We start from the raw sequence: 84,658 nt of genomic DNA, 5'->3' as shown, positions 1-84,658 counted from the left end.
CGCGCGGTCTGCTCCGCAGACACGACGCGCCGCCGCTACGCGGCGGTCCAAGGGTCCTTGCTCCGCAAGGACCTTGACGGTCCGTCACTCCGTGACGGACCCCGAATTGCTCCGCAATTCGACCCCAAAACCCAACCAGATTGCTCCGCAATCCGAACCTAACCCCCAACCAGATTGCTCCGCAATCAAAAACCCACCCGAATTGCTCCGCAATCCAGAACGTGACTCGCTCCGCGAATCACAAAACTCAAATTGCTCCGCAATTTGAGACCCGGACCGCTCCGCGCCCCGGACTGTAGTCCGCACCGCGAACTACAGAAAAACGCAGCGAGGGGAACCGGTGCCTCGGGCCGGATGTTTGTCCACTGCCAGAACATGAAGTCCCCTCCCCCTCCAGATACTCAATTCCCCTCAAGCCGCAAACCCGATAGCCGAAACATAATCATACTGACCCCACGACGACCCCAAATCCACAGCCACATCATCCACCCACGCCTCATCCAAAGCCCCCATATCCCCCCGCACCCACGCCTCCACAATCCGATCCCAACGACGCACATTCACCGTCCGGAACTCCAACACCCGCTGAAACGGCCGAGCCACCTGAGACTGATTCAAAGGATGAAACTCCACCCGCGTCCCACGCCCCTCACGATTCAGACGCCCCACCAAATACCGCGCCACGTTCCGCCGGCGCACCGCACGATACGCAACCTCGATCCGCTCAAGATTCACCTTCGACGGACTCCGCTTCCCCTCCAACCACGCCTTCACCGTCCGATCCGTCACCATCAACCCCGCAGCACGCGCCGCCTCCCACGCACGACCCGAACGCCTCAAATAATGCAACCGAGCCAACAACCCACGCCGCGACGAAACCGGCGAAGAAACAAACCCCACAAGACCATCAAGCCGAACCGCCACCGCCTCAAAAGCCCTCACACCACGAGCACCAAACTTACCGAAATCAATCGTCCTCTCCGGCACCCCACAACCCCCACATCACACGAAACCAAAACACGAAACCCACGAAACACAATACACCAAACACCCCCGAAAATCCCGACAACCCACAACCCCAAACACCGATCCACCCGGACACAGCATTCCGAGCCAGTGAACGCCGTACATACTTCGGCAATTACCGAACACGCTCCCTCTCTGGATTTCAAGGCCAGGCCCTTACGCGGCTCCGCCCGACGGTCGTACCCTGCGGCGACGTGTGTCAGGTGCGCCGCGCGACGATGCGGTAGGCGTTGCGTCCTGCCGACGCAGCGCGGTCCGAAGGTTGTCGAGCGGGGTGAGAAGCTGTTGTCTTTCGATCTTGAGAGATGCGCATCGACCCGGCGCTGACGCTCGCAGCGGTACGGCAGGAAGTGTTCCGGAGTTGGATCTTTCGCACCGAGGGGGCCGTGCTGTCCCCGGGAATACATGAGTGGCGGCGGGGTACGTTCGGCTCGCTGCTCAGCCCGTGCCGGACCGGGCGCCGCGGCCCGACGGTTTATCTGCGTGTTCCGGCCCGGTGAGGCAATGACCAGTATCCAAGAACCGACCGAGTCGGCGTTGCGGGAGGCCGACCCGGAATTCCCTTCCGACGCGGAACGTGTGACGCGGATACGGCGGCGTCTGGAGCGGCTGATAGGCATAGCGGCGACCGAGGGCAACCGGCTTGTTCCGCTGCGGAACGGGGACGAGATCTTCTCCGCGATGCTCGCCGCGATCCGCCGGGCCGAGCACACCGTGGACATGATGACGTTCGTGTACTGGAAGGGTGACATCGCCCGCGAGTTCGCCGAGTGTCTGGCGGAGCGTGCCGGTGCCGGGGTGCGGGTGCGGTTGCTGTTGGACGGCTTCGGGAGCCGGCTGATCGAGACCGAGCAGCTCCATGCGATGGAGGCGGCCGGGGTGGAGGTGGCCTGGTTCCGCAAGCCGTTGTACCTCTCCCCGCTCAAGCAGAATCACCGTTGTCACCGCAAGGTTCTCGTGGTCGACGAGGAGACCGCCTTCACGGGCGGGGTGGGCATTGCCGAGGAGTGGTGCGGCGATGCCCGTGACGAGACCGAGTGGCGTGACACCCATGTCGAGGTCCGCGGGCCGGCGGTGGACGGCATTGCCGCGGCGTTCACCCAGAACTGGGCCGAGTGCCATGGCGAACTCCTCACCGGGCGCGACCGGTTCGTCGAGCATCGCCCGCAAGGGGACGCCATCGTGCAGGTGGTGCGCGGCTCCGCCAGTTTCGGTTGGCAGGACATGCAGACCCTCATCCGGGTGATGTTGGAGTCCGCCGAGGAACGGTTCCGTCTCTGTACCGCCTACTTCTCACCGGACGAGTACTTCGTGCGCCTGCTCTGCGAGACCGCGCGGCGCGGAGTCGATGTGGAGATCCTGCTGCCCGGCCCGCACACGGACAAGCGGGTCTGCCAACTCGCCGGCCAGCACCACTACGAGGACCTGACCGCCTGCGGGGTGCGGATCTACCAGTACCAGCCGACGATGATGCACGCCAAGGTCATCACCGTCGACGGCATCGCCTCTCTGATCGGCTCGACCAACTTCAACCGCCGCTCCCTCGATCACGACGAGGAGGTCATGCTCGCCGTCCTCGATCCGGAGTTCACCGCCACTCTGGACGCGCACTTCGAGTCCGACACGGCGCTCAGCGAACCGATCGGCCGAGGCCGGTGGAAGAGACGCTCGGTTCTCCAGCGCGCTCGGGAGGCTGCCGTTCTGCCTCTGCGTCGCTTTCTGTGATCGGGGCGGGGCCGCAGGACCAGGACCAGGTGGTATGCCTCAGTTCTAGCTCAAATCCCTCTGCATCGGCCCGGATTCAGGGCATCTTTGCTTCATCACCGGACGATCATGTGTGGTACGGCAAAGGGGATGGTCATGGCCAAAGCGGTGCGGGCGTCGTTGGGCGAGATGTGGATCAGCTGTCAGGTCTGTCGCAGTGATGTCTTCCGTGAGCGTGACGTCAAGCTGAACAGTTTCGGCATGGAATTCATGAAGCTGGCCTGGGCGGACGAAACCGCGACAGGGCTGATCTGCTGGCGGTGCGGCTTCGTGCATCTCTTCGTGAACCGGGAGATCCAGCTGCACCGCGCGGACCAGCCCGCCTGACGCACAGCCCGACCTCACCGCAGCACGTTCGCGACCTGTCCCAGCACGCTCCCCGCCAGCGGCAGTGCCACCAGCAGTACGTCGGCTCCGATCACGAAGGTGAGGGTGTGGCGGCGCATCCGGGTCTCGTGGAGGGCGTGGAGGGTGGCTGGGGTCAGGCGTAGTTTGCTGATCAGGAAGATGCCGCAGCCGGTCGTGCCGAGCAGAGCGGCGCCCGGGCCCAGGGACCACGCCAGGCCCCAGGCGATGAGGGTCAGGGCAGTCGCCGTTGCCCCGACGGCCAGGACCAGGGCGCGGGAGGTGCCGTAGCGGACTGCGGGTGGGGTGAGGCCGGCGGCCTGGTCGGCGGGGGCGTCGGGCAGGGACCACCACAGGGTGCGGCCGATGAGCAGCAGCCACAGGCCGAGGAAGAGCGGCCAGAGGTAGCCCGGGAAGTCGGGGCGGACCGCGTTGAACGTGGACAGGCAGGGCAGGACGGAGAAGTGCGCGCCCAGGCTGATGGGGTTGGCCAGGCCGCGTTTCTTCAGTCGGACGGGTTCGAGGTTGTACAGGTATTCCACCAGGATTCCGGCTGCCACCCCGGCCGCGATCAGTGGGCGGCCGAGGTGCACGGCAACCCCGCAGGCCAGCAGGAGGGCGAGGGTCATCTCGGCGGTGGCGATCCCGAACAGCCTTCTGCGGCCGAGGCGTTGGGCGGCTCGGGCGACGCCGGACTTGCCGGGGGTGCGGGCGTCGATGGGGATGTCCATGGCCGCGTTGAGGACGTTCTGCGCGATGAGCGGGATCAGGTTGGCGGCCACGGCCAGCAGTACCGGGGTGCGCAGCAGTTGGTGCGGTGTCGTTGCCGCGTAGCAGGCGCCCCATAGCGCGTGGCAGAGGTAGGCGAGGGGGAAGGGGGATTCCAGGCGGTGGACGCGGTGGAGGTCGGGTGTCTGCCGGGTTGGGCGGGTGGTGGTCAGGGGCATGGGCGGACTGTCAGGGTGAGTGTGGGGGCGGGTCCCATGGCGGGGCCGCGGCGGTGTGGGGTGCCGGCTCGGGGGCCGGGGCGGCCGAGTTCGACGCGGCGGAGTACGGCGGCGATGGTCATGCGCATTTCCAGCATGGCCAGGTCCGCGCCGAGGCAGCGTCGGGTGCCGCCGCCGAAGGGCAGGTAGTGCTGTGTGGACCATTTGCGGTCGAGGAAGCGGTGGGGGTCGAAGCGTTCGGGGTGTGGATAGGTGTCCGGCTGTCGGTGGGCGAGGTGGATGCAGGGGGTGAGTGTGGTGCCTTTGGTGAGGGGGCGGCCCAGGAGTTCCTGGTCGGTGGTGAGGACGCGGTGCCCGGCGATGGTGGCGGGTGGGGTGATGCGCAGGGATTCGCGGCAGACGGCGTCGAGCAGGGGGAGTTCGGCTGCTGTGGAGCCGTCGGCGGTGCTGGCGGTGAGTTCTGCTCTGAGGTCGGTGCGGAGGTGGTCGTCGCAGGCGAGCCAGTACAGGGTCCAGGCGATCGCGGAGGCGGTGGTCTCGTGGCCGGCGAAGATCAGGGACATGAGCTGGTCGGCGAGTTCGTTCTCGTCGAGTGGGCCGAGTGGTGGGTTTCCGGAGGTGAGTTCGGTGGCGAGGGCGGGGCAGCGGGAGGTGGTGGGTCTGGGTCGTGGGGTTGTGAGGTCTTCGCGGAGGGTGTCGCGGTCGCGCAGGAAGGTGCGCCACAGGGAAGGGAGTGTGGTGGGTGGGCGCAGGTAGCGGTAGCGGAGGGTGCGGGAGGGGGTGCCGAGGACCTGTTCCACGAGGTCGCTGACGCGGGTCAAAAGGTCGCTGTCCTCGTCGTCGAGGAGGATGGTGCCGATGATGCGGAGGGTGAGGCGGCGGGCCCATTCGGGGACGACGAAGGTGTCTGTGCGGGTCAGTTCGTCGGCTGCGTGGTTGACGGTTTCGGCGATCGCCGGGTGGTGGGCTGCGAGTCGGTTGCCGCGTAGTGCGGGTCCGACGACCTGGCGGTAGGCGGCGTGCCGGGTTCCGTTGGCGAAGAGCAGGGAGGTGTCGCCGACGAGTGGGCGGAGGGTGTCGCTCTGGTCGAGGTGCATGTCTCGTTCGGAGCGGAAGACCTCGGCGATGTCTTCGGGTCCCCACAGCAGCAGGTGGGGGGCCGGGGTGCTCTTCAGTCGGACGGTGCGTTCGGGGCGGGTGGAGACCGTGTCGAGGAAGGCCAGGCCCTGGAGGCCGAAGCGGAGTTTGTTGAGGCTCATGGGGTGGGTGTCGTCCGTCCGCTGGTCGTCAGGGCAGGAAGGCGGGTGCGGCCGGTCGTGCGGCCTGTTCCAGGCGGGACGCGGCGGTGTAGAGGGCGGCGACGCGGGCGGCTTTGACGACGGTGACCGGGGTGTAGAGGTCTTTGTCGTGCCACAGCGGTGCGAAGTCGGCGTCGTCCTGGTGGTCGAGGAGGTGGGTGCAGCCGTCGGTCACCGCGCGGGCCACGGGTGGGGGCAGGTCGTCGGGGTGGGCGCGCAGGAGGATCTGGAGGGCGTAGGAGGTTTCCTCGACGGTGCCTTCCCAGCGTCCCCAGGAGCCGTCGGGGCGTTGGGTGTCCAGTGCCCATTGTCCGGCGCGGGTGAGGGCCTCGTGGGTGCGGGGGTGGTGGCCGCGGGCGAGGGCGACGGTGCAGCACATGGTGGCGTAGTAGGGGGAGGCGTGCCATTTGTCGTCCCAGGAGCCGTTGTGGTGCTGCTGGTTGAGGAGCCAGGTCTCGGTTTTGTCGGCTGCGGTGCGGCGGCGGGTCTGTTCCTCGGCGGGTTCGTCGGGGGGTGCGGTAGTCAGCAGGGCTTCCAGGATGTGGGCGTTGGTGCTGGTGGAGGGGGTGCGTTCGCCGGGGAAGCAGCGGAAGTAGGTGTCGGCTTCGTAGGGCCACAGGCAGTGGACGGGGGTGGGGCGGCCGGTGAGGGCGAGGGTGTGCAGGACGGCGGCGGTGTCGTCGGAGTCCGGGGGGAGTCCGGGGCCTGCGGGTGCGCCTGCGGTGTCGAGGCTGGTCTCCAGGTAGGCGGGGAGTTCCGGGGGGATGGTGAGTGGGATGCCCGCGTCGAGGAGAAAGCCGAGTACCCAGGCGCGTTCGAAGACCGCTATGGAGAGCACTCCGGGGACCGGGCCGCCCCAGCGGGCCTGGGTTCGGGCGAGGAGTGCCGCGGGTGCCTCTTGTGGTGGTCGGCCGGCGAGCCAGGCGGCGGTCGCGGCGGAGGAGGAGCCCACGGCGGAGGCGGTGAGGCGGACTCCGGGTGCGTCGGCGGCTTGTTCACCGAGGGCTTCCAGGGTGTGCCAGAGTTTTTCGGGCAGGGGTGTGCGGGCGGCTGCGGCGGTTCGTAGTCGGGTCAGTGGGTGGCGGTCGATGCCGTGGGGCAGGTGCAGTGCGGCGGCGCCCAGGCGTCCGTCGGAGCTTGCCAGTTGGCTGTTCAGTTCGTCGATGAGCCAGGGGATGATGAGTTCGGCGGCGATGGTGTCGGGGACCGCGTTCTGGTGGTCGGTGTCGAGGTCGAGTCGGTCGGCCAGGGCCCACAGTCCGGTGAGGGCGGCGCGGGCGAGGGGGGCGGCCGGTGGGCGTGCGGGGTCGGTGGCGGGTCGGTCGAGTTCGTGGAGCAGGGCTTCGGTGGCGCTGAGGGTGGGGACGAGGTCGTATCCGTCGGGGTGGCCCCACCATCCGTCGGGTCGTTGGGTGCGCAGCAGGTAGGCGCAGCGGTCGCCGTGGCCGTCGAGCCAGGGTGCGGTGCGGACCAGGCGGGCGGTCTCGTACACCGAGGGGGACATGGTTCCCCGGGGGTTGGTCATGATCTCGGTGACCAGGTCGGCGGCGGTCCGGGCGAGGGTGGTGCGCCATTGCGTCAGGGCGTGGGGCAGGGGCGGGTGTTCGTTGCTGGTGAGGTGCATCGTTCCGCTCTTCTTCCGTGCGGTGGGGGGTCAGTCGTCGCCGGGTTCGGTGAGGGTGATCGCGGCGACGGGGCAGCGTCGGGCGGCGTCGCGGACGTTCTGCCACAGGTGGTGTCCGGGGTGGGGGTCGTGTACGACGACGACTCCGTCCTCGTCGCGTTCGGTGAAGACTTCGGGGACGGTCTCGGCGCACTGTCCCGAGGTGGCGCAGATGTTCTGGTCGGCGCGGACGTGCATGGCGGGGCCTCCGTACGGGGGGCGGTCAGAGCGTGACGGGGAAGTTCTCGAAGGTCCGCAGGCTCATCGCGGTGCGTAGGAGGGGGCGTGCGGGCAGGGTGAGGCCGGGGAGGGTGCGGCGGATGCGGGAGAGGGCGACGGCGCATTCCATGCGGGCCAGGTTGGCGCCGAGGCAGTGGTGGATGCCGTGGCCGAAGGTCACCATGCGGGAGGTGTTGCGGGCGGGGTCGAAGCGGTCGGGGTCGGGGAATGCCCGGGGGTCGCGGTTGGCGGCGCCGTGCAGGGTGCGTACGTCGGCGCCTTCGGGGATGGTGATGCCGCCGAGGTGGATGTCCTTGCGGGCGATGCGGGGGACGGCGTCGACCAGGACCGGTGGGCTGTGGCGGAGGGTTTCCGCGACGAACGCCTTGGTCTCGGCGGGGCCGGCGTCGAGCCAGGTGGCCTGGTCGGGGTGGTCGAGGAGGGCGAGTACGCCGAAGTCCATGGAGGCGACGGTGGTCTCGAAGCTGCCGGCCCACAGTCCCCACAGCATGACCATGAACTCGGTGTGGTTGAGGCCTTGTTCGGGTTTTTCGTCGCCGTCGGTGACGTCGGTGAGGAGTGCGGAGATCAGGTCCTCGGTGGGCCGGTCGCGGCGTTCGGCGGCGAGTTGGGTGAAGTAGTCCTCGACCTGTTCGCTGGCTGTGTTGCCCGCTTCCAGGGTGTCGTCGTCGGATGTGGGGTGGATCGATGCGAGGACCTGGAGGATCAGGGCGGTGAGTGGCTCGCGGTCGGGTTCCGGGATGCCGATGATGTCGCCGGCCATGTTCATGCCGAGGGGTTGGGTGAGGTCGTGGTGCAGGTCGGCCGTCTCGCCGTCCTTGAGGCGGGTGGCGAGGGGGGTCAGCAGGCGGTCGCAGTGGCGTTTGGCGGCGGTTTGCAGGCGTTGGGCCTGGCGGAGGGTGAAGTGCCGGGAGACCGCGCGCCGCAGGCGGGTGTGTTCGGGGGCGTTGGTGCTGGTGATGACCTGGGTGAGGAGGCGCAGGGCGCGTGAGCGGTGCCAGCGTGGGTGTTTCGCGGGCAGTTCCTCGGTCTCGATGCTGCGCAGGTCGGGCGACTGGTAGGCGGTCCTGGCGGCTTCGTTGCTGCTGACGAGGTACACGCCGCCGGTGGGGTTGCGGTGGACGGGGGCGTGTTCGCGCAGCCACGTGTAGAACGGGTAGGGGTCCTGGAGTGTGTCGGGGTTCATCAGCCGGGCGAGGACGTCGAGTTCGGGGGTGGGGGGTGTCGCAGTCACGGGGTGCTCTCTTTCGTACGCTGCCAGGTGACCGGCAGCCGTTCGACCCGGCGCATCTGGAGGCCGGTCACGAAGGTGATCTCCTGCGGTGTGACCGCGAGCCGCAGGTGTGGCAGGGCTCGGGTCAGGACGCGGAAGGCGGCCTGGAGTTCCAGTCGGGCGAGGCCCGCGCCGAGGCAGAAGTGGGGTCCGATGCCGAAGGCGAGGTGGGGGTTGTCGGCGCGCCGGATGTCGAACTCGGCGGGGCAGATGAAGCGTTCCTCGTCGCGGTTGGCGGAGGCGAGGGCGGTGATGACGCCGGTGCCCCGGGGGATGGTCCCGGAGGGTAGTTCCACGTCCTCGCGGGCGGTGCGGATGAGGCTGTTGCTGCCGACGAACTCGTAGCGCAGCATCTCCTCGACCGCTCCGTCGAGCAGGTCCGGTTCGCGGCACAGTGCGGTGTAGCGCTCGGGGCGGCGCAGGAGGGCGAAGGCGCCACGGCCGATGGTGGTCGCCACCGATTCGTGGCCGGCGATGATCAGTGTCTTGACGAGGGTGACGAGTTCGCCCTCGGAGAGCCGGCCGTCGGTGTCGCGTGCGTCGATGAGGGCGCCGAGCAGTCCCTCGCGGTCCGGTGAGCGGCGTCGGTCGGCGATGAGTTCGGTGAGGTAGTCGCCGAACTCCCCCATGCGTACGTCGCGTTGTTCGGCGCTCATCGAGGTGGTGGAGATGAACGCGTCCGACCAGGTGCGGAAGCGGTCGGTGTCCTGGGCGGGCACGCCGAGCAGGTCGCAGATGACGTGCAGGGGCAGCGGGAAGGCGTAGGCCTCCGACAGGTCGGCGGGGTGGGGTCCGGCCAGCATCGCGGTCAGCAGCCGGTCCGCGATGGCCTCGACCTCGGGCCGCCACTGCTGGAGCCGGCGGGGGCTGAGTACGCCGGAGACCAGTCGGCGCAGCCGGTTCAGTTCGGGCGGGTCCTTGTGGAAGATGGCGTCCGCGGAGTCCGAGGTGCTGGTGCGGAACCGGGGTGTGCCGGGGATGCGTGGGTCGGTGCTGAAGCGGGGGTCGCTGAGGACCATGCGGACGTCGTCGTAGCGGACGGCGAGCCGGACCAGGTCGCCGCTGGGGACCTCGACCTCGCCGAGCGGGTCGGTCGCCCTGCGGCCGGCGAACTTCTCCTGCGGCAGTGCGCCCGCGTCCAGGGGGTATTTCTCCGTCATCGTCGGTTCCTGTTCTGCTCGGCGCCGCCCGGCGCGTGCCGTTGCCAGGTGACGGGGAGTTCGCGTACGCCGTGCAGCAGGCTGTCCTCGTCGAAGGCGATGTGGTCGAAGGGGACGGCCAGACGCAGTCCGGGCAGGCGTCGTAGCAGTGCCGGGAGTGCGATCTCCAACTCGGCGCGGGCCAGGGCCTGTCCGGGGCAGCGGTGGGCGCCGTAGCCGAAGGCCACATGGGCGCGGGTGCCGCGGGTCACGCCGGTGGTGCGGGTGAGGTCGAGGCGGTCCGGGTCGGGGAAGATCTCCGGGTCGCGGTTGGCGGACTGGAGTGCCAGCACCACTCCGTCGCCGGCCCGGATCACCGTGCGGCCGACGGTGAGGTCGGCGGTGGCGACCCGGCGCAGGCCGAAGTGGACCACGGTGAGGTGGCGCAGCAGTTCGTCCACGGCGCGGGGTACCGATTCCGGCTCGGCCGCGAGCAGGGCCGCGCGTTGGTCGGGGTGGCGCAGCAGGGCGGTGACGGCGAGGGTGATCTGGTGGGCGGTGGTGGCGTGTCCGCCGGTGAGCAGTGGCAGTCCGAGGCCGACCACCTGTTCCCGGGTGATGTGGCCGGTGCGTACGTGCTGGGCGACGAGTTGGCTGAGCAGGTCGTCGCCCGGCTCCTCGTCCTTGGCCTGGACGAGTCGGCCGAGGTAGCCGGTGAGGGAGGCGTAGGCGTCGGCGACCTGGGCTCCGGATGCGGAACGGCTGGCGATCACGGCGGCGCACTCTTCGAAGACCGCGCGGTCGTGGAGCGGGACGCCGAACAGTTCGCAGATCACCCGGACCGGCAACGCCAAGGAGAAACGTTCCACCAGATCGACCGGCTGCGGTAACAGCGCGAGTTCGTCGAGGAGTTCGTCGGTGTGCCGCTCGATCGCGGGCCGCATCCGCTCGACGTCGGTCACCAGGGCGCTGCGCATCACGATCCGCCGCAGTGCGGTGTGCTCGGGTGCGTCCATCGACGGCAGGTATCCGCGGGCCGGGGGCGGCTGGTCCGGCCGGAACGCCGGATATCCCGGCCGGGACGGGTCGCAGCTGAGCCGGGGGTCACCCAGCAGTGCGCGGACATCGGCGTATCGGGTCACCAGCCACGCCGGTACACCGCCCGCCCTCACCCGGCGTACCGGTTGCTCCCGTTGCCAACGTGCCAGCTCGGGGGGCGGGTTCAGCGGGCCCTCGGTGCGCTGGAACGGTAAGTCGGGAATCTGCGGCGCCGGTAAGGCCTCGGCGTCGGTGTGCTCCGTGCTGCCGCCTGCCGGGCAGCCCGTGGGGGACTGTTCCCGTGGCCGGCCGGGCGGCCGGGTGTCGGACGTGCGTGTCATCTGATCCGCTTTCGGTCTGTCGTGGTGGCCGAGGCCTCGCGGTGCGGCCGGCTGCCGGGCGAGGGAGGCCGGGTGCGCGCGGTGGGCCCGCCAGGTCCTGGGACGCCCGTGGTCCCTGCCCGTGTCGACCGGGTCGAACCGTGCGGGCGCGGCAGGAGCCTCGGCCGTTCTCGGCCGGGGTTTCAGAGGCTCGCCGGGCGCCCGAAACCGTCGTTTCCGCGCGTGGGTAGGGCAGGTGATGTCCTCCGTCGCTCCCACCTCGACGCGCGGACGTCGGTGCCGTGTCCCGTGGGGTGGTGCGGGGCTTGGCCCGTCGGCGCGTCGGGGGGCATGGGGAGCTGTGGGGGAACCCTTGGTGTTGGCATGACGCGGGGTTACCCAACGCTGACGATCACTCATACGTGGCGAGAGTGGATTTGACCGGAGAAAAGGAAACTATTTACTCAAGTAATCCAGCAACCGTGTATCCGGACTTAGGGTCGCAATCGGTCATCACGTCCACGGTGACCAGGAGAAACACCCGTCACACGGCTCACACCTCAGACGGGTTTCCGGTGGGCGGCCAGCGGGTCGAGGATCAGCGTGCGCAGGAGGTCCGCCACGAGCGCGGCGGCGTGCGAGAGCGGCTGCACGCCCGGGGTGCACAACGACATCGTGGTCCGCAGCTGGGCGTCGGCGAAGCGGTAGACGCGTACCTCGTCGGGGGCGAAGTTGGCGCGGGCGGCCGTGAGCGGCAGCACCGTGACGCCGAGCCCGTTCACCACGGCGTCGCGCAGCACCGTGTCCGGTTCGACCTCGGCGACGACCGAGCAGTGCAGTCCCGCGGAGCGGAAGGCGGCCTCGGTGATGCGCCGGACGGTGTGCAGCTCGCTCGGCATGATGAAGCCGAGGCGGCTGGCCTCCTTGAGGGTGATGGTGTCGGCGCTGCTGGTCACGGGTGGTGTCCTGGCGCCGGCGACGAGGTGGAAGTCCTCCTCCAGGACGTGCTGGAAGACGACGCCCTTGACGTAGCCGGGGTCGTAGATCAGCGCCATGTCCACCTGGCCGAGCAGGACGGCCTGGCTCATCACCACCGTCAGGTTCTGGATCAGTTGCAGTTGGATGTTCGGATACCGCTCCCGCACGGCCCGCAGCAGCGGTACCGCGAGGTTCGGCGCCATGCTGTAGGAGGCCAGGCCCACGCTGACCAGTCCGGCCGGGGTGTCGTTGCCCGCGCGCAGGTCGATCCGGGCGGCCTTCTCCAGGCGGAGGATGCCCTGCGCGTAGCGGTAGAGGGAGCGGCCCGACTCCGTGACCTCCACACCGCGTCCGGTGCGTTCGAGCAGGCGGGTCTTGAAGTCGTTCTCCAGCGCGGAGATGTGCTGGCTGAGCGCGGACTGGGTGATGTGCAGCGAGTCCGCCGCCCGCGTGATGTTGCCGATGTCGACGACCCTGACGAAGTAGCCGAGCCTGCGGGTGTCCATCGCGCTTCTCCTCGGAGTCGTCGGCTGGGTGGTGCGCCGTTGCTGAGCGTGCGGTGGGCCGGCCGTCCCGCGACCCGGGTGACGGTTCCGGCGGCGTGCGGGCCCCGGACCGGCCCGGGAGGGCGACCGCGTGCGGGGGAACGGTGCGGTGAACGTACCCCCTGAGCGCCCGCCGGGGAATCCGGGGTCATGCCGAAAGGCGCTCGGCACCCGGCCGAACGCCTCCCCTCACGCTGTGCGCGCACCTCGTGCGGACGCCCTCACTCCTCGACGACCAGGCCCTTGGCCTTCAGCTTCTCCACCAGTGCGTGCACCTCGATCAGGGGCCTGTCGCCTCGGCGGTGCTGCTCCCGGATCTCCGCCTCGTGGTCCTCGCGCCGCCGGCAGAGCCCGACGAGCTCCTCGGCCTCCTGCGGGTCGATCACCACGATGCCGTCGGCGTCGCCGCGCAGGATGTCACCGGGCCGGACGATCTGTCCGCCGATGGAGATCGGGCGGTTCACCGGGCCCAGGGTCTCCTTGACCGTGCCCTCGATGCAGACCGAGCCGGAGAAGACGGGGAAGCCCAGCTCGCGCAGGTCGGCGCTGTCGCGCACCCCGGAGTCGGTGACGAACGCGGCCAGTCCCTTGCTCTGGCAGGCGGTGGCGAGCACGTCGCCGAAGGAACCCGCCTGCTCGAACTCCGAGCCCGCGACGATCACGACGTCGCCGGGCTCGGCGTAGGAGATCGCGACCTGGACCATGAGGTTGTCGCCGGCCTGCGCCTCGACCGTGAAGGCCGGTCCGCAGAACGACATGGCGGGGTCCACCGGCTTCAGCCGGTGCGCCAGCGCGCCCTTGCGGCCCTGCGCCTCGTGGATGGTCGCGGCGGAGAACTCGCCGAGCGCGGCCACCACCTCTGCGGACGGGCGGTCGATCTTGGTGCGTACGTGGATCACGGCGGGGCTTCCCTTGTCGTCGCGGCTCTGGAATCGGTGGGGCTCAGGAATGGGTGGGGCTCAGGAGTTGTCGGGCCACGTGCCGTGCAGGAGGGGCGCGTTGACCGTTTCCTGGGGCTGTTCGCCTCGGCTGACCGTGATGAGGGACGCCATCACGCTCGTGGAGACCGCTTCGGTGTAGCGGTCCGTCCAGCACAGGGAGTGCGGGGCGAGGACGACGTTGTCCAGCGCGATCAGCGGGCTGTGCGTCGGCAGCGGTTCCTCCGTGAACACGTCCAGGCCCGCGCCGGCCAGGCGGCCGTCCGACAGGCGCGCGATCAGCGCCTGTTCGTCGATCACCACGCCGCGGGAGACGTTGATCAGGCGGGCGGTCGGTCGCATGAGGGCGAGTTCGCGCTCGCCGATGAGGTGCCGGGTGCCGGGGTTCGCCGCGACGGTGACGATCACGTAGTCGCTCTGGGCGAGAACGTCGTCCAGCGGGCGCAGTTCGATGCCGAGGTCCGCTGCCTCCCGGCTGCGGTCGCTGCGGTTGTAGCCGAGGACGCGCAGTCCCTGGGCACGCACCCGGCGTGCGGTCTCCTGTCCGATGCCGCCGAGCCCGACGATGCCCACGGTCGCGCCGGTCAGTCCGGAGCCGCGCCAGGCAGCGCGTTCGGCCCACCGTCCCTCCCGTACCAGCCGGTCCTTGACGACGAGGTGGTGGGAGAGGGCGTAGAGCAGGGCGATCACCGAGTCGGCCACCGGGCGCCGGACCGCGTCGGGGGCGTTGGTGACCAGCACCCCGCGCCGGGCGCAGGCGTCGGTGTCGACGGCGTCGAAGCCGGCGCCGAACCGTGCGACGTGCCGCAGCCGTCCCGATGCCGGTATCGACCGCGCCGTGATCCGCTCGTGCCCCAGGACGAGGACGGCGTCCGCCTCCTCCAGCTGGTCGGCGCGCACCTCCTCGACCTCTTCGTCCAGCACGCGCCAGGCCAGTCCGGCGTCGGTCAGCCGGTCGAGCCCGATGTCGCCGAAAACGGTGCTCCCGTCCGGTTCGGCATAGCCTCGCGTGACCACGACCTGATACACCACTACGGCCTCTCTGAGAGTGCGGGGAACTGGGGGAACTACAGGGCGGACAGACCGTCGATCGCCGCGACGTCCTGCGGGGAGAGTGTGATGTCGACGGCGGAGAGGTTCCGTTCCATGCGGTCGCGGTGCGCGGATTTCACGGTCACCGCGACCTGGTGGTGGAGGTTCCACGCGAGGACGATGTCGCGGGCCGAACAGCCGTGCCGGCCGGCGATGTCGACGAGGACCGGGTGGCCGAGGTCGGTGCTGCGCAGCGGGCTGTGCGCGCTGAGGACCACCCCGCGTTCACGCATCGCCTCGGCGAAACCGGGGTCGTGGTCCGCCGGACCCCACTGGACCTGGTTGACGGCCGGGTACACGCCGGTCTCCTCGTGGAGGGCGTCGATGAGCGCGACCGAGTAGTTGCTCACGCCGATCGCGCGGACCAGGCCCTCGTCGCGGGCCCGGACGAACGCGCGCCAGCTGGTGACGCCGGGGTAGCCGCCCGGGGGCCAGTGGATCAGCCACAGGTCGAGGTAGTCGCAGCGCAGCGCGGTGAGGCTCTGTTCCAGGGTCAGGCGCTCCCTGCCGACCTGGTCGGGCGGCATCTTGGTGGTGACGAACAGATCGGAGCGGGGCAGGTCGGTGTCGGCGAGGGCGTTGCCGACGGCGGCCTCGTTGCGGTAGCGGGTGGCGGTGTCGACGAGGCGGTAGCCGACCTCGAAGGCGGTGAGTACGGCCTCGGTGGCCTGCTCGGCGCGCATCGGGTGGGTGCCGAACCCGATCAGGGGCATGGTGTGGCCGGCCGCGTCGGCGGTGGGCACCCGGCCCGCTCCGGGCGGGAGGGTCGTTTCCATGACGGTTCTCCTCATACGGTGCGCACGTCCGCGCCGTCCTACAGGTGCGGTGTCGTGCGGCTGCGGCGTCGTGAGGTCGTACGTACGGGGCGTACGGCCGTGAAGGGGTGGGTGGTTCAGTACAGTTCGACGAGCCGCAGCGGGGTGCGGGCCTGCGGTTCGGTGCCCGAGGGGGTCACCACGAGCGTCTCGGCGAGTTCGACCGTGCCCCGGCCGGGTGCCGCGACCTCGGTGCGCACGCCGAGCACCATGCCGGGCTCGGCGATCACCGTGCTGTCGGGCAGCAGCGGCAGGGAGGCTCCTCCCCCGCGCAGCGCGACGATCCGGCAGGCCGCCGGGTGCGGTGCGGACGCGCGGGCGAAGGCGGTGTAGCCGTCGCGGAGCGGGGCGCCCGGCACCAGTGCCGTGAGGAGGGCCTCGGTCGCGGCGGCGCAGGTGTCGCCCGCGGTGCGCAGCGGGCCGTCGGCCTTGCTGAGCAGGGCCGTCGCGGCGGCGTAGCCCGCGACCCCGGCCAGCAGCGGGTGCAGGGCGTAGCGCACCGGGGTCGTGGCGGTCAGCTGGGCGGTGGCGGGGTCGTGGCCGCGGACGGTCACGAGGTCCGAGCCCGCCGCCCCGGGCTCGTCGCTGGGGTCGTTCCAGCCGAGCAGACCGCCGGCCCGGCGGATGGAGCGGTCGACGTTGCCGGAGATTTCCCGTACGTCCATGCCGACGCGCAGGTGGTCCATGACGGCGGTGTAGCCGACGGCTGCGAGGTCGGCGGCGGCGGCGAACGCGGCCACCTCGCCGGGTGCGCAGCGGGCGAGGTCGGCGAAGACCAGGTCGGCGGCGGGGCGTAGCCGGGCGCCGGTGCCGCTCAGCCGTCCGAACACCTCCCAGGGCAGGTCGGCGTCCGCGCCGACCACGCCGTCCTCGACGCCGGTCGCGTCGAGGACGGCGGTGAGGGCGGTGGCGAGGTCGCCGGGCGCGCTGGCGAGCGTGCCGTCGGTGGTGAGCAGGACGGCGGTCCCGTCGGCGAGGCCGGGCGCCGACCGCAGCGCGTACCGGCGGGCGCCGGGCGAGGTCAGCACCAGGGCCCTGAAGCCCTCCTTGTCCAGTTGTCCGCGGAGTCCGTCGAGTGCGGCTCCGGCCTGGCATGTGGCCGCTGTCGCCACGGGTCCACCGTCCTTTCGCTTACGTGTGTCCGGCTGTGCGCGGTTCAGCGCTTGAGTGGTTCGAAGGCGGTCTCGCGGATGCGCAGCGCGGTGTATCCGGCGACGGCGGAGGTGAGGACGAGGTAGATCGCCGGTATCCAGATGCTGCCGGTCGAGGCGATGAGCGCCGAGATGAGCAGGGGGGCGGCGCCGCCGAAGATCGCGGTGCCGAGGTTGTAGCCCACGCCGTACGCCACGGTGCGCACCCGGGTGGGGAAGAGTTCGGCGAGGGTGACCTGCATGACGCCGTTGGTGCCGGCGAAGCAGACGGCCATGAGGACCGCGCCGACCGCGGCGGTGGCGAAGGAGCCCCGGGTGAGCAGCCAGTAGCAGGGGAAGCCGATGACGACCATGCCGAAGGCGGAGGTGCTGAGCATCTTCTTGCGGCCCACCCGGTCGGAGAGCCGTCCGGCCCACAGCACGGCGAAGGTGCCGACGGCCAGCATGAGGGCCGTGACCAGCAGGCCTTGCAGGGCCGTGAAGTGCATCTCGGTCTTCATGTAGGTCGGCATGTAGATGAACAGGACGAAGTAGCCGGAGCTGTTGAGCAGCGGCAGCACGATGGTCAGGCCCATGGCGCGGCGGATCTCGGGGGTGGTGAACGCCTCCTTGAGGGGGCTGACGGCGACCTTGCCGCCTTCCTCGACCTCGGCGAACTCCGGTGACTCGTCGGACAGCCGCCGCACCAGCAGGCCGACGACGCCGAGCGGGAGGGCGAGCAGGAACGGCAGCCGCCAGCCCCACGCCTCCATGGAGGGGGTGCTGAGCACCGCGGTGAGCAGGGCGGCGAACAGGGTGCCGAGCAGCATCGCGACGAACGTGGCGGCGTTGCCGTAGCTGACCACGCGGCCCCGGCGGCCGTCTCCGGCGTGTTCGGCGAGGAAGGAGTTGCCGTTGCCGGGTTCGCCGCCCATCGCGAAGCCCTGGACGAAGCGGAGCAGGACCAGGCCGATGGGTGCCCAGACGCCTGCCGAGGCGTAGCTCGGGAGGATGCCGACCAGGCCGGTGGACAGGCTCATCAGGGAGACGAGGACCACCAGGACGCGTTTGCGGCCGATCCGGTCGCCCCAGGACCCGGCGACCGCGGCGCCCACCGGGCGGAAGAAGAACGGGATCGCGAAGGCCAGGAAGGTCAGCATGACGCTGGTGGAGGGGGCGCCGCTGGGGAAGAACACCACGGCGAGGGTGCCTGCCACGAAGCCGTAGACGGCGTTGTCGTACAGCTCGATGAAGACACCGACGAGGCCGCCGGCGATGGACATCCTCGTCGCCTTCGGGGTGGCCTGGGGTGTCTGCACAGGCGGCAAAGCCGCAGAGACCTTGCTGTTCACGGGCACTGCCTTTCGCGAGAGTGACGTCGTCGTCACCGGAAGGGGTGGACGCCGTCCCACAGGTCATCGGGACCGACCCGCCCCTGCGACTCCGTCAGGGGAGTCGTCGCCTCGGTCGCGTCGTCGCGTCGCGGCGGGTCACCGGCACGACGAACTCTGGCCCGTGATTATTTCCTCGGTATTGCCAGCGGGTTTACCCGGCCGCAAATTCAATCCGGTTTCCGATGCCGCCATTAAGGAAACTTATTCCTGTCGGCCCGAAAAAGCAGGGGCGTAGCGGAAATGCTTTTTCATCGGCGGAGCAGGGACACCGAATGCGCGAGTCCCGCGACGGCTTCGCCAATGATGTCGGACGACAATGCGAAGCTGGCCCGGAAATGGCCTGGGCTGCCGTAGGAGTCGCCGGTGATGACGAGGACGCCGGACGTTTCCAGGAAGTGTTCGGCGAGATCGGCGTCGGATTCCAGCACCGTGCCGGCGGGGGTCACGGCGCCGATGAGCGCGGAGGCGTCGGTCCACACGTAGAAGCCGCCTTCGGGGACCGTGGGGCGCAGGCCGTCGATCGCGGCGAGTCCGGACACGAGCAGGTCCCGGCGTTCGGCGTAGACGGCGACCGTGCGGTCGATGAACTCCCGGCCGCCGTCCAGTGCGGCGACCGCGGCGGCCTGGCTTACCGAGGAGGGGCAGGACGAACTCTGCGACTGGAGCGTGCCGATGGCGCCGCACAGCCGGGCGGCGCCGGCCGCGTAGCCGATCCGCCAGCCGGTCATGGCGTACGCCTTGGAGACGCCGTTGACGAGGAAGACGCGTTCGCGCAGGTCGGGGGCGACGGTCACGAAGCTGGGGACCGGCTGTGCGCCGAAGTTGATCTCGTCGTAGATCTCGTCGCAGAGGACCGAGACATGCGGATGCGCGCGCACCACGTCGGCGAGAGCGAGGAGTTCGTCCTCGGTGTAGACCGCGCCGGTCGGGTTGTTGGGGGTGTTCAGCACCACCCAGGTGGTGCGGTCGGTGACGGCGTCGCGCAGCCGGTCGGGGGTGAGTTTGTAGCCGTGTGCGGCGTCGGTGGTGACGATCACGGGGTGGCCGCCGTTCACGGCGACCATGTCGGGATAGGACACCCAGTACGGGGCCGGGACGATCACCTCGTCGCCCTCGTCGAGGGTCGCCATGAACGCCAGGAAGATCAGCTGCTTGGCGCCGCCGCCGAGGCAGATCTCGTCGGTCGTGTACGACTGGCCGGTCTTGCGCAGCAGGCGGGAGGTGATCGCCTTGCGCAGTGCGGGGGTTCCGGTGGCCGAGGTGTATTTCGTCTCGCCCGCGCGGATCGCCGCGATCGCCGCTTCCTTCACATGGTCCGGAGTGTCGAAATCGGGTTCGCCGATCGTGAGGGGGAGGACGGTGCGGCCCGCCTCCTGAAATGCGCGCACCCGGTCCGCGACCCGGGCACTCGGGGACTCCTTGACGCGCGACATGCGTTCGGCCGGCGTGGGGGCGAGAAGTGTTTCGGAAAGGGGCATCCCATTTCTCCTTCGGTGGGTACGAAAGTGGTGGGCGGTCAGAGGCCGGGGACGGGGGCGGGTCAGACGAGTGCCGCGAACGCGGTACGGGCGCGCACGGCGATCCGGTCCAGGAGGCGTCGCCGTTCCAGGTAGGCGGCCGTGGCGGCGGCCGCGGTGGTCCGGCAGAAGCGGATCTCCTGGCCCGGGCGGAGCTGTGCCGCGTGGTCCAGGGCGCGGGAGGTGAGGACCGCGAGGACCGGGTAGCCCGCGGTGATCCCCCGGCCGCGCATCAGGACGAGCAGTTCGTCGCCGGCCGGGGCCTCGATCGCGCCGACGGGGACGCCGCGCGACAGCACCTCCCCGGCGATCTGACGCTGTGGTACGTGTCCGGCGACGCGCAGTCCGACGTGGTTGATGCGCGGGGTGACCTGGTACGGGGAGTCGTAGAGCCGTCCGAGTCCGGTGCCGAACTCGGCGGCGTCGGGCCCGTCGACCACCTCCAGGACCCCGGGCACCCGGCCGACGTCGCGGGGGATGCCGAAGTCGAACACGGTGGCCCCGAAATGCCGGTTGACCAGCGGCGGGTGGGAGCGGAACAGGGACAGGGAGGTGCCGGGCGTGACGTGCGTGCCGAATCCGATCATCGAGTCCGGTGCGCAACTCCCCATCAGACGGGGCACGTCGAACGATCCGTGCACGGCGACGTAGGCGCGCAGTCCCGCGTCCGAGACGCCGACCCGCAGTGTCTCGCCCGCGCGCACCGACAGCGGTGCCCAGGCGGGGTGGGGCCGGCCGTCGATGGTGGGTTCGGCGGGGGCGCCGGTGACGGAGAGCAGGACGTCATGGCTGGGGCGCAGGGTGAGGCCGAAGCCGGTGGCCTCGATGAGGGGGTCGGTGGGCGCGTTGCCGACCAGGGCGTTCGCGGCGCGGGCGGCGAACTGGTCGAGCGCGCCATTGACCGCGAGGCCGCGCGGGGGGCCCAGGACCCGGCCGAGGTCGGTGACCGTGCACGCCGTCGCGGACTCGACGTGCAGCACCGGGCGCTCAGTCATCGGCGCGGTAGGTCATCGGCGTGCCGAGCAGGGCGGTGTAGCGGGCCTCGTCGATCGGCTGGAACCGTACCCGGTCGCCGGGCCGGTAGGGGACGACGGTGTCGTGGCCCTGGCCGGTGCTCAGGATGTCCAGCGGGGTGCGGCCGATCTGGCGCCAGCCGCTCGGCGCGGCGACGGGGCCGATGACCGCCTGGCGTCCCGCGAGGGAGACCGCGCCGGGCGGCACCCGCAGCCGGGGGGTCGCCAGCCGGGGGACGGGGACGTCGAGGTCGGGGCCGTCCATCATGGCGGAGGCGGCCGGTCCGCCCAGGCAGCGGATGAGGTGGTCCTTCGCGCAGACGAGGTCGACGACCGTCGCCGCCGGTACGCCGACCACGTCCGCGACCCAGTCCAGGTCGGGCCCGGCCGCGCCGCCGAACAGCACCGGAACGTCGATGACCCGGCCGTCGGCCGCCCGGGCCGCGTCGGCGGTGGTGTCCCAGGAGTGGATGTGGGAGGCGATCACGTCACCGGTGATGTGGTAGGGGTCGAACTCCACGAGCACCGCGTCGTAGGTGGCGACGGCCGTCACCGTGGGGTGCAGGTCGCCCTGGTTGAGCCAGCCCGCGAGGCGGTGGACGGCGTTCCAGACCCGGTCGGTGTCGGCGCCCTCGACGGTGACGCGGAGGGCGGAGTCGCCGCACGGCGAGAGGGCTACGTGGGTCGCCGCCCGGGTGCCCGTCATGCGGCCCCTGCGCCCAACACCTCGGCCAGCGGCGCCAGTTCGACTCCGGCGGCCTGGAGTTCGGTGCGGATGCGGGCCGCGAGCTGGAGGGCCGCGGGGCCGTCGCCGTGCAGTTGCACGCAGTCGGTGCGCACCGGCAGGTCGGTGCCGTTGCGGCTGGTGATGACGCCGTCGATGACCATCCGGACGGTGCGGTGGGTGACCTCGTCCGGGTCGTGCAGCACCGCTCCCGGTTCGGAGCGCGGCACGAGGGTGCCGTCGTCCTCGTAGGCGCGGTCGGCTATGCCCACCATGGCCATGCGCAGGCCGCGTTCACGGGCGACGGACGCCATCTCGCCCTCCTGCATCAGGATCACCAGGGTCGGGTCGAACGCCTCGACGGCGTCGGCGACGGCCTCGGCGTAGTCGCGCCGGGTGACCACGAGGTTGCCGAGGCGGCCGTGCGGTGCCAGGTGCCCGATGCGGGTGCCGTGCGCCCGGGTGAACGCGGACAGCGCGCCGACCTGGTACAGCACGTCGGTGCGTACCTCGTCCGGCGTCAGGTCCATCGCCCGGCGGCCGAAGCCGACCAGGTCGGGGAAGCTCGGGTGGGCGCCGATGCCGACGCCGCGTTCCACGCAGGCCCGTACGGTCGCGTCCATCACCCGGGGGTCACCGGCGTGGAATCCGCAGGCGACGTTGGCGGAGGTCAGCAGGTTCAGCAGTTCGGCGTCGTTGCCCATGGTGTAGGCCCCGAAACTCTCTCCGAGATCGGCGACCAGATCGACGACAGGCACAGTGAGGCTCCTTTTCCTGCCCAGGCGGACGGCGCCGGAACCTGTCCGGCGCTCGGGTCAGCGGGTCCGGTGCAGCACCCGGTCCGGGTCTGACGCTAGGTGCGGCGGGGGCCAGGAAGAAGCCCACATCACGAAGGCCTATGGGCGCATAGCCGTTCACGATGGGACCGGGCGGGTGGCGTCGGGGACGGCCGTGGGGGTCCGGAGACGGCGGGAGGCCTTCCGCGACGGGTGCGGAAGGCCTCCGGGGAGGGGCGGTGACGGTGTCAGCGCAGGCGGTCCTTGGCCTTGTAGTAGGCGCCGCCGAACGGCAGGAACCAGGCGGTGCCGTTGTAGAAGGGGACGGGGACCTTGGGGAAGCCGAGGCCGCGCAGGGGGTTGGCCTCCGGCTTGCCGTCCATCATCTCGGCGACCGCGCGGCCCATGGAGGTGGCCATCTGGACGCCGTGGCCGCAGTACCCCATGGAGTAGTAGAGGCCCTTCGCGCCGTCGGCCTCGCCCGCGTGCGGGAGGCGGTCCCAGGAGAAGCCGACGGTGCCGCCCCAGACGTAGTCGATCCGTACGTCGGACAGTTGCGGGAAGATCTCCGCCATCTCCTGCTTGAGGATGTCTCCGCTCTTGAGGTCGGAGGCCGGGTTGGACGGCGCGAAGCGGGCCCGGCCGCCGAAGGCGAGACGGTGGTCGGGGGTGAGGCGGAGGTAGTGGCCGATGTTCTTGGAGTCGACCACCAGGCGGGCCCGGGGGATCAGTTCGCGGGCGCGCTCCTCCCCCAGCGGCTCGGTGACGATGATGAAGCTGCCGACGTTGATCAGCCGCTTGCGGAACCACGGCAGCGCCTTGTCGGTGTAGGCGTCGGTGGCGGCCATGACCTGCCGGGCCCGGATCGTGCCGTGCAGGGTCTCGACGAGGAACCCGCCGCCGGGCAGCCGGGTGAGGCCGGTGGCCGCGTTGCGTTCGTGGATCTCGGCGCCGGCGCGTTCGGCGGCGTCCGCGAGACCGCCGACGTACTTGCCGACGTGCAGGGCGGCGCTGAGCGGGTCGAGGAGGGCGCCGTGGTAGTAGTCCGAGCCGAGTTCGGAGCGCAGTTCGGTGCGGGAGAGCAGCGTGGTGTGGTGGTCGAAGTTGTCGGCCAGGTCGCGCTGGGTGGCCTTCATCGCCTCGAAGTGCTGCGGTTTGAACGCCACTCCGAGCCGGCCCGCGCGGTGGAAGTCGCAGTCGATCTTCTCGGTGCGGGTGAGGTCCTCGACGACGTCGACGGCCTCGCGGAAGGCGTCGTACAGCGCGCGGGCCCGTTCCTGGCCGAAGCGTCGGCGGGCCTCGCCGACGCCGATGGTGATGCCCTGGGTGCACATGCTGCCGTTGCGGCCGGAGGCGCCCGAGCCGACCTTGTCCTTCTCGACGAGCACGACCCGGGCGCCCTTGCGGGCGGCGTGGTAGGCGGTGGACAGGCCGGTGAGGCCGCCGCCGATGACGACCACGTCCGCCTCGTCGGGGAGGTCCTTGCCGGAGCGGTCGGGCAGGGCCGGGGCGGTGTCGAGCCAGTAGGGGATCTGCTTCATGGCGTGTGTCCTTCGTGTGGTCTGTCCGGTGGCACCGGGTCGCGGCGCGTGCCCTGCCGGGTCAGCAGCCCAGCAGGGCCGGCAGGCCCGACAGGTCGGGCAGCTCGTCGTAGGGCTGGTAGTCGGCGCTGCCCGCGCGGCCGTAGCGGTTGATCCACACGCGGCGCTTGAGGCCGAGGTCTCGGGTGGGTATGAGGTCGTACTCCCAGCCCTGCGCGGTGTGGATGACCTGGGACGGCTCGACGCCCATCGCCTTGTGGGCGTGCTCGAAGGTCTGCCGGTCCGGCTTGTACGCCGCCGCCTGCTCGGCGGTGATGACGTGGTCGAACTCGACGCCGATGTTCGCGACGTTCTGGGCGATGAGGTGGTCCTCGGTGTTGGAGATGATGGCGATCTCGTACCGGGACTTCAGGGCGCGCAGGGCGTCCGGCACCTCCGGGAAGGGGCCGAAGGTGGGGACGGCGTCGACCAGGGCGTCGCCGTCGGAGGCGCGGTAGCCGAGGCCGTGCAGGCGCATGGCCATCTCCAGGCTGGAGTGCAGGACCTCGTGGTAGGGGCGGTAGGCCTCCAGGACGGCCTGGAAGCGCATCACGCGGAAGTCGTCGAGGAACTCGTCGACGTCCAGGTTGTCCAGGTCGAGGCGGTCGGCGAGGACCTTCAGGGTGGTGGGGCCGAGTTGGAAGTCGATCAGGGTGCCGTAGGCGTCGAAGGTGACGATCTCTCGCATGGTGCGGCCTCGATTCGCTTGCTGTCAGGGGGAGTTGGGGGCGTCAGACGACGCGGTCGCCGGGGCCGACGAGGGCGTCGAGGGCGGTCAGGTCGGCCGCGTCCGGAATCCAGTCGGCGGCGGCCGCGTTGGCGGTGACCTGCCCGGGGGTCATGGCGCCGCAGATGACGGAGCCGACGGCGGGGAGCGCGGCGAGGGCGCCGACGGCGACCTGGAGGAGACTCAGGCTCCGGTCGGCGGCGTACCCGGTGAGCGCTTCGACGCGGTCCAGGGCGGCGTCGGTGAGCCAGCCCTGGCGCCAGGTCAGGCGGCTGCCCGCGGGCGGTTGTTCGCCGCGCCGGTACTTGCCGCTGAGCAGGCCGTTGGCCAGCGGGTAGTACGGCAGCAGGCCCACGCCGGTGCGCAGGCAGGCCGGGATCAGGTCGTGCTCGGCGCTGCGGTCGAGCAGGTGGTAGCGGGCCTGGGTGGAGACGAACGCGTCGGAGACCTGCTCGGCCGGGAGGTTGGAGCAGCCGACGTACCTGACCTTGCCCTCGTCGACGAGGGCGGCGAGGGCGGCGACGGTCTCGTCGAGCGGGGTGGTGCCGTCGGGTTCGTGGTACTGGTACAGGTCGATCCGGTCGGTGCCCAGGCGGTGCAACGACGCCTCGACGGCGTGCCGGATGTAGCGGCGGGCGCCGCGCGGGCCGTGGCGGTCGGCGTCGGGGCCCATCTCCATGCCGAACTTGGTGGCCAGGACGACCCCGTCGCGACGGCCCTTGAGGGCGGCCCCCAGGAGCCGTTCGCCGTCGCCGCGCGTGCCGGTGCCGGTGCCGAAGCCGCCGTAGGTGTCGGCGGTGTCGAAGAGGGTGATCCCGGCGTCGAGGGCCGCGTGCACGACGGCCTTCGTGCCCTCCTCGTCGAGGCGGGAGCCGAAGTTGTTGCCGCCGACGCCGACCACGGAGACGACGGGGCCGCGCGCGCCCAGCGTGCGGTACCTCATGGCCGCTCCCCGAACCCGATGCAGACGTTCTTGGTCTGCGTGTAACTGGCCAGCGCCTCCAGGCCCTTCTCCCGGCCCCAGCCGCTGTGCTTGTAGCCGCCGAAGGGGAGTTCCACGCCGGTGCCGACGCCGGTGGCGTTGACGTAGACCTGGCCGGCCCTGATGTTCTCGGCCAGGCGCATCGCCCGGTCGAGGTCGCGGGTCCACACGTAGGAGGAGAGGCCGTAGGGGCTGTCGTTGGCGATGTCGAGGGCCTCGTCGACGTCGTCGAAGGCGAGGACCGTGACGACGGGGCCGAAGATCTCCTCGCGGGCGACGCGGGACCGGTTCGTCAGGCCGGTCAGGACGGTCGGCTCGATGTAGTAGCCGTCGGCCAGGGCGGGGTCCTTCGGGGCGCCGCCGCCGATCAGGAACGTGGCGCCCTCCTCGCGGGCGAGGTCCAGATAGCCGAGGACCCTCTCGCGCTGCCGGGCGGCGATCAGCGGGCCGATGTCCGGGTCGCTGAGGCCGGGGCCGATCCGCAGGGCGGCGATCCTCTCCACCAGCAGGTCGAGGAAGCGTTCGGCGCCGCGCTGGAGCAGCAGCCGGGTGCCCGCCGAGCACATCTGTCCGGCGTTGCTGAACGACGCCCCCATGATCGCGGTCAGGGCCTGTTCGACGTCGGCGTCCGCGAAGACGACGAACGGTGACTTGCCGCCCAGTTCCGTCACCGACGGCACCACGTTCGCGGCGGCGGCCTGGGCGACCTTGATGCCGGTCGGCACCGAGCCGGTGAAGGTGACCTGGTCGATGCCGGGGTGTCCGGCGAGGGCCGCGCCGGTGTCGCCGTCGCCGGGGACGACGTTCAACACCCCGGGCGGGAGGCCGCATTCGAGGGCGATCCGGCCGATCTCCAGGGGCGTCAACGGCGCCTCGGGCGACGGCTTGAGGACCACCGTGCAGCCCGCCGCGAGCGCCGGGGCGCTGCCGCGCGCGGTGTTCTGGAGCGGGTAGTTGAACGGGATGATCTGCCCGGAGACGCCGATCGGCTCGCGGACGGTGTAGTCGAGCAGGCCGGGGCGGAGGGGGACGGTGGTGCCGCCGAGTTTGTCGGCGAAGCCCGCGTAGAACTCGAAGTAGCGGGCGGCGGCCTCGACATCGGCCACCGCCTGCCCGAGCGGCTTGCCGGTGTCCTGGCTCTCCAGCCGGGCCAGCCGCTCGCCGTCCTCGCGGATCGCGGCGGCGATCCGGTGCAGCAGCCGCCCCCGGTCCGCGGCCCGCATCCGGGCCCACTCCGGTGCGGTGAACGCCGCCCTGGCCGCCGCCACCGCCCGGTCCACGTCGGCCGTCCCGGCCAGCGCCACGTGGGCGAACGCGGTGCCGTCGGAGGGGTCGAGGACGGTGAACGTGCGGCCGTCGGCGGCCGGGACCCGCTCGCCGTCGATCAGCAGCTCGGTCGGCTGGGGTGCGGCGGTCACGGCTGGATCTCCCCCAGCACCTCGCCGAAGATGACGACCTCGTCGCCGGGGCGGACGGTGCGAATCCGGCGGACCCACAGCACGACGCCGTCCTGCGGGGCGCGGACCTCCTCCAGCGTGTTGCCGTAGTGGTCGACGATGTGGGCGATCAGGTCGCCCTCCTTGCAGCTCTCCCCCGGCTCGGCGTGTCCGACGAAGAAGCCGCCGGCGTCGGAGCGGGCGAAGGTCCCGGAGACCGTCGTGTAGCTGTCGCGGAGCTGGACCTCGCCGCCGATCATGCCGAACTGCCGCATGATGTTGCGGATCGAGCCGATGTGGAGGTCGACGACGGCCTCGCGGTAGGTGCCGCCGCCCGCCTCGATGGTGATCGCGGGCTTGCCCGCCGCGAGGGTGGGGTGGCGGACCGTGCCGCCCCACTTGCCGCCCTTCCAGACCAGCTCGTGCCCGGCCGCGAGGGCGAGATCCGTGGCCAGTTCCTCGTGGCCGCCCTGGAGGATGACGAGCGGGGCGATCTCGCCGAAGGTGCCGCCGGTGTGCAGGTCGACCAGGGCGTCGATGGCCGGGACGACCTGCTCGACGAAGGTGGCCGCCAGCCGCAGCGAGTACGAGCCGTCCGCGTCGCCGGGGAAGATGCGGTTGAGGTTGAGATGGTCGAGGCCGCTGGTGCGGGCGGCGGCCTCGAAGGCGGGGGTGTTCATGCAGGGGATGCCGACGAGGGTGCCGTGCAGGGTGGCCGGGTCGGTCTCGGCGAGGACCCGGCGGATGGCCTCCTGCCCGTCGTACTCGTCGCCGTGCACCCCGGCGTCGACGCAGAGCACCGGGCCGTCGTGGGCGCCGTTCACCACGACGAGCGGTATCCCGAGGTCCACGCCGTAGGTGCTGGCGCCGACCGGGATGAGGCCCTGGGCACGCTCGCCGGGGGCGACGGTCAGCGGACCGATGGAGAACATGAGGGGGTTCCTTTCGATGACGGGGAACTTCGGGGCCGCGCGGGGCTCAGAGGCGGGCGGACGCCTCGGTGAGGGTGTCCGTGAGGATGTCGGCGATGCGGTCGAGGAGCGCGCGGTCGCTGATCAGCGGGGGCGCGATCTGCACCAGGGGCGCCGCGCGGTTGTAGACGCGGGCCAGGAGGCCGGCCTCGCGCAGCCGGCGCGGCACCAGGTCGGCGACGAGGTCGGCGCGGGCCCGGTCGCTGAAACCGCCGCCCTCCAGGTCGCCGACGAGTTCGCAGGCGTAGAAGAAGCCGGCGCCCCGGACGTCGCCGACCAGGGGCAGGTCGGTGAGGGCGGCCATCCGGGTGGCCAAGTGGCCTTGCTGGTCACGGACGTTGTCGAGGATGCGGTCGCGCTCCATGATCTCCAGGCTGCGCAGGGCGATCGCGGCGCTGAGGGGGTGGCCGGCGAAGGTGTAGCCGTGGTTGAGGACCGCGCCGGGCCGGTTGATGACCTCGGTGACCTTGCTGCTGACGAGGGTGGCGCCCATCGGGGCGTAGCCGGCGGTGATGCCCTTGGCGACGGTGACCAGGTCGGGGCGGGCCGCGTAGCAGTCGCCGCCGAACCACTCCCCCAGCCGTCCGAAGGCGGTGATGACCTCGTCGGCGACGAGCAGGAACCCGTACCGGTCGGCCAGGGTCCGCAGGCCCGGCCAGTATCCCTGGGGCGGGGTGATGCAGCCGCCGCGGTTCTGCACCGGCTCGGCGATCAGCAGGGCGATCGTCTCCGGGCCCTCGGCGAGGATCGCGGCCTCCAGCTCGGCGAGCAGCCGGGCGGTGTACACGTCGTCGTCGGCGCACTCGGGGGCGAGGCCGAAGCGGTTGGTGTTGGACACGAACCGGGTCTCGATGGCGCCCGGTCCGTACGGTTCGCGCAGTCCGGGGTCGTCGGTCAGGGAGAGGGCGCCGAGGGTCAGGCCGTGGTAGGCGCCGCGCCGGGAGATGGCCTTGGTGCGGGTGCTGTCGCCGCGCAGGGCGTGGTAGCGGCGGGCGATCTTCCAGGCGGTCTCGACGGCTTCGGCGCCGCCGCCGGAGAAGAAGGTGTGCTCGATGTCGACGGGGGCGATGCGGGCCAGCCGTTCGGACAGTTCGATGGCCGTGGGGTGGGCGGAGGCGGACCACAGGGGGCTGAAGCAGAGTTCGCGCAGCTGCCGGGCGGCGGCGTCGGCGAACTCGGGGGCGTAGGAGTAGCCGAGCTGGCAGCAGTAGAGGCCGGAGAGGCCGTCGATGTAGCGCCTGCCGTCGGCGTCGTCGACGTAGGGTCCCTCGCCGCTGCGGACCACGAAGAGGTCCTGGCCGCCCTGGCCGAACGAGCCGTTGGGGGTCATGTTGAGCAGGAGGTGGCGGCCCGCGGTGGCGGACAGTTCCTCGGTGGGGGTGCGGGTGCTGCTGGTCATGATGCGGTCTCACTTCCGGCGGGGAGGCTCACCGCGGTCTCGGTCGGCAGCAGGCCGTCCTGCTTGCCCTGGCCGCCGAGCCGGCGGGCCGCGCCGACCAGGGCGAGGGCCACGACGGCGACGGCGATGAGGATCGCGCTGACGGCGGTCACCGACGGGTCGACGTTGTACTGGAGGACGTTGAACACCTGGACGGGCAGCGTCACGGTGCCCACGGAGGACAGGAACTGCGCGATGAAGAACTCGTCGAAGCTGGTGATGAAGGCGAAGATGCCGGCGGCGACGAGTCCCGGCGCGGCCAGCGGGAGGGTGATGCGGCGGGCGATCGTGAGGCGGCCGGCGCCCATGCTGGCGGCCGCGTCCTCCAGCCGTTCGTCGATGCCCTTGAGGGTGGCCATGAGGATCATCACGGCGATGGGTGAGGCCAGCACGGTGTGGCCCAGCGCGATGGCGATGGGGCTGCCGAGCATCGAGGCCGGTTCGAAGAGCAGGAACAGGCCGAGGGCGACGACGACCTGCGGGATCACCAGCGGGGCGAGGACCAGGCCGTAGACGGCGGAGCGCAGCGGGAGTTCGCTGCGGACCAGGGCGGTGGCGGCGGTCAGGCCCAGGATCAGGGAGAAGACGGTGGTCATGGCCGCCACCAGGGCGCTGAGCGAGAGCGCGGCGGGCCACTTGCTGCCGTCGGCGAAGAGTTGCCGGTACCAGCTGAGCGTCCAGGACTCGGGCGGGAAGGAGCCGAAGGCGTCCTTGCCGAAGGAGGTGACGACGATGACGACGATCGGCAGCGCCAGGACCAGCAGGATCAGGGTGGCGAGGACGGTGAGGGTGAGGCGTCCGGCCAGGGTGGAGCGCAGCTCGATCATGACGCCGTACCTCGCTTCCGGAGGGCCTCGCCCGCCGACTTGGCCAGCCTGAGCAGCAGGAGTCCGGCGAAGGTGAGGAGCAGGAGGATGATGCCGAGCGCGGAGGCGCCGTTCCACTGGTTCTGCTTCATGACCTGTTCGTCGATGAGCGAGGCGACCATGGTCTGTTTCTCGCCGCCCATGAGGGCCGGGGTGAGGTAATAGCCGAGGCACAGGATGAAGGAGAGGACACCGGCGTTGACCAGGCCGGGGGCGACCAGCGGGAGGTAGACGCGGCGGAAGATGGTGATCCGTCCGGCGCCCATGCTGGCGGCGGCGGCCAGCAGACGGCGGTCGATGCCCTTCATGACCGCGTACAGCAGCAGCACGGTGTACGGGAGCATCACGGCGGTGGTGCCGATGACGACGCCGGTCTCGTTGTAGAGCAACTGGAAGGGTGCGCCGGGGACATGGAGGTCCGTCAGGACGTTGTTCACCACGCCGTTGTCGCCGAGCAGGATGATCCAGCCGTAGGTGCGTACCAGGGCGCTGATGAAGTGCGGGACGACGACGACCAGCATCGCCAGGCCCGCCCACAGCGGCTTCAGGCGGGAGATCGCGGCGGCCAGCACGAAGCCGGTGACCAGGGCGATCAGGGAGGTTTCGGTGGAGATCCGCAGGGTGGTCAGCAGGATCTTGAGGTCGGCGCCGCGGAAGGCGTCGCCGTACCAGTGGAGGGTGAAGCCGCCGTCGGCGCCCTTGAGGCTCAGCATCAGGGTGCTGAAGATCGGGTAGACGAAGAGGATCAGCAGGTAGACGACGACGGGGGCCGCGTTGAGCAGGCCTGCGCGGGTGCGGCGGTCGGACCACATGCGGGCGAGGCGTTGGGTGCGGGGCGTGGCGGCGGGCGGGTCCGATACGGGGGTGAGGACGGCCATGGTCGTCAGCCTCCGTGGGCCGGGTCGGCGAAGACGCTGACGTTCTCCGGGTCGGCGGTGAGGCCGACGTGGGCGCCGGGGGCGGGGGCGCGTCCGGAGGGCAGTTCGAGGCGTACGGGCTCGGCGGCGCCGTCGGGGCGGACGGTGACGCGGACGAGGGTGCCCACGTAGGTGACCGTCTCGACGGTCCCGGTGGCGAAGCCGTCGCCGGTGGGACACAGGGCGAGCCGGCCGGGCTGGACGGCGGCGAGGACGTGCGGCGTCGGAGGGGCCGGCTGCGGGCGGGCCTTGAGGAGGCCGCCGGTGGTGAGCTTGACCAGGGTGTGGTCCGGCGTGCGCTCCGCCACCTGGCCCGGCAGGAAGTTCGCGGCGCCGAGGAAGTCGGCGACGAACGGGGTGCGGGGGCGTTCGAAGAGTTCCTGCGGGGTGTCGAACTGGTCGATCCGGCCGTCCCGCATGACCGCGACGCGGTCGGAGAGGACCAGCGCCTCTTCCTGATCGTGCGTCACATAGATGACGGTCAGGCCGAGTTCGCGTTGGATGCGCTTGATCTCGGTCTGGAGCTGGTCGCGGAGTTTCTTGTCGAGGGCGCCGAGGGGTTCGTCCATGAGGATGACCGGCGGCCGGTAGACCAGGGCCCGGCACAGCGCGACCCGCTGCTGCTGGCCGCCGGACAGTTCGCGGGGGCGTCGCCGGCCCATGGCGGAGAGGCCGGCCATCTCCAGGGTCTCGCCGACGCGGCGGCGCAGTTCCGCCTTGGGCAGGCCGCGCAGTTGGAGCGGGAAGGCGACGTTCTCCCAGACCGTCATGTGCGGGAAGAGCAGGTACTGCTGGAAGACGAAGCCGAGGCCGCGTTTCTGCGGGGCGAGGCGGGTCACGTCGTGGCCGCCGACGACGACGTGACCCGAGTCGGGTTCGCAGAATCCGGCGATCATCATCAGGGTGGTGGTCTTGCCGGAGCCGGAGGAGCCGAGGAAGGTGACGAACTCGCCGGCCGCGATCTCCATGGAGACCTCGTCGACGGCGGTGACGGTGCCGTAGGTCTTGCGAAGTCGCTGGACGGACAGGGGTTTTCCGGTGCCGGTGAGGGGCTTGTCCACGGTGGGCAGGGGTTTCACGTCGGTCTCAGGCATGCGTCCACTCCTGCCACCGCTTGGCCACGGCGTCCTGGTTCTTGATCCACCACTCGACGTCGAGGTCGAAGCCGGACTCCAGGTGCTCGGGTGAGCTGGCGAGGTTCGCGGCGGTGGTGGTGGAGAGCTTCTTGTAGGCGGCCGGTACCGCCGGGGCCATCGGGTAGATCTCGGCGTAGGCGGCCTGCACCTCGGGGCGCAGCGCGAAGTCGATGAGCTGGTAGGCGGCGTCGAGGTGGGCGGCGCCCTTGGGGATGGCGAGGCCGTTGCTCTGGCGGCGGGCGCCGTTCCACTGGTAGGCCAGCGGGGAGCCGCCCTTGATGAGGGCGTCGAGGCGGCCGTGCCAGACGCTGGAGGCGACGACCTCCTTGCGGGCGAGCAGCACGCCGGGCAGGGCGCCGGTGTCCCAGAACTTGCGGACGGAGCCCTTGATCTCGGTGAGGACCTTGAAGGCGCGGTCCACGTCGAGCGGGTACAGCTGGTCCAGGGCGACGCCGTCGGCGAGGAGGGCGAACTCCAGCTCGGGCAGGTCGGCGTCGAGGGCCTGGAGGGCGCGGCTGCCGGGGAAGGCCCGGGTGTCCCAGAAGTCGGCCCACGAGGCCGGCTTGTGTCCGTCGAAGGCGTCGGTGCGGTAGGCCATCACGCTGGCCCAGTAGTTCTTGCCGATGGCGTGGTCGGTCACCAGGGTCTTGGCGATGCCGGCCTTCTTGAAGTTCTTCAGCCGGTCGTAGTCGAGGGCCTCGGTGGCGCCCTCCTGCTTGAAGAGGACGAAGTCGGCCATCGAGTCGTCGATGACGTCGAACTGGGGGCGGCCCTGTTTGATCTGGGCGAGCATCTGGGCGTACTCGATGTTCACCACCTGGACCTGGATGCCGGTCTCCTTGGTGAACGGCCCGTAGACCGCCTGCTGGTTGGCGTCGCCGTAGCTGCCGCCGCTGTTGCGGACGACGAGCGTCTTGGAGCCGCTGGCGCCGCTCGCGGACCGGCTGGTGCCGGTGCCGCAGCCGGTGAGCGTGGTGGCGGCCAGGCCTGCGGCGACTCCACCGACCCCGCGCAGGAACGCTCTGCGGTCTGTCCGGACGTCTTTCACCGGGTACCTCCTGGTGGTGCGCTGCGTGGTGAGGGGTGCGTGGGGTGGGGCTCGTGCGGGCGGGTGCGGGCGGTGCGAAGCGGTGGGGTCAGTGGTGGGTCAGTGGTGGGTCAGTGGGGGTGCTCGCCGGGGGCCGGGACGGCGATGGCGGCGAGTTCGGCGCCGGGGGCGACGGTCAGGCCGCGCATGCCGTAGAAGACGCGTCCGGTGGCCGGGGTGTGCACCTTGTGCTCCTGGCTGTCGGCGGGGTCGATGACGTGGCCGATGACCTGGCCCTCCGTCACGTCGTCGCCTGCGGTGAACTGCGGGTACCACAGGCCGGTGGCCTCGGCGCTGATGCCGGCCGCCCAGACCCAGTCCCGCACGGGCGCCGGCTGCTCGGCGGCGGTGTCGAGGACGCCGAGTCGGCCGAGGACCGCGTACAGGCCGGTGACGAGGCGCTCGGCGCTGTCCGCGTCGCGTTCGCCGAGCTGGCCGGTCTCGACGAGGATCGCCGGTATCCCCCGGCGGGCGGCGGCCGCGTGGCTGTTGCCGCCCTCGGCGTTCAGGCCGACGATGACGTCCTCGATGCCGAGGGCGGCGGCCATGTCGGCTGTCCTGGCGTCGAGTTCGGGATCTCCGGTGCGGCGGTAGCCGACGAAGTCCTTGAGCACCTCGTCGATGCCGCCCGAGTGGAGGTCGACATAGGCGTCGGCGCCGTCCAGCAGGTGGGTGAAGAGCCAGGCGGCGAGCCGTTCGGTGGGGCTGCCGTCGGGGTCGCCGGGGAAGACCCGGTTGATGTTGACGCCGTCGAGCGGGGAGACGCCGAGACGGCCCTGGTAGACGGCCGGGGGGTTGGCGACCGGGCAGATCACGACCTGGCCGTGCACCTCGCCGGGTTCCAGCAGGGCCGCGAGCCGGGTGGCGGCGTCGACGCCGGTGAACTCGCCGCCGTGGACGCCCGCGGTGATCAGGACACGGGGGCCGGGGCGGGCGCCGTTGACCAGGGTCAGGGGGATGTCGACGGTGAGGGTGCCGAGGTCGGCGGGGACGGTGCCGCGGGTCTTGGTGTGGGGCGCGGCGTGCAGGGCGCCGATCGAGAGGGTGCCGGTCATGGTGCTCACGCCTCCGCCCGGTCGAGGGTGGAGAGGAAGCCGGTGGGGTGCGAGGAGGCGCCGTCCAGGGCGAGGTCGGCGGCGATGTCGCCGTAGGCGGGCGAGAGTTTGAAGCCGTGTCCGGAGAACCCGGCGAGCAGGACGACGTCGTCGGCGCCGGGCAGCGGGCCCACCAGCGGGCGGCTGCTCTCGGTGTAGCCCTCCATGTAGACGGAGAGGCGGACCGGGTCGGGGTTCAGGTCGGGCAGGTGGCGGGCGATCAGCTCGGTGAAGATGTCCAGTTCCTCGGGGGCCACGTTCCGGTCCAGCTGGTTCGGGTCGCCGACGGGGCGGTGCAGGGCCCGGGACAGGCCGAGCTTGACGGAGACGCCGTCCGGGGAGGGCAGGCCGTAGCAGTGCGTGGGTGCCGTGCGGATGAAGGCGGGGCGTTCCGCGCCGGACCAGGCGTCGGTGGTGGGCACGTACCAGGCGCTGAGCAGGCGGCGGACGTCCACCTCCCAGGGCAGGTCGGGCAGCAGGTCGTTGACCCAGGGGCCGACGGTGACCACGGCGGTGTCGAAGTGCTCGCTCCCGGCGTCCGTGCGGATCTCGACGCCGCTCGCGACCGGCACGATCTCGCGGACCGGGGTGTAGCGGTGGATGACCGCGCCCAGCTCCTCGGCGCGGCGGGCGGCGGTCTGGATCGTCAGCTCGGGGCGGATGAAACCGGCCCGGCGGTCGAGCACCGCCGCGTCGCCGTCCTCGGTCCTGAACTGCGGGAAACGGCGGGCGAGGGCGTCGGCGTCGAGCACCTCGTGGTCGAGGTCGTGCTCCGCGATCGACTCCAGGACGGTCGCCATCTGCTGATGCTTCGTCGGCCCCATGAGCAGGCAGCCGCTCAGGCGGCGCAGTTCACGTCCGGTCTCCTCCTGGAGCTGCTCCCAGAGGGCGTCGGCGTGCTTGAGGAGCGGGACGTAACGGGAGTCCTCGAAGTGGGCGCTGCGGAAGATCCGGCTCTCGCCGCCGGCGGCGCTGCGGTCGTGGCCGGGGGCGAAGCGGTCGTAGCCGACGACCTCGGCTCCGCGGGCGGCCAGCCGCCAGGCGGCCTGACTGCCCATCGTTCCGACGCCGACCACGGCGACTCGCTTGCTCGCAGACACGAGGCTTCCTTTCGTCTCCCGGTGCGGTGATGCTGGGCACCAGGTAGCGGATTGCTTGATTCCGGATGCGAGCGGCCAGAGGCGCCGGCTCAGTCGTCCCGGAGAGCGGGGGGCTTCGCGCCGACCCCCTCTCCGTGCCACATTGTGGAACGGCGTGCTAGAATCTGGCACGAGAATGGCAGTGTCGCCAGGAGGCAGTCAAGGGGTGTACACGTGGAGCGCGCAGAGTTAACGGGGGAAACCAGATGGAAATGAAGAGCGTGACGAGGTCACTGCGCATCCTTGAGGCGGTCGCGCAGCACCAGCCGGTCACCGTGGGGGAACTGACCAAACTGTTCGGCCTGCCCAAGTCGACGGTGCAGCGCACGCTGGTGACCCTGAGCGAGGCGGGGTGGCTGCGGGCGAACCGGAAGGACACGACGCGCTGGGAGATCGGGGCGCGGGTGCTGGCCGTCCGCCCTGCGGCGCTTCAGGGGTCGAGTCTGTTCGCGGCCGCGCGGGAGCCGATGATCCGGCTGCGGGACGCGGTGAACGAGACCATTCACCTGTCGGTGCCGGACGCGTTGCAGTGCATGGTGGTCGTCGACCGGGTGGACTGCACGCACGCGGTGCGGACGTTCCATGCCATCGGGGACACCTCGCCGTTGCACGCCACCGCGACGGGGCGGGCCGTTCTCGCGTACACGCCCCGGGCCGATGTCGACGAGTTGGTCGCGCGCGGGCTTGAGCGGTTCGGGGAGGCGACGCCGACCGACGCGGGGCAGTTGCATGCCGAGTTGGAACGGGTGCGGGCCGATGGCTGGTCCGTCAACCGGAATCAGCATCGGCCCGATGTGTGTGCGGTGGCCGCGGCGATCCTGGGGGAGGACGGGGTGCCGCTCGCGACCGTCGCGATCTCCATGCCGGATTCGCGTTACGACGCGTCGCGGCTGCCGGAGTTGGGGGGGCTTGTCGCGGACACCGCGGCGGAGATCGGGGTGCGGCGGCACGGGGGGTAGGGGGGTGGGCGTGGGGTCGGGTGCGGCGACGTTGTGACGGGGGGGTCACGCCCTCGCGGCGGGGCCGCGTGCCCACCCGGGGGGGGTGGATCGGGTTGTCGGGCGGGTGCGGCTCCGTCGTGGCTGGTCGCGGCCGCGCGGCGGAGCCGCATATCGATACAGCCCCGCGCCCCTTTCCGGCGTTGCCCGGCCGTGGGCTGGAAGCTCGGTCTGCTGGTGTTGGTAACAGGCCTGCCGGGCAGGGCTGTTGGGGTTAGCGGACCGGGACTGCTATGTACTGGTATTCCAGGAACTCTTCTATTCCTACGCGGCCGCCCTCTCGGCCCAGGCCTGATTGTTTGATGCCGCCGAAGGGGGCTGCCGGGTTGGAGACGAGGCCGGTGTTGAGGCCGACCATGCCGACTTCGAGGCGTTCGCTGACGCGAAGGGCCCGGTCGAGGGACTCGGTGAAGAGGTAGCCGACGAGGCCCCAGGGGGTGTCGTTGGCGCGGCGGACGACCTCGGCCTCGTCCTCGAAGGTGAGGAGGGCGGCGACCGGGCCGAAGATCTCCGTCTCCATCAGGCGGCTGCCGGCGTCGACGTCGGCGAGCACGGTCGGCGGGTAGAAGCAGCCGGGCCCCTCGGGGGTACGGCCCCCGACGAGCACCTGGGCGCCGCGATCCACCGCGTCGGCGACCAGTTCCTCGACCTTGGCCCGTCCGGTCGCGTCGATCAGCGGGCCCACGTCGACGCCGTCGCGGGTGCCGGGCCCGACGACGAGGGCGCCCATGCGCTCGGCCAGCCTGCGCCCGAACTCCTCGGCCACCGACCGGTGGACGAAGAAGCGGTTGGCGGCCGTGCAGGCCTCGCCCATGTTGCGCATCTTGGCGACCATCGCGCCGTCGACGGCGGTGTCCAGGTCGGCATCGTCGAAGACGATGAACGGCGCGTTGCCGCCCAGCTCCATCGAGGTCCGCACGACGGCGTCGGCGCACTGGGCGAGGAGCAGCCGCCCGACCTGGGTGGAACCGGTGAAGGACAGTTTGCGGATGCGACCGCCGCGCAGGAGCGGTTCGCACACCTCGCCCGCGCGGGAGGTGGTGACGACGTTGAGGACGCCGTCCGGCAGCCCGGCCTCCTGGAGGATCGCGGCGAGGGCGAGGCTGGAGAGCGGGGTCTGCGGGGCCGGCTTGAGGATCATCGTGCAGCCGGCGGCGATCGCCGGGCCGATCTTGCGGGTGCCCATGGCGAGCGGGAAGTTCCAGGGCGTGATCAGCAGGCAGGGGCCGACCGGGCGGCGGGTCAGCAGCATGCGGTTGCGCCCGTCCGGCAGGACCCCGCCGCCCCCGTCGATGCGGACGGCCTCCTCGGAGAACCAGCGGAAGAACTCCGCCGCGTAGGCGACCTCTCCCCTGGCCTCGGCCAGCGGCTTGCCCATCTCGGAGGTCATCAGGTGGGCGAGTTCCTCGGTGCGGTCGAGGAGGATCTCGTAGGCGCGGCGCAGGATCTCGCTGCGGGCCCGGGGTGCCGTCCGCGCCCACTCCTCCTGGGCCCGCACGGCCGCGTCCTCGGCGAGGCGGGCGTCCTGGGCGCCCGCGTCGGCGACCCGGCACAGGATCTCGCCGGTCGCGGGGTCGTCGACCGGCAGGGTGGCGCCGTCCAGGGCGTCCACCCAGGTGCCGCCGATGAACAGCTGTGTGGGGGTGTCGGTCATGAGGTCTCTCCTGGTCGAACGGCGGCGGGGTCGAGGAGTTCCGCGAGGTGCAGGGCGCGCACGCCCCGGTCACCGGCGAGGTGGTCGATCTGGGTGGCGCAGCTGAAGCCGTCGGCCACCACGACGGTGCCGGTGGCGTCGTCGACACGGTCGAGCCGGGGCTTCAGTGCCAGGTCGGCGACGGCGAGCGAGGTGGCGTGGTGCTGTGCCTCGAAGCCGAAGTTCCCGGCGAGCCCGCAGCAGCCCTCGGCCTCGTCGACGGCGCGGACCCCGAAACGGCGCAGCAGGTCGGCGGGGCGGCAGGTCTGGAAGGTGGCGTACTCGTGGCAGTGGGTCTGTAGGACGACGTCCCCGGGCAGCGGCGGCGGGCTCCAGTCGGGTGCGGCGAGGTCGGTGAGGGCGCCGGTGAAGGTCTGGACGCGGTCGGCGACGCGCCGGGCGGCCGGGGTGCCGAGGAGTTCGGGGACGTCGCGCTTGAGGGCGGCGGCGCAGCTGGGCTCGGCGACGATGATCGGCCGGTCGTCCCCGTCGTCGTCCAGGTGGGCGACGGTGCGGGCCATGACCGTGCGGGCCACGGTCAGTTGGCCGGTGCTGACCCAGGTCAGGCCGCAGCACAGGCCGTCCCGGGCGGTGGTGGGGATGCCGGCGTCGGCGAGGACGCGGCGGGCGGCGCCCGCGACGTGCGGGCGGAAGGCGCGGGTGAAGCTGTCGACGAAGAACAGCGCCTTCGCCGGTGTGCCGCTCTCCGCCTCGCGCAGGACCCGGCGCAGGGCGCGCCGGGGAGCGAAGGCGGGGATCGTGCGCCGGGTGGTCACGCCCCCGAGCCGGGCGAGCAGTCGGCCGAGCGGCCCGCGCAGCAGCGCGTTGAGCGGCCGGGCGACGTATCCGGCGAGGCGGGACGTCAGGGGCAGCCAGCCCAGGGAGTAGTGGGAGCGCGGCCGTATCCGTCCCCGGTAGTGCTGGTGGAGGAACTCGGCCTTGTAGGTGGCCATGTCGACGCCGACCGGGCAGTCGCTGGAGCAGGCCTTGCAGGACAGGCAGAGGTCGAGGGCGTCCCTGACCTCGGTGGAGCGCCAGCCGTCCTGGACGGTCTCGCCGCGCGCCATCTCCTGGAGGAGGCGGGCGCGGCCCCGGGTGGAGTCGTTCTCCTCGCCGGTGGCCCGGTAGCTGGGGCACATCACGCCGCCCGTGTCGCTGCGGCACCGGCCGATGCCGACGCAGCGGCGTACGGCGCCCTCGAAGCCCTCGTCGTGCGGGAAGGTGAACAGGGTGCTGACGGGCCGCACCTGCGGTGTGTGCAGGGCGAGTTCCGCGTCGAGGGGGGCCGGGGCGACGATGATGCCGGGGTTCAGCAGCCCGTCGGGGTCGAAGGCCTCCTTGAAGGCGGCGAACGCGCGGATCAGCCGTCGGCTGTACATGACCTCCAGCAGTTCGCCGCGGGCCCGCCCGTCGCCGTGTTCGCCGGAGAGGGTGCCGCCGTGGGTGACGACGAGGGCGGCGGCCTCGCCGAGGAAGCGGCGGGCGGCGGCGCGGCCGGTGTCGGTGGCGAGGTCGAAGTCGATGCGGACGTGGACGCAGCCCGCGCCGAAGTGGCCGTAGAGCACGCCGGTCAGTGCGTGGGCGGCCAGCAGGGCGCGGAAGTCCCGCAGGTAGGCGGCGAGTCGGTCGGGGGCGACGGCCGCGTCCTCCCAGCCGGGCCAGGACTCGCCGCCGTCCACCAGTCGGGCGGCGAGTCCGGCGCCGTCCTCGCGGACCCGCCACAGGCAGGCGCGCTCGGCCGCGCTGTCCACGACCCGGCCGCCGGTCGTCCGGCCCCGGGCCTTGAGGACGTCGAGGAGTGCGGCGGCGCGGGTGGCGACCTCGGCCTCGTCGTCGCCGTCGAGTTCGACGTAGAGCCAGGCGTGTCCCTCGGGCAGTCCGGTGACGGAGTCCGGGCCCCGGCGGGCGCGCATGGTGGCGACGATCGCCTCGTCCATGCCTTCCACGGCGGTGGGGTTCCAGCCCAGGATCTCCGGCACGTCCTCGGCGGCGTCGACGACATCGTCGTAGCCGAGGGTCAGCAGTGCCGAGGCCGCGGGCAGGGTCACCAGGCGGACCGTCGCCGCGGTGACGACGGCGCAGGAGCCCTCGGTGCCGACCAGGGCGCGGGCCATGTCGAAGCCGTTCTCGGGCAGCAGCTGGTGCAGCTGGTAGCCGGAGACCTGCCGGGGGATGCGGCCCAACTCGGTGCGGATGGGGGCGAGTTCGGCGTCGATCAGGCGGCGCACGTCCGCTTCGAGGCGGGCGACGCGCTGCGTGTCGGCGGGGTCGAGGGCGTGCAGTCCGGTGTGGTCGGCGACGGCGCGGACACCGTCGGCGGTCACGATCTCCAGGGCCTCGACGTGGGAGCCGGTCCGGCCATGGCGCACGGAGCGGTTCCCGCAGGCGTCGTTGCCGATCATCCCGCCGATCGTGCAGCGGCTGTGGGAGGAGGGGTCGGGGCCGAAGGTGAGGCCGTGCGGGGCGGCAGCGGTGCGCAGGGTGTCGAGGACCGTGCCGGCCTCGACGCGGGCGGTGCGGGCGGCCGGGTCGATCTCCAGAACCCGGTGCATGGACCGGGAGAGGTCGAGGACGACGCCGGGGCCGACGGCGTTGCCCGCCATGCTGGTGCCGCCGCCCCGCGCGGTGAGGGGCACGCCGGTCTCCCGGCACGCCCGCAGCACCGCGCCCACCTCGTCGGCGTCCCGGGGGAAGGCCACCGCGCGGGGCGGGACCCGGTAGTTGGAGGCGTCGTAGGCCCAGGCGCCGGTGCCGGGGCCGGTCTCCAGACGCAGCCCGGGAGCCGTCTCGGCGAGCCGGGCGACCAGCCGCGCCAAGGGGTCACCCTCGGGGGCGCCCCCGGGACCGCTCAGGGCGTCGTTCATCGCGGGGACGTTCCCGACGAGGTGCCGGCCGCCACCGCCCTCCCCCACGCCGCGAGGCCCTCGTCCACCGCCGTCTCGTCGATCACCAGTGCCGGGATCATCCGGACGACTTGGTTCCAGGCGCCGCACAGCAGCAGGAGCAGGCCCTCGTCGACGGCGGCACGCTGCACGCGGGCGGCGGTGTCGGGGTCGGGGCCGCCGTCCTCGGTGACGAACTCGCTGGCCAGCATCAGTCCGAGGCCGCGCACGTCCCCGATGCCCGGTGTCCGCGCGGCGACCGTCTCCAGGCCCCGGCGCAGCCGTTCGCCCATGGCCTCGGCGTTCTCGACGAGTTTCTCGTCCCGGACGACGTCGAGGGTGGCGCAGGCGGCGGCGCAGGCGACGGCGTTGGCGCCGTAGGTGCCGCCCTGCGAGCCGGGCCAGGCCTTGGCCATCAGCGCCTCGGACGCGGCGATCGCGGAGAGCGGGTAGCCGCTGGCCAGGCCCTTGGCGGTGATGAGGATGTCCGGGGTGACACCGAAGTGCTCGTGGCCCCAGAACCGGCCGGTGCGGCCGACGCCGGTCTGTACCTCGTCGAGGATGAGCAGGAAGCCGTGCCGGTCCGCGCGTTCCCGCAGCCCTTCCAGGAACGCGCGGGTCGCGGGCACGTACCCGCCCTCGCCGAGGACCGGTTCGACGATGACGGCGGCGGTGTCGGCGGGCGAGGAGATCGTCTGGAGCGTGTAGTCGAGTTCCTGGAGGGCGAAGCGGGTGGCGGTGTCCTCGTCCCAGCCGTAGCGGTAGGCCGTCGGGAACGGCGTGACGACGACGCCGCTCATCAGCGGGGAGAACCCGGACCTGAAGCGGGTGCCGGAGGTGGTCATGGAGGCGGCGGCGACGGTGCGGCCGTGGAAGCCGCCGTGGCAGACCAGGATGTTGGGGCGGCCGGTGGCCTGCCGGGCCAGCCGCAGCGCGGATTCGACGGCCTCGCTGCCGGAGTTGGTGAAGAACAGGCTGTCCAGACCGGTCGGCAGCACCTCACCCAGTTTGTCGACAAGTCGCTGGAGGGGCCGGTGCATGACGGTCGTGTACTGGCCGTGGACGAGGGTGCCGGCCTGCTCCCTGGCCGCCTCGACGACCCGGGGGTGGCAGTGCCCGGTGCTGGTGACGCCGATGCCGGCGGTGAAGTCGAGGTAGCGGCGGCCGTCCTCGCCGTCCAGGTGGACGCCCTCGCCCCGGACCGCCACGACGGGCGTGGCCTGGCGAAGGTGCGGTGACAGTGCGGTCATGTTCGTCTCCCGGCTGTCTCTCGTGAACTGGATGTCCTGCTCCCCTGTTCCGAGCATCCAGGCCGTCGGGGAGGGCGACAACGCGTGAACTGTCCGGCGCGGGCGCCGTGTTCGGACGTTGTGTCAACCAGGGGCCGGGGCGTCCCCCGCAGGGCCGAGGGGGGCCGCCCGAGACCTCCTCTTGCGCAGGTCAGTGGCGGCTTGCCAGAGTGACCAGGCACTCCCTCTCCCCCTCCGTCCCTCTCGCCCCGGGGGCGCCCCCTGGAGTCACCGTGAACGAGCACCACCCCGCCCCGCGTCCCGGGGTGCCGGACGAGCAGGACACCGGCGCGGCCGGGCGCGCGCTCACCGTCGCCGATGTCCTGGCGCTGCCGGTGCTGGCCGCCGGACAGCCCCGGGTCGTCACCGGTGGGGGGTGTCTGGACCGGCCGGTGCGCTGGGTCCACATCACGGAGCTGACGGACCCGGCCTCCTTCCTCAAGGGCCACGAACTGGTCCTGACCACGGGCATGCCGCTGCCCGACAGCGCGGCGGACGTGCGCCGTTATGTCGACGAACTCGCCGACGTCGGTGCGGCGGCCCTGGTCATCGAACTCGTCCGGCGCTACCACCGGCCGCCCGACGCCCTGGTCCATGCCTGCGAGGCGCGCGGACTGCCGCTGATCACGCTCGCCGAGGACGTCAACTTCCTGGAGGTCACCCAGGTCGTCCACACCCTCATCCTCGGCAACCAGACCGACGCGATGCGCCGCGGCCAGCGGATACACGAGGCGTTCACGGCGCTGACGCTGCGCGGCGCGGGGGCGCAGGACGTGGTGCGGGCGGCGTCGGAGATGAGCGGGCGCACCGTCGTCCTGGAGAACCTGGCCCACCAGGCGCTGATCTGCGAGCCGTCCGGCGCCACCGTGGAGGAGGCGCTCACCGACTGGGAACGCCGCTCCAGGGCCACGCCGCCCGGCGGCCACCCGGGTCCGCCCGGCGCGGAACGCTGGCTCGTCACGCCGGTGGAGTACCAGGGCGAGCGGTGGGGCCGGGTCGTCATGCTCCCGGCCCGCGCCGACGGACCGCCCTTCGGCCCGGAAGACACCGTTCTCCTGGAGCGGACGGCGATGGCGCTGACGGTCGCCCGCCTCATCCACGCCACGCCCTGGGAGCGCACCGCCCAGCAGAGCGCCCTGCGTGACCTGGCCGGACAGCGCCATCACTCCCCCGAGGACGCCCGCGCCCGGTGCGCCGCGCTGGGCCTGCCCACCGACGACAGCCGGTTCCTGGCGATCGTCGTCGACCTCCGCGACGGCGACCTCCGCGACGGCGACTTCGCCAACGACGGTTTCGGTGACGACGACGTCCGTGACGGGAGTCTCCGTGACGGCGGTGCGGGCGGCGCCGAAGCGGAGGCCCGCCTCTCCCAGGAACTGCGCACCGCGGGCATCCCCACGCTCATCGGCGCGCTGTCCCCCGGCCGCCTCGGCATCCTGCTGGCCCTGCGCCCCTCCCAGCCGTGGCGTCCCGTCGCCGAACGCCTCGCCCGCACCGCCCTCGACCTGCTCCCGCGCGCCGTCGTGAGCGTCGGCCCGGAGGTCACCGACCTCGCCGACACCGCCCGTTCCTTCCGCGAGGCGGCCCGCGTCGCCGAGGCCACCCCGCCCGGCCGCCCCCTCCCGCCGGACCGTTCCTTCCACGAACTGTCCGACGTCGGCCTGCGCCATCTGCTGTACGCGCTCCGCTCGGACACCCGCGTCCAGGAGTACGCGGAACGGCAGGTGGGCCGGCTGATCGACCATGACACCCGGCACGGCAGCGACCTGCTGACGACGCTGCGGCACTATCTCGACGCGGCGGGCAACAAGACGGCCACCGCGCGCCGGGGCGGCCTGTCCCGGGAGACCGTCTACCAGCGTCTGCGCACCATCGAACGGCTCCTGGAGCGCGACCTCGAATCCGGCGAACAGCGCACCGAACTCCACGTGGCCCTGCTGGCGCTCGACCTGCTGCGGGGCCGCGTCACGTGAGGGGAATGACCAGTTCGGGCCGGTCCCACAGGACGGCGGGCGGGTTCGCGGCCACGGTGCCCGTCCGGCGTGCGCCCACGCTGAGGTAGAAGCCCTCGGACGGCGGGTGGGAGACGACCCGCACGCTGGCGAGCCCGGCAGCGCGCGCCTGCTCCTTCAGGTGCGCGACGAGCTGACGGCCGATGCCCCGGCCCTGCGCGTCGTCGGCGACGAACATCAGGTCCAGCTCCGGTGGCACGAGCACCAGCGCGTAGAAGCCGAGCAGCCGACCGCCCGCGCTGCCGGAGGTGTCGGAGGTGTCGGCGCCCGGGTCGGCGTCCTCGACGGCCACGAAGACCTGGTGGGTCTCGATGTAGTCGGGGCCCACCCGGTACCCGGCGATCATCGGGGCGTACTCGCCCTCGTACGCGCTGGAGCGCTGGACGAGCCTGGTGAGCCGTTTGGCGTCCTTCGCGGTGGCCCGCCGGATCGACACGGGCCCGCCGCGCGCCCTGCCGCCCCTATCTGTCCTGCGTGCCGTCATGTCCTCAGTCCACCGGATTTCAAGGGAGTTCAGCGCATCGGAGGTCAGCAGCGAGGCTGGACTCCGGACGTCGGAGACCTTGGCACCGTAGCTCACGCTGGTCCCGAGCCGCTCGGCGGAGAGCGGGCGCGCTACCGGGGTGGGCCCGCTCGTGTCTCAGTCGGTGAGCAGTCCGGCGTCGTGGGCCAGGACGGCGAGCTGGACGCGGTTCGTGCGGCCGGTGCGGGTGAGGATGCGGCTGATGTGCGCTTTGACGGTGCTCGCGCTGATGTGCAGCCGGTCCGCGATCTCCGTGTTGGACAGGCCGGTGCCGAGCAGCTTCAGCACGTCCCGTTCGGCCGGGGTGAGGTGCTCGGTGCGGCGCTGGGCGGCGTCGGTGTCGGGCCCGGACAGTACATGCCGTTCCAGCAGCCGACGGGTGATCCGCGGGGCCAGCACCGGGTCGCCGTTGGCCGCGACCCGCACCGAACGGATCAGTTCGGCGGGGCCGGTGTCCTTGAGGAGAAAGCCGGTCGCGCCCACGCGAAGGGCGCGCGTGACGCTCTGCTCCTCACCGAAGGCCGTCAGCATCACCACGTGGGTGCGCGGGGAGGCGTGGGCGATGTCCTCGGCGGCCGCGATGCCGTCCTTGCCGGGCATATGGATGTCGAGGAGTGCCACGTCGACGTCCTGGCCACGGCAGGCCGCGACCGCCTGATGGCCGTCCGCCGCCTCCGCGATGACCTCGATGTCGTCGGCGTTCTCCAGGATCAGCCGGATTCCGGCGCGCATCAGGGTCTCGTCGTCGGCGATGAGGACTCGGATCATCCCCTCATCTTAGGATCGCCAGCGCCAGCAGAACGACCAGGGACGCCACCGTCGGCAGCCCCACGCACACGGCCGCGCACCCCGCGCCCAGCACCCTCGGCCAGGTCAACGCCTCGGCGGACAACGGCGCGTAGGCCTCGGCGCCCGTGGGGTCTGTGAGGCCGAGGGACGGGGAAACGGCACGGGTCGGCGGGGAGGCGGGGTCGGAGAGCGGGGGCGCTGGGTCGGAGAGCGAGGGCGCGGGGTCGCCCGCTGGGTCAACTGCCGCTGCGCCGACCGGCGTTGTCGTCCCGACCGGCGTTGTCGTCCCGACCGGTGTTGACGTGCCGTCCGGCGTCGTTGTCCCGGCCGGGGTGCACGGCAGTCTGGCGGCGACGCGGAATCCGCCCGTCGGTGCCGGGCCCGCGGTGAACGACCCGCCGAGCAGCCGGACCCGCTCGTCGAGGCCGGCCAGCCCGCTGTGGTTGCCGACCAGGGGGTGAACCGGCGTGCGGGGCGCTTCGTTGGTGACCGAGACCTCGACGCGGCCGTCGGCGCTGTGGACATCGACCCGGGTGGGTGCTCCCGCCGCGTGCTTCAGGACGTTGGTCAGCGCCTCGCGCACGACGCGGTGCATCGCCTGCCGGGTGCGCGGGCCCGCGTCGGCCGTGTCCGGTCCTGACCAGGCGAGGTCGACGGTGACACCGGCCCCGCGCGCCTCGGCGACCAGGGCCGCGATGTCCTCGCGGGTACCCCGGTCGCTTTGTGGGGACGGCTCGGTGACCTCCGCTCTGCGCAGCACGTCGAGGATCTCGCGCAGTTCCTCCATCGCCGAACCGGCGGTGGTGCGCAGGAGTTCGGCCTGCCCGGCCAACGGCGGTGCGTGCCGGGCGGCGGACAGTTCGAGCGCCCCCGCGTGCACCGAGATCAGGCTCAGCCGGTGGCCGAGCAGGTCGTGCATCTCCCCGGCGATCCGGGCCCGCTCCTCCAGGCGCGCGGTGGCGGCGGTCAGGGAACGGGCCTGTTCCAGATAGGCGTTGCGCTCACGCAGCAGTCTGACCAGCGGGCGTCGGCGGCCGAGCAGCGTCCCGGACAGCGCCGGGAGGACGAGCAGGAGGAGCGCGGACAGCGCGGTGCCGCCCACCTCCTCGGGCAGGGCGCGGGGTGCGCGCAGGCCGATGAGGAGGGCCAGGGTCAGGGCGCCCGCGCAGGTCGCCAGGACGCTGTGCCACGCTCGGCGGGCCGGGGTGATGTTCCGGGTGGCGGACAGCACGATCAGCGGGATCGCCAGCATCGTCCACACGTTGTCGCCGACGAGCAGCGCAGCGGTGCCCAGGACGGCCAGGACCGGCCGACGGTGGCGTACCGGGACCAGCAGCGCCGCCCAGCATCCCTCCAGCACCGCGAGGACCGGCCGGGTCGGGTGCACCGCCAGCAACGGCAGCAGGGCGACGGCGGCCACGAGCAGGCTCGCGGCGGCTTCGGTGACCACCGTGCGGCGCGGGGCGGCGCGCAGAGCGGCGCGTTCCGTCAGGGCCTCGCGTATGACCGCCCGTCGCACTCGTTCGAGCACCTGCGACACGACCGCTTCCCTCCGTTGACCTGGCCTGTTCGGTCACCATCATGCGGGGGCCGGGAGCCCGGACCGAACCCCGCTCCCCCGGACCGCGACGGCCACTGCACCCTCTGCCCCCGACGGGCCGCCAACGGGCCCTCGGCGTCACGCGCCCAGTCGCGAACCGAGCTGCCTGCTCAACTCCGCTGTGTCCAGACCCTGTTGGCGCAGCAGCCGCGCGACCGGGGAACCGTCCGCGTCTCCCGCACCGCCCCTGTCCACGTCCGGGTCAGCGTCGGCGTCGGCGGCGGCGTCGTCGAGCAGCGCGGCCAACAGGTGCACGGTGCCGACGGTTCGGGCGTTGTGCTCGGCGGCCAGCAGGCGGGCCGCGCCCATCACGCGCTCGGTCCCGGCGGAGAACGGCACCTCGGCGGTCACCGGCGCCGGTTCGGTCTCGGTGGCGGCGACGAGCAGCGCACCCGGCTGGACACCGTGCGAACGCATCAGCGCGGCGGCGGAGTTGGCGGTCCGTACGTCCTCGGGCAGGGTCCGTCCGGCGACGGTCAGCGCCCGGTCCAGTGCGTGGATCGCCAGAAGCAGATCGACCGGCTCGGCCACGCGTCGGCCGCACCGCACCGCCTGGCGGCGCGCCTCCCGACCGATGGTGAACAGGACCGGCGTCCCGTCACCGCTCGTCCGGCTCGTCCACGACACCAGGGCCCTGGCCCACCAGGTCCCCCGCTCGCCCAACAGCCCTGCCCTGCGCAGCAGTTCGAGGGTCCGCAGCTCGGGTCCGGCCTCGGTGGCGGCCTGTGCGTCCAGTGCGGCGGCCGCACCCGCCCGGTCCACGCGCCGCAGCGTCAGCGCCTCCACGGCCCGGCTGCCGGGAAGGTCGAGCAGGGCCCGGGCCACGTGCCGGGTACGCACCCCGGGGGTGCCTTCCTCGCGCGCCCGGCGCAGGGCCCGCAGCAGGCAGCCGCGCAGCGCGCCGGAGGGCTCGGGCCAGTCCGTCCGACCGTCCGGCAGCGCACCGGAGGAGGACGGGGCGGCGAGCCACCGCGCCTCCCGCCAGGCCGCGCTGACCTCGGCCTCGTCCGCCGGGGTCACCGCCGTTGCGTCGTCGGCGTCGTCGTGATGAACCCACACGCCGCCCGCGCGGCCGGCCACCAGTCCGCTCAGCGCACCCGCGTCGCTGAGGCCCGGCGCCAGCGCGGCACCGGCCTCCGTGTCGCCGCGCACCAGGGTGAAGAGGAGGTGCTCCGTCCCCGTCGTCCCGGATGCGAGCCGCACCGCGCGGCGTGCCGTCCGCGCCAGCAGGTCCGTGACGTCGGACTCGAACTCGTAGCGCGGCACGTCCTCGGCGTCGGCGGTCACGGCGGGCGTCGGTCGCTCTCTCGTCACGGGGTCCCCTTCTGTTGCTGAGCGGTGGGCGGTGAACTGCTGTTCACGCACGACGAGTTGCGAACGGCGATCCCCGAACCCGTCTGCCCCGACGCTAGGTGAGCAGCCCACCCCGGCACGTCGGCCGACCGGCCACCGCCCCTGCCCGATCGGCCACGATCCACGAGCCGACCGGCCGACAACGCCGACGTTCCCGATGGGGGCCGGGCCGGCGCAACTGGCCCACCGTGACGCCCGGCGCGTCCAGCCGGTGACGTCGACTCACTCCCCCTCCTCCCCCTCCGCCTCTGCCTCCGTCTCTGCCAGCGAGGCCCGCAACAGCTCCTGCAACTCCGGGTGTTCGGCCGCTCGCTCGACGGCCAGTGCCGTTCGGAACTCGTGTCGGGCCCGCTCCCGTTCGCCTGCCGCCGCGTAGGACAGCCCCAGGCGGCGCCGGATCTCCATCTCCAGGCGCGTGCGGTGCGGCTCGGAACGCGGTGAGATGCCCTCGTGCAGCGCCAACGCCTGGTGATGGCGGCGTTCCGCCTCCATGAGGTCCTCCGCCACCGACCCCAGCCGGGTCAGCGTCAACGCCAGCACCAGCGCGTCACCGGCCTCCCGGACCAGCGCCTCACCGCGCAGCAGCACCGCCCGCGCCTCGGCCCGTTCACCGAGCGCCATGTGCGCGTCGGCGAGGGAGAGGAGACGTTGGCTGATCGGTATCGGACGGCCGTTGCGTTCCGCTGCGGCGAGCGCCCCGCGCGCGTCCGCGAACGACGCGGCCACCTCGCCCTGCTGGAACCGGCTCATCGCCCGCAGCGCCAGGGCCAGCGACACCCCCCACGCGTCGTCGGTCCGCTCCAGGACCGGCAGCACCTCGTCGGTCGTCGCCGTCACCCTGTCGTACCGCCCCTGCAAGAAGTCCTGGGCGGCCAGAGCCGTCAGAGGCCGGGCCGCCATCGTCGCGTCGTCGCTCGCGCGGGCGGACTCCACCGCGCGCCGGAACCAGTCGCCGCCCTGCGCGAAGCGGCCCTGTTGGTAGTCCAGCAGCCCGAGCGACACCGCCGCCATGACCTGCAACGACGGCTCTCCGCTGCGTTCCGCCGCGCTCAGCGCCGTGGTCAGTGCCGTGCGGCCCTCGTCGTAGCGGTCGCGGTGGAGGAAGTAGTCCCGCAGGGCGACGCCCAGGTGTGCCGTCAGGACGTCCTCACCGTGTGCGGCCGCGTATCGCGGTACGTCCGCCAGGTCCGCACCGGCCGCGTCCAGCCAGCGTGCCGCGTCCCGCGCGGATTCGAACCACCGCCGCTGCCCGTCCGCCGCCCGGCCGTCGTCCCCGGTGAGACGGCCCGCCTGGACGTACAGCTCCAGTACCTGACGGCGGGCCCGGGCCGTCTCCTCGGGGTGGGCGTCGGCCAGCTTCCGGGCGTGGACCCGTACGAGGTCGTGGAGGCGGTAGCGTCCCGGGCCCGGTTGCAGCATCAGGCTCGCGTCGTACAGCTCCTCCAGCATGGTCTCCGCCTCGTCGACGCCCACCCCGAGCATCACGGCCGGCGTCCACGCGTCGAACTCCGGTGTCGGCGCATGCCCCAACAGCCGGAACGCCCGCTGCCTGGCCTCGCTCAACTGCTCGTAGGACATGTGGAACGCCGCCTCCACGCTGCGGTCCCCGGCGCTCAGTTCGCCCAGTCTCCGCTCCTCGCGCGCCATCCGCGCCGCCAGATGCGACGGCGACCACGACGGCCGGTGTTGCAGGCGCGCGCCCGCGATCCGCAGGGCCAGCGGCAGGCCCCCGCACAGTCGCGCCAGGTCGGTGACCGCCTCGGGGTCGGCGTCGGTGCGTGCCTCGCCGATCAGGCGCCGCAGCAGGCCGATCGAGTCGGTGGTCGGCAACGGTTCCAGGCTCACGCACCGGTCCGCGTCCAGGCCGGTCAGCCGGTGCCGCCCCGCCACCAGCACCTGGCTGCCCGGCCCGGCGGGCAGCAGCGACCGCACCTGCGCGGCGCTTTTCACGTCGTCGAGAACGAGCAGCAGCCGCAGCCCGCTGGTGAGGTCGCGCCACGCGGCGATCAGGTTGTCGCGGTCCTGGGGGAGGTCCGCGTCGGCGGTGCCGAGTGTGCGCAGCAGCCGTTGGAGCAGTCCCTTCATGACGGGGCGGTCGTCCGCCGGTGAGTGGTGGGTGAGCAGGTCGACGAAGAGGACGCCGTCCGGGTGCCGGGGGCGGAGCGTCCACGCGGCGTGGACCAGCAGCGAGGTCTTGCCGACCCCGGCGGGCCCGTCCACCGTCGCGACGGTCACGGCATCGGCGGGAGCGGGCGCGGTGAGCGCGGCGACCTCCGCCGCGCGGCCCATCAACGTGCCCGCGCTGCCAGGGAGTTCGTTCACCGTGCGCCGCGCCCGGGTCTGGAGCGGCGATGCCCCGGGGCGCCGCGAGGCGGGGGCGGGGGGCTTCGCGGCGGGCGTCGCATCCGGGAAGACGGGGCCGCCTGCGGTGGCCGGGCGGCCGAGGACGGCCGTGTCGTCGTGGCGGAGCACCGCCGCGTGCAGGTCGCGCAGGGCGGCGGACGGGACCGTTCCCAGTTCGTCCCGCAGCCGTCGGCGCAGCGCCTCGTACGCGGCGAGCGCCTCTCCCTGTCGGCCCGTGCCGTACAGCGCCCGGATCTTCAGCGCCAGCACCGGTTCGTCCAGCGGGTGGGCGGCCTCCGGCGAGGCCAGGTCGGCGAGGACCTCGCTGCCGCGGCCGAGCCGGAGCAGACATGCGAGGCGCTGGTGCCGCAGGGACCGGCGCTCCATCAGCAGCCGTTGACGTTCTCCGAGCGCGTACGGCCCGGGCAGCCCCGCGAGCGGTTCCCCGCGGAACAGGCGCAGGCCCTGCTCGGCGGAGCCGAGGGCACCCGAGACATCATCGGCAGCGAGCAACCGGCTTGTTTCCGTGGTGAGTTCGGTGAGGCGCGTGGTGTCGAGGCGGACCGGTGCGGCGAACCGGTAGCCGCCCGATCCGCCGCGGATCACCGATCCGTCCTGCCCCGCGCCCGGCAGGTCCAGGGCCTGCCGCAGCGCGTAGACATAGCTGGGCAGCACGCGTCGCCCCGTCGGCGGCGGCTGGTCGCCCCACACGCCGTCGATCAACTGCTCGTGGCTGACCAGCCGGCCGCCGCGCAGCACCAGCGCCGCCAGCACCGCCTTGCGGCGTGGCGGGCCGACCACCGCCTCCCGGTCGCCCCGCCACGCCTGCACGGGGCCGAGTAGAACAACCCGCAGCTCCTGCGACTCCCCCATGGCCGTGCGGCCCCTTTCCCCGTGGATCACCAGAATTTCATCGCTATTGCAGCGGTGTGCACCACGGTTGGCAAATCAGAACAGCAAACGCGGGCGCCGCGGTGCGTGCGGCGGGGGGAGAGTTCCATGCGAGCCAGACGGACCACGACGGCGTGGGCAGGGCTGCTGCCGACAGCCGGGTGTCCGCGCCGACCTGGTCGCATGCCACGCGCGAACTGCCCGGCCCGCTGCCTGTGTTCAGCGCCGAGGACGGCTGCCGGGACTGCGCGGACCGGGATCTCCCTGAGCGCCGACGCTCGCGCCCCGAGGCGTCGCTCCGAAGCGTTCCCGGTGTCCAGCCGGGCGGTCCGGCAGTCGGCCCGGCGAACGACACCCACCTCAAGGAGGAGAAAGAAGCTCATGCTCGGCATGCGTTCCCATCTGATCGGCGGGGCCCTCGCCCTCGTCGTCCTGGCCGTGACGACCGACACCGCCCTTGCCTCCGCGAACGACTCCGCCTCCGCCGCGCGGGCCGCCGACGCCACCCAGAGCTTCCGCAACCAGGCCACGGGCCGCTGCATGGACGACACCGATGCCGGGTTCCGGACGTGGAGCTGCAACGGCAGCGGCCCGCAGCTGTGGGACGTGAAGGTGTGGGGCGACGGAACGCGCCAGCTGCGCAACGTCAGCACCGGCCGCTGCGTCGAGGACAGCGACGACGGTTTCCGCACCGTGGGCACGTGCGGTTCGAGCCCGGCACAGAGCTGGTGGGTCAAGGTCTTCGCCGACGGCACCGTCCGCTTCCAGAACCAGGCGACCCTGCGGTGCGTCGACGACAGCTCGCTGGGTTTCCGTACCTGGCCGTGCAACGACACCCCGTACCAGAGCTGGTTCTGACCCCGGTCGTCCTCCAACGCCCTTGTCCCGCACGGAATGTGGGCGGCGCCGGGGGTCCGCCCGGCCCGCCGGTCCGCGCCGAGGAGGACTCCTCGCTCGGCGGACGGTTCCAGCTCTTCCGGAACGGGATCGCCCTGTGGCACCTGTTCACCTGTTCACTGCCCTTTCCGACCAGGAGGTCGTCTTGAGCAAGCACCACCCCACCCGCAGGAACGTCCTGAAGACCGCGGGCGGCGTCTCCGCCGCGCTGGCGCTCGGCACCGGAGGCGTCCTCGCCACGGCCACGGCGGCCAGCGCCGCCGGCGACGGCTTCGGGCTGCACATCGTGGAGCACAACGAGTCCGACGCCCGCATGAAGTACTACCGGTTCCAGACCGACGCGATCGGCTGGAACCCCGGCGTCAACGTCCTGCTCCCCGACGGCTACGCCACCAGCGGCCGTTCCTACCCGGTGGTCTACGTGTTCCACGGCGGCGGCTCGGACCAGGACTTCACCACGTTCGACCGCCTGGGCATCCGCAGCTGGACCGCGGGCAAGCCGGTCATCGTCGTGATGCCCGACGGCGGTCACGCGGGCTGGTACTCCAACCCGGTCAGCTCCAACTCCGGCGCCCGCAACTGGGAGACCTTCCACATCGCCCAGCTGATCCCGTGGATCGACGCGAACTTCCGCACGTTCGCCGAGTACAACGGCCGCGCGGTCGCCGGGTTCTCGATGGGTGGCTTCGGCGCGCTGAAGTACGCGGCGAAGTACTACGGCCACTTCGCCTCGGTGAGCGCCCACTCCGGCCCGGCGAGCCTGCGCCGTGACTCGGGTCTGGTCGTCCACTGGGCCAACGTGTCCTCGGCCACCCTGGATCTGGGCGGCGGCACCATCTACGGGGCGCCGCTGTGGGACGAGGCCAGGGTGACCGCCGACAACCCGGTGGAGCGCATCGAGAGTTACCGCAACAAGCGCGTCTTCCTGGTGGCCGGCACGAGTCCCGACCCGGTCAGCTGGTTCGACACGGCCAACGAGACCCAAGTGCTCGCCGGGCAGCGGGAGTTCCGGGGTCTGCTCGGCAAGGCGAACATCGCGCACGAGTTTCACGAGGTGCCCGGCGGTCACTTCGTCCGCCCCGACCTCTTCAAGGCCGACCTCGACGGAATGATCTCCCGCCTCCGCAGCGCCTGACCCACCCGGCCCTGCCCCAGCCACCGCCGACCTCCACCCCGCCGCCACCCCACCCGGCGCAAGGAGGCGGCCGGTGGCTTTGGCGGAGGCCCGCCCGAATCCCCACCTCCCTGTGATTGTGAGGATGCTGTAAGTGACCGGGGAAACGGCTGTCGGCTTCCAGGGCCCCTCCCTACTCTCAGGGCCTCATGACAACAGAACACGCGCAGCAGCCCCAGGGGCACGACGGGCACAGCCGTAGACGCTTCCTGAAAGCGACCGGAGGATCGGCCGCCGGAGTCGTCGGCGCGGGAACGCTCGGCGCGTTAGGGGCCGCAGACACCGCGGCCGCGGCCGCCTCCGGCAAGCGCGTCGCCGTCCTCGGCGGTGGCGTCTCCGGCCTCAGCGCCGCCCATGAACTCGCCGAACGCGGCTACGAGGTCACCGTCTACGAGTACTACGACGCCCTGGGCGGCAAGGCCCGCTCCATGGACGTTCCCGGGACCGGAACGGGCGGCCGCAGGCCGCTGCCCGGCGAGCACGGCTTCCGTTTCTTCCCCGGCTTCTACCGGAATCTGCCGGACACCATGCGCCGCATCCCCTTCCCCGGCAACGCGAACGGCGTGCACGGCAACCTCCGCAGCGGCACCGAGGCGTTGTTCGCGCGCGGGTCGGGCCGCCCGGACCTGCACTTCCCGCTCCGCCGGGTCACCACCCCGCCCGCAGCCGGTGACCTCACCGCGTCCTGGATTCGTGACCAGGTCCTGTCGGTCCTCGATCTCGCCACGCATCTGCCCGCGCATGAGGCCGCCTACTTCGCCGGCCGGCTCCTGGTCCACCTCACGAGTTGCGACGCTCGCCGCGAGGACGAGTGGGAGAAGGTCACGTGGTGGGACTTCATCCGGGCCGGTGAGATGAGCCGCGAGTACCAGGTGCTCCTGGGCATCGGCCAGACCCGTAACCTCGTCGCCACCCGCGCCGAGATCGCCTCCACCCGCACCGTCGGCCGCGTCATCATCGAGGCCCTCCTCCTGTGGGGTCTGCTCGGCCGGGGCATGGACGGCGACGCGGACATCGACCGGGTGCTGAACGCCCCGACCAGCGAGGCGTGGATCGACCCCTGGGAGAGGCATCTGCGGTCCCTGGGCGTCGAGTTCGTGCTCGGCACCGAGGTCCGGGAGGTGCTGTACGACGGCGGCCGGGTGACCGGCGCCCGGGTGGCGGCGCGCGACGGCGGCCGGCAGCGCACCGTCACCGCCGACCACTACGTCTCCGCGCTCCCTGTCGAGCACGCGCGCCTGACCTGGGGCCGGGCCCTGCGCGCCGCCGACCCGCAGCTCGGGCGGTGCGACGAGCTGAAGACGGACTGGATGACCGGGGTGATGTTCTACCTGCGCACGCCCACCCCGGTCGTGCACGGGCACATCAACTGCCTCGACTCGCCGTGGGCGGTCACCGGGATCGGCCAGTCGCAGTTCTGGGACGTGCGGGACTTCTCGGGCGACTACGGCGACGGGCAGGCCCGCGAGTGTCTGTCCACGGTCATCTCCGAGTGGGACAAGCCCGGCATCCTGTACGGCAAGACGGCTCGCGAGTGCACCAAGGACGAGATCGTCGCGGAGTTGTGGGCCCAGTTGAAGGACGGTCTGAACGACTCCGGCAAGACGACGCTGAGGGACGAGGACCGGCTCGGCTGGTTCATGGACCCGGCGGTGACGGGCCTCGGCGGCCCCGATCCGCACAACCGCGAGCAGCTCCTCATCCATCCCACCGGCACCCTCTATCACCGGCCGTCGGCGAGGACGGCGGTGCCGAACTTCTTCCTCGCGGGCGACTACGTCCGCACGGATGTGGACCTGGCGACCATGGAGGGCGCCAACGAGTCCGCACGACGCGCCGTCAACGCGCTCCTGGACGCGGACGGCTCGGACGCCGAGCGGTGCCACATCTGGGAGTTGTTCCGGCCACCGGAGATGGAACCCCTGAAGCGGGTCGACGAGCTGCGCTACCGGCTGGGCCTGCCCAACACCTTCGACCTGGGCTAGCCCCCACCACCGCATCGCGCCCGGTAGGGCCGCTGCCCGACCGGCTGCGGCCCTACCACCACCTCACCACCACCTCACCTACATCGAACGGCAGTTGGGCAGACCTGCTCGGTGACCAACGCGCCGATCGGAGCGCCGATTCCAAGCCGAACGGCCTTGCCGGGCCGGGGTTTTGACAGGTTCGCGATCGATGGTTCACGATGATTCCACTAGTCGACTAGTGGAATGGTGTTGGCGGAAGGTGCAGTTCCGTATCGCCGGGCGGGGCAGGTTCACGGCCGCCTGGCTGCACTCCCCCACTTCCGTCCTTCCGTGACGCCATCGACCACGTCCTCCCCCACTGGCTGGAGCCTGCCGTGAGAACCACCGAGTACCCGCTGATGAAGAGCCACCTGTCCGCCGCAGCGCAGGGGACGGTGACCGCGTTCGGCGCGAGGCCTCCCGCCCCGCCGGCCGGCCACGGCCGTACGTTCGCCCCCGCAGGGCTGTCGATCGGGGCACGGCCGGCATGACGGACGCCTACCTGCTGCCGATCGGTACGGCCGCGCTGCTCTTCCCCCTGTTGGCTCTCCTGACGTTCGTGCCGATGGCGATCGTCCTCTACCGGCGGCACGGTGTGATGACCCGCTGGCGGGTGCTGTCGCTGTACGGCGGCATGTACTACGCGTTGACCGCCTTCTGCATGACGATCGTGCCGTTGCCGAAGCCGTCGACCAACGTCTGCAAGGCGTTCCCGACCTTCGCCGAACCCCAGCTCACACCGGGTGTCGTCGTCTCCGACCTCTGGAAGGAGGCGCACCATCGCGTCGCCGTCGACGCGTTGGTCCTGTACAACTCGGCCTTCTGGCAGACGGTGTTCAACCTGATCCTGCTGCTGCCGCTCGGGGTGCTCGTACGCATCCACTTCCGCCGGGGGGCCGTCGCGGCCACGGCGGCTGGGTTCGCGGGGTCGCTGTTCTTCGAACTGACCCAGTACAGCGGGTTGTGGGGCCTCTACGACTGCCCTTACCGACTCTTCGCCGTCGACGATCTCGTGGTCAACACGGCGGGCGCCGCCCTGGGGTGGGCGGTCGCCGGGCCTCTGGCACGGGCGCTGCCTGCCCTGGAAGCCCTGGACGACGAGGCGTTGACCGTCGGCAGGGTGCCCATCGGCCGCCGCTTCGTCGCGCTGCTGGTGGATGTGACGGGCATCCAGCTGCTGATCGGCGGTGTCGGCGTGATCGCCGACGTCGTGCCCGGTTCGCTGGCGGTGCTGTGGGGGCCGCCGGCCGCCTTCGCCCTGTGGTTCGTCGTCATCCCGTGGCGGACCGGCGCGACGCCGGGCAAGCATCTGTTGCTGCTGCGGCTGGCCACGGCGGAGGGCGAACGCCCGCGCCTCCGCGCCCTCGCCCTTCGCGCGGCGGTGCTCAGTCCCCCGCTCGTGGTCATCGCGGGAGCGATCCCCGCCGCCGCGTTCACGAGCCTGACCGTCGGCCCGGAACTCGTCGACCGCTCCGGCTCGTCGACCGACACCTCCGCGCTGTTCGAGACGGCGAGCGTGATGGGCAACCAGGGTGTGTCCTCCGCCCTGACCACCAGCACGGGGTTCTTCCTGCTGCTCTTCCTGATCGGCTGCCTGATGCTGATCGGCGCCTACGCGAGGGCGGTCCGCTGCCACCCGTCGGGCCTGGGCCCCCACGAAACCCTCTCCGGCACCCACAACCACACCCGCCCCCACACCCGAGCCCGCCCCCACCCGCACACCCCGTCCTCAGCCCCGCAGCCCGAATCGTCGGACTCCCTCGCCTAGCGCCGCCGACACGAAGACCTGACAGCCGTCGGTCGAACGTGCCGGGCTTGAAAGAGCGCGCCCCACGCAGCCGTGTACCCACCCGTCTCCGGATGGCCGCCGCACGATCGCAACGAACGCCCGAGCGAACAGCCACTGCCATGGACGACCTGGTGATCGTGCGCGACGCGGATGCACCGACCCACTTTCAAGGACCGGCTCCTGGCCGTCGCCGATATCGGCGGCCTCCGGGGCCGGGACGGCGACAGCCGGACGACGACAGCTCGCTTCGGCGGCACGGCGCCGTCGCAGAGCCGGAACGGGCCACGAGGCTGAGTACATCCGACCCGCAGGGTGACAGCAGTCCGGCCGTGCCCGTCACGTTCCGCGCCAGGTGCCGCCTGTGCCGCGAGCCCCCCCTCACCGGGGACGTCATCACCCTTGACGGTGAGGGGCGACGAGCCGGCGGGCGGGGCCGACATGGGTGTGTGCTCCCGGGCGGGCCCCGCGCAGGCCGCGCCTCTCGCGCAGCAACTCGGTGTACCTGCCCACGGACAGCCGGCCTCCGCGAGGCACCGGACCGAGGAGGCGGCGGCTCCGTGCGATGGCCAAGGTGCTTGCTGTGCCCGGCGGGTGGCGTCACGTCCCTAGCGCGCACAGCTTGCCGTCATCGCTGGCGACGCGGACCACGCCACCGGTCACCGCAGGCGGCGACCTCACCGAGCCGTCGGCGCCAGCGACGAGTTCGGGCACGTCAAGCGATTGGCGGGATTCCGTCCTTGTGACGTCGTTCCTCGGGTTCTGGCTCACATGCCGTGGAGTGAATACGGAGAGTCAGGTCTTCGGGGCCATGCGATGGCGGTCTGGATGGGCACGAAGTCGAGGCGAGGTGAGTTCCAGGGCCCGGTTGTCGCGTCCGGCGCTCATGTGGTTGAGCCAGCGTTCGTACCAGTCGAGGAAGTCTGTGGCGGAGGAGACGTCGGGGCCCCCATACCCATCGCTGTTACCAGTGAGGACGCGGCCCGTGAGGGGACCGGTCACCGCGATGACGCATACGTCGGTGCAGCCCATCTCGATGATGTGAAGGAAGAGATCGCGTCCGTGGGTCATGGGTTCTGTGCCGTCGAAGCCGCGGGGTTCCCCTGGCGCTCCGCCCGGATTCATGGCCAGCAGGGAGCACTGCTCCAGCGGCATGAGGCCGTAGAACGGCGCCGCGCCTGAGCCGCCGATCTGCGTGAGGAACTGCCGATAGGCGTCGGGGAGGACGATGTCGTGCTCGGCCTCGAACGCAGCGACGCGTGCTTCCGTCAGCTTCGGGCCGAGGCGAAACTCGTGTTGCTCTTCCCCGAAGGAGTGGCTGCGCAACGGCTGGAACGGGATCGCGGCCAGCTTGCGACGCAGGCGGGGTATGCGGGCATCCATGGGGCGTCTTCTCTCGTTGCCGTCACCCTATGTGTGTCTGTGGTCAGCAGGCCAGAAGAAACCCTCCAGCGGTCGTCCAGGTAGGGCTTGAACGCGTCCAGCTTGGACGGCCGACCCTGCAACTGCCCGGCGAAGAACTTGACGGCACGGGACGTCATGCCCGGCTAGTGGCCGGGGAACATGTCTCGATCATGCGTGGCGAATTCGGGGGCTGTCCTCTCAGCGGCCCGAGTTGGCCGTCGCCTGTCGCACCTCGCCGTCGTGTCGGCGCAGCATCATGCCGACCGTTCCGGCGGTCAGCAGCGCAGCTCCGCCAGCGGAGAGGGGGACGGAGAACGCCAGGGCGGCCAGTGGCGCAGGCCAGTTCCGGTCGGAGGCGCACTGCAAAGCGTCCTCGTGTCGTCTCCCGGAGTCGTCGAAGTAGAGGTCCCTGGGTTCGGAGTTGACCGGAGCGGGGCAGTCCACCGCGTTGTAGGTGGAGCCGTAGGGGGTGAGCACCTGCCACACGGCGTAGGCCCAGAACAGCGATGCGCAGACCAGCAGCCCGGCGCCCCATCCCCGAAGCCGGCTCGCCTTCTCCAGGAACCGCTGCTCAACTGCCAGAGGGTGCACACGAATCTCCTGCTGTCGGCTGTGAAATGACCTCCGAGACTCTACGCACCCTCGCCGGAAAGCGCGTAGGAGGGCGTGCTTCGTCTGTGTCCCACCGGGCAGCAACTCGCCAGACGGCCATGAAGACACGCTCGCGCTCGAAGAGGTATCCGCGTTTCCCGTGGACGGGTACGGCTGCGCTGTCACAGACAAGGTGAGCAAGGGGAACGAACTCGATGAAGAACGTTGCTGTTGTCGCAACGGGGATGAAGTGGCCGTATATGGCCTGGCTCCGGACTTCCCTACCTTTTCTTCCTTTTTGGCCTTTCAGCCACTGAAACAGTCGTCGATTGACTGCTGGTCCTGGTTCTTCGTTGTTCGGTGTTCGGTGCGGGAAAGTTCCGTCGGACTCATTGACGCGGAAGCGCTTCGATTCTACGGTCCCGTTCGAGCTTACGGGCGTGTGTCGATATCTCGAACGACGGTGAAGTGAGGCGCGTCGGTTGGTTCCCGACGGGGCACCGGCACGGGGACGACCACCCGTAGGGCAGATCACGGAGTGCCGGCACGCGTACGTGCGGGACAGATCCCCGAAGGTGGGCGGGCAATAGGACGACCTGGCCTCAGTCGTAGGCAACTGCTGGGCGCGGCCGGAGGGTTGGGGGTGGCGGGGAGTTTCGGCTTCGCGGGGCTCGGCAGGGGTGCCGATGCTCTCGCCTCCACCGCGCGCACGCGGGTGCGCTACTGGAACCTCTTCAGCGGCGGCGACGGCTCCAACATGATCGCGATGCTGGACGGGTTCCGTCGGGCCCACCCGGACATCGCCGTGAAGGATTCCACGCTCCAGTGGGGCAACCCGTTCTACACGAAGCTCGCGATGGCGGCCGCGGGCAGCCGCGCTCCGGACCTCGGTGTCCTGCACGTCGGCCGGGTCGCGGGCTTCGCGCCGGGCCGCCTGCTGGACCCCTGGGACGTCGGTCTGCTCGCCAAGTACGGGCTGCGGGAGGCGGATTACCACCCGCAGCTGTGGCAGCGCGGTGTCATCGACGGCAAGCTCTACGCCCTGCCGCTCGACGTCCACGTCCAGCTCTGCTTCTACCGCAAGGATGTGCTGAGGAGGGCGGGTCTGCTCGGCGCCGACGGGCGGATCGTCCCGGTCACATCGGTCGACGACTGGTTCGGCGTTCTCAAGGAGGCCAGGAAGGCCACCGGGAAGGGCTTGCAGACCATCGGTCTGTGGATCAACGACCAGAATTTCCAGTGGTGGTTCTTCGTCGCCTTCTACACCCAGCTCGGCGGCACCTGGTTCGACGAGGCCAGGACCGAGGTCACCTTCGACACCGACAAGGCCACCCAGGTACTGGAGTTCCTGCGCCGGCATGTCGCCGAGGGGTATGCGAACCCGGCCATGGGTTCCGTCAACGCCGAACAGTTCGTCAACGGCGCCCCGTTCGCGTGGGAGGGCAACTGGTCGGTGCCGGTGTACTCCGGGGCGAAGCTCGACTACGGCGCGATCCCGCTGCCGCCCGTCTTCGGCACCGCGGCCACCCACGCCGAGTCGCACGCCTTCGTGCTGCCGCACCAGTCCGAGCGCGGCGGCGCCACCGACGAGGCCGCCCACCGGCTCGCCGCCTACGTCGTCACGCACGCCCGGCAGTGGGCGGCCGGCGGCCACATCCCCGCCTATCTGCCGACGTTGTCCACCCCGGCGTACCGGAGGCTCTCCCCGCAGAACGAGTACGTGTCGGCCATGAACCACCAGGCCAACGAGCCCAAGGTGTGGTTCGCGGGGTCGACCGGCATCCTCGCCCAGCGCGTCGGCCCGGTCGTCGTCTCCTCGACGGTGGGGTCCGCCCGGCCCGACGCGGCGGCCCGCCGCATGAAGAGTGAGCTGAGCGTGTTGCTCGCGATGAAGAACCCGATGGACGGCAGAACGGCCGCGCAGGGAGGCACGATCGCATGACGACCGCCGAGACCGTTCTCGTACCGGCACGCGTGACGGCCGTCGCCGCGCGCGCAACTCCCCGCCGCAGGCAGGGTTTTCAGCACGGCGGCTGGTTCGTGGCACCGTTCCTGCTGCTCTTCGCGCTGTTCGTGATCTGGCCGCTGCTGCGCGGCGTCTACCTCAGCCTCACGGACGCCAACATCACCGGCACGGGCGAGAGTTTCCTCGGCCTCGGCAATTACCGCGAGGCCCTGAAGGACCCGCTGATGTGGGACGCCCTCGGCCACAGCGCGTACTTCACGCTCCTGGTCGTGCCCTGCATCACGGTCCTCGCCTTCCTTCTCGCGATGCTCGCCCACCACATCGAACGCGGGAAGTGGCTGTGGCGTCTGTGCTTCTTCGCGCCCTTCCTGCTGCCGTCGACGGTCGCGGGCAATCTCTGGCAGTGGCTGTTCAATCCCGGCACCGGAATGGTCAACCACCTGTCCGGCGTGGACACTCCCTGGCTGACCGACCCGTCGTACGCGATGCCGGCCATCGTCATCGAGACCCTGTGGTGGACGGTCGGCTTCAGTTTCCTGCTGTACCTCGCCGCTCTCCAGTCCATCCCCGGCCACCTCTACGAGGCCGCGAAGCTGGACGGCGCCAACGCCTGGCACCGGATGCTCCACATCACCCTGCCGATGCTGCGCCAGATCACCGGGCTGGTGGTCGCCCTCCAGATCCTGGCCTCGCTCCAGGTGTTCGACCAGGCCGTGGTGATGATGGACTTCGGCCCCGGCCCCGAGAACGCGACGCGCACCTTCGTCCAGTACACCCTCGAAGAGGGCTTCACCAGCTACCGCGTGGGCTACGCCTCCGCGATCTCCATCATTTTCTTCGTGATCGTCGCGTCCGTCGCCCTCGGCCGGATGTGGCTGCTGCGCGACCGCACCGAGGAGGCCGGCCGATGACGACCGCCGTACCCGTGAAGTCCCGCAGGCCGTGGACGCCCAGCCAGATCGTCCTGACCGTTCTCGGCGCGGGCGTCTCCGTCGTCTTCCTCGCGCCGCTCGCCTGGGCTCTGGCCACCTCGCTCAAGTCGGAGACGGAGGCCGTCGACGTACCGACGCACTGGCTGCCCGAGCAGGCCACGACCCAGGCGTGGCGGGCCCTCCTCGCCACCGGCAACATCACCGACTGGTTCGTGAACTCCCTGGTCGTCTCGGTCTGTGTGACGTCCGTCGTGCTGATGGTGAGCGCGCTCGCCGGATACGGTTTCGCCCGCACCGAGTTCCGCGGCAAGGGCGTGCTGATGGGCCTGGTCATGTCCGGGCTGATGGTCTCCCCGGCCGTCCTCGGTGTCCCGCTGTTCACCACCGTCCAGCAGATGGGCATGGTCGACACCTACTGGGGGATGATCCTGCCGCAGTGCGCCCCCGCCGCGATGGTGTACATCCTCTACAAGTTCTTCCAGGGCGTCCCGCGCGAACTGGAGGAGGCGGCCTTCATCGACGGCGCGGGCCGCTGGCGGGTCTTCTTCACCATCGTCCTGCCGCTGCCCCGCCCCTCCCTGGCGGCGGTCGGCATCTTCACCTTCATCGCCTCGTGGAACAACTTCCTGTGGCCGTACATGGTGACCAGCAACCCCGACCTGATGACGATGCCGAACGGCATCGCGACCGTCATGAACTCCTACGGCATCCAGTGGGCCCAGCTCATGGCCGGCGGGCTCATGGCGGGCCTCCCGCTGATCATCGTGTTCGTCTTCTTCCAGCGCCAGATCGTGGCGGGCGTGGCCCACACCGGCCTGGCCGGACAGTGAGACGCGGAGGGGCCGTGCGCGGGGCCGATATGACCATGTGTCAGTCGATGGGCCGGGCCAACTCGACGGTCGAAAAAGTTTCGGCGTCTGCTGGGGCGCGTGGGGCTGCGGGAACCGTTGACGCGCACGGGGTTCGAATCTACGTTCCTGTTCGATGTCAGGACCGACGTTCGTCATCTCGGACAGTCGGTCATCTCTCCACCTCCCCCCACCCGTAGGAGGATTCGCGTGAGCCGCACCTCCAGCAGAACCCCCGACCGAACCCTCGACCGAAGCCTCGGCTGGGCTTCCCGGCGCGCGGCCGGGAGCGCCTTCCGACGCCGGACGGCGCTCCTCGCCCTCCCCGCGGCCATCCTGCTCGCCCTCGTTCCCGGCACCGCCTCCGCGTACCCGAACCCCGGCGCCGTCACCGGTTCGACCGTGGTTCATGACCCCACCATGATCCGCACCTCGTCCGGGCGGTATCTGCTGTACGCCACCGGCGGCGGCCTCGGCTACCGGACGTCCACCGACCGGATCGCCTTCAGCGCGGGCGCCGACGCCTTCGGCACCAAGCCGAGTTGGTGGTCGGGGTACGCGACCGAGGCATGGGCCCCCGACATCTCGTACCAGGGCGGCAAGTACCTGATGTACTACGCCGTTTCGACCATCGGCTCGAACAAGTCGGCCATCGGGCTTGCCGGTTCGTCGACCGGGCTGCCGGGTTCCTGGAGCGATTACGGGACGGTCTACACGTCCACCACCGCCAGCGACTACAACGCCATCGACCCGAACCTTTTCGTGGATGGCGACGGCAAGTGGTGGCTGTCGTTCGGGAGTTGGTGGACCGGACTCAAGATGATCCAGATCGACCCGTCGACCGGCAAGCAGCTCTCGTCGAACACGACGCGCTACTCGATCGCGTCCCGCCCGACCGGCACCAAGGCCGTCGAGGCGCCCTCCATCGTCAAACGGAACGGCTACTACTACCTGTTCGCCTCGTACGACACCTGCTGCGCCGGCACCAGCTCCACCTACAAGGTCAAGGTCGGCCGGGCCACCAGCGTCACCGGCCCGTACTACGACAAGAGCGGCGTCGCCCTGACCAACAACGGCGGCACTCCCGTCCTGGAGTCCCACGGCCGGTACATCGGCCCCGGCGGCCAGTCCATCATGGCCGACGCCGACGGCGACCTGATCGTCTACCACTACTACGACGGCCAGGACAACGGCACCCCCAAGCTCGGCATCAACCTCCTGGACTGGAGCACCGGTTGGCCGGTCGCCTACTGAGCCGAACGGCTCCCTCGGGGATGCCTCGGTGAGCGCCGGCCGGTGAAGGGCACAGGTCGGTGCCGGGCACGGAACCAGTCACGGGCACCCGGTTCCTCCGGTCTTGACCGAGTGCTGCGGTCTCGGCCGACCTGGTCCGCGTCTGACCTGCAGGTGGGTGTCAGTGTCCGGGGTCGCGGGGTTCGAGGTGGTAGTCGAAGGCGACGCTCCCGGGGTCGAGGACCGTGACGCCGCCGTCGATCGAGGAGAGGTCCGAGTGCGGCGCGCAGGAGCCGGAAGGGCCCGGTCACGTTCGTGGGCATCACCCACTCCCAAGTCTCGGCGGCGACGCGTTCCAGGGGTGCGGAGCGGCGGCCGGAGATGACCACCTGGTGGCCGGCCTCGCTCAGCAGCCGGGCGGCGGCGGCCGACCGGTACCCCGGCCGCGCCCGCCCGGGTGCCGCGCCGGGCGGCGTCGGGGGCGGGCGCTCCGTCGCGTTGACGGTCCGCCGGGGTCGGCGCCTCGGTCGGTGCGGCCGAGGCGCCGGTGCTGTTACTCCGCGCAGGGAGTGCAGCAGGTGGGGGCCCGTTCGACGCAGACGGTGACGGTGTCGGTGTTGTTGTCGGGGCCGGGGTCCCGTTCGTTGCCGGTCACGGTGGCGGTGTTGGTGACCGGGCCCGTCTTGGTGGCCTTGGCGCGCAGGGTGAGGTGCGCGGTGGCGCCCACCGCGAGTCCGCCCACCGTCCAGCGTCCGGTGGCGGGGTCGTAGGCGCCGGTGGAGGGGTCGGCGGACAGGAAGGTGAGGCCCTCGGACAGGGGGTCGGTGACGACGACCCCGGTGGCCGCGTTGGGTCCGGTGTTGCCGACGGTGACGCGGTAGGTGACGGTCTGGCCGACGGTGACGGTGGTCGCGTCGGCGGCCTTCACGACGTTCAGGTCGGCGGCCGGCCTGACCTCGGTGACGGCCTCGTTGGAGGTGGCGGTCAGCGGTTCCGCCGTCGGGCCGAGCCGGTTCTCGTAGGCGGCGGAGGCGGTGTTGGTGAGCAGCTTGCCCGCACCGGCGAGGGTGATGGTGACGCGGTACTCCACCGTCGTCCCCGCGGCCAGGGTCTCGGTGTTGGGCAGGCTTCCGCCCTGTGTGGCGGTGGCGCCGTTGCCGAGGCGGAAGACGACCTCGTCCGTCGCCGGGTCGTAGAAGGCCTCGTCGTCACCGCTGCGGTCGGTCTTCGCTCCGGCGCCCGGGCCGTCGACGATGCGTAACGACCCCGGCAGATAGGTCGTTCCGGCCGGGATGGCGTCGGTGACGGTCAGGGCGTCGGCACCACCCCCGCCCTCGTTCCTGGCGTTGATGCGGTAGGTGATGACATCGCCCACCTCCAGCGGGCCGACCGGGATGGCAGCCTTGGTGAGGACCACGAACGGGGCGGTGCCGAAGAAGATGCCGTCGAGGAAGTTGCCGATGCCCTGGTTGCCGCCCGCCGCGGAGACGGAGCGGAAGGCGAAGCGGGTCAGCGTCTGACCGGCCGGGACGGTGTAGGTGCCGGTGTAGTAGCCCCAGGCCGTGTTGCCGTCGGTGCAGCGGCGCTGTTCGACCACCGCGCCCGGCGCGCCGATGTCGAGGGCCATGGTGTCCTGCCCCTGCCGGCCCCGGTGGTACAGGCGCCAGTACAGCTTGGAGCCGGGGGTGGTCGGCAGGTCCTGGTACAGCGTGGCGACCTGGTTCGCGTTCAGCTCGGCGAACTGGGCGCCCTCGGCCGACGGCACGCCGTTGAACCCGGAACGCCACAGCTCGATCATGTGGTCGGTGGCCGTGGTGAGCCAGCCCGGCACCCGTTTCGCCGCCTGGGTCTGTGAGGAGTCCGGCAGGATCTCGTAGTTGGTGACGACGGGCTGTTCGAAGCCGCCGTTGACCAGGGCGACGCGCAGCGGTGCGGATGGTGTGGACACAGTCTCTCCCCTTTGTTTCCGGCCCTGTTGAGGCGTGCCGTCGCACGACGTCACGGATGTGCGTCGCGGCGGCGCGGCGGCCGAGAGGAGCCGGGGTGTCGATCAGGGAAGGTGTCCCGGCGAAGGCGCTGAGATCGTGTGTCAACGCCCCGCCCTTCCCCTGTCCGGCTCCTACAGAGAGTTGTCTCCTGCGGCGCGCCGGGCAACCGTTGCCGTCGAATCACTCGCCCCGGTCCGCGCCCCCGGCGCACGACGCCCCGCGCGCACCGGACGGCGTGGTCGCCACCGGTTCGCTCGAAGGTGGGGTTTGCGCACCGGGGTCCACTCCTCGGGGTCGCGGCGCCGGGTACGGGCGTACGGCCTGTGGGGGCGCGGCGGCCTCAGTCCGCGGAGAGGCTGGTGTCGGGGACCCGCCAGGCGGCGATCACGAAAGCCGTGAGAGCGACGGCGGCGCCGGTGAGGAAGACGACCTGCATCGCGCTGACGTACCCCTCAAGGAACGGTTGGGCGGCGCGCGGGTCGAGGGCGTGGAGGAAGGCCGAGTCCTCCAGGTTGACGCTGCCGTCGGGACGCAGGACGCCGTCCAGCGCACGGGCGTTGCCGGGTTCCTCGGTGAGCCGGCGGAAGGTCGGCTCGGCGAGCGCGGTGGTGAGGCGGTCGGTGATGCGGGGTCCTGCGAGGGCGAAGAGGATGGAGAGGAACGCGGCGGCGCCCACCGTTCCGCCGTTGGAGCGGAAGAAGTTGACCGAGGCGGTCGCCGCGCCCATGTCGGCGCGGGGCACGTCCGACTGGGCGAGGGTGGTGATGGTCTGCATCGCGGCGCCGAGGCCCGCGCCCATGAACAGCATGCCGATGGAGATGTACCACAGGGGGCTGTCCGCGCGGAGCGTCGCGAAGACCACCATGGCGAGCGTCAACGAGCCGATGCCCGCGACCAGATGGACCTTGAACTTGCCCGTCCTGGACATCAGCCGTCCGACCAGCAGGGTCACCGACACGTTCGCCACGACGGTGGGCAGGGTGGCGAGGCCCGCCCGGACCGGGCTCATGCCCTGGGCGAGCTGGAGGTAGAGCGGGAGCGTCGTCATGGCGCCGAACATCGCGATGCCGACGACGAAGTGCAGGAGCGCCCCGAGTCGGAACGCGCGAATCCGGAAGAGCCGCAGCGGCAGCAGGGCGGCGTCGCCCATCCGGCGTTCCAGTAGCACGAAGAGGGTCAGGCCGCTGACGCCGAGGGCGTAGGCGGCCAGGGCCGGTGCCGAGGTCCAGCCCCAGGCCCGGCCCTGTTCGGCGATGACGAGCAGCGGGACGATGCCGAGGGCCAGGGCGAGCGCGCCGCCGTAGTCGAGGCGGTGGCGCACGGGTTGGTGCGGGACGTGCAGGACGCGCAGGATCACGACGACGGCGACGGCCGCGAGGGGGACGTTGAGCAGGAAGATCCAGCGCCAGCCGTCGAGGCCGAGGAGGGTGGCCTGGCCCGCGAAGACGCCTCCGACGAGGGGGCCCGCGATGCTCGCGCCGGCGAAGACCGCCGTGATGTAGCCCTGGTAGCGGCCGCGTTCCCGGGGTGAGGTGAGGTCGGCGATGATCGTCATGGCGAGCGACATCAGCCCGCCGCCGCCGAGGCCTTGCAGGGCGCGGAAGCCGGCCAACTCGTAGATGGACGTGGCGAATCCGCACAGCAGCGAGCCCGCGGCGAACAGCACGATCGCCACCAGGTACACAGGGCGGCGGCCGTAGATGTCGGAGAGTTTGCCGTACAGCGGGGTGGCGATGGTGCCGGTGACGAGGTAGGCGGTCGTCACCCAGGCCTGGGCGGTGAGTCCATGCAGGTCGTCGGCGATGGTGCGCAGCGCGGAGGCGACCACGGTCTGGTCGAGGGCGGCGAGGAACATGCCGAGCATGAGTCCGGACAGCACGGTGACGATCTGCCGGTGCTCCAGGCGCGGGGCTCCGGCGGGCGGTATGACCGGGGTGGTCGGGGGCGGGGAAGGCGGCATGGGGATCTTCTTCGCTGGTGCGTCGGGCGGGGGGAGGCAGGAGGGCCGAGTCTCCGGTCGGAGGCTCGGCCCTGGCGTGGGGCGGGGGTGGTGAGGTGTCAGACGATCTTCTGGAGGTCGGTCACGGCGCTGTCGATCTCCGGGAGCGCCAGCATCGCGAGGCGGGCGGCGCGGGCCCTGGCGTGGGTGGCGGGGTCGTTGAGCACCTCACGCAGGACCGCGGCGATGCCGTTCGGTGTGGGGTCGGTGATCTCGCGGCCGAGGCCCAGCTCCTCGACCCGGCGCGCGTTGCCGAACTGGTCGCCGAACTGGGGCAGTACGGCCATCGGGGTGGCCGTGCGCAGGGCCTCGCGGATGCTGTTGAAGCCGCCGTGGGTGAGGAACAGGTCGATGGATTCGAGGAGCAGGGGCTGCGGGACCCGGTCGGTGACGTGGACGTGCGGGGGCAGGCCCTCGGTGTCGGCGGGGATGCCGGAGGTGGCGACGACGACGGTGCACTCGGTCAGCTGGGACACGGCCTCGATCATCGACCGCAGGGTGTCGACCGGGTCCGCCGTCTGGAACGGCAGTTCCTCACCCTCCCCCGCCATCTCCCTGAGCATGGGGAGCGCGGTGCCGAGGGCGGCGAGCACCAGGGGGCGGTCGGTGGGCAGTTCGGCGATCCACTCCGGCAGCACCTGGCTGCGGTCGACGGTCACGGACTGCCGGTAGGACCACGACGCGGGCAGGTGCTGCGCGAAGGAGAAGGCCGCCGGAACGTAGTCGACGCGCCCGTGCGGAACGATCGACAACGGGTCCTGCTGGAGGGGCAGTCCGAGTTCCTCCCGCAGGCCGTTGAGGCCGGGCAGGACCGCCGCCGGGTCGATGAGGTTGCTGCTGCCGGAGGGGGTGGGCAGCTGCGGGATGCCGAGTTCCTCGGCGATCAGGCAGGAGCTGAGGTCCATGCCGTCGCGCAGGATGACGTCGGGGCCGAACTCCCGCGCGACCGGGAGGATCTCCGCCCGGAGCGTCTTGGCCATCGGGCCGGACATGACGATGGGCATGACGCGTTCCATGATGTCTTCCGGGTCGGCCTCCGCCGCCGCCTCGTCCGTGGCCGATCGCTGGGCCTGCTCGATGAGGTCGGGGGTGATGAAGGCACTGGGGTTGAACTCACCGATGCAGACGGTCACTTGGACGTCGTCCTGCGCGAAGACGGGGGCGAGGGCCTCGGTGGTGGCGACGCGCACCTCGTGGCCGGCCGCGGCGAGCGCCCGGGCCAGCGGGAGTTGGGCGCGGCCGTGAGAGGGACTGGCGAGCGTGGTGAACAGAACGCGCACGAGGGGCCTTTCTTGAAAACGTGGGATTCAGGACGTGGGGTTCGGGACGTGGGGTTCGGGACGTGGGGTTCGGGACGTGGAAGCGACGCCTGCAACAACGAACGGGGAACTCGGGCTCGTGGTTCGGGGCTTGAGGAGAAAAAAGGTGGCGCGGGAAGGCGCTCAGTGGGCCATCGCCGGGGAGCGGCCGATGCCCTCGCAGGTCAGGCCCGCCCTTTCGAGGCGTGCGGGGTCGAGGACGTTGCGGAAGTCGTAGACGTGGGGTGCGGCGAGCCGTGCGGCGACCGCCTCCCAGTCCAGGTCGCGGAAGTGCGGCCACTCGGTGAGGACGACGCAGGCGCGGGCGCCCTCGACGGCTTCGAGGGGGGTGCGGGTGATGGTGAGGAGGTCGTCGAGGTCGGGGCGGCTCTCGCTCAACGCCGGGTCGTAGGCGTGGAGTTCGGCACCCTGTTCCTTCAGGAGCCGGGCGAGGGCGAGGGCGGGTGAGTCGCGCAGGTCGGAGGTGCCGGCCTTGAAGGTGAGGCCGAGCAGCCCGAGCCGGACGCCGCGCAGCGAACCGTCGGCGCCCGCGCACCCGGCGAGCACCCGCTCGACGAGCCGGCGCTGATGCTCGACGTTGGTCTCGATGGTGGCCCGGAGCAGGGGGAACTCGACGCCGGACTCCTCGCAGATCCGCAGCAGGGCGTGGGTGTCCTTGGGCAGGCAGGAACCGCCCCAGCCGGGCCCGGGGTTGAGGAAGGCGCCACCGATGCGCGGGTCGTGGCCGATGCCGGCGATGACGTCGTCGACGTTCGCGCCGAGCTGTTCGCAGAGGGTGGCCAGGTTGTTGGCGAACGACAGTTTCATGGCGAGGAAGAAGTTGGCGGCGTACTTGGCGAGTTCGGCGCCGGCGGTGTCGGTGAGCACGCGGGGTGCGTCGATGCCCCCGTACAGGTCGGCGACGCGGCGGGCGGCGTCCTCGTCGGCGGCGCCGACCACGATGCGGTCGGGGTGGCGGAAGTCGTCCAGGGCGTGGCCCTCGCGCAGGAACTCCGGGTTGCTCACCACGCTCACGTCGGGGCGCCGCAGCAGGGCGGCGACGCGTTCGGCGGTGCCGACGGGCACGGTGGACTTGTTGACGACGGTGCAGCCGTGCGGGAGCCGGTCGCGGACCTCGTCGGCGACCGCTTCGACGGCGGCGAGGTCGGCGGCGCCGCCGACGCCCATCGGGGTGGGCAGGCAGAGGAAGACCACATCGGCCTGTGCGACGGCCGCCCGGGTGTCCCGCACGAAGCGCAGCCGGCCGGAGTCCAGTCCCTCGCGGACGGTTTCCGGCAGGCCCGGTTCGAGGATGTCGACCTGGCCTCGCCCGAGGCGTTCGACCTTGCCCTCGTCGGCGTCCGCGCACACCACCCGGTGTCCGAGGGAGGCGAGGCAGGCGCCGGTGGTCAGCCCGACGTAGCCGGTCCCGATGACGGTTATGTGTCGACGTTCCATGTGCATCACCGATTCTGTTCGTTCGGGTGTCGGCATCGGCATCGGCAGAAGTGGCCGCCGCTGCCTGCGCGCCGGTTGAGGGAACAGGCCGGACGCCGCCGTCGGGGGTGCGGAGGGTGAGCGGGGAGGCGGGCGTCGGAGGTCAACGGCCTTCATCGGCAAGCTAGTTCGGCCCAAAACTATTTGTCAACGATCGATGACATTGGTCGGCCGCTTTTGGACAGCGTGGGCCGGGACCGGGAGCATGGGCACGACCCGTCCGACGAAGGAGAGCCAGATGGACAGAGGCGACGACGCGAAACCGTGCGGTTCCGGCCGCGCTGCGCCCCGCAAATACGACGCTGCGGGTACCCGGGCGGCTCTGATGAGTGCGGCGGCGCGGTGCTTCGCGAGCTGTGGGTACGACGGCACCAGCATCCGTGACATCGCCCGGCTGGCCGATGTCGACGCCGCTCTCGTCTACCGCTACTTCGGCTCAAAACAGGGGCTCTTCACGGCGGTGGTGGACAACGGCACCGCCGTCTTCGAACCGCTGCGTCATCTGCCGTTGGACGAGGTGGCGCGGTGGGTGTACCGGATGGCCTTCGAGGGCCCGGGTGAGGGCGAGATACCCCATCCGGTGCTGACGATGCTGCGCTCGCCCAGCCGGGAGGAGGCCGTCGGCGGTATCCGCGCCGATGTGACCGAGGTGTTCACGGAGAACTTCGCCAAACGGCTGGCCGGTCCCGACGCCGAGATACGCGCCGAGCTGCTGGCGGCGCTGGTGCTGGGCATGACGTTGATGCGGCTGGCCGTGCAGCCGCCCGCGCTGAGTTCGGCGCCGGGTTCGGCGGTGCTGCCCTATCTGACGGAGGCTGTCGACTCGTTGGTGAAGCCGCGCGGGGGGTGTGAGGGGGGCGCGTGAGGGGGCCCGTGGTCGGCAGGGCGCCGCTGTGCTGCCGGGTCCGGCCGTCCGGGGACGGTGTGCCCGGTCGCCCCGGCACACCGTCTCCCGGCGGCCTGGTCACGGCCGTCGACGCTCAGGGGCGGCCCTCACCACTGGTAGGGGAGGTACTTCCCGTCCATGGTGATGACGACGCGGTCGCCCGCCGGGTCGGGGACGCGCTGGACGTCGAGCCGGAAGTTGATGGCGCTCATGATGCCGTCGCCGCACTGTTCGTGGATGAGTTCCTTGATGGTCGGCCCGTAGACCTGGACGACCTCGTAGAGACGGTAGATGGTCGGGTCCACGGGGATGGCCGCGTCCAACGCGCCCCGGGTGGGCTGGAGTTGGAAGGCGAGGGCGGCGTCGTCGCCGAGTTCGAGCAGGGCCGCCGCCGTGGCCGCCTCGTCCTTGCCCATCGGGTGCTGGCCGAGCAGGGCGGCCGTGGTCCAGGCCAGCGGCTTGCCGACGGCTTCGGCGAGTTGGGCCCAGGTGATCCCGGTCTTCACCTTGGCCTGGCGTACGGCTTCGGCGGCTTCCAGCTTGCTCAGCATGAGCATCTCCCTCGACTGCGGACGGTCCTGGTGACACGTCACACCAGAGTAGGAGAACGTTCAGTCCTCGCCGGGTGTGTGGGTCGGTGACAGGAGTGGGGGTGAGGTGGCGTCGGGCGGTGCGGGGAAGTCGGCTACGGGCAGGGGGACTTGTTCGTCGCAGTGGTCCTGGGCGCACTCGCAGCTAAAGGGCACGACGGCGTCCGAGAGGGTGCCGAGCCCCTGCGCCCAGGGCCGGTTGAAGAAGGCCGTGTACTGGTCGACCACGGCACGGTTGGCGTAGCGCAGGAGGTGGCGTCGTTCGCTCCGGCTCGTGGCCACGGGGCCGTGGGCGAGCAGGTCGGCGAAGCGGTCCTCGACCTCGGCGGCGACCTCCTGCGGGGTGAGCGTGCCGTCGACGACCAGGGTCTCGGCGCCGGCCCGCCGCACCTCCGCCGTGATCTCGTCGCCCAGTCTGAGGTACAACTCCCTTGCTCCGGGGCGCAGATCACGCGCGTCGAGGCGGGCGCGTCGCAGTTCCGGGGTCGGGATGAGCCACAGGCCCCGGCCGTCGCCGACGGTCGTGGGGGTGAGGGGGGTGCCCTCGGCGATCGTCAGGGGTGCGGCCGGGAGTGCGCGCAGGTCGTCCCGGATCATGGGGCCGCGTTCGTGGTGCAGGGACATGGCGAGCCGGTCCTCGATGGGGGCCGACCAGCGGTCGGGGACCGGGAGTTCCTCGAAGCGGAGCGCGCCCGGGTGGCCTGCGGCGATCGCCCGGTCCCGGTGGTGCCAGGTGTGGGCGTCGGCGTGGTACCGGCGCAGCCCGTGCCGTCGGGCGAGCAGCCGGGCCACGGTGGTCTTCCCCGCTCCCGGCGGCCCGCCCAGCCAGATCACCGACTCAAGGTTGTTCATCGGCCCACTCTCCCGCACCTGCCCTGCGTGATGGGTGCGTTGACCCCGACCGAGGTACGGGTGAGCAGGTGTGTGCGGTGCTTGTTCGCCCGGCGGATTCCCAACCGCCGTCAGGGCGAGGGCAGTTCGAGGGCTGTGGGTTCCTCGTCCTTGAGGGCTACTCCGGTCGCTCCCAATTCTGTTGCCCTGCGCAGGAGGTGGGCGAGTTTGGCGGCTGCTGTCTCGTAGCTGAGGCCCAGGGGTGGGCGGATGTTGGAGAGGCAGTTGCGGTCGGCGTCCGTGGTGGTGCCGGGGTGGGGGCGGTGGGTGAGATAGGCGCCCAGCGAGTCGGCCGCCGACATGCCGGGACGTTCACCGACGAGGACGACGACGTTGGTGGCGCCCATGGCCGCCGCGACGTCGTCACCGAGGGCCACCCGGGCCTGTTCGGCGAGGACGACGGGGGCGATCCGCCAGTCGCCGAGGTGGGCGGCGGTGGCCCGCACCATCGCCGCGGCGTGGTCGTGCACGGCGCGGCTGGAGAGACCGTCGGCGACCACGAACACCACGTCCCACTCCCCCACCGGCAGATGGGCCCGGTCGGCGGCGTCGAGACGGCGGCCGAGGTCGGGGCGTTGCAGATAGGTGAGCCGGTCGGGGGCGGCGCTGCGGACCCGGACCGTCGGGGTGCCGGCCAGCCCTGCGGCGACCGTGTCCGGGGCGAACGGCGAGTGGACCGCGTCCCGGGCGGCGGCGTGCGCGGCCTGGAGTTCCAGCCGGTGCCGGGTGGGCAGCGCGGTGCCGGCCCGGCCGAGGCCGATGCGGGCCTGGGTGCGGTGGCGCAGCGCGGTCCACACGTCGCCGGTGACGTCGTCGACTGGGGTGAGTGGGCTGAGGGTCATGCGGCCAGTTCCCGTCCGATGGCGGTGAGGGGGTGGGTCGTCGCCGACACCTCGCGGATGGCTCCGCGTTCGTCCAGCAGTCCGATGGAGCGCAGCCAGTTCTCGAACTCCGGGGCCGGGCGCAGTCCCAGCACCTCCCGCAGGTAGAGCGCGTCGTGGTAGGACGCCGACTGGTAGTTGAGCATGATGTCGTCGCCGCCCGGGGTGCAGATCACGAAGGACGCCCCGGCGACGCCGAGCATCGTCAGCATGGTGGCGATGTCGTCGTCATCGGCGTCGGCGTGGTTGGTGTAGCAGATGTCGAGGCCCATGGGCAGGCCGAGGAGCTTGCCGCAGAAGTGGTCCTCCAGGGCGGCGCGCAGGATCTGGCGGCCGTCGTACAGGTACTCGGGGCCGATGAAGCCGACGACGGTGTTGACCAGGAGTGGGTCGTAGTGCCGGGCCACGGCGTAGGCGCGGGCCTCCACCGTCTGCTGGTCGACCCCGTGGTGGGCGTCGGCGGAGAGGGCGCTGCCCTGCCCCGTCTCGAAGTACATGACGTTCTGGCCGACGGTGCCGCGTTTCAGTTCCCGTGCGGCCTGGTGGGCCTCGTCGAGCAGGCCGAGGGTCACGCCGAAGGAGGCGTTCGCGGCCTGGGTGCCGGCGATGGACTGGAAGACCAGGTCGACGGGGGCGCCCTTCGCCATCAGGTCGACGCTGGTCGTGACGTGGCACAGGACGCAGGACTGGGTGGGGATGGCGTAGCGGTCGATCACGCCGTCCAGGAGTTCCAGCAGGTCACGTACGGCCTTGGGGCTGTCGGTGGCCGGGTTGATGCCGATGACCGCGTCCCCGGAGCCGAGGAGGAGACCGTCGAGGAGGGCGGCGGCGACGCCCGCCGGGTCGTCGGTCGGGTGGTTGGGCTGCAACCGGGTCGCGATCCGTCCGGGCAGTCCGATGGTCGAGCGGAACGCCGTCACGACCCGCGCTTTACGGGCGACGGCCACGAGGTCGGCGTTGCCCATGAGCTTGGAGACCGCGGCGGCCATCTCCGGGGTCAGTCCCGGCGCCAGCGCGGCCAGGGCCTGCGCGTCGGCGGCCTCCGACAGGAGCCATTCGCGCAGTTCGCCGACGGTCAGCGCGGCGACCGGCGCGAAGGCGAGCGCGTCGTGGGTGTCGAGGATGAGCCGGGTGACGTCGTCGTCCTCGTAGGGGATGAGCGGCTCGGCGAGGAAGTCGGTGAGGGCGACGTCGGCGAGCGCCCAGCGTGCCGCGACCCGCTCCCGGGCCGACCGCGCGGCGAGGCCGGCGAGGTGGTCGCCGGAGCGTTCGGGGCTCGCGGCGGCGAGCAGCCGGGCGAGCGAGTCGAACCGGTGCCGCTCGCCGCCGACGGTGGACGTGTAGACGCTCATGGCGCGACCGTACGAGGGGCGTGACGCGCGGGGCAACGCGTGGCCGAAGAGTTAACGCAGCCGTTCGCTGTGGCCGGATTCCAAAGGTCTGAGTGACAAACATTTAACTCGGATCGGCCTCGGAGAGCTTGCTTCGGGGCACGGTGGTGGTCTTCCTCGGCGGGGTGGGGACCCTGTGGAACGTCGTTGTCGACGGGTCGGCTGCGACGGGCGCGGTGGGTCGGGGGCCGTCGGGCCGTAATGGTCGCCTCTGCGATCTTTGCCGTCGGCCGTGCTCCCCGGGCGGCTGCTGCGGGCCTCGGTCCCCCGTGGCCGCCGGGAGCTGTGGGGGCGGCGGGTCCGGTCGCTCGGCGCGCTGCGGGTGCTGTCCGTCGGGCGGAACGCCCTTGACACCCGTGGGAGCGGACGACGTACGTTGAACCTCCAAGTACCGGACAGGTGGAGGCTGTTGATGCCCGTGCCTCGCGTCGCGCCCCACGGTGTCCGCACGGGTGCGCGTCTGGTCATCCGGCGGCATGTCGACTACTGCCGTACCGCCTCCGCCGTCTGTCCTTCCGACCGCGTCTGACTCCACCCGGCCCGTTCGACCTCGCGTTCTCGCAGGTCAGGCCGGTGTCCTCGACGTGGCTTCACGACCGCCCGCTCTCACGGCGCTCACGGCGCTCACGGGGGGGCTGGTCCCCGTGGCTGTCGCTCCCGTGCGTTCCCGTCCCGTGGTTCTCGGAAGGATCACCCATGTCCGTGCCCGCTCTGCATCTCGCCGTCGAGTTGGACGGCGACGGCGCCCATCCCGCGGCCTGGCGCCGCGCCCACCACTCCCCCGGTCACCTCCTCACGCCGCGCCGGGTCGCCGATGTCGCGGCGGTCGCGGAGAACGCCGGGTTCACGCTGATCACGCTCGACGACGGTGCGCTGCCGCCCGGTTCGGCGCCGGACCCGGTGGGGCGGATCGGGGCGGTGGAGCGGGCCGCGTTCGTCGCCGCGTCCACGAGCAGCATCGGGATCGCGCCCGTCGTGCCGGTCACCTATGCCGAACCGTTCCATGTCTCCAGCCAGTTGGCGTCCCTGGACCATGTGTCGGGCGGGCCGGGTGGGTGGTGACCGAGGAGGACCGTCCGGAGGCGGCCCGGGTGTGGGGGCGTCCGGTGGTCGACGGTGCCGAGGCCCGGGCGCGGGAGTCCCGTGACGGGGTGGCGGTGGCCCGCGCGCTGTGGGACTCGTGGGAGGACGACGCGGTCATCCGCTCCGTGGCCACCAGCCGTTACCTCGACCGCGACCGGCTGCACTACATCGACTTCAGCGGTCGGACGTACTCCGTCAAGGGCCCGGCGATCGTGCCGCGCCCGCCCCAGGGCCAGGTCGTCGTCCTGGGCCACCCCGGCACGGTCCCCGCCGAGGCACTCGACGTCGCCCTCGTCACGGGCCGCGACCTCACGGCCGTCGCCGCTGCCGCCGCCGCTGCCGGTACGCCCCGGGTCTTCGCCGAGGTCGAGGTCGCGTTGGACACGCCGGACGCCACCGGTGCCGAGCGCGTCGCCGACCTGGAGCGACACGCGCCGTGGGCCGATCAGGGCCGCCTGCGGCACATCGGTTCCGCCGGTCAACTGGTCGCCCTTCTCGACGAGTTGAGCGCGCACGTGGACGGCGTGCGGCTGCGCCCGCTGGTGCTGGACGAGGATCTGACCATCCTCTCCCAGCTCGTCATCCCGGCCCTGTCCCAGCGGCGCCTGATCGCCCGCCCGCTGCCCGGGACATCCCTGCGCGCGACCCTGGGCCTCACCCGCCCCGCCAACCGATACGCCGCCGTGGCCGTCCAGGAGGATGCCCGATGACCCGCACCGACCCGCTCGACGTGCCCCGGCCGGACGCCCGCCTCCACCTCGGCGTCTTCTTCCAGGGCGTCAACCACTGGACCATCTGGTCCGCGCCGGACAGCGGTTCGCAGATCGACCCCGCCTCCTTCCTGAAGGTCGCCCGGACCGCCGAACGCGGCCTGTTCGACGCGTTCTTCCTCGGTGAGGGCCTGCGGTTGCGCGAGGTCGACGGCCGGATTCACGATCTCGACGTCGCCGGGCGGCCGGACGCGCTGACCCAGCTCGCCGCGCTGGCCGCAGGCACCCGCAGGATCGGCCTGGTCTCCACGTCCAACTCGACGTTCAACGAGCCCGCCGACCTCGCCCGCCGGCTGTCCGGGCTCGACCTGCTCTCCGAGGGCCGCGCCGGGTGGAACGTGGTGACCACGGACAACGCCTGGACCGGCGCGAACTTCCGGCGCGGCGGCTACCTCGACCACGCCGACCGCTACCGGCGGGCCGAAGAGTTCCTCACCGTGGCCCGCGCCCTCTGGGACAGCTGGTCCGACGACGCGGTCTCCGGCTCCACCGGCGCGCCGTCCTGGTCGGCGCCCTCGGCCGTGCGCCACGTGCGCCACCAGGGGCCGCAGTTCGACGTCGATCTCGCTCCGACGCTGCCCCGCAGCGCCCAGGGACACCCGGTGATCTTCCAGGCCGGGGACTCGGGCGAGGGACGTGCCTTCGCCGCCCGCAACGCCGACGTCATCTTCTCCGCGCACGGCACCGACTTCGACGACGCGCTCGCCTTCGCCCAGGACATCAGGCGCCGCCTGCTCGCCGCCGGGCGCCCCGAGGACGACCTGCGGATTCTGCCCGGTACGGAGATCATCCTCGGGGCCACCGAGGAGGAGGCGCTGGAGAAGAAACGCTGGGTGCGCCTCCAACAGGTCACTCCGGCAACGGCGTTGGGGATCGCGGGGCTGCTCTGGGGCCTCGACCTCACCGGCCGGGACGCCGACGGGCCGTTGCCGACGGAGGACCCGGTCGTCAGCGAGAACGACGGTTCCTTCGGCGCCCGGCGCATCGCCGACCCCCGTGCGGTCGTCGCCGACTGGCGGGCGCAGGCCGAGGCCCATGGCTGGTCGCTGCGCGAGACCGTCATCGCGCTCGGCCCGCAGCGCGGCCATGTGGGCACCCCGGCGGGCCTCGCCGACACGTTCGCGCGGTTCGTGCGGGAGGGGGCGATCGACGGTTTCAACGTCACCCCGTACCTGATCCCGGACGGCCTCGACGACATCGTCGACCTGCTCGTCCCCGAGCTTCAGGAACGCGGCGTCTACCGCACCGAGTACACCGGCACCACCCTGCGCGAACACCTCGGCCTCCGCGCCCCCCTCACCCACCGCACGGCAACCGACCACCGCCAGGCAAGCTGACCCACCTCGCCCCCGGCCACGCCGACCGGGGGCCGGGTCAGCCGGACAGCGGGGGCACGGCGACCAACGGGCGCTGGACATAAGGGCGTTGGAGGGGCGCCGGAGAGCCGGGGACCGGGGAGTCGGGAGCCGGGCAGCCGGGGCACGACGGCCAACGGGCCTTGAACATAAGGGCGTTGGGGGCGCCGGGCAGCCGGAGGTATTCCAGAGGGCCGAGGCAGCCCATCGGGTCCTGGTGAGGGCGACCTGCGCCTCGCGCCGGAACCAGGTCAACGTCCTTGACGCGCCAGGCCGTACTCGCGGTCAGGGAGTGCACGGCGCGTCCGGCAACTCGGCCTGACAGGCGGCTCGTTGAGCAACTCGGCTGGAACGGCCGCTTGTTGAGCAACTCGTTGGAACGGGCGTCTCGTTCGGCACCTCAGAGGAGGAGAGCGTTCGTTCGCCCGCGTCACGCGCGCGGGGAGGGGTACGGGCCGCGCCTCGTACCCTCCCCGTCCGCGAAAGGGGCGTCGGTCAGGCCGACTTCACCGTCTCCCCCGCACCCTGGACCCCCTCGGCCCGGCGCGTCTCCTCGTCCCGCCCGGCGTCGCGCAGGGCGGGAATGGTGCCGGCGATGGCGACGGCGACGACCGCCATGCCGATGCCCGCCGTGAGGGCGGTGCGGAAACCGGCCTCGGAGGTGAACATGTAGCCGCCCGCGCTGGTCGTCATGTGGGCGAGGAGCAGGCCGATGACGGCGGCGCCGATGGAGGTGCCCAGCGAGCGCATGAGGGTGTTGAAGCCGTTGGCGGCGGCGGTCTCCGAGAGCGGGACGGAACTCATGATGAGGGCCGGGAAGGAGCCGTAGGCCAGGCCGACGCCACTGTTGATCACCATGACGGAGACCATGATGCCCCAGGCCGAACCCATCAGGGCCAGACAGACGCCGTAGCCGACGGCGATCACCAGACCGCCGCAGATCAGCGTGAACTTGGGCCCCTTGGCGTCGGTCAGTTTCCCGCCGAGCGGCGAGACCAGCATCATCATGATGCCGCCCGGCGCCATCCACAGCCCGGCGGCCAGCATGGACTGGCCGAGCCCGTAACCGGTGGCCGCGGGGAACTGCAAGAGCTGCGGCAGGACGAGCATGCTGGCGTACATCGCGAAGCTGATGAAGAGCGCGGCGCCGTTGGTCAGCAGGACCCGGGGGCGGGCGGTGGAGCGCAGGTCGACCAGCGGGTCGGTGGTCCGGATCTCCCAGCACCCCCAGCCGCCCAGCAGGATCACCGCGGCGCCGAACAGGCCCAGGGTGGTCGCGGAGCCCCAGCCCCAGTCGGCGCCCTTGGAGATCGCCAGCAGCAGGCAGACCAGGCCGGCGCCGAGCCCGAGGGCGCCGGGCAGGTCGAAGCGCTGACCGCGCGCACCGGCGGGGACGTCGGGTATCACGGTGCGGATGAGGAGGGCGATCACGAGCGCGAGGACGGCCGTGCTCCAGAACAGCACCCGCCAGGAGGCGTACTCGGCGACCGCCGAGGAGAGCGGCAGTCCGAGGCCGCCGCCGATGCCCATGGAGGCGCTGACCAGGGCGATGGAGGAGCTGAGCTTCTCCTTGGGGACGACGTCGCGCAGCAGGGCGATGCCGAGCGGGACCATGCCCATGCCCATGCCTTGCAGACCGCGCCCGATGATCATCGGGACGACCTGCGAGGAGAGCGCGCAGACCACCGACCCGGCGATCAGCGGGACGGTGCAGGCCAGCATCAGGCGTTTCTTGCCGAGCAGGTCGCCGAGGCGTCCGGTGATCGGGACGCAGACCGCCGACACCAGCAGGGTGGCGGTGACGACCCAGGTGGCGTTGGACGCGCTGGTGTTCAGCAGGTCCGGCAGGCGGGTGAGGATCGGGGTCACGAGGGTCTGCATGATCGCCGCCGTGGTGCCCGCGAAGGCGAGGACGGCGACCACCCCGGTGGTTCTGCGGGGCGGATCGGCTGGGTGCTGCACGGGCTCACTCCATCGGACGTTCTGGTTGCGTGAGGCAACGTTAAATCAATCGATTGACTTAGTCGATGGGGGGAGTTTCACTGAGCGGAACACGTTTCTGCAACACGAGCGGCCACAGGAGGCCCCAGTGACGGACATGACGGACATGGTGGGCATCGACACCGAGAACCCGCTGCCGTATCCGCTCAAGCCGCCGACGGCGCTGACGCCTCCGACGGAGTGGGAGGCGCTGCGCCGGGAGTGTCCGGTCGCGCATGTGACGTTCCCCAGCGGGGACGGGGCGAGGCTGCTGACCCGGTACGAGGATGTCCGTACGGCGCTGTCCGACCCGCGGTTCAGCCGGTCGGGCCTGTCCAGTCCGGACGCGGCCCGGGTGTCGGCCGGCGGCTCGGACGACATCTTCAACAGCCCGATGGCACGGACGCTCCACTCGGTGGGTCAGGCCCGCTGGCGCTCCATGGTGGCCCGGTACTTCACGGCCAAACGCATGGCCGCGCTGCGCCCCGACATGCAGGCGGCGACGGGCCAGCTCATCGACGCCATGACCGACGGCAAGAACACCGCGAACCTGGTGCCGGAACTGGCGTTCCCGCTGCCCGTGTACATCATCTGCCAGATGCTGGGCGTGCCCGAGGCCGACCGCGACCGCTTCAAGGTGTGGTCGGACGCCTTCCTGAACACCACCCGCTTCACGCGCGAGGAGATGGACGCCGCCTACCAGGACTTCGCCGGTTACATGGCGGGGCTGGTCGCCGAGAAGAAGGCCGCTCCCGGGCAGGACCTGATCAGCGTCCTGCTGACCGGGGACGACGGCGCGGGCGAGCCGATGGCCGAGGACGCCCTCGTCGCCACCGGGCAGGCGCTGCTGCTGGCCGGGCACGAGACGACGGCGGGGTATCTCGCGCTGATGGTGGCGCACCTGCTGTCCGACCGCGGCCGCTGGGAGCAGCTGCTCGCCGACCGGTCCCTGATCCGGCACGCGGTCGAGGAGAGCCTGCGGTTCGACCCCAACGGCGCCTCCTTCGGGATGCTCCGCTACGCGCACGAGGACACCGAGCTGTCCGGCACCGTGGTGCCCGCGGGGACCACGGTGGTGTGCAGCATGGCGTCGGCCAACCGGGACGAGGAAGCCTGGCAGAACGCCGCCGACATGGATCTGACCCGCAGCCCCAACCCGCACCTCGCCTTCGGCGCCGGTCCGCACTCGTGCCTCGGCCAGCAGCTGGCCCGCACCGAGATGCAGACCGTCCTCGGTGTCCTGCTGGACCGGCTGCCGACCCTGCGCCTCGCCGTGGAGCCGGACCAACTGCTCTCCCAGGAAGGCCTGTTGACCGCACCCCTGCAAGGGCTGCCGGTGACGTGGTGAGCACCGCGACACCGTCCGCACCCCGTACCGAGCGGTCCGCGGCCACCCGTGAGGCGATCATGACCGCCGCCGAGCGGCTCTTCGCCGAGCACGGTCTGTCGAGCGTCTCGCTCCGGCAGATCGCGGACGCGGCGGGCCAGCGCAACGTCACCGCCGTCGGCTACCACTTCGGCACCAAGACCGATCTGGTGCACGCCCTCATGGCCCGGCACAGCGAACCCGTCGACGCCCTCCGCAACCGGTACGTGGCCGAGGCGGAGGGCACCGGCGACCTGCGGATGTGGGTGCGCGCGCTGGTCAGACCGGCGACCGATCACCTCCGTGCGCAGGGTGTCCCGTCCTGGAACGCGCGGCTGACCGCACAGGTCATGACCGACCCCCAACTGCGGGCCCTGGTCACCACCGAGGCGCTCGGACGGCCGTCCCTGCGGCGCATCCTCGACGGCATCGGGCCTCTCCTGCGCGATCAGCCCGCCGCCGTCCGTGCCGTCCGGGGCGACATGGCCTGCCTGCTGATCATCCACACCTGCGCGGACCGTGAACGCGCGCTCGCCGAACAGGCGCCGTCGCTGCACGGCTCGTGGGACGAGATGGGCGATGCCCTGACCGACGCCCTCCTCGGCCTGTTCACGGCACCGAGTACCGCACCGCGGGCGTGAAGCCGCGCCCGCGCCACCCAGCGAAGGAAAACGCCATGAAGATCACTGTCGACGAGGAAAAATGCTGCGGCGCCGGACAGTGCGTCATGATCGCGCCGGAGGTCTTCGACCAGCGCGAGGAGGACGGCATCGTCATCCTGCTCGACGCGAACCCGCCGGCCGACCAGTTCGACGTCGCCCGTGAGTCCGCGGGCGTGTGCCCGGCCGCGGCGATCCACATCTCCGAGGACGCGTAGCCAAGTCCCTTGTCGTCGGGGGGTGTCGGGGGCGTCGGGGGTGTCGGGGGTGTCGCGGCCGCCCCGCCGTGGAGCCGTTCCGTCGCCCGCCATGAGGGTCTCGCGGCAACGACGCCGTCGTCCACGGCGTCGTTGAGCCGCCCGTCACCTTGTGGTTGACGGGTGTCTCCGTACGGGTGATGACCGGCGCGGCGGGGTCTGGGGCACCGGTCGCAGGGGGCAGGTTGCTGGGCGACCTGTTCCGGCTCCCCTCAAGGATCTCCTGATGACCATCCCCGCCCTGGACCACTCGACGACCGGCTACTCCCTTCCGCACGCGTACTGGATGGCGCGTGCGGCGGGGCTGGCCACACTGGACGCGGACGGCATCGACGCGCAGGCCAAGGAGTGGGGCTTCGACAGGTCCCGGTACTTCGAGTCCTCGCACGCGATGCCGTTCCCGATCGAGGACACCCAGGCCTATGTGATGGCCGGTGACCGCATGATCGTCGCCGGGTTCCGGGGCACCGAGGTCACGAAGATCTACGACTGGCTGACCGACGTCAACACCCCGCCGGTGCCGGGCCCGGCGAACAAGGGCTTCGTCCACTACGGCTTCCACCAGGCCCTCCAGTCCGTGTATCCGCAGATCCGGGACACCATCGAGGAGTTCCGCACCGACGGGCAGAGCGTGTGGTTCGTCGGCCACAGTCTCGGCGGGGCGCTGGCGATGCTGGCCGGTGCCCGGCTGTACTTCGAGGACCCCCGGCTGCTGCCCGACGGTGTGTACACCTTCGGCCAGCCCCGCACCTGCGAACGGCTGCTCGCGGGCGCGCACAACGCGGCCTTCCGCAACCGGTGCTTCCGCTTCGTCAACAACAACGACATCGTCCCGCACCTCCCGCCCGAGCCCGTCTACACGCACGTCAACGCGGCCCGCTACTTCGACGCCGACGGCCGCCTCCACGAGTCGATGCCGCTGCTCGCCCGGGTCAAGGACGGGGTCAAGGGCGTGGCCGCCGACCTGTTCGCCCCCGAGACCGACGCGGTCAAGGACCACCATCTGGAGAATTACCTGGCCGCGTTCGAGAAGAACCTCGCCAACTCCCGCTGACCGCAAGGGCTTTGCCCGAGCCCTCGCCTGATGGGGTGGTGGGGGGGGGGGGGGGGGGGGCGGGGGGCCGCCCCCCCCCCCCCGGGGGGGGGGGGAACAATAAATGAAGGCGGAGTAACCGCAGCACACCACAACAGGGGTGGGGGCGGAGGGGC

General features: G+C 71.5%; 68 protein-coding genes and 1 pseudogene. 20 read left to right on the top strand and 49 right to left on the bottom strand.

Features of this window, described 5'->3' with window-relative positions; all coding sequences use genetic code 11:
* Positions 1-411 precede the first annotated feature (411 nt).
* A complete protein-coding gene (locus tag ACIQOU_RS03995; RefSeq protein WP_401533591.1) occupies positions 412-987 on the bottom strand; it encodes a transcriptional regulator in 576 nt (191 codons plus the stop codon).
* Between the two features lie 543 nt (positions 988-1,530).
* On the opposite strand from ACIQOU_RS03995, the gene ACIQOU_RS03990 reads away from it, so the two are divergent.
* The gene (locus tag ACIQOU_RS03990) at positions 1,531-2,751 is read left to right on the top strand and encodes a phosphatidylserine/phosphatidylglycerophosphate/cardiolipin synthase family protein (RefSeq protein WP_401533589.1); all 1,221 of its coding nucleotides are present in this window, start codon (positions 1,531-1,533) and stop codon (positions 2,749-2,751) included.
* A 135-nt stretch (positions 2,752-2,886) separates the two neighbouring features.
* The gene (locus tag ACIQOU_RS03985) at positions 2,887-3,117 is read left to right on the top strand and encodes a hypothetical protein (RefSeq protein ID WP_401533588.1); all 231 of its coding nucleotides are present in this window, start codon (positions 2,887-2,889) and stop codon (positions 3,115-3,117) included.
* Between the two features lie 14 nt (positions 3,118-3,131).
* Here ACIQOU_RS03985 and ACIQOU_RS03980 read toward each other — a convergent pair whose 3' ends face one another.
* The 29 genes and pseudogenes from ACIQOU_RS03980 to solA form a co-directional block, all read right to left on the bottom strand.
* Positions 3,132-4,082, bottom strand: coding sequence for a UbiA family prenyltransferase (locus ACIQOU_RS03980; RefSeq protein ID WP_401533586.1), 951 nt, complete (start codon positions 4,080-4,082; stop codon positions 3,132-3,134).
* Positions 4,073-5,341, bottom strand: coding sequence for a cytochrome P450 (locus tag ACIQOU_RS03975; protein ID WP_401533585.1), 1,269 nt, complete (start codon positions 5,339-5,341; stop codon positions 4,073-4,075). The genes ACIQOU_RS03980 and ACIQOU_RS03975 overlap by 10 nt, the downstream gene beginning before the upstream one ends.
* 28 nt (positions 5,342-5,369) lie before the next feature.
* A complete protein-coding gene (locus tag ACIQOU_RS03970) occupies positions 5,370-7,004 on the bottom strand; it encodes a prenyltransferase/squalene oxidase repeat-containing protein (protein ID WP_401533584.1) in 1,635 nt (544 codons plus the stop codon).
* Between the two features lie 30 nt (positions 7,005-7,034).
* Positions 7,035-7,244, bottom strand: a pseudogene (locus ACIQOU_RS03965) (ferredoxin); the annotation flags it as partial.
* Between the two features lie 22 nt (positions 7,245-7,266).
* Positions 7,267-8,517, bottom strand: coding sequence for a cytochrome P450 (locus tag ACIQOU_RS03960; RefSeq protein WP_401533582.1), 1,251 nt, complete (start codon positions 8,515-8,517; stop codon positions 7,267-7,269).
* Entirely contained in the window at positions 8,514-9,716 is a 1,203-nt protein-coding gene (locus ACIQOU_RS03955) for a cytochrome P450 (protein WP_401533580.1), read from the bottom strand. Before ACIQOU_RS03955 ends, ACIQOU_RS03960 begins: the two co-directional genes overlap by 4 nt.
* Complete coding sequence (locus ACIQOU_RS03950; RefSeq protein WP_401533579.1) at positions 9,713-10,837, bottom strand: cytochrome P450; 1,125 nt, start codon at positions 10,835-10,837, stop codon at positions 9,713-9,715. Before ACIQOU_RS03950 ends, ACIQOU_RS03955 begins: the two co-directional genes overlap by 4 nt.
* A 776-nt stretch (positions 10,838-11,613) precedes the next feature.
* Positions 11,614-12,537, bottom strand: coding sequence for a LysR substrate-binding domain-containing protein (locus tag ACIQOU_RS03945; RefSeq protein ID WP_401533578.1), 924 nt, complete (start codon positions 12,535-12,537; stop codon positions 11,614-11,616).
* A 260-nt stretch (positions 12,538-12,797) separates the two neighbouring features.
* Positions 12,798-13,475 carry a 4-carboxy-4-hydroxy-2-oxoadipate aldolase/oxaloacetate decarboxylase gene (locus tag ACIQOU_RS03940; RefSeq protein WP_401533577.1) on the bottom strand — a complete coding sequence of 226 codons (678 nt, stop codon included), beginning with the start codon at positions 13,473-13,475 and terminating at the stop codon, positions 12,798-12,800.
* 60 nt (positions 13,476-13,535) lie between these two features.
* Complete coding sequence (locus ACIQOU_RS03935; RefSeq protein ID WP_401533575.1) at positions 13,536-14,531, bottom strand: NAD(P)-dependent oxidoreductase; 996 nt, start codon at positions 14,529-14,531, stop codon at positions 13,536-13,538.
* A 50-nt stretch (positions 14,532-14,581) separates the two neighbouring features.
* Complete coding sequence (locus ACIQOU_RS03930; RefSeq protein ID WP_401533574.1) at positions 14,582-15,382, bottom strand: aldo/keto reductase; 801 nt, start codon at positions 15,380-15,382, stop codon at positions 14,582-14,584.
* Positions 15,383-15,498: 116 nt separating this feature from the next.
* The gene (locus tag ACIQOU_RS03925) at positions 15,499-16,533 is read right to left on the bottom strand and encodes a M24 family metallopeptidase (RefSeq protein WP_401533573.1); all 1,035 of its coding nucleotides are present in this window, start codon (positions 16,531-16,533) and stop codon (positions 15,499-15,501) included.
* 44 nt (positions 16,534-16,577) lie between these two features.
* The gene (locus tag ACIQOU_RS03920; RefSeq protein WP_401533572.1) at positions 16,578-17,834 is read right to left on the bottom strand and encodes an MFS transporter; all 1,257 of its coding nucleotides are present in this window, start codon (positions 17,832-17,834) and stop codon (positions 16,578-16,580) included.
* A 359-nt stretch (positions 17,835-18,193) separates the two neighbouring features.
* The gene (locus ACIQOU_RS03915) at positions 18,194-19,423 is read right to left on the bottom strand and encodes an aminotransferase class I/II-fold pyridoxal phosphate-dependent enzyme (protein ID WP_401533571.1); all 1,230 of its coding nucleotides are present in this window, start codon (positions 19,421-19,423) and stop codon (positions 18,194-18,196) included.
* Positions 19,424-19,485: 62 nt separating this feature from the next.
* On the bottom strand, positions 19,486-20,457 hold the full coding sequence (locus ACIQOU_RS03910) for a biotin-dependent carboxyltransferase family protein (RefSeq protein ID WP_401533570.1): 972 nt from the start codon (positions 20,455-20,457) through the stop codon (positions 19,486-19,488).
* Positions 20,450-21,181 carry an allophanate hydrolase subunit 1 gene (locus ACIQOU_RS03905; protein WP_401533569.1) on the bottom strand — a complete coding sequence of 244 codons (732 nt, stop codon included), beginning with the start codon at positions 21,179-21,181 and terminating at the stop codon, positions 20,450-20,452. Before ACIQOU_RS03905 ends, ACIQOU_RS03910 begins: the two co-directional genes overlap by 8 nt.
* Positions 21,178-21,957, bottom strand: coding sequence for a LamB/YcsF family protein (locus ACIQOU_RS03900; RefSeq protein ID WP_401533568.1), 780 nt, complete (start codon positions 21,955-21,957; stop codon positions 21,178-21,180). Before ACIQOU_RS03900 ends, ACIQOU_RS03905 begins: the two co-directional genes overlap by 4 nt.
* A gap of 266 nt (positions 21,958-22,223) precedes the next feature.
* Entirely contained in the window at positions 22,224-23,516 is a 1,293-nt protein-coding gene (locus ACIQOU_RS03895) for an NAD(P)/FAD-dependent oxidoreductase (RefSeq protein WP_401533567.1), read from the bottom strand.
* A gap of 61 nt (positions 23,517-23,577) precedes the next feature.
* Complete coding sequence (locus tag ACIQOU_RS03890; protein ID WP_401533566.1) at positions 23,578-24,243, bottom strand: haloacid dehalogenase type II; 666 nt, start codon at positions 24,241-24,243, stop codon at positions 23,578-23,580.
* A gap of 43 nt (positions 24,244-24,286) precedes the next feature.
* Positions 24,287-25,225: an aldo/keto reductase gene (locus tag ACIQOU_RS03885; RefSeq protein WP_401533564.1), complete on the bottom strand. Its 939-nt coding sequence runs from the start codon at positions 25,223-25,225 to the stop codon at positions 24,287-24,289.
* Positions 25,222-26,682 (bottom strand): aldehyde dehydrogenase family protein, encoded by a 1,461-nt coding sequence (locus tag ACIQOU_RS03880; protein WP_401533563.1) that lies wholly within the window; start codon positions 26,680-26,682, stop codon positions 25,222-25,224. The genes ACIQOU_RS03885 and ACIQOU_RS03880 overlap by 4 nt, the downstream gene beginning before the upstream one ends.
* A complete protein-coding gene (locus ACIQOU_RS03875; protein WP_401533562.1) occupies positions 26,679-27,632 on the bottom strand; it encodes a succinylglutamate desuccinylase/aspartoacylase family protein in 954 nt (317 codons plus the stop codon). The genes ACIQOU_RS03880 and ACIQOU_RS03875 overlap by 4 nt, the downstream gene beginning before the upstream one ends.
* 46 nt (positions 27,633-27,678) lie before the next feature.
* Positions 27,679-29,070 carry an aminotransferase class III-fold pyridoxal phosphate-dependent enzyme gene (locus ACIQOU_RS03870; RefSeq protein ID WP_401533560.1) on the bottom strand — a complete coding sequence of 464 codons (1,392 nt, stop codon included), beginning with the start codon at positions 29,068-29,070 and terminating at the stop codon, positions 27,679-27,681.
* Positions 29,067-29,936 (bottom strand): ABC transporter permease, encoded by an 870-nt coding sequence (locus tag ACIQOU_RS03865; protein WP_401533559.1) that lies wholly within the window; start codon positions 29,934-29,936, stop codon positions 29,067-29,069. The genes ACIQOU_RS03870 and ACIQOU_RS03865 overlap by 4 nt, the downstream gene beginning before the upstream one ends.
* The gene (locus ACIQOU_RS03860; protein ID WP_401533558.1) at positions 29,933-30,853 is read right to left on the bottom strand and encodes an ABC transporter permease; all 921 of its coding nucleotides are present in this window, start codon (positions 30,851-30,853) and stop codon (positions 29,933-29,935) included. The genes ACIQOU_RS03865 and ACIQOU_RS03860 overlap by 4 nt, the downstream gene beginning before the upstream one ends.
* A 5-nt stretch (positions 30,854-30,858) precedes the next feature.
* A complete protein-coding gene (locus tag ACIQOU_RS03855; protein ID WP_401533555.1) occupies positions 30,859-31,986 on the bottom strand; it encodes an ABC transporter ATP-binding protein in 1,128 nt (375 codons plus the stop codon).
* The gene (locus ACIQOU_RS03850; RefSeq protein WP_401533553.1) at positions 31,979-33,076 is read right to left on the bottom strand and encodes an extracellular solute-binding protein; all 1,098 of its coding nucleotides are present in this window, start codon (positions 33,074-33,076) and stop codon (positions 31,979-31,981) included. The genes ACIQOU_RS03855 and ACIQOU_RS03850 overlap by 8 nt, the downstream gene beginning before the upstream one ends.
* Positions 33,077-33,186: 110 nt before the next feature.
* Positions 33,187-34,170, bottom strand: coding sequence for a succinylglutamate desuccinylase/aspartoacylase family protein (locus tag ACIQOU_RS03845; RefSeq protein ID WP_401533655.1), 984 nt, complete (start codon positions 34,168-34,170; stop codon positions 33,187-33,189).
* A 5-nt stretch (positions 34,171-34,175) separates the two neighbouring features.
* Complete coding sequence (gene solA / locus ACIQOU_RS03840) at positions 34,176-35,309, bottom strand: N-methyl-L-tryptophan oxidase (RefSeq protein WP_401533551.1); 1,134 nt, start codon at positions 35,307-35,309, stop codon at positions 34,176-34,178.
* 251 nt (positions 35,310-35,560) lie between these two features.
* Between solA and ACIQOU_RS03835 the strand changes: the two genes are divergently transcribed.
* Positions 35,561-36,307, top strand: coding sequence for an IclR family transcriptional regulator (locus ACIQOU_RS03835; protein WP_401533654.1), 747 nt, complete (start codon positions 35,561-35,563; stop codon positions 36,305-36,307).
* 253 nt (positions 36,308-36,560) lie between these two features.
* On the opposite strand, the gene ACIQOU_RS03830 is transcribed toward ACIQOU_RS03835, so the two are convergent.
* Genes ACIQOU_RS03830 through ACIQOU_RS03820 form a run of 3 tightly spaced genes read right to left on the bottom strand, consistent with a single transcriptional unit; the run spans position 36,561 to position 42,171 of the window.
* On the bottom strand, positions 36,561-38,000 hold the full coding sequence (locus ACIQOU_RS03830) for an NAD-dependent succinate-semialdehyde dehydrogenase (protein ID WP_401533550.1): 1,440 nt from the start codon (positions 37,998-38,000) through the stop codon (positions 36,561-36,563).
* Entirely contained in the window at positions 37,997-40,903 is a 2,907-nt protein-coding gene (locus tag ACIQOU_RS03825) for an FAD-binding and (Fe-S)-binding domain-containing protein (RefSeq protein WP_401533549.1), read from the bottom strand. The genes ACIQOU_RS03830 and ACIQOU_RS03825 overlap by 4 nt, the downstream gene beginning before the upstream one ends.
* Entirely contained in the window at positions 40,900-42,171 is a 1,272-nt protein-coding gene (locus ACIQOU_RS03820; protein WP_401533547.1) for an aspartate aminotransferase family protein, read from the bottom strand. The genes ACIQOU_RS03825 and ACIQOU_RS03820 overlap by 4 nt, the downstream gene beginning before the upstream one ends.
* 272 nt (positions 42,172-42,443) lie before the next feature.
* Here ACIQOU_RS03820 and ACIQOU_RS03815 point away from each other — a divergent pair, with 272 nt between their 5' ends.
* Complete coding sequence (locus tag ACIQOU_RS03815; protein WP_401533546.1) at positions 42,444-44,183, top strand: PucR family transcriptional regulator; 1,740 nt, start codon at positions 42,444-42,446, stop codon at positions 44,181-44,183.
* On the opposite strand, the gene ACIQOU_RS03810 is transcribed toward ACIQOU_RS03815, so the two are convergent.
* The 5 genes from ACIQOU_RS03810 to ACIQOU_RS03790 form a co-directional block, all read right to left on the bottom strand.
* The gene (locus tag ACIQOU_RS03810; RefSeq protein ID WP_401533545.1) at positions 44,176-44,706 is read right to left on the bottom strand and encodes a GNAT family N-acetyltransferase; all 531 of its coding nucleotides are present in this window, start codon (positions 44,704-44,706) and stop codon (positions 44,176-44,178) included. The two genes, ACIQOU_RS03815 and ACIQOU_RS03810, sit on opposite strands and share 8 nt — an antisense overlap.
* Before the next feature lie 156 nt (positions 44,707-44,862).
* Positions 44,863-45,513: a response regulator gene (locus ACIQOU_RS03805; RefSeq protein ID WP_401533544.1), complete on the bottom strand. Its 651-nt coding sequence runs from the start codon at positions 45,511-45,513 to the stop codon at positions 44,863-44,865.
* Between the two features lie 4 nt (positions 45,514-45,517).
* On the bottom strand, positions 45,518-47,074 hold the full coding sequence (locus ACIQOU_RS03800) for a sensor histidine kinase (RefSeq protein WP_401533543.1): 1,557 nt from the start codon (positions 47,072-47,074) through the stop codon (positions 45,518-45,520).
* Positions 47,075-47,212: 138 nt separating this feature from the next.
* A complete protein-coding gene (locus ACIQOU_RS03795) occupies positions 47,213-48,448 on the bottom strand; it encodes a Clp protease N-terminal domain-containing protein (protein WP_401533542.1) in 1,236 nt (411 codons plus the stop codon).
* 261 nt (positions 48,449-48,709) lie between these two features.
* Complete coding sequence (locus ACIQOU_RS03790) at positions 48,710-51,703, bottom strand: AfsR/SARP family transcriptional regulator (RefSeq protein ID WP_401533541.1); 2,994 nt, start codon at positions 51,701-51,703, stop codon at positions 48,710-48,712.
* 399 nt (positions 51,704-52,102) lie between these two features.
* On the opposite strand from ACIQOU_RS03790, the gene ACIQOU_RS03785 reads away from it, so the two are divergent.
* The 4 genes from ACIQOU_RS03785 (at position 52,103) to ACIQOU_RS03770 (ending at position 57,566) form a co-directional block, all read left to right on the top strand.
* Positions 52,103-52,579, top strand: a complete 477-nt coding sequence (locus tag ACIQOU_RS03785) for an RICIN domain-containing protein (RefSeq protein WP_401533540.1) — start codon at positions 52,103-52,105, stop codon at positions 52,577-52,579.
* 184 nt (positions 52,580-52,763) lie between these two features.
* Positions 52,764-53,753, top strand: a complete 990-nt coding sequence (locus tag ACIQOU_RS03780) for an alpha/beta hydrolase (RefSeq protein WP_401533539.1) — start codon at positions 52,764-52,766, stop codon at positions 53,751-53,753.
* A gap of 188 nt (positions 53,754-53,941) precedes the next feature.
* Complete coding sequence (locus ACIQOU_RS03775) at positions 53,942-55,777, top strand: FAD-dependent oxidoreductase (RefSeq protein ID WP_401533538.1); 1,836 nt, start codon at positions 53,942-53,944, stop codon at positions 55,775-55,777.
* A gap of 508 nt (positions 55,778-56,285) precedes the next feature.
* Complete coding sequence (locus ACIQOU_RS03770; RefSeq protein ID WP_401533537.1) at positions 56,286-57,566, top strand: VanZ family protein; 1,281 nt, start codon at positions 56,286-56,288, stop codon at positions 57,564-57,566.
* Positions 57,567-58,379: 813 nt separating this feature from the next.
* On the opposite strand, the gene ACIQOU_RS03765 is transcribed toward ACIQOU_RS03770, so the two are convergent.
* Both ACIQOU_RS03765 and ACIQOU_RS03760 read right to left on the bottom strand, forming a co-directional pair.
* On the bottom strand, positions 58,380-58,967 hold the full coding sequence (locus ACIQOU_RS03765; RefSeq protein WP_401533536.1) for an SMI1/KNR4 family protein: 588 nt from the start codon (positions 58,965-58,967) through the stop codon (positions 58,380-58,382).
* A gap of 219 nt (positions 58,968-59,186) precedes the next feature.
* Positions 59,187-59,579, bottom strand: a complete 393-nt coding sequence (locus ACIQOU_RS03760; RefSeq protein ID WP_401533535.1) for a hypothetical protein — start codon at positions 59,577-59,579, stop codon at positions 59,187-59,189.
* 586 nt (positions 59,580-60,165) lie between these two features.
* On the opposite strand from ACIQOU_RS03760, the gene ACIQOU_RS03755 reads away from it, so the two are divergent.
* From ACIQOU_RS03755 to ACIQOU_RS03740, 4 genes are all read left to right on the top strand, one after another.
* Positions 60,166-61,521, top strand: a complete 1,356-nt coding sequence (locus ACIQOU_RS03755; RefSeq protein WP_401533652.1) for an extracellular solute-binding protein — start codon at positions 60,166-60,168, stop codon at positions 61,519-61,521.
* Positions 61,518-62,456 (top strand): carbohydrate ABC transporter permease, encoded by a 939-nt coding sequence (locus ACIQOU_RS03750; RefSeq protein WP_401533533.1) that lies wholly within the window; start codon positions 61,518-61,520, stop codon positions 62,454-62,456. The genes ACIQOU_RS03755 and ACIQOU_RS03750 overlap by 4 nt, the downstream gene beginning before the upstream one ends.
* The gene (locus ACIQOU_RS03745) at positions 62,453-63,307 is read left to right on the top strand and encodes a carbohydrate ABC transporter permease (RefSeq protein WP_401533532.1); all 855 of its coding nucleotides are present in this window, start codon (positions 62,453-62,455) and stop codon (positions 63,305-63,307) included. Before ACIQOU_RS03750 ends, ACIQOU_RS03745 begins: the two co-directional genes overlap by 4 nt.
* Before the next feature lie 351 nt (positions 63,308-63,658).
* On the top strand, positions 63,659-64,579 hold the full coding sequence (locus ACIQOU_RS03740; RefSeq protein ID WP_401533649.1) for an arabinan endo-1,5-alpha-L-arabinosidase: 921 nt from the start codon (positions 63,659-63,661) through the stop codon (positions 64,577-64,579).
* Between the two features lie 532 nt (positions 64,580-65,111).
* Here ACIQOU_RS03740 and ACIQOU_RS03735 read toward each other — a convergent pair.
* The 4 genes from ACIQOU_RS03735 to ACIQOU_RS03720 form a co-directional block, all read right to left on the bottom strand.
* Positions 65,112-66,506 carry an isopeptide-forming domain-containing fimbrial protein gene (locus tag ACIQOU_RS03735; RefSeq protein ID WP_401533530.1) on the bottom strand — a complete coding sequence of 465 codons (1,395 nt, stop codon included), beginning with the start codon at positions 66,504-66,506 and terminating at the stop codon, positions 65,112-65,114.
* A gap of 380 nt (positions 66,507-66,886) precedes the next feature.
* Positions 66,887-68,506, bottom strand: coding sequence for an MDR family MFS transporter (locus ACIQOU_RS03730; RefSeq protein ID WP_401533529.1), 1,620 nt, complete (start codon positions 68,504-68,506; stop codon positions 66,887-66,889).
* A 98-nt stretch (positions 68,507-68,604) separates the two neighbouring features.
* Entirely contained in the window at positions 68,605-69,825 is a 1,221-nt protein-coding gene (locus ACIQOU_RS03725) for a glycosyltransferase (RefSeq protein ID WP_401533528.1), read from the bottom strand.
* A 162-nt stretch (positions 69,826-69,987) separates the two neighbouring features.
* Positions 69,988-71,301 (bottom strand): UDP-glucose dehydrogenase family protein, encoded by a 1,314-nt coding sequence (locus ACIQOU_RS03720; RefSeq protein ID WP_401533526.1) that lies wholly within the window; start codon positions 71,299-71,301, stop codon positions 69,988-69,990.
* A 277-nt stretch (positions 71,302-71,578) separates the two neighbouring features.
* On the opposite strand from ACIQOU_RS03720, the gene ACIQOU_RS03715 reads away from it, so the two are divergent.
* Positions 71,579-72,205, top strand: a complete 627-nt coding sequence (locus tag ACIQOU_RS03715) for a TetR/AcrR family transcriptional regulator (RefSeq protein ID WP_401533525.1) — start codon at positions 71,579-71,581, stop codon at positions 72,203-72,205.
* 128 nt (positions 72,206-72,333) lie between these two features.
* Here ACIQOU_RS03715 and cynS read toward each other — a convergent pair whose 3' ends face one another.
* The 4 genes from cynS to ACIQOU_RS03695 form a co-directional block, all read right to left on the bottom strand.
* Complete coding sequence (gene cynS / locus ACIQOU_RS03710; protein ID WP_401533524.1) at positions 72,334-72,777, bottom strand: cyanase; 444 nt, start codon at positions 72,775-72,777, stop codon at positions 72,334-72,336.
* 60 nt (positions 72,778-72,837) lie between these two features.
* Positions 72,838-73,668 carry a hypothetical protein gene (locus tag ACIQOU_RS03705; RefSeq protein WP_401533523.1) on the bottom strand — a complete coding sequence of 277 codons (831 nt, stop codon included), beginning with the start codon at positions 73,666-73,668 and terminating at the stop codon, positions 72,838-72,840.
* A 110-nt stretch (positions 73,669-73,778) separates the two neighbouring features.
* On the bottom strand, positions 73,779-74,549 hold the full coding sequence (gene eutC, locus ACIQOU_RS03700; protein WP_401533522.1) for an ethanolamine ammonia-lyase subunit EutC: 771 nt from the start codon (positions 74,547-74,549) through the stop codon (positions 73,779-73,781).
* Positions 74,546-75,940 (bottom strand): ethanolamine ammonia-lyase subunit EutB, encoded by a 1,395-nt coding sequence (locus tag ACIQOU_RS03695; RefSeq protein WP_401533520.1) that lies wholly within the window; start codon positions 75,938-75,940, stop codon positions 74,546-74,548. Before ACIQOU_RS03695 ends, eutC begins: the two co-directional genes overlap by 4 nt.
* Before the next feature lie 735 nt (positions 75,941-76,675).
* Here ACIQOU_RS03695 and ACIQOU_RS03690 point away from each other — a divergent pair.
* Genes ACIQOU_RS03690 through ACIQOU_RS03680 form a run of 3 tightly spaced genes read left to right on the top strand, consistent with a single transcriptional unit; the run spans position 76,676 to position 79,169 of the window.
* Complete coding sequence (locus tag ACIQOU_RS03690) at positions 76,676-77,041, top strand: LLM class flavin-dependent oxidoreductase (RefSeq protein WP_401533519.1); 366 nt, start codon at positions 76,676-76,678, stop codon at positions 77,039-77,041.
* A complete protein-coding gene (locus tag ACIQOU_RS03685; protein WP_401533516.1) occupies positions 77,038-77,772 on the top strand; it encodes a nitrilotriacetate monooxygenase in 735 nt (244 codons plus the stop codon). The genes ACIQOU_RS03690 and ACIQOU_RS03685 overlap by 4 nt, the downstream gene beginning before the upstream one ends.
* On the top strand, positions 77,769-79,169 hold the full coding sequence (locus tag ACIQOU_RS03680; RefSeq protein WP_401533515.1) for an NtaA/DmoA family FMN-dependent monooxygenase: 1,401 nt from the start codon (positions 77,769-77,771) through the stop codon (positions 79,167-79,169). The genes ACIQOU_RS03685 and ACIQOU_RS03680 overlap by 4 nt, the downstream gene beginning before the upstream one ends.
* A gap of 513 nt (positions 79,170-79,682) precedes the next feature.
* On the opposite strand, the gene ACIQOU_RS03675 is transcribed toward ACIQOU_RS03680, so the two are convergent.
* The gene (locus tag ACIQOU_RS03675; RefSeq protein ID WP_401533648.1) at positions 79,683-81,110 is read right to left on the bottom strand and encodes an MFS transporter; all 1,428 of its coding nucleotides are present in this window, start codon (positions 81,108-81,110) and stop codon (positions 79,683-79,685) included.
* Positions 81,111-81,285: 175 nt separating this feature from the next.
* On the opposite strand from ACIQOU_RS03675, the gene ACIQOU_RS03670 reads away from it, so the two are divergent.
* The 4 genes from ACIQOU_RS03670 to ACIQOU_RS03655 all read left to right on the top strand — a co-directional run bounded on the left by ACIQOU_RS03670 (position 81,286) and on the right by ACIQOU_RS03655 (position 84,503).
* On the top strand, positions 81,286-82,515 hold the full coding sequence (locus ACIQOU_RS03670; RefSeq protein WP_401533646.1) for a cytochrome P450: 1,230 nt from the start codon (positions 81,286-81,288) through the stop codon (positions 82,513-82,515).
* Positions 82,512-83,174: a TetR/AcrR family transcriptional regulator gene (locus ACIQOU_RS03665; protein ID WP_401533513.1), complete on the top strand. Its 663-nt coding sequence runs from the start codon at positions 82,512-82,514 to the stop codon at positions 83,172-83,174. The genes ACIQOU_RS03670 and ACIQOU_RS03665 overlap by 4 nt, the downstream gene beginning before the upstream one ends.
* 35 nt (positions 83,175-83,209) lie before the next feature.
* Positions 83,210-83,410, top strand: coding sequence for a ferredoxin (locus tag ACIQOU_RS03660; RefSeq protein ID WP_401533512.1), 201 nt, complete (start codon positions 83,210-83,212; stop codon positions 83,408-83,410).
* A 265-nt stretch (positions 83,411-83,675) separates the two neighbouring features.
* Positions 83,676-84,503 (top strand): lipase family protein, encoded by an 828-nt coding sequence (locus ACIQOU_RS03655; protein WP_401533511.1) that lies wholly within the window; start codon positions 83,676-83,678, stop codon positions 84,501-84,503.
* Positions 84,504-84,658: the final 155 nt, after the last annotated feature.

Source organism: Streptomyces sp. NPDC091279 (genome assembly GCF_044757465.1).
In the GTDB taxonomy this organism is placed as follows: Bacteria; Actinomycetota; Actinomycetes; order Streptomycetales; family Streptomycetaceae; genus Streptomyces.
Note: the sequence above shows the minus strand (reverse complement) of the source record. Positions and strands in the feature narration are given on the sequence as shown.

What these genes read in the sequence shown, in the direction of transcription:
- ACIQOU_RS03990 (WP_401533589.1), top strand. Translation starts at nt 1,531, where the DNA reads ATGACCAGTATCCAAGAACCGACCGAGTCGGCGTTGCGGGAGGCCGAC.
- ACIQOU_RS03985 (WP_401533588.1), top strand. Translation starts at nt 2,887, where the DNA reads ATGGCCAAAGCGGTGCGGGCGTCGTTGGGCGAGATGTGGATCAGCTGT.
- ACIQOU_RS03980 (WP_401533586.1), bottom strand. Translation starts at nt 4,082, where the DNA reads ATGCCCCTGACCACCACCCGCCCAACCCGGCAGACACCCGACCTCCAC.
- ACIQOU_RS03975 (WP_401533585.1), bottom strand. Translation starts at nt 5,341, where the DNA reads ATGAGCCTCAACAAACTCCGCTTCGGCCTCCAGGGCCTGGCCTTCCTC.
- ACIQOU_RS03970 (WP_401533584.1), bottom strand. Translation starts at nt 7,004, where the DNA reads ATGCACCTCACCAGCAACGAACACCCGCCCCTGCCCCACGCCCTGACG.
- ACIQOU_RS03955 (WP_401533580.1), bottom strand. Translation starts at nt 9,716, where the DNA reads ATGACGGAGAAATACCCCCTGGACGCGGGCGCACTGCCGCAGGAGAAG.
- ACIQOU_RS03945 (WP_401533578.1), bottom strand. Translation starts at nt 12,537, where the DNA reads ATGGACACCCGCAGGCTCGGCTACTTCGTCAGGGTCGTCGACATCGGC.
- ACIQOU_RS03930 (WP_401533574.1), bottom strand. Translation starts at nt 15,382, where the DNA reads ATGGAAACGACCCTCCCGCCCGGAGCGGGCCGGGTGCCCACCGCCGAC.
- ACIQOU_RS03920 (WP_401533572.1), bottom strand. Translation starts at nt 17,834, where the DNA reads ATGTCCATCGCCGGCGGCCTCGTCGGTGTCTTCATCGAGCTGTACGAC.
- ACIQOU_RS03915 (WP_401533571.1), bottom strand. Translation starts at nt 19,423, where the DNA reads ATGCCCCTTTCCGAAACACTTCTCGCCCCCACGCCGGCCGAACGCATG.
- ACIQOU_RS03910 (WP_401533570.1), bottom strand. Translation starts at nt 20,457, where the DNA reads ATGACTGAGCGCCCGGTGCTGCACGTCGAGTCCGCGACGGCGTGCACG.
- ACIQOU_RS03905 (WP_401533569.1), bottom strand. Translation starts at nt 21,181, where the DNA reads ATGACGGGCACCCGGGCGGCGACCCACGTAGCCCTCTCGCCGTGCGGC.
- ACIQOU_RS03895 (WP_401533567.1), bottom strand. Translation starts at nt 23,516, where the DNA reads ATGAAGCAGATCCCCTACTGGCTCGACACCGCCCCGGCCCTGCCCGAC.
- ACIQOU_RS03890 (WP_401533566.1), bottom strand. Translation starts at nt 24,243, where the DNA reads ATGCGAGAGATCGTCACCTTCGACGCCTACGGCACCCTGATCGACTTC.
- ACIQOU_RS03885 (WP_401533564.1), bottom strand. Translation starts at nt 25,225, where the DNA reads ATGAGGTACCGCACGCTGGGCGCGCGCGGCCCCGTCGTCTCCGTGGTC.
- ACIQOU_RS03875 (WP_401533562.1), bottom strand. Translation starts at nt 27,632, where the DNA reads ATGTTCTCCATCGGTCCGCTGACCGTCGCCCCCGGCGAGCGTGCCCAG.
- ACIQOU_RS03870 (WP_401533560.1), bottom strand. Translation starts at nt 29,070, where the DNA reads ATGACCAGCAGCACCCGCACCCCCACCGAGGAACTGTCCGCCACCGCG.
- ACIQOU_RS03865 (WP_401533559.1), bottom strand. Translation starts at nt 29,936, where the DNA reads ATGATCGAGCTGCGCTCCACCCTGGCCGGACGCCTCACCCTCACCGTC.
- ACIQOU_RS03860 (WP_401533558.1), bottom strand. Translation starts at nt 30,853, where the DNA reads ATGGCCGTCCTCACCCCCGTATCGGACCCGCCCGCCGCCACGCCCCGC.
- ACIQOU_RS03855 (WP_401533555.1), bottom strand. Translation starts at nt 31,986, where the DNA reads ATGCCTGAGACCGACGTGAAACCCCTGCCCACCGTGGACAAGCCCCTC.
- ACIQOU_RS03845 (WP_401533655.1), bottom strand. Translation starts at nt 34,170, where the DNA reads ATGACCGGCACCCTCTCGATCGGCGCCCTGCACGCCGCGCCCCACACC.
- ACIQOU_RS03835 (WP_401533654.1), top strand. Translation starts at nt 35,561, where the DNA reads ATGAAGAGCGTGACGAGGTCACTGCGCATCCTTGAGGCGGTCGCGCAG.
- ACIQOU_RS03830 (WP_401533550.1), bottom strand. Translation starts at nt 38,000, where the DNA reads ATGACCGACACCCCCACACAGCTGTTCATCGGCGGCACCTGGGTGGAC.
- ACIQOU_RS03825 (WP_401533549.1), bottom strand. Translation starts at nt 40,903, where the DNA reads ATGAACGACGCCCTGAGCGGTCCCGGGGGCGCCCCCGAGGGTGACCCC.
- ACIQOU_RS03820 (WP_401533547.1), bottom strand. Translation starts at nt 42,171, where the DNA reads ATGACCGCACTGTCACCGCACCTTCGCCAGGCCACGCCCGTCGTGGCG.
- ACIQOU_RS03810 (WP_401533545.1), bottom strand. Translation starts at nt 44,706, where the DNA reads ATGACGGCACGCAGGACAGATAGGGGCGGCAGGGCGCGCGGCGGGCCC.
- ACIQOU_RS03805 (WP_401533544.1), bottom strand. Translation starts at nt 45,513, where the DNA reads ATGATCCGAGTCCTCATCGCCGACGACGAGACCCTGATGCGCGCCGGA.
- ACIQOU_RS03790 (WP_401533541.1), bottom strand. Translation starts at nt 51,703, where the DNA reads ATGGGGGAGTCGCAGGAGCTGCGGGTTGTTCTACTCGGCCCCGTGCAG.
- ACIQOU_RS03785 (WP_401533540.1), top strand. Translation starts at nt 52,103, where the DNA reads ATGCTCGGCATGCGTTCCCATCTGATCGGCGGGGCCCTCGCCCTCGTC.
- ACIQOU_RS03775 (WP_401533538.1), top strand. Translation starts at nt 53,942, where the DNA reads ATGACAACAGAACACGCGCAGCAGCCCCAGGGGCACGACGGGCACAGC.
- ACIQOU_RS03770 (WP_401533537.1), top strand. Translation starts at nt 56,286, where the DNA reads ATGACGGACGCCTACCTGCTGCCGATCGGTACGGCCGCGCTGCTCTTC.
- ACIQOU_RS03765 (WP_401533536.1), bottom strand. Translation starts at nt 58,967, where the DNA reads ATGGATGCCCGCATACCCCGCCTGCGTCGCAAGCTGGCCGCGATCCCG.
- ACIQOU_RS03750 (WP_401533533.1), top strand. Translation starts at nt 61,518, where the DNA reads ATGACGACCGCCGAGACCGTTCTCGTACCGGCACGCGTGACGGCCGTC.
- ACIQOU_RS03745 (WP_401533532.1), top strand. Translation starts at nt 62,453, where the DNA reads ATGACGACCGCCGTACCCGTGAAGTCCCGCAGGCCGTGGACGCCCAGC.
- ACIQOU_RS03730 (WP_401533529.1), bottom strand. Translation starts at nt 68,506, where the DNA reads ATGCCGCCTTCCCCGCCCCCGACCACCCCGGTCATACCGCCCGCCGGA.
- ACIQOU_RS03720 (WP_401533526.1), bottom strand. Translation starts at nt 71,301, where the DNA reads ATGGAACGTCGACACATAACCGTCATCGGGACCGGCTACGTCGGGCTG.
- ACIQOU_RS03715 (WP_401533525.1), top strand. Translation starts at nt 71,579, where the DNA reads ATGGACAGAGGCGACGACGCGAAACCGTGCGGTTCCGGCCGCGCTGCG.
- cynS (WP_401533524.1), bottom strand. Translation starts at nt 72,777, where the DNA reads ATGCTGAGCAAGCTGGAAGCCGCCGAAGCCGTACGCCAGGCCAAGGTG.
- ACIQOU_RS03705 (WP_401533523.1), bottom strand. Translation starts at nt 73,668, where the DNA reads ATGAACAACCTTGAGTCGGTGATCTGGCTGGGCGGGCCGCCGGGAGCG.
- eutC (WP_401533522.1), bottom strand. Translation starts at nt 74,549, where the DNA reads ATGACCCTCAGCCCACTCACCCCAGTCGACGACGTCACCGGCGACGTG.
- ACIQOU_RS03695 (WP_401533520.1), bottom strand. Translation starts at nt 75,940, where the DNA reads ATGAGCGTCTACACGTCCACCGTCGGCGGCGAGCGGCACCGGTTCGAC.
- ACIQOU_RS03690 (WP_401533519.1), top strand. Translation starts at nt 76,676, where the DNA reads ATGTCCGTGCCCGCTCTGCATCTCGCCGTCGAGTTGGACGGCGACGGC.
- ACIQOU_RS03680 (WP_401533515.1), top strand. Translation starts at nt 77,769, where the DNA reads ATGACCCGCACCGACCCGCTCGACGTGCCCCGGCCGGACGCCCGCCTC.
- ACIQOU_RS03670 (WP_401533646.1), top strand. Translation starts at nt 81,286, where the DNA reads ATGACGGACATGGTGGGCATCGACACCGAGAACCCGCTGCCGTATCCG.
- ACIQOU_RS03660 (WP_401533512.1), top strand. Translation starts at nt 83,210, where the DNA reads ATGAAGATCACTGTCGACGAGGAAAAATGCTGCGGCGCCGGACAGTGC.
- ACIQOU_RS03655 (WP_401533511.1), top strand. Translation starts at nt 83,676, where the DNA reads ATGACCATCCCCGCCCTGGACCACTCGACGACCGGCTACTCCCTTCCG.